Here is a 92,157-nt window from a genome sequence, read left to right as displayed (position 1 = left end):
TTATCTCCCCCAAGAGTCCACATCGACGGGGAGGTTTGGCACCTCGATGTCGGCTCATCGCATCCTGGGGCTGTAGTCGGTCCCAAGGGTTGGGCTGTTCGCCCATTAAAGCGGTACGCGAGCTGGGTTCAGAACGTCGTGAGACAGTTCGGTCCCTATCCGTCGTGGGCGTAGGAAATTTGAGAGGAGCTGTCCTTAGTACGAGAGGACCGGGATGGACGCACCGCTGGTGTACCAGTTGTTCTGCCAAGGGCATAGCTGGGTAGCTATGTGCGGAAGGGATAAGTGCTGAAAGCATCTAAGCATGAAGCCCCCCTCAAGATGAGATTTCCCATAGCGTAAGCTAGTAAGATCCCTGAAAGATGATCAGGTTGATAGGTTCGAGGTGGAAGCATGGTGACATGTGGAGCTGACGAATACTAATAGATCGAGGACTTAACCATATAATATGAAGCAAATGTTATCTAGTTTTGAAGGAATATGCCTTCATAGTTTGGTGATGATGGCAGAGAGGTCACACCCGTTCCCATACCGAACACGGAAGTTAAGCTCTCTAGCGCCGATGGTAGTTGGGACCTTGTCCCTGTGAGAGTAGGACGTCGCCAAGCAAAAACCTAAGTCGATTCGACTTAGGTTTTTTTGTGTTTATTTTTATTTACCAAATGTCATAATCCATACATTTAATAACGCTAAAGAAGAAAAAAGAATGAAAATAAGGCTATTCAAAGTAATAGCAATGATTTTTGGTTTTCCAGATTTTCCGAGTACTCCTAAAATAATACCTATGATAGGACACATTATTTCTAGCGCAAGTATATATTTAAAATAATGAGAGTAGAAAAAATGGGATGATATAAATAAGTATTCAATCATTACAGCAATTACTGCAATAGAGAAAAATAAATAGGATAATAGCATAGTTATTTTTTTCACGATTATTCCCCCCTTAGAAATTAAATCGCTACAATAATAAGTTCTATATACTTTGATCAAAACATACTGAAGTACTATGTAAACAGTTATATGTAAAATAGATCTCTAGAAATATATATTCTAATTCCCCTTCCTTCTTGCATATAGTTGCAATTCTTCTTTTGAATATAACTAAAACACGAACGTTATCAGCAACTAATAAAAAAACATTCGATTATTTATTGACATTGTTTATGAAATATTGTTAATATAGCCATAGAAACAATAATATATAAGACCTCATATAATCGCGGGGATATGGCCTGCAAGTCTCTACCTAACGACCGTTATTCGTTAGACTATGAGGGAAAGTCACTCGGTATTTTTCTATTCACAAGGGATACGTATGCCTGAGTAGAGCGCTTTCTCTCATAGTAAAAGAGAAACTGTTCTATTTCAGGCTTTTTTTATTTGAATCGGGGGGATTCTAATATGAAATCACTAGTTGGAGTCATAATGGGAAGCACGTCAGACTGGGAAACAATGAAATATGCTTGTGACATTTTAGATGAATTAAATATACCGTATGAGAAAAAAGTTGTATCTGCTCATCGGACTCCGGATTATATGTTTGAATATGCAGAGACAGCTCGTGAACGTGGGTTGAAAGTTATTATTGCTGGAGCTGGTGGAGCAGCGCATTTACCAGGAATGGTTGCAGCGAAGACGAATCTTCCTGTAATCGGAGTTCCAGTTCAATCAAAAGCGTTAAACGGCTTAGATTCATTATTATCCATCGTCCAAATGCCAGGAGGGGTTCCGGTTGCAACTGTTGCAATTGGTAAGGCTGGTTCAACAAATGCTGGTTTACTTGCTGCACAAATACTTGGATCATTCCATGATGATATACATGATGCTTTAGAATTGAGACGAGAAGCAATTGAAAAAGATGTGCGCGAAGGTAGTGAGCTAGTATGACGAGAATCATTTTACCTGGAAAAACAATCGGCATTATTGGAGGCGGCCAGTTAGGAAGAATGATGGCATTGGCAGCTAAGGAGATGGGATATAAAATTGCTGTTTTAGATCCTACAAAAAATTCACCATGTGCACAAGTTGCTGATATTGAAATTGTTGCACCATATGACGATTTAAAAGCAATTCAGCATTTAGCAGAGATCAGTGATGTTGTCACATATGAATTTGAGAATATTGATTATAGATGTTTACAATGGCTTGAAAAACATGCGTACTTACCGCAAGGCAGTCAGTTGTTAAGTAAAACGCAAAATCGTTTTACAGAAAAGAATGCAATTGAAAAAGCGGGATTACCAGTAGCAACGTATAGATTGGTTCAAACTCAAGAGCAGCTTACTGAAGCAATCGCCGAGTTATCATATCCTTCCGTCTTAAAAACGACGACAGGTGGATATGATGGGAAAGGGCAAGTTGTTTTAAGAAGTGAAGGTGACATTGATAAAGCGCGAGAGCTTGCGAATGCAGCAGAATGCATTTTAGAGAAATGGGTGCCTTTTGAAAAAGAAGTATCAGTTATTGTGATTCGTAGTGTAAGTGGTGAAACGAAAGTATTTCCGGTAGCGGAAAATATTCATGTAAATAACATTTTGCATGAATCTATCGTTCCAGCTCGCATTACAGAAGAACTTTCTCAAAAAGCAATCGCTTATGCAAAAGTGCTCGCGGATGAACTAGAACTTGTGGGAACACTAGCGGTAGAGATGTTTGCTACAGCTGATGGTGAGATTTACATTAATGAATTAGCACCAAGACCTCACAATTCAGGCCACTATACACAGGATGCATGTGAAACGAGTCAATTCGGTCAACATATTCGAGCAATCTGTAATTTACCTCTTGGAGAAACAAATTTGTTAAAACCAGTTGTCATGGTAAACATTTTAGGCGAACATATAGAAGGGGTCCTAAGACAAGTGAATAGATTAACCGGGTGCTATTTACACTTGTATGGAAAAGAAGAAGCAAAAGCGCAGCGAAAAATGGGGCATGTTAATATTTTAAATGATAATATTGAAGTCGCTCTAGAAAAAGCGAAGAGTTTGCATATTTGGGACCATCAAGAACAACTGTTGGAGGGAAAAAGATGATTAGTCGTTATACACGCCCAGAAATGGGTGCAATTTGGACGGAAGAGAACAAATTTAAAGCGTGGTTAGAAGTTGAGATTTTAGCTTGTGAAGCATGGGCTGAGCTTGGCGATATTCCAAAAGAAGATGTTAAAAAAATTCGTGAGCATGCATCATTTGATATTGATCGTATTTATGAAATTGAAAAAGAGACACGTCATGACGTCGTTGCATTCACTCGTGCTGTATCAGAAACACCAACATTAGGTGAGGAACGTAAATGGGTTCATTACGGTTTAACATCTACAGACGTAGTAGATACAGCGTTATCTTACATCTTAAAACAAGCGAATGAAATCATATTAAAAGACTTAGAAAACTTTGTAAGCATTTTAGCTAACAAAGCGAAAGAGCATAAATACACGATCATGATGGGAAGAACACACGGTGTTCATGCAGAACCAACAACATTTGGTTTAAAACTTGGTCTTTGGTATGAAGAAATGAAACGTAACGTAGAGCGTTTCAAGCAAGCTGCTGATACAGTTCGCGTTGGTAAATTATCTGGTGCGGTTGGTACATACGCAAATATCGATCCATTCGTAGAAAAGTATGTTTGTGAAAACTTAGGATTAGAAGCAGCACCGATTTCAACACAAACATTGCAACGTGATCGCCATGCTCATTACATGTCAACACTTGCACTAATCGCAACATCTATCGAAAAGATGGCGGTTGAGATTCGTGGTTTACAAAAGAGTGAAACACGTGAAGTTGAAGAGGCTTTCGCAAAAGGCCAAAAAGGTTCTTCTGCAATGCCACATAAACGTAATCCAATTGGATCTGAAAATATGACTGGTTTAGCTCGTGTTATCCGCGGTTATATGATGACAGCGTATGAGAATGTTCCATTATGGCATGAGCGTGATATTTCTCACTCTTCGGCAGAACGCGTAATTTTACCAGATGCTACAATCGCGTTAAATTATATGCTAAATCGCTTTGGTAATATCGTTAAAAACTTAACTGTATACCCAGAGAATATGAAACGCAATATGACGAGAACATACGGCTTAATTTATTCTCAGCGCGTAATGCTTACATTAATCGACAAAGGTATGGTACGTGAAGAAGCTTATGATATCGTACAGCCTAAAGCGATGGAAGCTTGGGAAACACAAGTACAATTTAAAGAGCTTGTAGAAGCTGATGAGCGTATTACGAGCAAGTTAACACAAGAAGAAATTAATGAATGCTTCAACTATGAGCATCATATGCAACACGTTGATACAATCTTTGAACGCCTAGGATTAAACGAAGCATAAAATTTCATATGGCACAGAATAGAGTCATTCTGTGCCATTCTTTATAAAAATATTATTCACATTTTTCAAACTACAGGGGGCTTGCGAAATGCAAAAGCTAGAATTGCTGTATGAAGGTAAGGCAAAAAGAATTTATCGTACAGAATCAGCAGATATGGTTTGGGTAGAGTACAAAGATAGTGCGACTGCTTTCAATGGGGAGAAAAAAGAGACGATTACAGGAAAAGGTCGTTTGAACAATGAGATTACAACTTTATTGTTCAGAAAGTTACAAGAAGTAGGAATTAAAACACATTTTATTGAGAAGTTATCTGAGATAGAGCAACTTGTTAAAAAAGTGAGTATTATTCCTTTAGAAGTTGTCACAAGAAATGTAATTGCAGGAAGTCTTTCAAAACGATTAGGAATGGAAGAGGGAACTGTACTTGCAGAACCAATCGTAGAATTTTACTTCAAAGATGATGATTTAGGAGATCCGCTTGTAACAGAAGATCATATTCGTGTATTAAACGTTGCATCGCCAGAGCAAGTAAGCGTATTACGAGATATGGCTCTACAAATCAATCAAGTATTGATTGAGCATTTCGCAAGCTGTCGTGTAAGATTAGTAGATTTTAAATTAGAGTTTGGTGTAACGGAAGAAGGAGAAATTATTTTAGCGGATGAAATTTCACCAGATACTTGCCGTTTATGGGATGAAACGAGCAATGAAAAGTTTGATAAAGACGTATTCCGTCGCGATCTTGGAAATTTAACAGATGCTTATGAAGAGATTTTAAAACGTTTAGGGGGAATTTCACATGTATAAAGTTAAGGTATATGTAACATTAAGAGAAAGCGTATTAGATCCACAAGGAACAGCGGTAAAAGGAGCACTTCATAGTCTTTCGTTTACAGAAGTACAAGATGTACGAATCGGAAAGTACATGGAACTAACAATTGATAAATCAGTATCTGACCTTGACGCAAAGGTAAAGGAAATGTGTGAAAAACTATTAGCGAACGTTGTAATGGAAGACTTCCGTTATGAGGTTGAGGAGGTTGTCGCACAGTGAAATTTGCAGTAATAGTATTTCCAGGTTCGAACTGTGATGTTGATATGTTCCATGCAATTAAAGATGAGCTTGGCGAAGAAGTAGATTACGTTTGGCACGATACAGAGAATTTAGATGAATATGATGCAATTTTACTACCAGGTGGATTCTCTTACGGCGACTACTTACGCTGCGGTGCTATTTCTCGCTTTGCTAACGCAATGAAAGCAGTGCAAAAAGCTGCTGAGCAAGGAAAGCCGATTTTAGGTGTTTGTAATGGATTCCAGATTCTTGTTGAATCAGGATTACTACCAGGAGCGTTAATGAGAAACGAAAACTTAAAATTTATGTGTCGCACTGTTCAGTTGCGTGTTGAAAATAATGAAACGATGTTTACATCACAATATGAAAAAGGTGCAGTGATCAATATTCCAATCGCACATGGTGAGGGGAATTACTATTGTGATGAAGAAACTCTTAAAAGATTAGAAGAGAATAATCAAATTGCATTCCGTTATGTGGAAAATCCGAACGGAAGCGTTTCAGATATTGCTGGTATTGTAAACGAAAAAGGAAATGTTCTTGGTATGATGCCACATCCAGAGCGTGCTGTAGATGAACTACTTGGCGGTGCTGAAGGATTAAAAGTCTTTCAATCTATCTTAAAACAGTGGAGGGAAACATATGTCGTTAATGCTTGAACCAAATCCAACACAAATTAAAGAAGAGCGTATATATGCGGAAATGGGGCTAACAGACGAAGAGTTTGCCATGGTTGAAAAGATTTTAGGACGTCTGCCAAATTATACGGAAACAGGATTATTCTCTGTAATGTGGTCTGAACATTGTAGTTATAAAAATTCAAAACCAGTTCTTCGCAAGTTCCCAACAACAGGTGAGCGCGTTCTGCAAGGACCTGGAGAAGGCGCTGGAATTGTAGATATCGGTGATAATCAAGCGGTTGTATTTAAAATGGAAAGTCATAACCATCCTTCGGCTATTGAGCCATATCAAGGGGCAGCAACAGGCGTTGGCGGTATTATCCGTGACGTATTCTCTATGGGAGCACGTCCAGTAGCTCTATTAAACTCACTTCGCTTCGGTGAATTACAATCACCACGTGTGAAATATTTATTCGAAGAAGTAGTAGCAGGAATCGCAGGATACGGTAACTGCATCGGTATCCCTACTGTTGGTGGAGAAGTACAGTTTGATCCATGTTATGAAGGAAATCCACTTGTAAATGCAATGTGCGTAGGTTTAATTAACCACGAAGATATTAAAAAAGGGCAAGCGCACGGTGCTGGTAATACAGTAATGTACGTAGGAGCGTCAACTGGTCGTGATGGTATTCACGGTGCAACATTCGCATCTGAAGAACTATCTGAAAGCTCAGAAGCGAAGCGTCCAGCAGTTCAAGTAGGAGATCCATTTATGGAGAAACTTCTTATTGAAGCTTGCTTAGAACTTATTCAGTCGGATGCACTTGTTGGAATTCAAGATATGGGTGCAGCTGGTTTAACATCATCTTCTGCAGAAATGGCAAGTAAAGCAGGAATGGGTATTGAAATGTACTTAGATGATGTACCACAGCGCGAAACAGGAATGACACCATATGAAATGATGCTATCTGAATCACAAGAGCGTATGTTAATTGTTGTGAAAAAAGGTAGAGAACAAGAGATAGTAGATTTATTTGAGAAGTATGGTCTTGCAGCAGTTACGATGGGGAAAGTAACGGAAGACAAAATGCTTCGTTTATTCCATAAAGGTGAGAAGGTAGCTGAAGTACCAGCAGATGCTCTTGCAGAAGAAGCACCAATTTATCATAAGCCATCAAAAGAAGCAGCCTACTTTGCTGAATTCCAAGAAATGAAAATGGAAACGCCGAAAGTAGAAAATTATAAAGAAACGTTATTCGCGTTATTACAACAACCAACGATCGCAAGTAAAGAGTGGGTATATGATCAATATGATTATCAAGTACGCACAAGCACAGTTGTTACACCAGGTTCAGATGCAGCGGTTGTACGTGTACGTGGTACAGAAAAAGGATTAGCAATGACGACAGATTGTAACTCTCGCTACATTTATTTAGATCCAGAAATGGGCGGTAAAATTGCAGTAGCAGAGGCAGCGCGTAATATCGTATGTTCTGGCGGAGAGCCACTTGCAATTACAGATTGCTTAAACTTCGGTAATCCAGAAAAACCAGAAATCTTCTGGCAAATTGAAAAATCAGTAGATGGTATGAGTGAAGCTTGTCGCACATTACAAACACCAGTTATTGGCGGAAACGTATCGATGTATAACGAACGTAGTGGGGAAGCAGTATACCCAACACCGACAGTTGGGATGGTTGGACTTGTACACGATTTAAAACATGTAACAACACAGGAATTTAAGCAAGCTGGCGATTTAGTTTATGTAATTGGAGAGACGAAAGCTGAGTTTGGTGGAAGTGAATTACAGAAAATGATGCACGGCAAAATTTTCGGTCAATCACCAAGTATCGATCTAGACGTAGAATTAAAACTTCAAAAACAAGTATTAGCAGCAATTCAAGCTGGCCTTGTTCAATCTGCACATGACGTTGCTGAAGGTGGTTTAGCAGTTGCAATTTCTGAAAGTGCAATTGGTGCGAACGGTTTAGGTGCTACTGTGAAATTAGATGGGGAAGCAACAGCAGCATTATTCGCTGAATCACAATCTCGCTTCGTTATAACTGTAAAACGTGAAAATAAGGAAGCATTCGAGAAAGCGGTAGAAGCAATTCAAGTTGGAGAAGTGACAAATACAAATGAAGTAACAATTCATAATGAAGAAAATGAAGTATTACTTACAGCAAATGTAGATGAAATGAGAAAGGCTTGGAAAGGGGCAATCCCATGCTTGCTGAAATAAAGGGGTTAAATGAAGAATGTGGCGTTTTCGGAATTTGGGGGCATGAAAATGCAGCACAAGTTTCGTACTACGGATTGCATAGTTTACAGCACCGTGGACAAGAAGGCGCAGGCATCGTTGTAAATAATGGTGAGAAAATTGTCGGTCACAAGGGGTTAGGTTTAATATCGGAAGTATTTTCAAGAGGTGAGCTAGAAGGCTTAAACGGAAAATCAGCAATTGGACACGTAAGATATGCGACAGCTGGCGGAAGTGAAGTTGCTAACGTTCAACCATTATTATTCCGTTTCTCCGATCATAGCATGGCGCTAGCTCATAACGGAAATTTAATTAATGCAAAAATGCTTCGCCGCGAATTAGAAGCAGAAGGAAGTATTTTCCAAACAAGTTCAGATACAGAAGTACTTTTACATCTTATTAAACGTAGTACGAAAGATTCGTTAATTGAAAGTGTAAAAGAGGCTCTAAATAAAGTAAAAGGTGCGTTTGCATATCTTTTACTAACTGGAAATGAAATGATCGTTGCGCTAGATCCGAATGGATTCCGTCCTCTTTCAATTGGAAAGATGGGGGATGCTTACGTTGTAGCATCAGAAACATGTGCTTTCGATGTAGTAGGTGCAACATATATTCGTGATGTAGAACCAGGTGAATTACTTATCATTAATGATGAAGGAATTCATGTAGATCGTTTTACAAATGAAGTAGATCATGCAATTTGTAGTATGGAGTACATTTATTTTGCACGTCCGGATTCTAATATTGCAGGTATTAACGTCCATGCAGCACGTAAAAACATGGGAAAACGTTTGGCGGCAGAAGCTCCTATTGAAGCTGATGTTGTTACTGGTGTACCAGACTCTAGTATTTCGGCAGCAATTGGTTATGCGGAGGCAACAGGCATTCCATATGAGTTAGGGTTAATTAAAAATCGTTACGTTGGACGTACGTTTATTCAACCTTCTCAAGAACTGCGAGAGCAAGGGGTAAAGATGAAGCTTTCGGCAGTAAGAGGTGTAGTTGAGGGGAAACGAGTGGTTATGATTGACGATTCTATCGTAAGAGGAACGACGAGTAAACGAATTGTTCGTATGCTTCGCGAGGCTGGAGCGACAGAAGTTCATGTAAGAATTGCTTCACCACCTCTTAAGTATCCATGTTTCTATGGCATTGATATTCAAACGAGAAAAGAATTAATTGCAGCAAATCATACAGTAGAAGAAATCCGTGAAATAATCGGTGCAGATTCATTAACATTTTTAAGTGAAGATGGATTAGTAGATGCAATTGGACGTCCATATGAAGGGAAATACGGCGGTCTATGTATGGCGTACTTCAATGGAGATTATCCAACAGCTCTTTATGATTATGAGCAAGAGCTTTTAGAAAGTATGAAATAAGGAGAAAAAAGCTTCTACTTCTTTTGATGTAGAAGCTAGCTTCTTTCTTAAAACAGCCCGCCCTGGATAGGGAGAAATTAAAAGACGAGGTGTAGATAACGATGGCGAATGCATATAAGCAAGCAGGAGTAGATATTGAAGCTGGATATGAAGCGGTATCTCGCATGAAAAAACACGTACAAACAACAATGAGAAAAGAAGTACTAGGCGGTTTAGGCGGTTTTGGAGGTATGTTTGATCTATCAAAATTTGCATTAGAAGAACCTGTATTAGTATCTGGAACAGATGGCGTGGGAACGAAATTGATGCTCGCTTTTATGGCAGATAAACATGACACAATTGGTATTGATGCAGTAGCAATGTGTGTAAATGATATTGTTGTCCAAGGAGCAGAGCCGCTTTTCTTCCTTGATTATATTGCTTGTGGTAAAGCTGAACCTAGTAAAATTGAAAACATCGTCAAAGGTATATCAGAGGGCTGTCGCCAAGCTGGTTGTGCATTAATTGGTGGAGAAACAGCTGAAATGCCAGGAATGTATTCTACGGAAGAATACGATTTAGCTGGTTTTACAGTTGGAATTGTTGATAAAAAGAAAATTGTAACAGGTGAAAAAATTGAAGCTGGTCAAGTATTAATAGGCTTAGCATCTAGCGGTATTCATAGTAATGGTTATTCTTTAGTACGAAAAGTATTACTAGAAGATGGAGAACTATCTTTAGATCGCATTTACGGACGCTTAGAACTACCTCTTGGTGAAGAATTATTAAAACCAACGAAAATTTATGTCAAACCTATTTTAGAACTATTGAAGAAACATGAAGTATACGGTATGGCGCATATTACAGGTGGCGGGTTCATTGAAAATATTCCACGTATGTTACCAGAAGGAATCGGTGCAGAAATTGAATTAGGATCTTGGAAAATTCAACCGATTTTCAGTTTACTTCAAGAAGTTGGAAAACTAGAAGAGAAAGAAATGTTCAATATTTTTAACATGGGTATTGGTATGGTAGTTGCAGTGAAGGAAGAAGAAGCGAAAGATATCGTTCGTCTTCTTGAAGAGCAAGGAGAAACAGCTCGTATTATTGGACGTACTGTACAAGGGTCTGGCGTTACCTTTAATGGGGGCACAGCACTATGAGTAGATTAGCAGTTTTTGCTTCTGGAAGCGGCTCTAACTTTCAATCTCTCATCAATGCGGTAGAAGAAAAAAGATTAGACGCAGATATTAGTTTATTAGTATGCGATAAACCAGAAGCACGTGCTGTTGGACGGGCACATTATCATCATATTCCATGTTTCGCTTTTTCAGCGAAAGCATATAAGTCAAAAGAAGCATTTGAAAAAGAAATATTAAAGAAGCTAGAAGAGTATGAAATTGATTATGTTATTTTAGCTGGATATATGCGTTTAATTGGACCGACTTTACTAGAAGCTTACGGCGGGAAGATTATTAATATTCATCCATCACTATTACCGAGTTTTCCAGGGAAAGATGCTGTTGGTCAAGCGTTAGAAGCAGGTGTGAAAGTAACTGGAGTAACAATTCATTATGTAGATGCAGGTATGGATACAGGGCCAATTATTGCGCAAGAAGCAGTAGTTGTTTCTGAAGGGGATACGAGAGAAAGCTTACAAAAGAAAATTCAACAAGTTGAACATAAATTATACGTAAATACAGTGAATCAAATTGTTCAATCTGTTAAAGAACCAACTGTTAACTAACATACAACCAGGGGTGAAGGATAAATGAAAAAGCGTGCATTGGTAAGTGTTTCAGATAAAACAGGAGTAGTGGAATTTGTTAAAGGTTTACTAGAACAAGGGATCGAAGTTATCTCAACAGGTGGTACGAAAAAATTACTAGAAGAAAATGGCTTACAAGTAATTGGTATTTCTGAAGTAACTGGGTTCCCAGAAATTATGGATGGTCGCGTAAAAACATTACATCCAAACATTCATGGTGGTCTATTAGCAGTTCGCGATAATGAAACGCATGTAGCGCAAATGAATGAGTTAGGTATTCAGCCAATTGATTTTGTTGTTGTTAACTTATACCCATTCAAAGAAACAATCGCTAAGCCTGATGTAACATTTGCTGATGCAATTGAAAATATTGATATCGGTGGTCCAACAATGATTCGCTCTGCTGCGAAAAATCATAAATTTGTATCGGTAATTGTAGATCCAGTAGATTACGATGTTGTATTAGCAGAACTGAAAGAGAACGGTGAAGTAAAAGAAGAAACAAAACGTAAATTAGCAGCGAAAGTATTCCGTCATACAGCGGCATATGATGCGTTAATTTCTAATTACTTAACAGCGCAAATGGGTGAAGAAAGCCCAGAAACATTAACAGTGACATTTGAGAAAAAACAAGATTTACGCTATGGAGAAAATCCACATCAAAAAGCAACATTCTATAAAGCGCCATTCGCGGCAACTTCTTCTGTTGCGTATGCAGAACAATTACACGGTAAAGAATTATCTTATAACAATATTAACGATGCAGATGCAGCACTTAGTATTGTAAAAGAATTTACAGAGCCAGCAGTAGTAGCAGTAAAACATATGAATCCATGTGGTGTTGGAGTGGGTACTGACATTCATGAAGCATACACACGCGCTTATGAAGCAGATCCAGTATCAATCTTTGGAGGTATTATCGCAGCGAATCGCGAAATTGATAAAGCTACAGCAGAAAAGTTACACGAAATTTTCTTAGAAATTATTATTGCACCTTCTTTCTCAAAAGAAGCTTTAGAAGTGTTGCAAAGTAAGAAGAACTTACGCTTACTAACTGTAAATATTGAAAAAGCGACAAGTGCAAGTAAAAAACTAACTTCTGTACAAGGTGGACTTCTTGTTCAAGAGGAAGATACGTTATCATTAGATGAAAGTACAATTTCAATTCCGACGAAACGTGAACCGTCAGAGCAAGAATGGAAAGATTTAAAACTAGCTTGGAAAGTTGTAAAACATGTGAAATCAAATGCAATTGTTTTAGCAAATGATAACATGACAGTTGGTGTAGGTGCAGGACAGATGAACCGTGTAGGTTCGGCGAAAATTGCTATCACACAAGCAGGCGAAAAGGCGCAAGGTAGCGCACTTGCATCTGATGCTTTCTTCCCAATGCCAGATACGTTAGAAGAAGCAGCAAAAGCAGGAATTACAGCAATCATTCAACCAGGCGGATCAATCCGTGATGAGGATTCTATTAAAGTGGCGGATAAGTATGGGATTGCTATGGTGTTCACTGGCGTACGTCATTTCAAACACTAATAGAGGTTGTTTAAAAAGTCCGGTCAAGATAACCTTCGCATGTCGTCGTTGCATAGCCAGTGCGGTACTCATGTAGGAAAGCTACACTCCGTGTCCTCCTGTCAAATGCGCCTCAACCTGCTCGGTTATCTTGGTCCTCCTTTTTAAACTTACATTGATATGAAAACAAACTAGGAGCATAGCTTCTAGTTTGTACTTATTTAAGTATTGGGGGATGAAATATGAATGTTTTAGTAATCGGCCGCGGTGGGCGTGAGCATGCTTTAGCTTGGAAGTTTGCACAATCTGCAAAAGTGAAAAAGGTGTATGTAGCACCAGGTAATGAAGGTATGCGAGATGTTGCAACACCCGTTGATATTGATGAAAATGATTTTGATGCATTAGTCTTATTTGCAAAAGAGAATCATGTGGAGTTAACTTTCGTTGGACCAGAAATTCCACTTATGAATGGAATTGTTGATCGTTTTAAAGAAGAGGGACTTCGCGTATTTGGTCCGAATAAAGCGGCTGCTGTTATTGAAGGTAGTAAAGCTTTTACAAAAGAGCTTATGAAAAAATATAGTATTCCAACTGCGGCGTACGAAACTTTTACAGACTATGAAGAAGCAGTACAGTACATTCAAAAAGTTGGTGCACCAATTGTTATTAAGGCAGACGGCTTAGCGGCTGGTAAAGGTGTAACGGTAGCAATGACACTTGAAGAGGCATTACAAGCTGCGAAAGAGATGCTACAAGATGTAAAGTTCGGCGAAGCAAGTAAGAAGGTCGTTATTGAAGAGTTTTTAGATGGACAAGAATTTTCATTAATGGCATTTGTGAATGGAACAACTGTGCATCCGATGGTAATTGCTCAAGATCATAAACGAGCTTTTGATGGTGATAAAGGTCCAAATACAGGTGGAATGGGTGCATATTCTCCAGTACCACAAATTCCAGAATCAGCAGTTCAAGAGGCGATAAAAACTGTATTACACCCCACTGCTAAGGCGATGATTGCAGAAAACCGTTCGTTTACAGGTATTTTATACGCGGGACTTATTTTAACAAATGATGGTCCAAAGGTAATTGAGTTTAATGCTCGCTTTGGTGATCCTGAAACGGAAGTTGTATTACCTCGCTTAGAAAATGATTTAGTTGATGTATGTAACGCTGTATTAGATGAGAGTGAACTAACGTTACAATGGTCAGAAGAAGCAGTTATTGGTGTTGTACTTGCTTCGAAAGGATACCCAGAAGCATATAAAAAAGGTGATATTATTAGCGGATTAGATGCATTGCAAGATGTGATTGTTTTCCATGCGGGTACAGTAATGAAACATGGGGACTTTGTAACAAACGGTGGCCGTGTATTATTTGTTGCTTGTAAGGCGAATAGTTTACAAGAAGCGAAAGATAAAGTATATAAAGAAATCGGTAAAATTGAGAGTGATGGTCTATTTTATCGAAGTGATATAGGATATCGTGCAATTGGACATGAGATGACGAGAAGCTAATATTATGAAGATAAGAAAGGTGGGGAATGGTGTAGTCCATTCTCCACTTTTTTATATTATTTTATTTAGGTAGTTTTATAAGGTCGATAATGTCAGGGCAGTGTAATTGATAAGTTATTGCTGTTGATGAAACTTTTTTAGAAATTTTTTGGCAAGAGTTATTGGAATATTGAATTTCCCTGTCTTCTGTATTTCGACCGCTTGTTTTTGAGTAATCAACATCATAATACAAAGATGTCGTTTCTCTTCCTTTTTTTACTGTTAAATCTATGATGAGAGGCTCATCTTTTTCGTTAAATTGAGTGATTCGAATGGAGTGACTCTTATTTGCATTATATTTTTTAATGAAGGTATCTAATTTTTCGATATTGTAAACTGTATCATTCTTTTGAATGACATCACCATATTTTTCGGCGGTTTCAAAACTATATTCTTTATTGGATGTATCAATCGTTGGTCGTTTATTTGAGCAAGCGACAAGATTGAATGAGAGTAGTGTGATAAAGAATAAACTAGTTTTTTTATAGTAGTGTTTGATATGCAAAGCTAACCACCTCCATATATAACATTATATTTGTATTTTACAATATATTTAAAAAGAAAACATCATCATTGAAAAATATTTAGTAATATAGTATTAAAAAAATCCCGCTGATTTCTCAGCAGGATTTTTTATGCATCTTTATCTTTTTTCAATTTTCCTTTTTGCTTTGCCATTTCTCGAAGTAAATACTCGATGTGTGCATTGACGCTACGAAACTCATCATTCGCCCATTTTTCGATGACTGCGTGTAATTCAGGATCAATACGTAATGGAAAGCTTTTCTTTTTAGCCATAAGGATTTACAACCTTTAATATAGGCTTCCTGTATTAATAACTGGTTGCGCACCTTTATCTGAAACGATGGCAACTAATAAATTGTTCACCATATTTGCTTTACGCTCGTCATCTAATTCGAGTACGCCTTCTTCATCTAACATATGGATTGAATCTTTCGCCATCTTCACAGCACCTTCAACAATCTCTTTTCTAGCAGCTAATACTGCTTTCGCTTGTTGACGTTGTAGCATTGCATGGGCAATTTCTGTTGCGTAAGCTAAATGTGTTAAACGAGTTTCTAATACTTCTACGCCAGCGATTTCAAGGCGTGCTTCTAATTCACGCTTTAATTCTTCAGAGATTTCTTCAGTATTTCCCCGTAACGTGATACAAGTTTCATCTTGGAAATTATCATAAGGATATTTTGTTGCGACGTGGCGGATTGCCGTTTCACTTTGAATTTCTACAAATCGATCGTAATGTTCAACACCGAACATTGCTTTTGCAGAATCAACAACTTTATATACGATAACGGCCGCAATTTCAATTGGATTTCCCTCAACATCGTTTACTTTTAATTTCTTACTATTAAAGTTTTCAACACGTAACGATACAGTTTGACGGAATGCGAATGGAATTGTTAAAAATAAACCGTTTTGACGAATTGTTCCTAAATAATTACCGAAAAACGTAATGACTTTTGCTTGGTTTGGTTGAACAATACCAATACCTGTAGCAAGAACTGCAGCTAAAATAATAGTTAATGCTGCTCCTATGAAAATTTCTTGTACAAGGAAAAATACGCCGATAGCAGCTAAAATTAAAATCCCGATAACACCAAGAAAACCATTAACATAAAAAACTTGTTTTTCTTTCATATGATCGCCTCCTGATATAAAAATGATATCACTTTTATATCATTTTAAGCAAGGGGTTTACACCTAATTTTCTGAATTTTATTGATTTGGTATCTCTTATGTACATTTTAAGATTCAAAACAAGAATGTACGTTCTGTTTTGTGGTAAAATAAAGAAGACTTAACCGCCCACTGCAGCAGCTAAGTCTCTTTGAGAGCATCTTGCATCGTGACAAATGATTCAAAGCGGTTTTGCCAGGATTATATCTTCAATCGCTGACTCAATCTCTTTGTCAGAAGCGTCATAATTTCCATTTGACTTTGATTTGTCATCATTGGAAGTTTGATTCACTTCTTCTTTAGTATGTTCCTTTTCAGTAAAATTCATGCTAGGCATTTTAAATGCCCCCATATTCATGTATTTTCCGAATTTCCACATTTCAACAACAGGGCAGAAACGAACAATTCCCTCTGCAACTTTCATTGCACCAATCCATAGCAAAATGTTAGACCAAGTGCACCAAGGTTTGCGTACGAGTTTAGTTGCACTACAACCGAAGAGAACAAGTCCGAGTGTAATTCGAATTAGGGCATTTATTGTACCGATATTTTGCTTCATTAGAAAAACACTCCTTTTTATGAAAGTTGAAATAGATAATACTATTTCTTTTATTAGTATCCCATTTGATTTTTGGGATATGTAATCCAACATTTGACGTGGAAAAAGATGTTGGAATGTGCGTGTGTGTAAGTAGCTTTTTTTGTTATAATGAAAGAATGCATAAAAGGAACTTCAAAATTAAATCCTCTCGTTTAAAAAATATGGAAGAGGTAATTCCAAACTTAATTCTCCGTTTTAAACAAATATTTAAGATGAAGTTAAAACAATAATGATGAAAATAAACTGTTATTTTGAACAGAAATATATATAACTCGAGAAAAGAAAGGGTGTTTTCATGTACGATATTTCCGGGTGGAAACATGTATTTAAGCTTGATCCAAATAAGGAGTTAAGCGATGAACATTTAGAAATGATTTGTGAGTCTGGAACGGATGCTGTTATTGTAGGCGGAAGTGATGGAGTGACAATTGATAATGTACTACACATGCTAGTTAGCATTCGTAGATATGCAGTTCCTTGTGTATTAGAGGTTTCTGATGTGGAAGCAATTACACCAGGATTTGATTATTATTATATCCCAAGCGTTTTAAATAGCCGAAAGGTAGAATGGGTAACAGGCGTTCATCATGAGGCTTTGAAAGAATTTGGGGATATTATGGACTGGGACGAAATTTTCATGGAAGGGTATTGTGTTTTAAATCCGGAAGCGAAAGTAGCCCAGCTTACAGATGCGAAATGTGATGTAAGAGAAGATGATGTGATTGCATACGCGCGTTTAGCAGACAAGCTATTACGTTTACCGATATTTTATTTAGAATATAGCGGTACGTATGGAGACGTTGAACTTGTTAAAAATGTAAAAGCAGAATTAAAACAAGCGAAGTTGTATTATGGCGGCGGTATTTCTAATGCAGAACAAGCGAAAGAAATGGCACAGTACGCTGATACGGTAGTGGTTGGAAATATTATTTATGATGATATAAAATCCGCGTTAAAAACAGTTAAAGCAGTAAAAGGAGAGTAGGTGCAGGCGTATATGAGTAAGACAGATAAGTTATTAAATGGTTTAAATCCGCAGCAACAAAAAGCAGTACAAACAACGAACGGACCACTTCTATTAATGGCAGGCGCAGGTAGTGGTAAAACACGTGTGTTAACACATCGTATTGCGTATTTACTTGGTGAAAAAGGTGTAGCACCATGGAATGTACTAGCCATTACCTTTACAAATAAAGCAGCTCGTGAAATGCGCGAGCGTATTGATACACTTGTTGGACCAGAAGCAGAAGATATTTGGATTTCGACGTTCCACTCTATGTGTGTACGTATTTTACGACGTGATATCGATCGTATTGGTATTAATCGTAACTTTACAATCTTAGATTCAGGCGATCAGTTAACTGTAGTCAAAAAAATTATGAAAGAGCGCAATATTGATCCGAAAAAATTTGAGCCGCGCTCTATTTTAGCTGGTATTAGTAATGCGAAAAATGAATTGTTATCTGCAGATAAATATGCAAAAAAAATTACAATCGCTGATCCATATGAAAAATTAACGAGCGACGTGTATACAGAATATCAAAAACGTCTTCTGAAAAATAATTCATTAGACTTTGATGATTTAATTATGACAACAATTCAGCTATTTGAACGTGTTCCAGAAGTACTAGAGTTTTATCAGCGTAAGTTCCAATATATTCACGTGGATGAGTATCAAGATACGAACAAAGCGCAGTACCTTCTTGTTAAACATTTAGCAGCACGTTTTAAAAATTTATGCGTTGTAGGTGACTCAGATCAGTCTATTTATCGCTGGCGTGGTGCGGACATTTCTAACATTTTGTCATTCGAAAAAGACTATGAGAATGCGCAAGTTATTCTGTTAGAACAAAACTATCGTTCGTCACAAAATATTTTAAATGCAGCGAATGCTGTTATCGAGAAAAATACGAATCGTAAACCGAAGAAATTATGGACAGATAATCAAGTTGGAAGCAAAATCTCGTATTATCGTGCTGCAACGGAAAAAGACGAAGCATATTTTGTTGCGAAAAAAATTCGTGACGATATTCAAATGGGAAAACGAAAATATACTGACTTTGCAGTGTTATATCGTACAAATGCTCAGTCTCGTATGGTCGAGGAGATTTTCCTGAAATCTAATATTCCTTACAAAATTGTCGGCGGCACGAAGTTCTACGATCGTAAAGAGATTAAAGATATTTTGGCGTATTTACGTTTAATTGGGAATCCAGATGATGAGATTAGTTTCGCGCGTATTATTAACATGCCAAAGCGCGGAATTGGTGCGACTTCTATCGATAAAATTATCAATTACGGTGTACAAAATGGAATTTCATTAACTGCTGTATTCGATGAGATCGAGCATGTTGGTGTAAGTGCAAAAATAACAAAGGCAGTAAAAGAATTCGCAGGTCTATTACACAACTGGGTAAATATGCAAGAGTATCTATCTGTTACAGAGTTGGTAGAAGAAGTTATTGAAAAAACAGGCTATCGCGATATGTTGAAAAACGAGCGTACTTTAGAAGCCGAAGGTCGTTTAGAGAACTTAGATGAGTTTTTATCTGTTACGCAAACATTTGAATCTCAAAGCGAAGATAAGAGCCTTGTTGCATTCTTAACAGACTTAGCACTTGTTGCTGATATCGATCGTGTAGATGAAGATCCAACTGCTGGTGAGGAAGTTATTTTAATGACGATGCACTCAGCGAAAGGATTAGAATTCCCAGTTGTATTTATTGTTGGTTTAGAGGAAGGAATATTCCCGCATACGCGTTCTTTAATGGAAGAAGATGAAATGCAAGAAGAGCGTCGTCTCGCTTATGTAGGTATTACTCGTGCAGAAGAAGAGTTATATTTATCCAATGCACAAATGCGTACTTTATTTGGTAGAACAAGCATGAACGCCGCATCTCGATTTATTACAGAAATCCCGGCAGAGCTAGTGGAATCGTTAAATGAAACAGCGCCGAAACGTGAAACTTCGTTTGGTGCAAAAGGAAGAACGGCCAGTAGCAGTAGAACGACAACGACAACGACAACACGCTCTCGTTCAGCTTTCGCGCGTCCTGCAGCTAAGACGACAGGCGGCGAACAAATCGGCTGGGCAGTAGGCGATAAAGCTTCCCACCAAAAATGGGGAGTCGGTACAGTTGTAAGTGTAAAAGGTGAAGGTGATGCAAAAGAGTTAGATATTGCGTTCCCAAGCCCAATTGGTGTTAAACGCTTATTAGCAAAATTTGCACCTGTGACGAAACAATAGGAAAGGAATGAGGATATGTCAAAAGAGATAGCAAAAAAACGTATAGAAGAACTGCGTGATTTGTTAAATACATTTAACTATCAGTATCACGTATTAGACAATCCTTCTGTTTCTGATGCGGAGTATGACCGTAATATGCAGGAGCTTATAAAATTAGAAGCAGAGAACCCAGAATTTATGAGTGAAGACTCTCCCTCCATTCGCGTTGGTGGGACTGTTCTTGATATATTTGAAAAAGTAACACATAAGTCACCAATGTTAAGTTTAGGAAATGCGTTTAACGAAGGTGATTTACGTGATTTTGACCGAAGAGTACGTCAAGGAATTGATGATGCGAATGTAAGATATATATGCGAATTAAAAATTGACGGACTTGCTGTTTCGCTTCATTATGAAAAAGGACGCTTTATTCAAGGGGCAACACGTGGTGATGGCGTAACGGGTGAAGATATTACTCAAAACTTGAAAACGATTAAAGCGATTCCGCTTCGTTTAAATGAAGAAGTAACGTTAGAAGCTAGAGGCGAAGCTTATATGCCGAAGCGTTCATTCGTTAAGTTAAATGAAGAAAAAGAGCAAAATGGTGAAGATGTATTTGCGAATCCGCGTAATGCGGCAGCAGGTTCAATACGCCAACTTGATCCGAAAATTGCAGCGAAGCGTAACTTGTCTATGTTTGTGTACGGTCTTGCGAATGTAGAAGAAAAAACAATTCCATCACATAGTGAATCGCTTGATTTCTTAGGTGAACTTGGGTTCAAAACAAATCCAAATCGTCGTACATGTGAAACAATCGAAGAAGTTATAGCTTATGTAGAAGAATGGCAAGAAAAACGTCCGCATCTTGATTATGAGATCGATGGAATCGTTATAAAAGTAGATGATGTTGCCCTTCAAGAAAGTTTAGGAACTACAGCAAAGAGTCCAAGATGGGCAATTGCTTATAAATTCCCGGCTGAAGAAGTTGTAACAAGATTAACAGGCATTGAATTAAGTGTTGGTCGCACAGGGGTTGTAACACCGACTGCAGAGCTAGAGGCAGTGAGAGTGGCTGGTACTATCGTTCGTCGTGCTTCTTTACATAACGAAGATTTAATTCGTGAAAAAGACATTCGAATTGGTGACTATGTTGTTGTGAAGAAGGCCGGAGATATTATTCCAGAAGTTGTGAACGTTATTTTTGATAAGCGTACTGGCGAGGAAGAAGAATATCATATGCCAACGCATTGCCCAGCATGTGAGAGTGAACTTGTTCGTTTAGAAGAAGAAGTAGCGCTTCGATGTATAAATCCGACTTGTCCGGCTCAAATTCGTGAAGGGTTAATCCATTTCGTTTCAAGAAATGCAATGAATATTGATGGACTTGGAGAACGTGTCATTACACAACTCTTTGATGCAGATTATATTCGTACATTTGCTGATTTATATTCGTTGACGAAAGAGCAATTATTACAGCTAGAACGATTTGGCGAAAAATCAGCAACGAATTTAGTACAAGCGATTGAGAATTCTAAAGAAAACTCATTAGAGCGATTATTATTCGGTCTTGGTATTCGCCATGTCGGAGCAAAAGCAGCACGTACATTTGCAGAGCATTTTGAAACGATGGATGCACTTGTGAAGGCAACGGAAGAAGAACTAAAAGCAATTAATGAGATTGGTGAAAAAATGGCTCAATCCGTCGTGACGTATTTTGATAATGAAGACGTATTAGAGTTATTACAACAATTTAAAGAGTATGGCGTGAATATGAAATACAAAGGCATAAAAATTGCTGATTTACAAAATGTTGAGTCGTACTTCGCAGGAAAAACTGTCGTTTTAACAGGGAAATTAGAAGTTATGGGACGTAGTGAAGCGAAGAAAAAGATTGAGGCATTAGGTGGAAAAGTAACAGGAAGTGTTAGTAAAAGTACGGATTTAGTTGTTGCGGGTGAAGCGGCAGGTTCGAAATTAGCACAAGCGGAGAAACATAATGTTGAGGTTTGGAATGAAGAGAGGTTCTTACAAGAGCTAAATAAGTAAGAGGTGCAAACTTACCATGAAAAAAATAGCATTAGCGGTATTAAGCCTTGGTCTACTAGTAAGTGGGTGTAGTGCAGGTGCCGATAAAGATGACAAAGTGGTTGAGAAATCGGGGAAAGCAAAAGAACAAGCAATCGTTCCGAAGTACTCTATTTCGGATGAATATTATAAGACGACTATTCCATTTGATGGAGGAAAGGCACGTGGCTTAGTTGTGCAAGGAGTAAGTAATCGTCTTGATATAGATGAATTTGAAACAGGATTAATGCGTATTGCGAAAGAATCATTTAGTACGAAAGATAATGTTTTAAAAGGCGGAAAGGCCCTAAAAACTCAGGATATACAGATGCTTGTTAAAAGAAAACGTACAGATGCAGAACAAAAGGAACTAGAAGATACATTAAAAAAAGATGCGGTTAACTTCCCGAACATAGGGTTAAATCCCGCATTAGGTGCAGGATCCGAATCACTAGAAGTGAAAAATAAAAAAAATCCAATATATATTTCAAATATTTTAGAGCATGATTATTATGTGAACAAAGGCGAAAAAGATGAGCGTAGCGGCATTACAGTTGGATTAGCGATGAATTCGGTTCATTATTACGAGGAAGAGCATGGTTACCCGCGTGAAGCTACAATCTCGAATGAAAAAATGTTAGCTGAAGGGAAAAAAATGGCGCAAGAAATCTTGAAAGTTATGCATCAACGAGATCCTGAAACCAAAACCCTTCCGATAACATTTGCAATTTATCGTCAGGCTCCGAAGTCTTCGCTCGTACCAGGTAACTTTGTTTCTTATGCGAATGTCGAAAAAGGCAGCGAAACGGTTGAGGATTGGAAACAAATTAATGAGAAATATTATTTGTTCCCATCTGAACAAGCGAAAACAGATAATAAACGTGAAGATCTGGCGAGAGTATCGAACTTTAAATCAAAACTAAGCGATTATTTCCAAGGCGACTATACAGCTGTTATCGGTACCGGTATGTATAGAGATGATGAATTAAGAGAAATAAAGCTTGATATTCCTGTCCAGTTTAATGGGAAAGCAGAAATAATTGGCTTTACACAATATGTAGCTGGGCTTGTTATGGAATACTTCCCGAATTATATGAAAGTACAAGTAACGATTAAATCTGTAGAACGCCCAGAAGCGATTATTATACGTGAAGCGAAGCAAGATGAACCATTTGTGAAAATTTTAGATTAAATAGGAGGGCTGTTCCTTTATGGAACGGCTTTTTTTCTTGAAGAATTTTGTTATAATTTAAAATGTTATAAATAATGGGGTAAGGGGTAAAGCACATGGACGAATTGAGTTTTCAAGTCATTATTTTATTAATTGCATTCGGATTTTTAGCAGCTTTTATTGATTCAGTTGTTGGCGGTGGAGGATTAATTTCGCTTCCAGCACTTATGTTTGTTGGTTTACCACCAGCTTCGGCAATTGCAACGAATAAATTAGCTGCAACGATGGGGACGTTTACGAGTGCGATTTATTTTATTCGATCGGGAAAGGTCGATTTTAAAATTGTAGGAAAGTTAATCCCGTTAACTGTTATAGGGGCAGTCGCAGGTGCTTTAGTAGTAAAGTTTATTCCGCCGGATATTTTACGTCCGTTAGTACTTGTAATGTTGGTGTTTATTGCCATTTATATTATTGCGAAAAAGGATTGGGGAAGTGTATCTACCTATAAGAAGATGACGAAAAGAAAAACATTAATATTTTTCTTTGTTATTTTAATGATAGGGTTTTACGATGGATTCTTTGGACCAGGGACAGGATCCTTTTTAATTTTTGCATTTTTATTAATTGGTTTGGATTTTATTCAAGCGGCAGCATCTGGAAAACTTTTGAACTTTGTTAGTAATATCGTATCTTTAATTACTTTTTTATTTTTAGACGTAATTCATTTTGAATACGGTATTATTATGGGATTATCGATGATTTTGGGCGCTTATTTTGGATCGAAGTTTGCAGTTCAAAAAGGTGTTGGATATGTAAGGACTTTATTTTTATTAGTAACTATTTTATTAATCGGAAAAAACATTTTGGAATATACTCATATTTTTTAGAGTTATACGTATGTATAACTCTATTTTTTTATTATATTTTAAAAATTAATTAATTTTTAAAATATAAGTCTAGGAATATTTGAATAAATCTAAATTATCGTGTAGAATAATGTTGTAAAATGTAAACGTTTTTCTAAGGGGAGGCTAAAAAGAATGGTAGTAGCATACAAACATGAGCCATTTACAGATTTTTCAGTAGAGGCTAACAAATTAGCGTTTGAAGAAGGTTTAAAGAAAGTAGAATCTTATCTTGGACAAGACTATCCATTAATTATTGGGGGAGAAAAGATCACTACAGAAGACAAAATTGTTTCTGTAAACCCTGCAAATAAAGAGGAACTTGTTGGTCGCGTTTCAAAAGCAAGCCGTGAGTTAGCTGAAAAAGCAATGCAAGTAGCGGATGAAACATTCCAAACTTGGAGAAAGTCAAAACCAGAAATGCGTGCAGACATTTTATTCCGTGCTGCAGCAATCGTTCGTCGCAGAAAACATGAATTCTCTGCTATTCTTGTAAAAGAAGCAGGTAAACCATGGAATGAGGCAGATGCTGATACAGCAGAAGCAATCGACTTTATGGAATATTATGGTCGTCAAATGTTAAAATTAAAAGACGGAATTCCAGTAGAAAGCCGTCCAATTGAATATAATCGTTTCTCTTACATTCCACTAGGAGTAGGTGTTATCATTTCTCCTTGGAACTTCCCATTCGCAATTATGGCAGGTATGACAACAGCTGCTTTAGTTTCTGGTAACACAGTATTACTAAAACCAGCTAGTACAACTCCTGTAGTAGCAGCGAAATTCATGGAAGTATTAGAAGAAGCTGGCTTACCAGCTGGCGTAGTAAACTTCGTTCCAGGTAATGGTTCTGAAGTTGGTGACTACTTAGTAGATCACCCTCGTACACGTTTCGTGAGCTTCACTGGATCTCGTGATGTAGGTATCCGTATTTATGAGCGTGCAGCGAAAGTAAACCCAGGACAAATTTGGTTAAAACGCGTTATCGCTGAAATGGGTGGTAAAGATACAATCGTTGTTGATAAAGAAGCAGATCTTGAATTAGCAGCTAAATCTATCGTTGCATCAGCATTCGGATTCTCAGGACAAAAATGTTCTGCATGTTCTCGTGCAGTAATCCATGAAGATGTATACGATCACGTATTAAATCGTGCGGTTGAATTAACGAAAGAATTAACAGTAGCTAACCCAGCTGTATTAGGTACAAACATGGGTCCTGTTAATGACCAAGCTGCATTCGATAAAGTAATGAGCTATGTTGCAATTGGTAAAGAAGAAGGTAGAATCTTAACAGGTGGCGAAGGAGACGATTCTAAAGGCTGGTTCATCCAACCAACAATCGTTGCTGACGTTGCAGAAGATGCTCGCTTAATGAAAGAAGAAATCTTTGGACCAGTAGTAGCATTCTGTAAAGCAAAAGACTTTGATCATGCACTTGCAATTGCAAACAATACAGAATATGGTTTAACAGGTGCTGTTGTTACTAACAACCGTGACCATATTGAAAAAGCACGTGAAGAATTCCATGTGGGTAACTTATACTTCAACCGTGGATGTACTGGTGCAATCGTAGGTTACCAACCATTCGGTGGCTTTAACATGTCTGGTACAGACTCTAAAGCTGGTGGCCCTGATTACTTAGCGCTTCATATGCAAGCAAAAACTACTTCTGAAACTTTATAAGAAATAGTAGAAGAGATCTTCGCAGTCTGCGAAGATCTCTTTTTTTGAAAAAATTTCTATATGTGGTTTAAAGCATGAATTGGTCTACAAATTAATTATATATATTGTCTATTTTATGTACGCTTTTTCATTTTCCACTAAGCTAAAATAAAATTAATAAACAATAAATTCTCTAAAGAACTAAAAACCAACCATAGATTGTCCAAAAAATTTTAATACCAATAGGCTTTACTCTATTGAGATTGTGAAGTTTCCTACTTAAACTAACGGGGCAGATTAGTTGAATAAAATCAAATTCGGATTAAGATAGATATAAGTAGAAAAACTAATAAATAAGGTTTACTTCAGTAAAATAAGGTATATTATATTTGTTGAATAGATTCTCTTTAAAGACAAGAAAAGTAGGTGAACAAAGTGGGAAAATATCAATTGGATTACAAAAGTCAGGTAGCTGTGGCAAAGTTTCATGAAAAACAGACGCCTGCCAAATTTGATAAAAAGCAGCAAATTGAAAAATTGCGTGCAGAGTATTTGAAAAAAAAGCAAAAATAAACAGATAAATAATATGTTACGTTTTTGATTACGTTTTCCCTGATTTTTTGTATATGGTGTAAACAAACACAAGAAAATAGGTAAGTTATTCATCGTTCAAATATATATAAATTAGTAGTTTTTATTCCATTGCTACACATAACTCTGTTTTTGATTAAACGTTATTTTAAAGATACAACAAAACCAACGAATAATAGAGCTTATATTGAAAAGTAAATGGCCATTGAAAATATAGGCTTTATTTTTCAATGGCCATTTATGGTTATATATTTAACGTTTTGGACAATGTATGCTTTAACTTACCCTATAATAGGGGAATTTAATTCATTTGAATCGAAAGTGATTTCCATATATTACTATCCGGTGGTTAGAACTAGCTAAACCCTATTAATATCAGGATAAACATGTAAATAGAAACAAATCAACGAGAAAAGTTGACTTATTAGTCACATTTTTTAGTATTCATTTTAAGGATTTCCTGTATAATACAATTTGAAAGAAAATCTATGGTTTGACAAGAAACACTCTTTTCGGTTTTGCTCACTGAAGGGAGTGTTTTTTTGTAGCCAAAAACTCCTCTGTACTCATTACATTTGCATATACTCCATTTAAACTAGCTAAAATTGTGTTATGAATATAAACGGCTGGTATAGTAGCACTCTTAAAGGAAAGATCTTTTGTAGCACAAGCATCATGTATAACGGTACATGGAAAGCCGAAATCAAAAGCAGCCCTTACAGTAGCATCAATACACATATGAGTCATCATCCCGCATATGACGACGTGCTCAATGTCTAAACGTTGTAATTGTTCTAGAAGATCGGTTTCGCGAAAACTATTTGGATAATGTTTGAGTATAACGGTTTCTTCTCTAAGTGGGCGTACGCTTTCATGAATATGTACACCCTCTGTATTTGGTAGGAAAAAAGTAGCGTCATCTTTTATTGCTACATGTTGGATATGAAAAATAGGTTCGTTTTTCGTTCTAAAGAATTGTAGCAGCTGGCTAGCATATTCGCTTGCTTCTACTGGATTACGCAATTCCATCTTTCCATTCGGAAAATAATCATTTTGAATATCAACGAGTAAAAGAGCTGTTTTCATATATTTATCTTCCTCCGATTTCATATTCAAATAATGGTATTCAATGTATAGAGAGGATTCTCCTTTTAAAAAATATGAAGGAGGAGAATTTTACATAACTTTAAAAATTACTATTTGTATTGTGATTTTTTATTTGAAAATTTCAATAGAGGAATAATTAATATTTTTCTAAAAAAATGTATTGACTCTTATTATTCTGAGTTCTATAATGAGAATTAATTAAACGACAATTAAATCGATACATTCTTATCCAGAGAGGTGGAGGGACTGGCCCTACGATACCTCAGCAACGGGTTTTTTAATACCGTGCTAACTCCAGCAAGCCTTATAAAAGGCTTGGAAGATGAGAAGATGTGAACGAGTACATATAAGTGCTCTCCTTCTTATCTTTATGGTTGATAAGAAGGAGAGCACTTTTTATTTTACCTCGAAAGCTCTACTTCAAGTTTTTACAGCATATAGGAGGGGAAAAAATGATTTTTTTTAACAATGTAAGTAAAGTATATGAATCAGGTGGGCAATCTGTTCATGCGGTGGAGGATGTAACGTTATCAGTTGAGAAGGGCGAAATTTTCGGCATTATCGGTTTTAGTGGCGCTGGAAAGAGTACGTTATTACGCTTAGTAAATATGTTAGAGAGACCAACGGCAGGAACGATTTCAATAGATGATAAAGATATTACATCCTTATCGACGAAAGAATTACGGAAGCTAAGACAAAGAATCGGGATGATTTTTCAAAGTTTTAATTTATTTAATTCAAGAACAGTGTTTGGGAATATTGCTTATCCATTAAAATTAGCGAAAGTACCAAATCATGAGATAAAAGAAAGAGTAAATGAACTGCTGAAGTTTGTAGGATTAGAAGATAAAGCAAACTATTATCCAGAGCAACTATCAGGCGGACAAAAGCAGCGTGTTGGTATTGCAAGAGCACTTGCAACATCGCCAGACATTCTTATATGTGATGAGGCAACATCAGCTTTAGATCCAGAAACAACGACAGAAATTTTGAACTTATTAAAGAAAGTAAATCGAGAATACAATGTAACAATTCTTCTTATTACACATGAAATGCATGTTGTGAAAGAAATTTGTCACCGTGTAGCTGTAATGGAGAAGGGAAAGGTTATTGAAGAAGGAAAACTGTTTGACGTTTTCACACAACCAAAAACAAAGACAACTCAAAACTTTGTACGCTCTATTATTAATGATCATTTACCGGAAAGTGTTCTAGGGAAAATTCAAAATGGTGGACAGATTTATCGCTTAACATTTACTGGTGAAGAGACAGGGCAGCCAGTACTATCATATATCGCGAAAAACTATAACGTCGATGTAAACGTACTGTACGGAAATATTATTGAACTTCAAAATGTGCTATTTGGAAATCTACTTGTGGAACTGCAAGGTGAGCAGAAAGAAATTCAAAAAGCATTACAACATCTAAGACTGCAAGTGCAGCTGAAGGAGGTAGAAGCTCATGCGAGTTGATTGGAGTATATTTTGGCCACGCATAGTAGATGCGACGGGGGATACCCTCTTAATGGTAGTTGTAACCCTTATATTTGCTACAATCCTTGGTATACCTCTAGGTTTACTATTATATGTAACGAGAAAAGGAAACTTTTTAGAAAATAAATGGGTCTTTTCTATTCTTAATATCATTATTAATACAATTCGCCCGGTTCCATTCATCATCTTCTTAGTAGCTTTAAGCCCACTAACAAGAAGCGTTATTGGAACGACGATTGGAACAGCAGCAGCAATTTTCCCAATGACGTTAGTCGCTTCGATTGGTATTGCGAGAATGGTTGAAACAAATCTTGTTTCTGTTCCGAAGGGGGTAATTGAAGCAGCGCAAGCAATGGGAGCTTCACCAATTAGAATTGTTTTTGAAATTCTTGTGCCAGAAGCGTTAGCGCCATTGATCTTAGGGGTTACATTTATGACAGTTGGTTTAATTGAATTTTCTGCAGTTGCTGGGCTTGTCGGTGGTGGCGGTCTTGGTGACTTAGCGATGACATATGGTTATCAACGTTTTGATACATCAGTTATGTTCGTAACGGTCGTTTTACTTATTATTCTCGTACAGGTAGCTCAAAACTTAGGAAACTACTTTGCGAAAGTCTTTTTACGCAGATCATAAAAAGGAAGAGGGGAAAAGGAAATGAAGAAAATTTTAGCATTTGCATTATCAGCAATCGTAGGGATTTCAGCGTTAAGCGGCTGCTCAAGTGGGGACACGGGGGCAGGAGCAAAAGAGAAAACAGTTCGCATTGGTGTAACTGGAACGGATGGAAACGCTTGGGAAATTGTAAAGGAAAAAGCTGAAAAAGAAGGAATTAAAGTTAAACTGGTTGAGTTCTCTGATTACACAACGCCAAATAAAGCGTTAGCTGATGGAGATATTGAACTAAACTCATTCCAGCACGTTGCTTTCTTAGAGCAATTTAAAAAAGAGCATAAGTTAGATATTACAGCTGTTGGTACAACGCAAATTGCACCAATGGGCTTATACTCTGAAAAATATAAGAAGGCAAATGAAATTCCAGATGGTTCAGAAATTGCGATTCCAAATGATCCAACGAACCAAGCTCGTGCATTAAAACTTCTTGATGCAGCTGGATTATTAAAGCTTAAGAAAGGCTTTGGCTTATTTGGAGACCCAAGCGGCATTGCTGAAAATCCGAAGAAGTTAAAAATTACACCGGTTATCGCACAGCAAACACCTCGTGTATTAAAAGATGTAGCAGCTTCAGTTATTAATAACGGTGTTGCTGGTCAAGCTGGATTAGATCCAGCGAAGGATCCAATTTTCTTAGAAGATCCAAAGAATGAAAATGCGAAGCCATATATTAACATTTTTGCAGCTCGTACAAAAGATAAAGATGATCCAACACTGAAAAAAGTAATTGAACTATATCATTCAAAAGAAGTAACAGATGCAATTAAGAAAGAAACAAATGATGGTTCCATTTCAGTAGATCTTTCACTTGATGAGCTTGAAAAAATCGTAAAATAATTAGTGGGTTTAACGATTAACAGTAGGAACCCCTCCGCTGTTAGCTCGTTCAACATATAATCTACTTAACAAACAAAACCCTAATTCTGTACCTTCCAATTCTGTATAACGTAGAATCCAATGTTTGTTAAGTAGAGTAATGGACCAGGAGTTTTCCTGGTCTTTTTTTATTACTAAAAGTAGCTAGCGAGTAGTAAGATAATCCAAATTATAATGGGGTAAGAAAATAAGCTGAAAATAAGTGTAATTACGAATTGCTTGTTATGAATTAAGTATTTTTGGGATAAAAAAAAGAAAATAGAAAAAATAGCAATGAAAACAGCTGATATTACGCCAGGATTATAGGAACGATAAATAAAAAACAAAATAATATGTTGAACAGAGTTGAAGAAGATAGCCCCTTGTATAAAAATAATCCAGTATATAGAAGACAAGAAGTTCAGTTGATATAGAAAGACGATAAGTAAAACAAAGAGAGTTAATACAGAAATTGCAATGAAAAATTGTTGACTAGTTATAAAAGTAATCGAAAATTGATTAGCAAGATATCGTGGCATCTGGAAAGATTCTTCAAGGTTATGAATGAAAAATAAAAAGGGAATAATCCAAAGCATAATAGTGGAATGTTTTTTCAACAACTTACATCACTCCAATATGGAGATAGAAAGCCTAGAAAGGCTCTCTATCCAGAGATGTTCATTCAATTATGATACTTTTTAAATTATCTTCGTGATGCTCTTGTTCTTTCGGATAAGTAGCTAGCTCCTCTTGCAAAATATTTAGTATTTGCTTAGCTGATTGTTGGATTGGGGTAGGTAACTCTTCTAATATATTCATACCGACTTTTATTTTTGTACGAATTACCTTTCTTAGTAGTTCCTCATGCATGTACTACACCTCCAAACCGAATATTTAGTACATCTTCTTCGAACTTAGCTCCTTGAATAGAAAGGTGTGTTAACGTTTTTGGTAATGTGATGTTCCGTTTCACAGAACCTGAACGAATGATAAGTTCATCACCTTTTTGATTTAATGAAAGTTCACTTTTGTTTGAGAAGGGAATGGAGAGAACGAAAATATACTCATCACCATCTTTTTTTACATATTGAGTGCGCCCGTTAAATTTCACTTCGGTAGGAGAAGAATCTGATTTAAATAAAGTGTCTCCTACACGCTCTAACATGGACAAACCGACAACTTCTTGTTCAAACATAGGAGCTTCGTAAATAGGAAGCGGCTGAAAACTATCTTGAATTAATGTTTTATATTTTTTTTGAGTATCTTTCCATGCTTGAAAATAAGGATCAGTGACAGTGTTAGGAATGACGCGGTTAATCATAATGGCATCTACGTTATAATCGTATAAATTTAAATAAGTAAAGCTTCGCTGAGCTTCTTTAATGACCATTTTTTCGGGATTTACAACGATGCGGATACTTGTTATTTCTCGATTTGATAAAATATCTCTCATTTCTCCGAGCTGTTCAAGTGTATTTGTTAATTCGTCCATAATATCATCGGTTGGAAGAGGAACACCAAGAAGTGGTTGAGCTACAGGGCGAACAACTTTTAAAACTTTTCTTTTAATAGGAAATAATTTTTCCATCCACCAGCCGAGCATGTCTGGAAAGCTGAGCATTGCTAAAGTTTCTCCTGTTGGAGCGCAATCAATGATGATAACATCATATGTGTTTTGTTTATAATAATCGAGTACGCGAAGTAAGCTAATTAAATCTTCCATACCAGGAAACATTGTTAATTCTTCTGTTGTAATATCATCAGCTGCTTTGGAAGTGAAGAGTAGTGTAATATATTTCTGTAATTTCCCCCAGCCTTTTTCCATCTCATAAATCGTATTAATTTCTTGTGCCCACAAGTTTTCACGAATTTCTAATGGCTCAGAAGATAGCTTTATACCAAATGAATCTCCTAAACTATGAGCAGGATCTGTACTCATTACTAATGTTTTTAATCCTTGTTTTGCACTTTGAAATGCTGTTGCTGCTGAAATGCTAGTTTTTCCTACGCCGCCTTTACCTGTATACAAAATAATTCTCATCATTATATCCCCTTTGTTTCGGATGTCGAATATTACGAGTTACGAAATATTTTCTTGAATAAAAACCCTATTAGGGTTTTTATTCAATCGGAATGTTTTTCATTTTAGGTGTAGAAACCTTTTCTTCTGTTTTTTGCTGTGACGTAGCAATGTGATTCATGATCTTTTGGAAGATTTGTAGTAAGAATGTTTTTTCTTCTTCTGATAATGCTTCTGTCACTAAGCTAAAGTAATGGGCTGCATTTTGTTTTACTTCTTGAACGAGCATTATACCGCTTTCCGTTAAACGAATTAATACAATGCGTCGGTCGTTTTCATCACGGTACCGTTCAATATACCCCTTTTTTACAAGGCGATTTACAACGCCCGTCGTTGTACTCATCGGTATATCAAGAAGTTCAGCAATTTTTGTCATTGTAATATCTGTATTTCGCTCCATCCAAAGTAAACAAAATACTTCTGTTTTAGAAAGTGTTAAATCTAGGCTTACCCATTCCTCAGGATAGAAAAATTTCTTGGCGTTATCTAGCAGTAAGTCTAAAAAATGTTCATATTGCAACAATTAATTCCACTCCTGTATATTTCGAGGTTCGTAATATTTGTTTTTAGTTTATGTGGAATTGAAAAAAATGTCAATCATTTTGATTGTTTTTTCAGATAAGCCAGAAAACTATATGTGGAATAATGTTTTTTATGATAGTTTTATAAATCGAAAAATAGAATTTACATAAAAATCCATCATGATAAATATATTTATCTATAAAATGAATGTACAGATAAAGAGGGGGAGGACGATGAGAAGACGAAATACGCAAGCGTTCACGTTTTTAGCATGGACTTCATTTGTTTGTGCGCTTTCTGGAATGTTAATAGGGATATATACATTAGATGCAACGCTTAGTGTAAAAGGGTACTATTTATTAGGCACATTATTTTTAACGATGTCTTGTTTTGTATTACAAAAAACAATTCGTGATAATGAAGAAGATAACGAGAGATTTCCGAAAAATAAACCGGTAGATAAGGAGTAAATTGTAAAGAAAGGCAATTGCCTTTCTTTTTTTATGTAAAAATGCCGTAAGTGCCGTGTGTTGACTTGCTTGAAGTACTGAAAATTTGGTATCATCAATAGTATTGTAGATTGAACGATATATTATGGAGGTGGCCTAGCCGTGTCAAGAATTTCCGTTGAGAATGTAAAGCACGTAGCACATTTAGCACGTCTTGCAATTACTGATCAAGAAGCAGAAAAATTTCAAAAACAACTAGATGCAATTGTTACATTTGCAGAACAGTTAAATGAATTAGATACAACTGATGTAAAACCAACAACTCATGTATTAACTATGAAAAATGTTATGCGTGAAGATGTACCAGAAAAAGGTTTACCAGTAGAAGACGTATTAAAAAATGCACCGGATCACAAAGATAATCAAATCCGTGTTCCAGCAGTATTAGAATAGAGGAGGGGAATTTCGATGTCATTATTTGATCATTCAGTATCAGAGTTACATAAGAAGTTAAACAACAAAGAAATTTCCGTTACGGATTTAGTAGAAGAATCTTACAAACGTATTGCGGATGTTGAAGATAACGTAAAAGCTTTTCTTACATTAGATGAAGAAAACGCACGCGCGAAAGCGAAAGAATTAGACGCGAAAATTGGTGCGGAAGATAATGGTTTATTATTCGGTATGCCAATTGGTGTAAAAGATAACATTGTAACTAACGGTCTTCGTACTACTTGTGCGAGCAAAATGTTAGCAAACTTCGATCCAATTTATGATGCGACAGTTGTGCAAAAGCTAAAAGCTGCTGACACAATTACAATCGGTAAGTTAAACATGGACGAGTTCGCAATGGGTTCTTCAAATGAAAACTCAGGTTTCTACGCTACGAAAAATCCATGGAACTTAGATTACGTTCCAGGCGGATCTAGTGGTGGTTCTGCAGCAGCTGTAGCAGCAGGAGAAGTATTATTCTCTCTAGGTTCTGATACGGGTGGTTCTATCCGTCAACCAGCTGCATATTGCGGTGTTGTAGGTTTAAAACCAACTTACGGACGCGTATCTCGTTACGGATTAGTAGCATTCGCATCTTCACTTGACCAAATCGGACCGATTACACGTACAGTAGAAGATAATGCATACTTATTACAAGCTATTTCAGGTATTGACCGTATGGATGCAACTTCTGCAAACGTTGAAGTAGGAAACTACTTAGCTGGTTTAACAGGCGACGTTAAAGGTTTACGCATTGCTGTACCGAAAGAATACTTAGGAGAAGGTGTTGGCGAAGAAGCTCGTGAGTCAGTACTAGCTGCTTTAAAAGTATTAGAAGGTATGGGCGCAACTTGGGAGGAAGTATCTCTTCCACACTCTAAATACGCTCTAGCAACGTATTACTTACTATCTTCTTCTGAAGCATCTGCTAACCTTTCACGCTTTGATGGCGTACGTTACGGGGTTCGTTCTGATAATGTAAATAATTTATTAGACCTTTACAAAAACACACGTAGCGAAGGTTTTGGTGATGAAGTAAAACGTCGTATTATGCTTGGTACATTTGCACTTAGCTCTGGTTACTATGATGCATACTACAAGAAAGCACAGCAAGTACGTACATTAATTAAAAACGACTTTGAAAATGTATTTGCTAACTATGATGTTATTATTGGACCAACAACGCCAACTCCGGCATTTAAAGTGGGCGAAAAAGTTGATGATCCAATGACAATGTATGCAAACGACATTTTAACAATCCCAGTAAACTTAGCTGGTGTTCCAGCGATTTCTGTTCCATGTGGATTTGGTGCTAACAACATGCCACTTGGTCTACAAATCATTGGTAAACACTTCGATGAAACGACAATTTACCGCGTTGCACATGCATTTGAGCAAGCAACAGACTATCATACAAAAAAAGCAAGTCTGTAAGGAGGCGAGCATAGATGAATTTAGAAACAATTATTGGTTTAGAGGTTCACGTTGAGTTAAAAACAAATTCGAAAATTTTCTCTGCGAGTCCAACAGAATTCGGAGCGGAGCCAAATACACAAACAAGTGTAATTGACTTAGGATACCCAGGGGTACTTCCTACTTTAAATAAAGAAGCAGTTAACTTTGCAATGAAAGCTGCAATGGCATTAAACTGTGAAATCGCAACGGAAACGAAGTTCGACCGTAAAAACTATTTCTACCCAGATAATCCGAAAGCTTACCAAATTTCTCAATTTGATAAGCCAATTGGTGAAAATGGTTGGATTGAAATCGAAGTAGATGGTAAAAAGAAACGTATCGGTATTACACGTCTTCATTTAGAAGAAGATGCTGGTAAATCAACGCATACAGCTGATGGTTCATTAGTAGATTACAATCGTCAAGGTATGCCTTTAATCGAGATCGTATCTGAGCCAGATATGCGTACTCCGGAAGAAGCATATGCATACTTAGAGAAGTTAAAATCAATCATTCAATACACTGGCGTATCTGATTGTAAGATGGAAGAAGGTTCTCTTCGTTGTGATGCGAATATTTCACTTCGTCCTGTTGGACAAGAGAAATTCGGTACAAAAGCAGAACTGAAAAACTTAAACTCTTTCACTTACGTGCAAAAAGGTCTTGAGCATGAGCAAGTGCGCCAAGAAAAAGAATTATTATCTGGTGGTATCATCCAACAAGAAACACGTCGTTATGATGAAGCAACGAAGAAAACAATCTTAATGCGTGTGAAAGAAGGATCTGACGATTACCGTTACTTCCCAGAGCCAGACTTAGTTGAACTTTACATCGATGATGAGTGGAAAGAAGAAATTCGTGCTTCGATTCCAGAACTTCCAGATGCACGTAAAGCTCGCTACGTTGCAGAAATTGGCTTACCTGCTTATGATGCACACGTATTAACATTAACGAAAGAAATGTCTGATTTCTTTGAAGCTGCAATTGCAGACGGTGCTGATGCGAAATTAACATCAAACTGGTTAATGGGTGAAGTGCTTGCATACTTAAACAAACAACAAAAAGAATTAAAAGACGTTGCACTAACGCCTGCTGGTCTATCTAAAATGGTTCAATTAATTGAAAAAGGTACAATTTCTTCTAAAATCGCGAAGAAAGTATTTAACGAATTAATTGAAAAAGGTGGAGACCCAGAAGAAATCGTTAAAGCAAAAGGTCTTGTTCAAATTTCTGACGAAGGTACACTTCGTAAGGTTGTAACAGAAATTCTTGATAATAATGAGCAATCTATCGAAGACTTTAAAAACGGTAAAGACCGTGCAATTGGCTTCTTAGTTGGTCAAATTATGAAAGCTACAAAAGGACAAGCAAATCCACCGCTTGTTAACAAAATCTTACTTGAAGAGATTAATAAGCGATAAAATAGTAGTAACTTTTAAAGATTAAGCAGAAAAACACCCGTACATGGGTGTTTTTCTAGGTTAATCAAACGTTTGTTTAAATGAGACAAAATCGTTTAAACAAACGTTTGATTAACTGTCAAAAGTGGAAAAATGTTTGTATAGCAACTATGGTATGATAGTTGCAAAAAGGTGGGAATAATGATAAATCTAGACATAGAGGTTTTTTTTCATCTCATGAAATAATAGATAATTATTATTCGTTATATGTAAATTGTTGTGAGGAAATAGATAGACATAAATTTTTTGTCAAATAAAACAAAACCATTGAAATGAATATTTACTTTTGATGGACTACACGAATCGGGTTCTTACTGCCTGTTTGAGCGGGATAAAAGAAGGATAGGAAGATGAGAGGAGGTAGGCATAGGAATACTGAATAGAAGTTCGGTATGTTCTTTTTGATATATAAAGAAATTTCCTGTGCTAATAAATGATGAAACGAGCAAGAATTATTTATAATCCTACTTCTGGGCGCGAGCTATTTAAGAAGAGCTTACCGGAAGTATTACAAAAATTAGAACAAGCTGGATATGAAGCGTCTTGTCATGCGACAACTGGTCCTGGAGATGCGACTGTGGCAGCTAGGCAAGCTGCGGATCGTAAGTTTGATGTTGTTATCGCAGCTGGTGGTGATGGTACATTAAATGAAGTGGTGAACGGTTTAGTAGGACATGAACATCGTCCAAAGTTTGGAATTATTCCAGTTGGAACGACAAATGATTTTGCGCGTGCGATCGGTGTACCTCGTGCTATTGAAGAGGCTGCGGATATTATTTGTGAAGGAAAAACAGTTCCGTTAGATCTTGGTAGAGCAAATGATACATATTTCATTAATATCGCTGGTGGCGGCCGTATCACAGAATTAACATATGAAGTACCAAGTAAGCTAAAGACAGTATTAGGACAACTTGCTTATTATTTAAAAGGTATTGAAATGTTACCGTCATTACATCCAACATATGTTGAAATTGAGTATGATGGAAAATTACTACAAGAAGAAATTACGATGTTTTTAATTACGAATACTCGTTCAGTGGGCGGCTTTGAAAAAGTAGCACCATATGCATCGATTAATGATGGTTTATTTGATTTATTAGTACTGAAAAAAGGTTCTATCGCTGACTTAATTAAAGCAGCAACACAAGCGCAGCGTGGTGAACATATTAACAATCCAAAAGTGTTATACACACAAGCAAATCGAATTAAAGTGCATTCACCAGATAAACTAATGATTAACTTAGATGGTGAATACGGTGGAGATGCACCGATGGAATTCGAAAATATATATCATTGTCTTGAACTATTTGTTCCTGAACAACAAGAGGATGCCCTGTAAAGGCATCCTTTTTATTATATAGAGGAATTGTAAATTGGAAGTTAGTTTGATTTTTATGGTATTTTTACAATTCGTTTATTTTATATCCATACTTTATTGATACACTGGAGGAGATAAGAAACGAGAGGTAGGATGCTATGGAGAAGGTAAAAGCAATACTATTTGATAAAGATGGGACATTAATGGATTTTCATTCAATTTGGATAAAAGTAGCTGAAGAACTTGTGGCGGAATGTATCAATTTATATCAACTGCCAAGGTCAATGCAGCCTACTTTACTAAAAGAAATCGGCGTGGATGGGGTGTTTGTGAATCCTCGTAGCGCAATAGCGGCAGGAACAAGCCTTGATGTTGCAAAGGGACTTTGCAAGTATATTACGTCATCTATGGAAGAGGAGATGCATGAGTGGGTAAGTGAAAAGTTATTTTCTCTTATGTATGAACACCGTTCCTATATGAAAATGACAACGGATTTACCGAGAATTTTACAAGGTTTAAAGGATAGAGGATTTATTTTAGGTGTTGTTACAGCCGATGATTTTGCACCGACAGAATTGTTTTTAAAACAGTATCAATTAGAGTCTTTTTTTGATTATGTTGTAGCTTCAGATACGTTTCCGGCACAAAAACCAGATAAAAGAATTATAGAATCTTTTTGTGAGAAGTTTCATTTAAAAGCATGTGAAGTAGCCGTCGTTGGAGATACACCAACTGATTTATATTTAGCGAGAAATGGCGGCGATTGCTATGCGATTGGAGTACTATCTGGTACAGGAGATCGTCAAACGTTAGAACCACTTGCTGATTTAGTAGTACAATCTGTTGGGGAGTTTATTTCTCATTCGGGTGAGTTCATTTGGAAACAAGGAAAGTCTAATGTGTAAGGAAAATAAGTCTATAAGGACTCTTGATGAGTCTTTATAGACTTATTTTTTATGTCGACATAGAAGGCATGTAGGATGAATGCTGGAAAAGAATATTGGCATACATTTTGCAATGAAAAGAGAAAACAATGTAAAGAAAAGGATGGGGTACGTAATGAACACAAAAAAATTTGCTAAAGTAAATGAACAAATTCCTGGACCGAAAGCAGCGTCTTTATTAGAACGCCGCCAAAATATAGTACCAAAAGGGGTAAGTAACGGCATCCTAACGTTTGTACAATCTGCAAATGGTGCTCTTGTAACAGATGTTGATGGCAATCAGTACATTGATTTCGCGGGAGCAATCGGAACAATTAACGTAGGACATTGTCATCCAGCTGTTAAAGAAGCGCTCCATAAACAAGTAGATCAATACATTCATACTGGATTTAATGTCATGATGTATGAGCCATATATTGAATTAGCAGAAAAACTTGCGGCATTAGCGCCAGGAAGTTTTGATAAGCAAGTACTATTTTTAAATAGTGGTGCAGAAGCGGTTGAAAATGCGGTGAAAATCGCTCGTAAATATACAAAAAGACCTGGTATTATCGCATTTTCTAAAGGGTTCCATGGGCGTACATTAATGACAATGACGATGACAAGTAAAGTAAAGCCATATAAATTTGGATTTGGCCCATTCGCTCCAGAGGTATATAAAGCGCCGTTTCCGTACGAATATCGCCGTCCAGAAGGATTAACGGAAGAGCAGTACGATGACTTTATGATTGAAGAGTTTAAGAATTTCTTCATATCAGAAGTAGCACCAGAAACAATTGCAGCTGTTGTAATGGAACCTGTTCAAGGGGAAGGTGGATTTATCGTTCCAAGTAAGAAGTTTGTTCAAGAAGTACGCAATATTTGTTCAGAACACGGCATCTTATTTGTAGCGGATGAAATTCAAACAGGATTTAGCCGTACAGGAAAATACTTTGCCATTGATCATTATGATGTCGTTCCAGATTTAATTACGGTATCTAAATCATTAGGCGCTGGTGTACCAATTAGTGGTGTTATTGGGCGCAAGGAAATTATGAATGAATCTGCGCCGGGAGAGCTTGGTGGAACGTATGCAGGAAGCCCACTAGGATGTGCGGCAGCGTTAGCAGTACTTGATGTAATAGAAAGAGAGAATTTAAATGATAGAGCGATAGAATTAGGAAAAGTCGTAATGAACCGATTCGAAGAGATGAAAAATAAATATAATTGCATCGGTGATGTGCGTGGTTTAGGAGCGATGTGTGCATTTGAGCTCGTTCAAGATCGGAAGACGAAAGCACCTGATAAAACGTTAACAGCTAATTTGTGCGCAGAAGCAAACAAACGCGGATTACTTCTACTATCAGCAGGGACATATGGTAATGTTATTCGTGTGTTAATGCCATTAGTTATTACAGATGAGCAACTTGAAGAAGGATTAACAATAATTGAAGAATCACTGCAAGTCTGTTATGAGAAAGCAAATACTGCTCGTGTTTAAAAGCTAAATAATAAATCGCAAACATTCTAGCTGACTCTATATAAAATGCAGAAAATTCACTTTATAATAAAGGTAGTGAAGTGAATCGATGGATTGGAAGTTAGGGGTGGCTAGGATGGTTGGAGAAAAGGAACGAGTGTTAATGGATTTACAAGATGTATTTGAATATGCGTTTGACGAAATTTTTGTGACTGATGAAAAGGGAATCGTTGTGCGTGTAAATAGTACATGTGAAAGGCATTATCAACTAGGTGCTAAAGAGTTAGTAGGTAAGCATGTGAAAGAATTGCAGAAGGATGGTATCTTTTATCCATCGGCAACGTTAGAAGTAATTGAAAAAAAGAGACCGATTGAACTCGTTCAAACGACAAAATCAGGAGAGTATTTACACGTTCGTACAAGGCCTGTTTTTGATAATGCGGGAAATTTAAGAAGAGTAATTAGTTATTCTCGTGATCTTACAGAACTCTACCAATTACGTCAAAAGGTAGAGGAAATGGATAATCAGTTAAAAACATATAAAAAAGAATTAAGAGAAACATATGAACATGAAGGACTTATTTTTAAAAGTATCGCTATGCAAAAAATAGTCGAGACAATCAAGAAAGTATCCGTGGTAGATAGTACAGTTCTCGTTTTAGGTGAGACAGGAGTAGGGAAGAGTCGATTAGTACGTCATTTACATGAAGTGAGTAACAGGAAGAATGAAAGTTTCTATGAAATTAATTGTGCGGCATTGCCAACGAATTTAATTGAATCAGAGCTTTTTGGATACTCAGGTGGATCTTTTACAGGTGCGAATCGTGAAGGGAAAAAGGGACTATTAGAATCAGCGCATAGAGGAACTCTTTTCTTAGATGAAATTGGCGAAATGCCGCTCGAAATTCAAGCGAAGCTTTTGCAAGTGTTGCAAGAAAAAACGTTTCGCCCTATAGGCGGAAGAGAATTAAAAAAGGTGGACGTTAGAATTGTAGCGGCAACAAATCGAGATTTAAGTATGATGGTGAAACAAGGAACATTCCGGAAAGATTTATATTATCGTCTGAATGTCATTCCAATTTTAATTCCGCCACTTCGGGAAAGAGCAGAAGATATTTTGCCGCTCATTTATCATTATTTACAGCACTTTAACGAGAAATATGGCCGGAATGTAAAATTAGCACCTAGTACATTACAAATGTTTGTTGGTTACCCATGGGAAGGAAATAATAGAGAAATTGAAAATGTGATTGAGCGAATTGTTATAACTGCTGATGATATCGTTACGATAGAAGATTTGCCAATAGCGATGCAAGAATCAACGGTTGAACAGTCCGGCCAAAGTCTCTATAAAATGTTAGAAGAAGTGGAACGTAATATTATTTTGAAAGCATATAAAACATATGGATCGAGTTATAAAGTAGCGGAGTTTTTAAAAATAAGTCAATCTGCTGCCACGAGGAAAATAAAGAAACTTATAGAGGAGGAAGAGAACATTGGATAAAAAAGCGACGTTTGTAAATGTAGAGAAAAAGGCGATGTATATAAATGGTGAGTGGATTACATTGCAAGAACAAATCGAAGTAAATAATCCAGCAACGAAGGAAATATTTGCGACGGTACCAAAGGGCGGGGTAACAGAGGCAAAGCAAGCTGTTGATGCTGCACATGAAGCTTTTCAATCATGGTCTAAGTTAACAGCAGCAGACCGTGCAACGAAATTAAAAAAATGGTTCACACTTATCGATGAAAATAAAGAAGAGATTGCAGCGATCATGACGAGAGAACAAGGAAAGCCGTTTCTAGAAGCGCTTGGTGAAGTAAATTATGCAAATAGCTTTGTTGAATGGTATGCAGAAGAAGGAAAACGCGTATATGGTGAAATGATTCCGGCTTCTCATCCAAATAAACGTATTTTAGTTATGAAGCAACCAGTTGGAGTGATGGCAGCTATTACACCTTGGAACTTCCCGGCTGCTATGATTACGAGAAAGGTAGCCCCGGCACTTGCAGCAGGATGTACAGCGGTTGTAAAACCTGCAAGTCAAACGCCGTTAACTGCGTTAAAATTAGCTGAATTAGCCCATGAAGCGGACATTCCTAAAGGTGTAATAAACATTGTAACAGGTAGTGCGAAAGCAATTGCTGATACGTGGATGGAAGATGGACGTGTTCGAAAAGTTTCCTTTACAGGATCAACGGAAATTGGGAAAGAATTAATGGCTAGTGCTGCACAAACGATGAAAAAAGTTTCACTTGAGTTAGGTGGTCACGCACCGTTTATTGTTATGAATGATGCGGATTTAGATAAAGCGGTAGAAGCGGTAATTGGTTCGAAATTCCGTAATGCAGGACAAACGTGTATATGTACAAACCGAGTATTTGTTCAGGAAGAAGTGTATGAAGTGTTTGTAGAGAAGTTCCAAAAGGCAGTAGGGCAGTTGAAAGTAGGAGATGGTTTCGGTGACGGAACGACTGTAGGACCACTTATTGACGAGAATGCAGTTTCGAAAGTACAAGAACATATCGAAGATGCTATTCAAAAGGGTGGAACAGTTTTATATGGTGGCCAAAAGGTTGCAGAGCTAGACGGACACTTTATGCAACCAACTGTAATTGGGTTGGCGAATGATACGATGCTTTGTATGAATGAAGAAACATTTGGTCCAGTTGCACCTGTTGCGAAATTTAAAACGGTTGAAGAAGTAATTGAGCGTGCGAACAATACGCCATACGGTTTAGCTGCATATATTTTTACGAAGGATATTAGCCAAGCATTCCAAATTAGCGAAGCGTTAGAGTACGGAATTATCGGTTTAAATGATGGACTTCCATCGGTTGCACAAGCGCCGTTCGGTGGCTTTAAAGAAAGCGGTATTGGCCGTGAAGGAGGCCATTTCGGTATCGAGGAATATTTAGAAATTAAATATATTTCATTAGGACTATAAGTAGTATACTAGAATCTCTATAAGGTAACAGAGAAGGAGACTCTAGTATGATATATTGGCTATTATTACTCGTAACAATTGTTTTTGAAGTAGCTGGAACAATTGCGATGAAATTATCAAACGGTTTAACAAAGCTCGTTCCAAGTGTACTTATTTTCGTATTTTATGGAATTTGTTTCAGCGTATTTGCAATCGTTGTCAAAAAAATTCATTTAAGTATCGCTTATGCCATTTGGTCTGGTGTAGGAACATTACTTATTACAATCATTAGCGTGTATTTTTTTAAAGAGCACATTAGCTTATTCCAAGCATTTTGTATTCTTTTTATTGTTTTAGGAGTAATTGGACTTAAGGTTTCATCGGCATCATAAAAGGCTATCTTCCGGTGCGGGAGATAGCCTTTTGCTTTTTATTAAAATGCCCAGTTACCTTTACGGAAGATTGGTTCATGTCTTCCGTCATCTGTAATACCATCGATATCAAGCTCAGCTGATCCGATCATGAAGTCGTTGTGTGTAATACTAGTATTTGCTCCGTTTTCAGCAAGTTCTTCTTTAGACATTGTTTTTCCGCCAACTAAGTTGAATGCATAAGCACTTCCGATTGCAAGATGGCAAGATGCGTTTTCGTCAAATAGCGTATTGTAGAATAAAATATTTGTGTTTGAAATTGGTGAGTCATGAGGTACTAAAGCCACTTCTCCTAAGAAGTGAGAACCTTCATCTGTTTCTACTAAATGTTTTAAAGCCTCTTCACCAGTTTCAGCTTTATAGTCTACGATACGTCCGTTTTCAAATGTTAACGTGAAGTTATCGATAATGTTACCTGCAAATGCTAACGGTTTTGTACTAGATACTTGGCCGTTTACACCTGTTTTAAGCGGCATTGTAAATACTTCTTCAGTTGGAATGTTCGCCATAAATGGTACGTTCTTTTCATTTAAGCTACCAGCACCAGCCCATACATGTTTTTCTGGAAGTTCGATTGTTAAATCTGTTCCAGGACCCGTATAGTGAAGAGCTTTATAATGTTTTTCGTTTAAGTAATCAACTTTTGTATGTAACGTTTCATCGTGTTCTTTCCATGCTTCTACAGGATTTTCTAAATCAGCGCGAGTCGCTTTAAAGATAGCATCCCATAGTTTTGCTTCTTGTTCTTCTGGTGCAACGTCAGGGAATACTTTCGCAGCCCATTCTTTCGTAGGAACAGAAATGACACACCAGCTTACTTTATCAGCTTGTACGTAATCACGATATACTTTCATTGCTTCACCGGCTACTTTATGAGCAGCTGCAATACGCGTTGAATCTACACCTTTTAATAAATCAGGATTTTCTGCATAAATAGACATAAATGCAGCGCCTTCTTTTGCTAATTCTTCACGAGCGTGTGCTTTCCAAGAAGGGAATTCAGAGAATGCTTCTTCAGGAGCTAGATCGAACTTTAAGCGTGTTAACGTTTCATCATTCCAATCAACATATACGTGTTTTGCACCAGATTTATATGCTTTCTCTGTAACGAGGCGTACAAATTGTACAGCTTCAAGAGGTGCACTAATTGATAATGTTTGTCCTGGTTGAATATTAACACCAACATTGACTGCAAGAGCAGCATATTTCTCTAACGTTTGTTCAAATGACATATGTATAATCTCCTTTAATTTGAAAGATTTCTTACTATATATAATACAAGAAAATTCAAAAAATATATATAAATATAGCGTAAAAAGAGAGCTCAAAATATATTGAGCTCTGATCGTTATTTAATCGAAGAAGCAAATTGTTCTACTGTCGTCGTATTGTGTATGCGAACACGCTTCATTTTTAACAGCTCATCGGGTTCACCTTTCGTAATGAACTTTCCGGGCTTTGTTGTCGTCGCAAATTGATAATACTTCTTCGTTTCTGCAACGACTTTATCATCTACATGACCGAATGGATAAGCAACTGCGATAACAGGCTTACCTGTTATTTTTTCTAGCTTTTCTTTCGATTCCTTTAATTCTTCTTCATAGTTTGTAATCTTCGGTAAGTCTACATGTGTTGCAGTATGAGATTGCATGGAGAAAATACCCGAATCAACCATTTCTTTTATGTCGGATGTAGAAAGAGATCCGTCAGCATCGACATTATTAACAATCATATATTCTGTTGCTGTTGGTTTAAACGTATCGTCTTTTAGCTTTTGCAAAATATGAAATGCATTCATATTATTTTTCATACCGTCATCAAATGTAACAAAGATAGGTTTATTCACCTTATTAATATCGCCCCAGCGTTCAAAAGTTAGTAATGTATAGCCGTTTTCCTTTAAATATTTCATTTGGGCTTCAAAGTTAGCGGGTGATACGAATAAATCTTTAATGCCTTGTCCGTGATAATCATCGAGTGCATGGTACATAAGAACGGGAACCTTTTGTTCGAAAGTAATAGCAGCTTTTGTGAGTGGAATGATTTTCCCATCTTCTTTCATTCCTATTGCTTCAATTTGGAACTCACCGCGTTTTCCTTCAAATTCTTTTATATCAAAAGGAAGTGTAAATTGTTTCTCCTTTTCTTTAGAAGAAAAAGATTTAGCACTTTCCTTCCCATCAGCTGTGCGCCAAATTTTATATTGTACCTCACTTAAAGTATCCTTTATATCTGTCATATGAATAGTAGTGTTTGTAGATTCGTGTGTAATTGGATGATAAGAAATTTTACCTTGTTCTTGTACGGTCACTTCTTGTTTCTTAGTCTCTTGAACCTTTTTCTCTTTTTTAGGTTCAGGACTTACATTGCTACTGTTACAGCCAGCTAAAATGGCAGACGTACATAAAGCGATTGCTGCGTATTTTCTCATAAAATCACCTTCTATTGTGTATTATGTTGCATACGTATTTAAAATCCCCACCGCTGTAAGAGAGGTGGGGACATACCCTTGTTCAGCATATCATTTTTAATTATGAGATAGGTTAGTGCCTTTCGATAGAAATATTCTTTCGTCTTTTAGTAAAGTTTACTTTATAAGAGATATGAATTTTTCCATAGATGTATTAGGCCCTACAAAATGGCGTTTAATTAAGTACTGTTCGTTTGGCATCCCTTTTGTAATGTGATTACCATGATCAGTAGTTACTGCGAATTCATAATGTTTTTTTGTTTCTTCAACAGCTGGATCATTATAAGAACCTACTGGATAGGCGAGAGCAATGACTTCTTTACCAGTAAGGGCTTCGATTTTTTCTTTCGAACTACGTAATTCCTCATCATAATTACTTGAATGAGCCATCATCGTATGATTAGCAGTATGCGATTGAATAGAAAAAATGCCTGAATCCATCATTTGTTTTATCTCATCTGTTGATAGACGATTTGGTTTGTCTATCTCATTTGCAGTAAGAAATTCAGTAGCAGTAGGTTGGAATCTATCATCCTTTAATTTTTGTAAAATATGAAGAGCATTCATATTATTTTTTCGACCATCATCCATCGTTACAAAAATAGGTTTATTTACACGATTTATATCATTCCAACGTTCAAACGTAAGCATCGTATAACCGTTATCTTTCAAATATTGCATATGCTTTTCGAATTGCTCAGGTGGTACGTATAAGCCGTAATCCCCATCACTTGGTCCAGGGTATTTTTCAATCGCATGGTACATTAATACGGGTACATGTTGCTGGAATGTAATTTTAGATGTTACTAGATTTGTTTCAGTATGATCTTCTTTGATTCCTACTGTTTCAATTTGAAATTCGCCACGTTTTAAATGAAATGATTTTAAATGTAGTGGGAGGGCAAAGTCACGATCTTTTTCTTGTGAAGTAAAAGTTTGTTTGCTTTCAGGACCATCAGCAGTACGCCAAATATTGTAACGTACTTGTTTGAATGAATCCCTTAAATCTTTGGTATAAAGCGTGGTGTTTTGTGCGTTATATTCATACGGATCCCATGTAATAACTCCTTGTGTTAAAGGAATTTCAACTGCTTTCGCTTTTTTCTGTTCAACTGTTTGTTTCGCCGTTGCTTCTTTTATTTGTTTATCACTAGAGCTACTAGTGTTACAACCTACGAGAATAGCAGAAGAAAGTAAAGCGATATATGTATACTTTTTCATTCTATCATCCTTCTATTGTGTTTTAATTATCATCACTTATGTCATGAAACCATCGTTCTTATAAGTGACAATAATTCAAATTTTTGGTTTTAAAAATTTGAATTATACCCTTGTCCATCATATCACTATAGAATATATAGGGGAATACACTTTTGGAATATTTCGGAAAAAATACCTTATTTTTTTCTGGTGAGATTTACATAAAAATACATTTAGAAGATGAAAAAACTCCACCTAAACTTCCTTTAGAAAAAGGAGAAGTAAGGTGGAGTTTTTATTAAATAAACAATCCAGCAATTGTCGCAGATAAAATAGAAGCAAGTGTTGATGCAAATAGCATTTTCCAACCAAATTTTGATACGACGCTTCCTTGTTTTTCAGAAAGGGCACGGATTGTACCAACGATCGCACCAATTTGGCTAATACTTGCGAAGCTAATTAAGAATACTGTAACGATTCCGACTGTACGTGGAGATAATGTTGATGCAACACCTTTTAAATCAAGGATTGCTACAAATTCGTTTAAAACAATCTTTGTACCCATAATACCACCAGCTGGGATAATATCTTGAGTCGGAATACCCATTAAGAATGCGAATGGAGCAAGTATATAACCGAAGATTTGTTGTAAAGTAACAGCATATCCCATTGCACCTGAAGCTGCGCTAATTACGTAGTTTACAACTTCCATCACACCGATGAAGGCGATCATTAATGCAGCAACGATACCAGCTACTTTTAAACCATCAAGCGCACCGTTAATCATTGCGCCGATAAAGCTGTCTCCGAATAAAGTTCTATCAAATTTTTGAATCACTTCATCTTCTTTCTTCGTATCAACGGGTGTTAATAACGAACAAACGATTAAGCTTGAGAATAAGTTTAATGGAAGAGCTGCTAGTACATATTTCGCATCTAACATCATTACGTATGATGCTGTAACAGAAGCAGAAACGGAGCTCATCGCAGAACAACAAATGATAAACATACGGTTTTTGTTAAAATGCTGTAAATCATTTTTAATAACGATTAACGCTTCACTTGAACCGAAGAATACAGAGTTTACTGCGTGGAATGACTCGACGCGTGGTAAACCGGTAATTTTTGAAATTGCACCGCCGACAACGCGGACGATGAATGGTAAAACACCTAAATAACTAAAGATAGAAAGTAATGCTGAGAAAAATACGATAATTAATAATACATTTAAGAAAAAGACAAAATCTCTTTGAATTCCATTAAAGAGAAAATCGACACCTGTCGTACCAAGTTTAATTAGTTTGTTGAAAACTTTACTAATGAAGATGATAATTTGTTGACCAATTTTTGTGCCAAACATAAACCAACCGATTAAAATTTGGAAACCAATCATAATAGCAATTGCACGGAAGTTGATTTTACTTTTGTTGTTTGACAAAGCAAAGCATAAACCTAAAACGACAAGAATACCGATAATGCTCATTACATATTGCATGTAGTTGCCCCTTTCAGAAGTTCGTATAAAGTTTGTACATAAAACGCTCGTTATATTACTAAAAATAAAACAAAGAGGTTTTATGTCATACGTAAGATGTCTGACCTTTTAGAAAAATAAAAAAAGACCCATATGGATTCACTTTCATCTATGAGAGAAAGCTAATCAATATGAGTCCTTTTTTGCACATAGGCTAATATTCATTAGTTTTCCCCATAGTCCAGCAATTTAAGGTTGCCGGGTAGAAACTCTCGATCCATATTATCGAGTATATATGAGGTAACATCGTCCGTATTAAATTAGTAGTAGCGTAACATTAGCAGAGAACTATCGTCAATAGCTTTTTTTCTTCCGATAGAAATAGACCGTATAAGTATGATAAAATGTAACGCAGTGTTATGAAAAAGAGAGGTCGGAAAATGAGTACAAAAATGACGCCACCAGTTGAAAAAAACGAATTTATAGATGTAGTGTTTGAAGATTTAACACATGATGGTGCCGGTGTTGCGAAAGTAAAAGGCTATCCTATTTTCGTTAAAAACGGATTACCAGGTGAAGAAGCACAAATTAAAATTATTAAAGTGAAGAAAAACTTCGCATTCGGTCGTTTAATGAAGCTTCATACAGAGAGCCCATATCGTAAAGATGCAGAATGCCCAGTGTACAATCAGTGCGGCGGTTGTCAGCTTCAGCACTTAACATATGAAGGACAATTACAAGCGAAAGAAAAACAAGTACGCGACGTTATGCAACGCATCGGAGGACTAGGTGATGTTCCTGTTCATCCTGTACTTGGCATGAAAAACCCGTGGGTATACCGCAATAAAGCACAAGTACCAATCGGAGAACGTGAAGGCGGACTTGTAGCTGGTTTCTATCGCCAAGGAACGCATGACATCATTAATATGGAATCTTGCTTAATTCAGGCCGAAGAAAATGATACATTAATTCAAGAAGTGAAACGTATTTGTGAGAAGCACGGTATTTCGGCATACAACGAAGAGCGTAATAAAGGAACACTTCGTCACGTAATGGCTCGTTACGGACAAGTAACAGGGGAAATTATGCTTGTCTTCATTACACGTACAGCGGAACTGCCGAACAAAAAAGCAATCATTGAAGAAATTGCTGCGAAATTCCCAGAAGTAAAATCGATTGTTCAAAACGTAAACACGAAACGTACAAACGTAATCTTCGGAGACACAACGACAGTACTGTACGGATCAGAATACATTTATGACTTTATCGGTGACATTAAATTTGCAATTTCAGCACGTTCATTCTATCAAGTAAACCCAGAACAAACGAAAGTGTTATACGATAAAACGTTAGAATATGCAAAACTAGATGGCAACGAAACAGTAATTGATGCCTATTGTGGAATTGGATCAATTTCCTTATTCCTAGCGCAAAAAGCGAAAAAAGTGTACGGCGTTGAAATCGTCCCAGAAGCAATCGAAGACGCAAACCGAAATGCAGCACTAAACAACATGACAAACGCTGAGTTTGGCGTAGGAGAAGCAGAAGTAGTCATTCCAAAATGGTACAAAGAAGGCATAATCGCCGATACAATGGTCGTAGATCCACCGCGTAAAGGTTGTGATGATGCACTACTAAACACAATCATCGACATGAAGCCAAAACGCGTCGTATACGTATCATGTAATCCCGCAACATTAGCACGTGACTTAAAAGTACTAGAAGAAGGCGGATATAAAACGCAGGAAGTACAACCTGTTGATATGTTCCCGCATACGACTCATGTTGAGTGTGTAGCTTGGCTTAAGTTGGTATAATAGAAAAGCAGTTGATATAGGAAAATCTATACCATCTGCTTTTTGGTTTACAAAAATACCATTTATAAGCGATTTTAGTTAAAATAAATATTGCTGATTTTCATAAATTATAAATTGAGAGTTTGAAATTGTATTCATAGTGAGAGGATTTGAATTTGAAATGATAGATAATTTTTGGCGTGATTTACCACGACCATTTTTCGTACTTGCACCAATGGAAGATGTGACAGACGTTGTTTTTCGTCACGTAGTAAGTGAAGCTGGTAGCCCAGACGTATTCTTCACAGAGTTCACAAACTCGGATAGCTATTGTCATCCAGAAGGTATGAAAAGTGTACGTGGCCGTTTAATTTTCACAGAAGATGAACAACCGATCGTGGCGCATATTTGGGGAGATAACCCTGAATACTTCCGCCAAATGAGTATTGGTATGGCAGAGCTAGGATTTAAAGGTATCGATATTAATATGGGATGCCCTGTACCGAACGTTGCATCAAGAGGAAAAGGGAGTGGCCTTATTCTACGTCCAGACGTTGCGGCAGAACTTATCCAAGCAGCAAAAGCGGGCGGACTACCTGTCAGCGTAAAAACACGACTTGGCTTTAAAGAGTTAAGCGAGTGGGAAGATTGGTTAACGCACATTTTCAAACAAGATATTGCAAACCTTTCTATTCACTTACGTACAAGAGAAGAAATGAGCCAAGTAGATGCGCACTGGGAGCTAATTCCGGAAATAAAAAAATTACGTGACCGCATTGCACCAAATACGCTAATAACAATCAATGGAGACATCCTTGATCGTAAAATGGGGCTGGAACTTGCTGAAAAATACGGTATTGATGGCGTAATGATTGGACGAGGCATCTTTAAAAATCCATTTGCTTTTGAAAAAGAGCCAAGAGAGCATAGCAGTAAAGAACACCTTGATCTTTTAAGACTACAACTTGATCTTCAAGATCAATATGCAGAAGTACTACCACGCTCCATCACAGGGCTTCACCGTTTCTTCAAAATTTATGTGAAAGGCTTCCCTGGAGCTGCTGAATTGAGAAATCAATTGATGAGCACGAAGTCGACGGATGAAGTGCGTGCATTACTTGATAAGTTTGAGGCGAGTGTTAATAAAGATGGGGGGAGTGAAACAGTGTAACTTTTGAAAGTTACACTGTTTCATTTTAATTAAGGTGAACCGTATTATAAGTAAGGGCGGTATTCTATGTCGAACAAGGGTAAGAAAAGAATACAGGAGAAAATCGAAAATGGTTGGTCTTGATTTTCAATGATAGTATCATGTTTATTTTATTATGCCTATAATTGGAGGCCATGTGAATGTTAAGTGATCAGGCGAGATATTCTAGGCTCGCGAATATAACAAAAATCATAAATACAAAGTTAGAACTACGTGAAGTATTGCAGCGTGTAACAATGGCTATATCAGAGGAGATTGTTAAGTGCAACGCTGTTGGAATTTATTTACCCCAGGAAGATGGAACATTTAGAGGGTTTGCAGGAAAACCAGAGACAATAAATGGCGTAACGCTCGATACTCAGGTAATCGATCCTGAAATAGACTTACTAGCAAAAGAAGTTATTGAAACAAAAAAAACCATTTATATCCCTGATACATCAAAGGATGATCGGCCGGATTCGAGACCAGTTGCTGCGTTCAAAATTAAGTCTTTATTAGCTCTACCTATCTCATTTGGGCAAGAGTTATTTGGTCTGGTTTTTTTATTTGATTATGGAGTTCCAATGAACTTAACAAATTCAGAAATTCAAAGTGTTGAAGCTTATGTAAATATGGCCGCGGTCGCAATTCAAAACGCAAATAATTTAACTCAAAAGGAAAACCTTATTGCCGAGAAGCAGCTGTTACTAAATGTTACCCGTGATTTATCAATGTGTTCCTCGATACAGGAGAGTTTTGATAAATGTTTTCTTTACTTAGGACAGATTTTAGAGAGTAAAAACATGGCTGCCCACCTTTTAGACCCGCTAGACAAAACCACGATTAAAACAACGAAGTTAAGCAAGGACTGTGATTGGACAGAAGCGGATTGGATGGAGAAAAGCTATGAAGCCAAGATCCAAGAGGTTATTCAAACAAAAAAAATAGATTGTAAGGGTCTACTGATGATTCCATTGGTTTCAATGGGAGAAGTATTAGGGGTAATCGTCGTTGGCAAAGAGGGAAAAGCTCACAATTATGATAATTCCCAAATGCAACTGGCAAAATCTATCGTTGATGCCACAGCGCCTACATTTTCCAACTTGTTATATATGGATCGACTTGAAAGCATGGTGGAAGAGCGAACGAGAGAACTGGCTGTTGCTAATGAAAAAGTTACAAGTGTGATTGAAAGTATTACGGATGGATTTTTTACTTTGAATAATACATGGGCATTTACGTACGTAAATAAGCATCAATATTTTCCACAAAGAAAAACAGCAAAAGATGTATTAGGCAAGAATATATGGGGGATTTTCCCGAGTAGCGTTGACGAAGTTATGTATAAGGAACTTCATCGTGCAATGTCAGAGCGAACTACAGTTTGTTTCGAATTTTTTTCTACCTCTGATGAATATTGGCACGAAGTTATTGCATACCCGTATGATGATGGTATTTGTTGTATTTTTAAAAACATAACGGAAAAAAAGCAATATGAGCAGGAATTGAAAAGGTTATCGAACCTAGATTTAATAGGGCAAATGGCAGCAGGCATCAGCCATGAGATTAGAAATCCAATGACAACAGTACGAGGATTTTTGCAGTTATTAAAAGAAGAGCCAACCTATGAGAAACATAACAAGCACTTTAATTTAATGATTGAAGAACTTGACCGTGCCAATTCTATTATTACTGAATTTCTCTCAATGGGTAATACAAAGAAATCAGATTTGCAGATGTTAGATTTAAATTCAATTATCCGCGATATTATTCCTTTAATAAAGATTGATACGTATAATCAAAATAAATATATTCAAGTCGATACAAATGACATTCCGGAATTACTTTTAAATCGTAATGAGATACGGCAATTATTAATAAACCTATATCGTAATGGCTTAGAAGCGATGGGCACAGAAAAAGCTCTAACCATTAGCACCTACAAAGAAGGTCGAAATTGTGTGGTGCTTGCAGTGCGGGATCAAGGAGAAGGTATCAGGCCTGAAGTATTAGAGAAACTGGGTACTCCATTTTACACGACAAAAGATAATGGAACTGGATTGGGGCTAGGCATATGTTATGCCATTGCTGCCCGTCATAATGCAAAAATAGAAATTCAAACAGGATCGGAAGGCACGACCTTTTTTGTTAAATTTAATTATGAAAATAATGAATAATAACCTCATTTAGATTAGTTACGGTGAACTGTACCACAAATAAAAAGTAAAACTTAAGTAAATATAATCAATATATTTCGCCTGAATTTTACGTAACATTCACGTTTGAGCTGCCAATTAAATTAGAGCTGCATAAAAAGAAATGGACTAACCTATATCAGGTTAGTCCATTTTTAAGTGAGTTAATTAATAGTAAATCCCCATCCTTTTTTGCTTTATTAATATCATCCTCAAAGGAAGGAGCTATCCCACTACCAACTAAAATACCTTTTACAGTATTTAATTTGATTGAAGGCGTTTCTATCGATAGGATCTTTCTTAATTTCTAATAAAATAAATTCGTTATTAGAAGTATCTCTTAATAATAAATAAAATCATCCCCACAACCATTAATCCACCTAAGACTACAAAACCGCCCTCTAAAATGTTAAAGTAGTAACTTAACGACATTCATTTACACATGCTAAAAGCATTATTATAATCAACATTTCAGGAGGCAAAACAATGGCAATGAGCAACAACGATATATTAAAAAGAGTAAGGTACGCTTTAGATATAAGAGATATAGATATGGTAGAAATCTTTAAACTTGGTGGTATGGAAGTAACGAAAGAAGACGTAGTTGATATGCTTACAAAAATAAAGAGAGCTCCTCAGCATGAAGCTGAAAATGATGATGTAATCGAAGATGAGTACGTATTAACGTGCGATATGGTGATGTTAGAAGCATTTTTAAATGGATTTATTACTTTAAAAAGAGGGAAACAAGATCCGAAACCAGGACAACCGGCACCTGTACAAAGCAAAGAGAGTGCTAATAACCTTCTTCTAAAGAAAATGAAAATTGCACTATCATTAACGAGTGAGGATGTACTTGATATATTAGATAGCGTAGGTGTTACGGTAACAAAAGGAGAGTTAGGCGCTCTATTAAGAAAAAAAGGTCATAAAAATTACAAAGAGTGCGGTGATAGATACGCAAGGAATTTCATTAAGGGATTAGGTGTAAAGTATAGAGGGTAATGATTCCGTTAAAGCGATAAATGATATAATAGGTAGAGTAGGGCGTTTATATCCTACTCTTTTTTATTTGTAAAATAATACGTTAGGTGATGAAATGGTACATACATATTTAGGTGAGACAATTAATTTTCATATAACTTATAAAAAGAAAAAATCGGTGCGTCTTTTTGTAGATTCGTACGGAAATGTGGAAGTGCAGGCTCCAAAAGGAACGCCTGTTGAATACTTAGTCCAATTGTTAGAGGAGAAATGGGAGTGGATTCAGAAAACACGTCAGGAAATGCAGGAACGAGCGCTTGGACCACAGGAAAAGGATTATGATCAAGGCGAGGGTTTTCTGTACTTAGGGAATACGTATCCAATACAAATTTCTCAAGATGCAAGTATTACGCAAGACAATGCAGTGTTTGAAGGGAATAAGCTACATATTTATGTGAAAGAGCTTAAGGATGAGAAAATACAGCAAGCTTTAAAACGATTTTATTATAAGCAGTGTAAAACTTTAGTAGAGAAGAGTATTAAAGCGCATCAAAGTAATTTCAAAACAAAACCACGTTCTATTCGTATTACAGATAGTAGTCGTACTTGGGGTACTTGCGATTCGAATTTACAGCTAACATTCAATTGGAAGTTAGCAATGGCACCACAGCGAGTAATTGACTATGTAGTCGTTCATGAAATGTGTCATATGGTTCATTTAAATCATGATCGCTCTTTTTGGCGTCTTGTCGGGAAGATAATGCCTGATTATAAGGAAATGGAAAACTGGTTAGCGTTATCGAGTTGGAAGATGACGGTTTAGTAAGGAATATCGATTTTTGTCGGTAAATCGATATTCCTTGTCGAATCGTTGATATATTTTGAGTTACGATAGATATATTTGAAAAATCGTTGATATAATTTCATGTACCAAAGAACTGTTCAGCGAGGAGAAAATAAAAAGGAAGGGATACCCCTTCCTTTTCTTGCATGTAAATTATCGTCCAAACTTCACAATGAAAGTATCGTCTGTTTTCTCCATCTCATACCCACGATACCCTTCCGAAAGCAACGCCTGCTGTCCACTAGCATCACTCATTAGAATACGCTGAACATCCGTCCAATCTCTTTCTTTATCCCCGCGCAATTCCTTCACAAAAACATACCGCATACTCCCGCCGTATTTCTCTTTCAGCGCAGCAATTTCCATCCCTTGCGCAAACTTATCTTTTAAACTCGGAATGTTAAAAGGCGCAACTGTGCAGCAAACGTAATCGTATTTGCCATCTTCTTTTTGTAATTCGTCCATGATGACGTTTGCTAATATTTTTTGCATCCCATTTCCTCGGCAGTTCGGATGAACGTTTGAGATTTCTTGATAGATGACGCGGTGTAGTTCGCTTTCTGATAGGCCAATATCAAGTCCTAAATGTTCGTCGTCGATAGGAGGGACGAGTAGGGCGCGAAATGCGATGAGTTCGTTTTTTATAAAAGCACCGATCATCATGCCGTTTCCTTCTAGAATGTATTGAAATTCTTCTTGTGAGAGTGGTTGTAAACGACCTTTATCTTCTAATGCCTCAACTACAACGTTTTGTAGTGATAAAATTTGTTCGATATGCTCTCTTGATAGTAATGTAACGTGAAATAGCTCGTTATTTTGTTTTAATGCACCTTCATATAGAACTGTCATGTATGAGCCCTCCTTTAGCGTACAACATCTTGAAAGACGGTTAGTTCTTGTAATGTATCTTCGTTTATTTCAATGCCTAGTCCTGGTTTTTCGTTTAAGCGAATGAATGGCACGTCGTAATGTAAGTTACCAATGTCTTTCGTGAATTTTAATGGTCCTGTAAGTTCTACGCTTGTAATGATTTTTTTTGAGAAAGCGACATGGAATCCTGCGGAAGAGGCAACAGATGATTCGACCATGGATCCAACTTGGCACTCAATGCCTGCCATTTCTGCTTGATGAGCGAGTTTTACAGCGGGATATATGCCGCCGCATTTCATTAGTTTTATGTTCACTTTATCAGCAGCGTCTAATTTAATGATTTGGCGCATTTCACGAGAACTTTTTAATCCTTCATCAATCATAAGCGGAAGGTCTGTTTTAGAACGAATATGAGCCATTGCGTCAATATCGTCCGCTATAACAGGCTGTTCAATCCAGTCGATGTTTACATGTCCTAATGAACGAAGTGCCGTTAATGTGTTTGCGCTATTTTTCCACCCTTGGTTTACATCAACGCGAATCGCAATATCATTTCCTACACGTTCACGTACTGCTTCAATTCGTTTTACATCTTCTTTTACATTTGTACCGACTTTCATTTTGAAAGATTGGTAACCTTTCTGAATCATAGAAGCAGCTTCTTCAGCCATGTCTTCTGGGTCTGCGATACTTAAGACGTGAGTGACAGGGAATTCTTCATGGTATCGTCCGCCAATTAATTGATATACAGGTTGATTTAGTTTTTTACCCATTATATCGAAACAAGCGATATCAATTGCAGCCTTCGCAGTAGGAACACCGTAAATTGTGTTATCCATCATATCGTGTATTTTCTCGATAGTCATTGGATTTTGCCCGATGAGTGCAGGAGCCAGTGTATGTTTTAAAGTATGGAAAGTACTTTCCCATGATTCGCCTGTAACGTGATCATCAGCAACGCCTTCACCGTAACCGATAATGCCTTCGTCTGTTTCCATTTTGACGATAATAGAAGGCATATCAGAATAAGAACCATAACTAATAACAAACGGATCGCGAAGCGGTAAACGAATTGCGTAAAGATGAATAGCTGTAATTTTCATTGAATAAAGACCCCTTCCTGTTTACAATGGTTTTGTACATTTGATATAGTTGACGTTAAATAGTCGTTAATTAATGATAAGGAGTTAGAGAAAATGATGATAAAAATTGCAGTCGTCGGTTCAAAAGAGTTTATGGAGACACTTTTACCTATCGCTCATAAACTAGAAGAAATAGAAATTGATCCATATATTTACCTTCATCCGGCAGAATCTTCTGAACTATTGAAGCGTTTAAAGCCTTGTGATTTCATCTTTTTCTCAGGTGCTTTACCTTATTATATGGCAAAAGAAATAAGAGAACAATTACGAATTCCAAGTACGTACTTACAGCAAGACGAGACAACTGTCGCATCTTCTATTCTTTCTGTCATGTATCACCAACGTATTCAACCACATAAAATTTCAATTGATTTAGTAGACCGCTCATTCATTACAAATGTGTTCCATGATATCGGTATAAAAGAAAATCCACAAGTGTTTGATTATGAAAATATGCTGTGGAGTAAAGATGAAATAAAGAGAGTTATTGATTTTCATGTAGCTAAATACCAATCTGGAGAGGCTCATTTAGCTTTAACTAGCATTCACACTGTCTATGATGAACTTCAAAAAATAGGTATTCCTTCAGAGCGTATGATAGATCCGAAGCAATCCATTATACATGGGTTAAAAGATGCGAAAATAAAAGCTGAGTTAGCAAAAAGCCATTCAGCTACTGTTGGTGCTTGCATGATTTCTTCTTTAGAATTACGAGAAGGTTTGCTTGAGCAATTAGATGTCATTTCAAAAGAACTACGTGGTTCATTTAAAAAAGTTGATGAAATGACGTTCATTTTGTATACGACTCGTGGTGATATTGAATCGATTATAAAAACAAATATGATAAATGATTTATTTGCGAGTATAGAAGGAACGATAGCTATTGGATTTGGTTACGGAAAAACTGTGAAGGAAGCAGAGCAAAATGCTAAAATCGCTCAAGGTTTCGCGAAGAATAATCCAATAGACCACTGTTTTTATATACTAACAAGTGATAAAGAACTATTTGGTCCGTTCCCGAAAGAACAGAGAGTACAAAGTTTGAAGAATGATAACCCGGAGCTAATGAAAATAGCGAAGGAAACGAAACTTAGTCCAGCAAACTTATCAAAAATTATTCAATTTAGTCAATCACATCCGTCATTGAAGTTTACAGCAGCAGATCTTTCTGAATACTTACAAGTGACTCGCCGATCAACAGAAAGGTTATTAAAGAAACTAGTTGATTATGGGTATGTTCATATTTGCGGCGAGGAAATGCCTTATCAACAAGGACGCCCTCGCGCAATATACGAACTGAATTTACCGTTATCTTTAAGCTTCTAATTGAGCCTTTTGTTTTTTTAGTAGTTCTGCTTTTTCAATGTCTGATAGTTTCGTAATTGTGAGACCAGTTATGCCGTAAAGGATTGAGATAATAGGTACGATGAAATTCAATATAGCATAAGGAGCATATTCGAATGCACCAACTCCAAGTGTTGCGAGAATAAATACACCACATGTATTCCAAGGTACGAAGACAGAAGTTAATGTTCCGCCATCTTCTAATGCTCTGGATAAATTTTTAGAATGCAGTCCTTTTTCTGTGTATGCATTTGCGTACATTCTTGAAGGAACAACAATCGAGATATATTGTTCAGAGCAAGTAAGGTTTGTCGCAAAGCACGAAGCAATAGTAGAAGCGATAAGTCCTTTTGATGACTTCGCTAATTTCAAAATTTGATTTACAATTGCGCGAAGAATGCCAGTATGCTCTAGTACTCCTCCGAAGGTCATAGCGACAATTGTCATAGAGACCGTATTCATCATAGAGCTTAAACCACCACGATTAAAGAGTTCGTCTACTAGCTTATTTCCAGTTTCTATAACAAATCCACTTTGGAGTGCGCCGACAGCTGATGAGACAGAACCACCTTGAATAAAGACTTGTGATAAAAATCCTAAAATAATACCTACGAGAATAGCTGGTATAGCTGGAACCTTTTTAGCAACCAATACCATTACGATTACAGGTATAATTAATAGGAAGGGTGAAATAACAAAATTTTGTTGTAATACTTGTAACGTTTGATCGATACTTTTTGCATCAATATTGTTAGCGCCAAAGCTTCTTCCTAAGAGCGCATAAACGATAAGAGTAATAATTAAACCTGGAATTGTAGTAAATAACATATGACGAATATGTGTGAATAAATCTGTATTTGTTAATCCTGCGGCTAAGTTTGTCGTGTCTGAAAGCGGTGACATTTTATCGCCGAAATAAGAACCGGAAATGATAGCACCGGCAACCATTGGAGCTGGGATTCCCATACTTAGGCCAATTCCCATTCCTGCAACACCAATTGTTCCCATTGTAGACCAAGAGCTACCAATCGCTAATGCAACAATAGAACAAATAATTGTAATTGAAACTAAAAATAGTGATGGAGTTAAAAGATTTAACCCGTAATAAATCATTGTTGCGACGATTCCGCCGCCAATCCAAGCACCGATCGTTAAACCTACTAGAATAATGATAACGATAGCGGGTAATGCGAGGCGAATTCCTTTATACATTGATTCTTCAATGTCGTTCCATTTGTAACCGTAACGCCAAGCGACGATAGAAGCAACGGTTGTACCGATAATAAGTGGGACGTGAGGGCTTTGTTCTAATACAACAATTGTAACCATCATAACTGCAACTGTAATAATAATAGGGATTATTGCTATTCCAAAAGGTATTTCTTTTTTCATAAATTTCCTCCTTGTTATGTATGTTTGTTTGTATTTTTAGAATTGTCGTAAAATAGACGTTTATTAGGTTATGATAACTAAAAAGATATGTAAGCGTCAACATAAAAGACAGAAAATAAGTAATATTCTAGTTGTTTGTTTAGTTTGTAATATAGATGTAGAGTAAGCTTTTTAAGTGTTTGAAAATAAACAATTGACTTTTTTCTTAAAATTCAATATGTTCATAAAAACATCTGTTTTTCATAAGTATAATTAACCTGAATGGTTTTGGAATTTGGGAAGGAGAATGTAGCTTTGAAAACATTAGAACTACAAGAGCGTTTAACTGAAATTTTTCAGCATTTACATGAAAACCCTGAAGTGAGTTGGAAAGAGTATGAAACGACAGCGTATATTACTAACTTTTTAAAAGAAGAAGGAATTTCATATAAAATATTTGATGATTGCCCAGGCGTGATCGCTGAAATTGGAAGTGGAAATCCAGTTGTTGCAATTCGTGCCGATATGGATGCACTTTGGCAAGAAGTAGACGGAGAGTTTAAAGCGAATCATTCATGTGGTCACGATGCACATATGACAATTGTGATGGGGCTTATTTTACAATTGAAAAATATGAGATGGGGTAGTGGAACGGTTAGGTTTATTTTTCAGCCGGCAGAGGAAAAAGGAAATGGTTCTTTAAAGATGGTAGAGAAGGGTGCCGTGGATGATGCTGACTTCTTATTTGGTGTTCATTTAAGACCGATTGAAGAACTACCTTTGAAACAAGCTGCCCCATCTATTCGTCACGGAGCAGCAGGATTTTTAGAAGGAACGATTCACGGAGATGATGCACATGGGGCACGCCCGCATCAAGGGATAAATGCAATTGATGTCATTTCGATGATCAATATTGGATTGAAAAATATATGGTTACCGCCGCAAAGTTCCTATTCAGTGAAGATGACAAGGTGCCAAGCTGGTGGTGATAATTTAAATATTATTCCGGGTAACGGTCATTTTAGTTTAGATGTAAGAGCAGAGAATAACATATTACTAAATGAATTGAAGCAAAAAATAGAGCAAGTAATTTTGTCAGCTGAATCAATGGGATCTAAAGTATCTTATGAGTGGATCGATCTCGCACCAGGAGCTGAAGTGTCAGAAGAAGCTGAGCGCTTTATGCGAAAGGGCATTCTTGAAGTGTACGGGGAAGAGGGATGTACTGGACCACTGTATACGACAGGAAGCGATGATTTCCATTACTACACAGTGAAGAGACCACATTTAAAAGCTGTCATGCTTGGACTAGGGGCTAATCTACAACCTGGATTACACCATCCGTATATGAAGTTCGATCATAGTTGTATCATGGATGGAGTAGAAATATTGAAACAAACTGTATTGAAAGTATTAGAGGACAGGGGCTAGAGAGCTCCTGTTTTTTTGTCATACTTTGTCGTTAAATCGATATATTTGAAAAATCGTTGATATATTTGAAGTTACGATAGATATATTGAAAAAATCGTTGATATAATTTCACATACCAACTAATTTGATGAAAAATTCCTCTCCAATACATGGTGTATAATAATAAGTACCATTTTTAATAGGAGAAAATCAATGAACGAACAATATTATGATGCAGTTTTAAATATAAAAACAGTCGGCGAGCAAAAGGGATTTAATAAGTCTATGCATTACCACCGTTATGAGCCGACGCCATATAGTGGATTAGAGGAACTTTTGAACCAATACGAAATTAAAAGTAGCGACCGAATTGTAGACTTTGGATGCGGAAAAGGACGATTAAACTTTTACATGCACCATAAGTGCGGTGCTTCAGCAGTTGGAATTGAAATGAATGAAGAGTTTTATAAAGATGCGATGGATAATCGTGATCGTTATGTGCGAAAAGTACGAAACAGCAAAGATAAAATTCAATTTGAGTGCTGTTTAGCACAAGAATATGAAGTTGATTCGCGTGATAACCGATTTTATTTCTTTAATCCGTTTTCAGTACAAGTATTTATGAACGTAGTAAATAACATTTTGCTTTCGGTAGAAGAGGCAGAGAGGGAAGTGGACATTATTTTATACTATCCTTCGGAGGATTATATTTTCTTCTTAGAGAACCAGACAGCGTTTGAATTAAAGAGAGAGGTTAGATTGCCGGGTGCTTATGAGAAGAATGGGAATGAGAGATTTTTAGTTTATACGTTAGGATTATAAAAAAACAGGTGCTAAGGCACCTGTTTTTTTTAATTAGTTACGGATTAAGTAATCAAATGCACCTAAAGCTGCGTTTGCACCTGAACCCATAGAGATGATGATTTGTTTGTACGGATTATTTGTACAGTCACCTGCAGCAAACACTCCTGGTACGTTTGTAGCGCCGTGCTTGTCTGTTACGATTTCACCACGAGCGCGTTCAACTGTTTCGCCTAACCAGTCTGTGTTTGGCACAAGACCGATTTGTACGAATACACCTTGTAATTCAACGTGATGAACTTCTTCAGTTTCACGATCGATGTAAGAAATACCGTTTACTTTATCAGTACCAGTAATTTCTTTCGTTTGAACGTTTTTCAGAACAGTTACGTTAGGTAAGCTGTTAAGACGCTCTTGTAATACAGCATCAGCTTTTAATTCTGGCATGAACTCAAGAACAGTTACGTGCTTAACAATACCTGCTAAGTCGATAGCTGCTTCAATACCAGAGTTACCTCCACCGATAACTGCTACGTCTTTTCCAATGAATAATGGACCGTCACAGTGTGGGCAGTATGCTACACCTTTATTTTTGAACTCAGCTTCACCTGGTACGCCAACGTTACGCCAGCGAGCACCTGTTGAAACGATTACGCTCTTACTTTTCAGAATAGCGCCGTTTTCAAGTTCCACTTCAATAAGTTCTTTTTTCTCTAAACGTTTTGCACGTTGTAGATTCATTACATCGATGTCGTATTCTTTTACGTGCTCTTCAAGGCTTGCTACTAGCTTAGGACCTTCAGTGCGTTTTACGCTGATGAAGTTCTCAATACCCATAGTATCCATTACTTGACCACCGAAGCGCTCAGCAACGATACCAGTGCGGATGCCTTTACGTGCTGCATAAATCGCTGCACTTGCACCAGCAGGGCCGCCACCAACAACAAGAACATCGTATGGATCTTTATCAGAAAGCTCTGATGCATCTGGACCGTTACCCATTTTTGCTAAAATTTCTTCAAGTGTCATACGACCGCTTCCGAAAGATTCGCCGTTTAGGTAAACAGTTGGTACTGCCATGATGTCTTTGCTTTCTACTTCCTCTTTGAATGCAGCGCCATCAATCATAGTATGTGTAATACCAGAGTTTAGAACGCTCATTACGTTAAGAGCTTGTACAACATCAGGACAGTTATGACAACTTAGGCTGATATAAGATTCAAAATGATATTCGCCTTGAATGTTTTTAATTTGATCGATTAATTTTTGTTCAACTTTTGGAGCGCGTCCACTTACTTGTAGTAAAGCTAACACTAATGAAGTAAATTCGTGTCCTAATGGAATACCAGCGAATACGACACCAGTGTCTTCACCAGGGCGGTTTACGCTAAAGCTTGGTGTTCTCTCTAATTCAACTTTTTCTACTGTAATCTTAGATGACATAGTAGCTAATTCGTCTACTAGAGCTAACATATCTTTAGATACGTTATCGTCTCCTGCGCTTACTTTAAGTAAAATATCGTTCTCCATTAACTGAAGGTATTGGGATAGTTGTGTTTTTATATCTGCATCTAGTATCATTTTGATCGAACTCCTTAGATTTTGCCTACAAGGTCAAGGCTTGGTTTAAGTGTTGCAGAACCCTCTTGCCATTTAGCTGGGCAAACTTCACCTGGGTTGTTACGTACGTATTGAGCTGCTTTAATTTTGTTAACAAGAATGCTTGCGTCACGGCCGATACCGTCAGCATTGATTTCCATAGATTGGATAACGCCGTCTGGATCGATGATGAATGTACCACGAGCAGCAAGACCTTCTTCTTCCATTAAAACGTTGAAGTTTGTAGTGATTGTGCGAGTTGGGTCACCAATCATAATGTATTCGATTTTGCCGATAGTTTCTGAGCTATCATGCCATGCTTTGTGAGTGAAGTGAGTGTCTGTAGATACAGAGTATACTTCAACGCCTAACTCTTTAAGAGTTGCGTATTGGTTTTGTAAGTCTTCAAGTTCAGTTGGGCAAACGAATGTGAAGTCAGCTGGGTAGAAACAAACTACACTCCATTTTCCTTTTAAACTTTCGTCAGTAACTTGGATAAATTCTCCATTATGGTAAGCATTAGCTTTAAACGGTTTTACTTCTGTGCCGATTAATAACATATTAAAATTCCTCCTAAATGTTGGTTTTGAGCATCAAAAAATAGTGTGCTCATAAAATATATTTTTTAATTAACTATAATAATTCTAATTCGATATTAATTATCATATAGAAGTGGTTATTTTGTCAAGTGAATAAACCAACTTTATACCAATTTAATTAATATTTATTCTCAATTAAGGCTATTAGGGAATTAAAAGGTAATTTTATGTCGTAAATTTTCAATGAGTGCTTAAAAGAGTGGTGTGTATGTTAGAGATATGGTGTAAGGATAGATTCTTAGGGAGGAAATATTTCTTAGAAGTTGTGTATTTGAAAAGTCGTTGTCTACTTCTATTTTACAAAGAATTGTGCGATAAATAAAATAAAATGAATCAGAATCTTTTTGAACAATTTTTGTCATCCCAAATATATAATTAGGAAGTATATTGTAATGATAATTAGAAATATTGACTCAAGGTGCTAACAAGATATAATAAAACCTAGATATACCTTTCAAAAAGAAGAATATATAATATAGGATGAAAAAATTTCACCCTATTATTTTTTATGGCCTTTAGAAAACGCTTACAATTGGTATGGAGGGGAAACCATGTCTACGTTCACAAAGTATTTTTTAATGGAAGCTAAAGATGTGATTGCATATGTGAAAGAGAAATTATCTAAGTTTGAGGATGCAAAGGGGTTACAGTGTAAAGAAATAGGCGATGGTAATTTAAATTATGTATTCCGCGTTTGGGATGAACAGAAGAATATTTCTGTCATTGTAAAGCAAGCTGGAGATACAGCACGTATTTCAGATGAGTTTAAGTTGTCGACGAATCGTATTCGTATAGAATCAGATGTTTTGCAGTTAGAGGAGGAGTTAGCACCTGGGCTTGTTCCAAACGTATATTTGTTTGATAGTGTGATGAATTGTTGCGTAATGGAAGATTTATCGGATCACACAATATTACGTACAGCACTTATAAATCATCAAATATTTCCGAGGCTTGCTGATGATTTAACGACTTTTGTGGTAAATACTCTTCTATTAACATCAGACGTTGTAATGAATCATAAAGAAAAGAAGGAACTTGTGAAGAATTATATAAATCCTGAGTTATGTGAGATTACAGAAGACCTCGTATACGCGGAACCATTTACAAATCATCATAATCGTAATGAGTTATTTCCGTTAAATGAAGGATGGATTAGAGAGCATATTTATAGTGATAAAGAGCTTCGTATGGAAGTAGCAAAGCTTAAATTTTCTTTTATGACGAATGCACAGGCGTTGCTCCACGGTGATTTACATACCGGTTCTGTTTTTGTGAAAGGTGATTCTACAAAGGTAATTGATCCTGAGTTTGCCTTTTATGGACCGATGGGATATGACGTTGGGAACGTGATGGCGAATTTAATGTTTGCTTGGGTGAATGCAGATGCGACTATGCCGCCTGGGGCTGAGAAAGATACGTATATGGATTGGCTACAATCGACAATGGTGGATGTAATTGATTTATTTAAGAAGAAGTTTTTAGATGCTTGGGATATTCATGTGACAGAGATTATGGCGAAGGAAGAAGGCTTTAACGAAGTTTATTTACAATCTGTATTAGAGGATACGGCTGCAGTGACAGGCCTTGAGTTAATTCGTCGTATTGTTGGGTTAGCGAAAGTAAAGGATATTACTTGTATTGAGAATGAGGAAGTACGTGCTAGAGCGGAACGTATTTGTCTTCAGGCAGCGAAGAAGTTTATTTTACATGCGAAACAATATAAAACAGGTAAAAGCTTTATAGAAACGCTAAAAGAACAATCTGTGCAGAATGCGAAGTAAGGGGAGAAAGTGATGAAAGAGCAGTTAATACCGATTCAGTGGAAAGATGATACATTAGTTTTATTAGATCAAACACTATTACCGAATGAAGTTGTCTATGAGTCTTTCAAAACAGCTGAAAGTGTATGGGATGCCATTCAAGTAATGAAAGTGCGAGGAGCACCAGCAATCGGTGTTTCAGCAGCTTATGGTGCGTATTTAGGAATCAAGGAAGTTCCTCAAAGTACGGTGGAAGAATTTATAGAGGAAGTAAAAAAGGTATGTGCATACTTAGCAACATCAAGGCCGACAGCAGTAAATTTATTCTGGGCACTTGAAAGAATGGAGGCAGTAGCGACAGAGAACGCGCACTTATCAATCGCTCAGTTGAAAGATAGATTACTAGAAGAGGCAAAAGAGATTCATAGAGAAGATGAAGAAATTAACCGTCAAATTGGAGAGCATGCATTGACGTTATTCCATGATGGGATTGGAGTATTAACACATTGTAATGCTGGTGCGTTAGCGACGACTAAGTATGGCACTGCGACAGCTCCAATGTACTTAGCAAAAGAAAAAGGATGGGACTTAAAAATCTTTTCGGATGAAACACGTCCAAGATTACAAGGTTCAACGTTAACAGCATTAGAACTACAGCGAGCGGGAATTGATGTTACTGTCATTACGGATAATATGGCAGCTATGGTTATGTCACAAGGAAAGATTGATGCGGTAATCGTTGGATGCGATCGTGTGGCAGCAAACGGTGATGTAGCCAATAAAATTGGGACATTAGGCGTATCTATTTTAGCAAAATACTACAACATTCCGTTTTATGTAGCAGCACCAACACCGACAATTGACTTGAAAACACCAACAGGAAAAGAAATTCCGATTGAGGAAAGAGATGCTGCTGAAGTAATTAATCGCTTCGGACAATATTCTGCGCCGAAAGAAAGTAAAGTATATAATCCGGCATTTGATGTCACGCCACATGAAAATGTAACAGCGATTATTACGGAAAAAGGGATTGTAAAAGCACCGTTTACGGAGAATTTAAAAAAGCTATTTTAGTAAGTAGATAGATTTAAAAAGTCAGTCATCATAAGCTTCATACTTAGGGGGATGTATATGTTATTACAAAAAGAAAGAGAAGAAATTGTAGCGTACGGAAAGAAAATGATTTCTAGCGGTTTAACAAAGGGAACAGGCGGTAATATTAGTATCTTCAATCGTGAACAAGGTCTTGTTGCAATTAGCCCAAGTGGTTTAGAGTATTATGAAACGAAGCCTGAAGATGTAGTTATATTAAACTTAGATGGTGAAGTGGTAGAGGGAGAGAGAAAACCATCAAGCGAGCTCGATATGCACCTTATTTATTATAGAAATCGTGAAGACATAAATGCGCTTGTGCATACACATTCTCCTTATGCGAAGACGATTGCATCATTAGGATGGGAACTTCCTGCTGTATCGTATTTAATTGCTTTTGCAGGCCCGAATGTTCGCTGTGCACCGTATGAAACATTTGGTACGAAGCAATTAGCAGAGGCTGCTTTTGAAGGTATGATTGATCGACGTGCCGTTTTACTTGCCAATCACGGTTTAATTGCAGGTGCAAATCATATAAAAATGGCGTTTACTGTTGCGGAAGAGATTGAGTTTTGCGCGCAAATTTATTATCAAACGAAAAGTGTCGGAGAGCCGAAGTTGTTGCCAGAAGATGAGATGGAGAATTTGGCGAAGAAGTTTGAAGGGTATGGGCAGCAGTAGAATGACACAAAAAAATACCCTCAAGATTTGACTCTTGAGGGTATTTCTATGCTTTCTTAAGCAACAAATACATAAAGTAAGGAGCACCAATTAAAGCGACAACAATACCTGCTGGGATGCCATTAGGATCAACGATATTTCGTCCAATTGTATCTGCTAATAGCAATAGCCATCCGCCGATTAAAAGGGCGATAGGCATGAAGATTTGATGTCTTGGACCTACTAAAGATTTCGCGATATGAGGAGCCATCAGCCCGATAAAGCTAATGCCTCCTGTTACGGAAACAGCTGCAGCTGCAAGCGCAACGGCTGCAACTAATAGGTATCTGCGTTCTTTTTCAATTTCAATTCCAACACCGATTGCGACTGGTTCGTTTAATGCTAGAATGTTTAATCGATTTGCTTTATAGAAAACGAACGGAATTAATACGATTAACCATGGGAGCATTGCTAAAACGAAGATCCAGTCATCTCCCCAAATATTTCCGGCAATCCATTTTGAAATAAAGTCTACTTTCATGCGATCTGCGGATGAAATAAGGACAATCATCATTCCGGATAGTGCAAATGCAAAACCGATACCGGTTAATGTTAATCGTATTGGCTGAAGTCCAGTTGATTTACTATATGAAAATACGTAAATTAGAACAGCTGTTAGAAATGCCCCGATAAATCCAACGACAGGTAGTAAGTAAAGAAATGAACCTACATCTATGGGAAAGTATAAAAAGAAAATAGCAACAGCAACACCGGCCCCAGAGTTGATTCCGAGAATACCAGGTTCAGCTAAATCATTTCGGGTAATTCCTTGCAGAATAGCCCCTGATAAAGCGAGAGCCATACCAGCTAATAATGTAATGATAATTCTAGGTAGCCTTAAAGAGTATAAAACAAACTCCTCTTTAAAAGTCCCTTGCCCCATTAATGTTGGGAGTAGTCGATCATAAGATAAAGATGCTGAACCAAGTCCCATTCCAACTACGATGGTGGTGATGGTTAGTATGAGTAAAGCGAGTATAATAAGACGTTGTTTTCTTAGAATAGATTGCATCATGAGAATGTTTTTCCTCCTTTACGTACAACGAATAGGAAGAATGGTAACCCTACAATTGCGACAATAGCGGCAACTGGTGTTTCGTACGGAGCGTTAATAGTACGTCCGATTGTATCTGCAAGTAGCATAAAGGAAGCTCCAGCAATTGCTGACATCGGTATAACAAATCGATAATCTGGACCGACAATTGGACGTACCATGTGAGGTACCATTAAACCGATAAATGCCATATTTCCGACAAGCGCTACAGACGCACCTGCAAGTAAGATAATAATGATAAATAGAATGGTTTTAATAACAATAATTTTTTGACCTAGTCCAATAGCCACTTCTTCACTGAAACTAAGAACTGTCAATTTTTTTGCTAGTAAGATAGCGATAAAGATGCTAATTGAAATGACTGGAATAATAATTTTCAATTGGCTCCAAGTTGTTCCAATTACGCCCCCAGCAGTCCAAAGTGATACATCTTGTGAAATTTTGAAGTAAATGCCGACTCCTTCTGAAATTGCGAGTAGGAATGCTGAAACGGCAGCCCCTGCTAATACAATTCGAAGAGGAGAAAGTCCGCCCTTTTTCATCATACCAATTCCAAATACCATAATTGCGCCAACCGCAGCACCGATAAAGCAAGCAAATGTTAAGTAAAGATAGCTGATGGAAGGGTTGAAAGCAAGTGTCAGCGCGAGCGCAGCATTTGCTCCACCAGATAGCCCTAATAATCCAGGATCTGCAAGAGGATTTCGTGTTAATCCTTGCATAATGGCTCCAGAAACAGCGAGTCCAGCTCCTACAAAAATAGCAGCAACTTCACGTGGCAAACGTATTTCGCGAATAATAGATATTTTGTCCCCTTTAGCGGAGGAAGTGAGTGCTAACCATACGTCTTTTATTGAAGTATCTGCAGCACCTAATACCATTGCCACCATAAAAATAAGAAAGAATGCAATTAAGCTCAAAATTAGTTTGTATGTAAAAGCTATCGAACGTGGATTGTCGTGATCTTTTGTCATTCGTTTCACATCTTTTCTGTTCATAGAATAAAGGAAGAGGAATTCTTAATTTAAGAATTCCTCATGTTTGTATTATTTACCAAGAAAGCTCTTCTTGAAGAAGTCTAGTTGGAAATCTAATGTAAGTGGATCATTGAAATAGAATTCCATCATGTTTGCTTCATATACGCGATTATTTTTTACTGCTGGGATATTTTTATATGATTCTGTCTCTTGGAATGAGTTATCAGTATCTTTGTTTTTACTTACGATTAAGTAATCACCAGCAAATTCAGGTAATACCTCAGTAGATAATGCGTAGTAACCTTCTTTTAATGCTTTTTCTTTTACTTTTTCAGGCATTTTTAATTTCATTTCTTGGTACAGAATTTCTGTTCCACGGCCCCAGTTTTCGCCGTATACATAAAGCTGTTTGTTGAAGTTTTCTACAACAGAAACTGTTGCATCTTCACCGATTTTTGCTTTAATTTCTTTACCAGCGTCTTGTGCACGTTTCTTGAAATCATCAACCCAAGTTTTTGCTTCTTTTTCTTTGTTTAATAACTTACCGATTTCTAAATGCTGTGTTAAGTAATCAACTTTTCCGTAAGTGTATCTTACAGTAGGAGCGATTTTCTTTAACTTATCGACATTTTTAATATTTGATAAACCAATGATTAAATCTGGATTTAGTTCAGCAATTTTTTCAACATTTTCATCTGATACTTCAGTAACATCTTTAAGTTTGCTATCAAAACGTGGGTTTTGTTTAGACCATGAATCTACCCCAACAAGATTTACATCTAATGACATTACGTTACCAGCGAATGATGATAAAACAACAACGCGTTTTGGATTTGCAGGAACCTCTACTTTACCATTTTCAGATTGGTATGTAATTGTTTCTGATTTACTGCCTTTTGTATCGTTCTTTTTGTCTGTAGAGCCATTGCTACAAGCGCTCATAACAAGAACGAAAAGAACTGTTAGTGAAATAAATAACTTTTTCATCGTCTTTCTCCTTTAACATAGATGATATGTGTATACAATAATTTGTTTAACTGCAATCTTTTTGAAAGAGTAGTGGTAATACAAAATGTTTATTAAAAATCTTGAATATGAGATTTCACAATATAGTATTAACCCTATTAATGAAAGAAGATGTAATCTCAAATTTGCTAATTATTAACAAATTGATAATGATTATCACTATTGATTCTTTAAATAATATAATTTTATATAGGTGTATTGTCAATAGTAATTTTGATTGTAAATTTTGCGGAAACAGGTTATATTTTATTGAGAATGATAATCAATGATTAGTAGCTGAGGAGTGACACGAATGAATCAAGAAGAATTGTTTGATGTAACCGTGATAGGCGGTGGACCTGCAGGGCTTTATTCAGCTTTTTATAGTGGACTCAGAGAAATGAAAACGAAAATAATAGAATTTCAACCACAGTTAGGTGGAAAAATACATGTTTATCCAGAGAAGATGATTTGGGATGTAGGAGGGTTATTGCCAGTTACAGGTGATAAATTAATTGAACAACTTGTACAGCAAGGGCTAACATTTAAGCCGGAAGTGGTATTAAATACAAAAGTAGAATCGATTATTCGTAATGAAGATGGTACTTTTACGTTAAAAGCAAGCGATGGAGAAGAACATTTTTCAAAAACAGTTATTGTTGCAACTGGAAGTGGGATATTGAAACCGCAAAAGTTATCCATTGAAGGTGCTGAGCGATTTGAAGTATCTAATTTAAATTATACAGTGAAATCTTTAAAGCGTTTCAAAGGTAAGACGGTCATTATTTCCGGTGGAGGAAATTCTGCCGTTGATTGGGCAAATGAATTAGAACCAATCGCGAAAAAAGTGTATGTAACATATAGAAAAGAAGAATTATCTGGTCATGAAGCACAAGTAAAACAATTGCTGAATAGCTCGGCGGAGTGTTTCTTTAATACATCGATTACAAAACTCATTGCTGGTGACAATCATGAAGCGATCGAATATGTAGAATTAACGAATCATGAAACAAGTGAAGTTTCACATTTACCTATTGATGAAGTTATTATTAATCATGGATATGAACGTGACATTACATTATTAGAAAATAGTGAATTAGACGTTGCAATTATAGATAATTATTATATTGCAGGGAATGCGAATAGTGAGTCCTCAGTAGATGGATTATATGCTGCTGGAGATATTTTAAAGCATGAAGGGAAATTACACTTAATTGCGGGAGCATTCCAAGATGCTGGAAATGCTGTAAATAAAGCAAAACAATTTATTCAACCAGATGCAAGTGAGTACGGAATGGTTTCTTCGCATAATGAAGTATTTAAGAAGAGAAATCGTGAATTGATCAAGCAGATGATGAAATAAGAAAAGAACAAGTATACCCCCATTTACTTCTCTATTCGAGTGACGAGAGAGATAAATGGGGGTTTTCCTGTTTACTATATTTTCAATCATTATAATGACACCGGTTTCATCAGTTCATGTGATATGAACGTTTTATTTGTAAATCTTCCTAGAAAACAATGAATCTATGTTTTGATTACGCAGAACAGTATTAAATTATGCTGTCCCTTTAGCTCGTTCGTTAGGAAATGGCATATTTAATATAGAAACAATGTACTGTTTTCCATGCATTCGAGCTAATGATTCTAATATTTGACGGACGCGTTTTGTAAGATGTCCTTGTTCTTTTATAGCTTCACAATATGCGTCATAGAAAGCGTATTTAGCCCAAAGGAAATCATCTTGTTGGAATAAAAAATGATTTTTGTACCATTCCCCAATTGTATGGTAACAATTGTTTTCATGTATTGCTGCGCTTTGAGAAAGAATACGATCAGATAAAGATGTAGTTAAATGAGAAATTGTGTTTTTTGTTTCAACTTGTAATGTTTGTTCTAACATTGTAATGATGTGACGAGTAGCCATATGTTAACTCTCCTTTGTGTAAATGGGTAATACCATTCTGTATTTAAAAAATCCTTACTATATTATTATACAATATATGGAATGCATCCACCTTCTTTTTAAATTGCATTTACAAAATCTTTTTTATTTGTTTACAAAAATAAAGTAAGATACAGTATATATGAAAAAATAATAAAGGAATGAACGCGTTGTATATAACATTAGAAGAAGCTGCGGAGTATTTGAATTTACCAAAGTCGTATATTGAAGAACTAATTCAGCAAAAGAAAGTTCGTGCGCTATTTGATGGAGAGCAATATTTATTAAATAAAGAACAATTCAATACACATTTAGAACAAATGGAGAAATATAAGCAATTAGTGGAAGAAATATTGAACGAACCAATTCCAGAAGATATGGATGTTAAAGACGAAGATTAAACTATGGGAAATCCCGTATGAAGATATGCAGAAATGTATCTTCATACGGGATTTTTTGTTTCAAGATATCAAAATTTTAAGGAGTCTCCAGGGCTTTTCGGGAGTTTGATAGGTATTAGTCTACCAGGTTAAAAGCATATTTTTTTCTAGCTAGGACAAACATAGAGAACGTAACCTGTACAGATACATATACTATCAGTGCAAAAGCTTATAAATTAATGGAAGGGGTTTTCTCGTGAGTTTATTTCATTGGGATTTTTTGAAAGACTTAATTGGATCTTATGTAAGAGTAAACAGAGGTGGACCAGAATCTCAAAAAGGAACAATAGTATCATTAGGTGTGGACTACTTCGGATTAGAGAATGAAAAAGGAGAGAACCATTACTACCAGCTTCGCCATCTGAAAAGCATTACCCAAAATACGAAAGATGGTGGAGTAGGTGATTTAGAATGGGGAGAAGAAGACATTGCAGAAGACTTTGAAACGCTACTTCAAAGCTTCAAATACCGCTGGGTGAAAATTAACCGTGGTGGACCAGAGAAAATTGAAGGTATTTTACAAGATGTTTCTGGCGGTTATGTAACATTGATTATTAAAGAAGAAGTTGTATTAATTACACTATCTCATATTAAGAGTGTTAATTATAATGCATCTGTAAGTGGAGAGAGTGATGAGAGTAGCAATGAGAAAAGTAATGAAAACAGCAATAATTCAAGTCGAGCTCGCGCACTAAGACAATCAAGTAGAGGAAGATAAAACAGAAAGGAGGGTATGAATTTGAAGGATGTATTATGCTGTGATCAAATCAAAGGTTTAGTTGGTGAGAATGTAAAAGTAAATCTTCGTGGACCGGAAAGTCGAGTAGGTGTACTGTCATTGTTAGGAAAAGATTACCTTACACTACAATTACCTCATGGAGAATTAGTGTATTATCAGCTGAAACATGTGAAGAGTCTAGTCAGAAAAGTAAAAGAGGCACAAGGAGAATATGGTTCATGTTTTTATGCGGAAGAAGATACTTTTTTAGATGTATTAAATGACTTGAAGTATAAATGGATAAAGATTAATCGTGGTGGACCAGAGTGTGTGGAAGGTTTATTGAGTGATATACATGATGGAAATATTACACTAGTTAACGGTGATGAGGTCATTTATGTGATTAATTCCCATATTAAGAGCGTGAGTCAAATAGTTAAAAACAAAAAGACTGAAGAAGAATAATGTTTAATAAATAAAAGGGGCATTATGATTGAAAGTGAAGAATGATTTCATATTTCTCTGTAATTATTTTTGGATATATGAAAAAGGGTTTCTTACTATTAAAAAACAGAACATTGCCCCTGGTTATTTTTTGAAATGGAGAATAGGAGAGTAAAAATTCATAGGAAGGAGGATACAGATGAATGAGTTAAACAAAAGTATTGGAGAAAATATATATGTTAAATTAATTGGTGAAAAAAGATTTAAAGGTGTATTAATAGACGTAGGAAATGATATTGTTGTTCTTTACAATGGACAAGACTACGTATATATATCTTTATACCATGTACAATATTATAAGTTTTTAAGACCATATGATGAAGAGATATCAAAACCAGATGTGGATTCTGTAATTAAGAGGGAATCCCCTTCCATTTCTTTGAGAAAAGTATTAAGTACTTCTAAAGGGATTTTTACAGAAGTTTATGTAGCAGGAAATGCTCCAATACACGGTTATGTTACAAGTGTAATGAACGATTATATTGTTTTTTATAGTCCAGTTTATAAAACAGTATATATATCTTTAAAGCATTTGAAATGGTTAATTCCGTATAAAGAAAATCAAGTTCCGTATGCCCTCAATAAAAATGAACTCCCCGTGAATCCGTTAAATATTACGTTAGCTAGAACATTTGAAGAGCAGCTTATTAAAATGGCTGGAAAAATTATGGTGTTCGATTTAGGTGAGGAGTCTAATAAGATTGGAAAGATGGCGAAGATTGATGAGGGGCATATTGAAATATTAAAAGCACGTGATGCAAAAATGTATGTGAATATTCAACATGTGAAATCTGTCCATTGTCCGTAGACGAGTTGAAAGGGCTGGCTTTTTCTTTTATATGTAGAAGAAAAGGTCGAGCCTATTTGTTTAGATTGATTTGAATATGAGGGTAAAAATGAATTGAATATAAATATGTTAGCTTTATCTATGAAGAGCTAATCTTGTGCGAAATTATAAAAAATATGTACGAGCCATCTTGTAATATATTCAATTTATTTTTTGAGGGAGAACTGCTCAACTAATATATCAAAGGGGTTTTGTTTGTGGAGCAGTTTCCAAATTCGTTATCGATTACATTACTTGGTAGTGCTGGTGGAGCAGCAAAAGCAGTTTTAGCAATTTTAAATCAAGCGATAGTAAATGAAAAAGACCCGATTTATGAAGCGATAAAGAATGTTACATTTCATTTGGTTGATATAAAACAAAAAGATAGGGCTTATTATGGTGAGTTGTTTCCAAATTTGAAAAATCAATTGTTTTTATATGAAATTGACCTTCAAGATGTAGTGAAATTCAAACAACATTTGAAAGAAAAAAGCACGGGTGTTGTTATTGATGTTTCGGGGGCAGATACAATCAGAGTATTAAGTTGTTGTAATGAACTTGGAATTTGTTATATTAATTCAGCTTTGGAAAATGAGGAAGTAGATCAGGACGATAGTTTAATCGGCTTTCAGCTTACGGAAAGATATACGAGGTTTGAGAAGGAGAAAGAGAAATTTACAAATACAAAAGCAATTATAGGCTCAGGTATGAATCCAGGTGTTGTTCAATGGATGGTTGTTGAACTTATGAAGGAGCGGCCAAAAGAAAAGCCAAGAGCATGCTATATAGTAGAACATGATACGTCATTTTTGAATGATACAGCACTGATAAAGCCTCATACACTTTATGCTTCATGGGCAGTAGAGCGATTTCTAGATGAAGCGATATGGAGTTATCCGATGTATATGAGTCAGCATCGTCCTCTTTATTTTTATGAAGATGTATATGCTTCAGAGTATAAAGTAAAGTTAGGAGAGAAAGAGTTTTATGGCTGTTTAATGCCACATGAGGAAGTTTTAATTTTAGGAAAAAACTTCAATATGGAAGTGGGTTTTCTTTACCGAATTAATGAGTATACGACTAATGTAATTAGACAGAACTTAGATCAAGTAGAAGATTTATGGAATTGGAATCGTAAAGTATTTAATCCAGCCGAAGAAGAGATTGCGGGCGAGGATCTAGTAGGTGTATTACTCGTTTATGAAAATAGCGAGACATATATGTATAACGTGATGAATAGCAGTCAAGTTTTTCATAAATATAAAACGAATGCGACTTACTTCCAAGTAGGATGCGGAATTTATGCTGGCTTATGTAGTTTACTGTTCGATAACTTTAAACAAGGTGCCTATTATGTAGAGGAATTATTATTAAATACAGAAAGTAAGTACGGAGAATATTTGAATTTATATATGAATAATTTTGTAATAGGACATAATAATTTTACGGATGGCCTGCTACATGATCGGGTAAGATGGATATAAGTTGTGACGAAAAGGAAGGGGAGATCTCCTTCCTTTTCGTGTTATAAGGTTACATATTGTTCTGAAAGCAATTTCATACTTATAATTTAAGAAGATAATATGTAGAGTTTTTGTATTGATCATGAGGAGTATTTATATGAAAAAATTTAAAAGCTTGATTTATGAGGAAAGAGAAGCTTTAAAAGTATTTGTATTATTATTCTATATTATATTTTTTTTATATGACGTTATTTATTATTTTGTGTATCCGGCTATGAATATTAATGGAACAGCGGTAGGTTGGCCAGAAGGTAGCCTTGGGATAGGTGTGTATATATTTGTAATAGCATTATTTCCTATTTCGATATATCTTCAAAAAAGAGGGTATGTATATTCTGTAAAATATTTATTTTTATTTGGGTACATGTTTATCAATCTTGTTAATAATTTAATGATTTATTTGCGAACGGATAGAGCTTTTGAACATGGTAGTATGGTAGAAATGTTATTAATTTTATTTGCCCCAGTTTTTGTGAATAGAAAATATTTTTATTTAGTTTCCTTTAGTGTAATTGGAAAGTACGTACTGTTCACATTGCTATTACAAGATTTAAAAGTGGTAATTCCGCTTGTTTTATGTGTATTCTATTTCATTATTTCACATTCTTTGTTAAAACGATTTCAATCTTATGTAAGAACAGTGGTTGAAATGATGAACAATATGAAAGAGACAGAAAATTTAGCTGTCATTGGGACGATGTCTACAACAATTGCGCATGAAATTCGAAATCCATTAACGGCTTTAAAAGGATTTACGCAAATGCAAAAAGAAAGAAACCCAGCAGATACGATAAGCTATGATATTATGTTACAAGAAATTGAAAGGATAAATGGATTTGTTAGTGAATTGATGTTGTTAGGAAAGCCGAAGCCAACAAATTATGAATTGTGTAATATACGAGAAATCCTTCTATATGTTGTGCAGCTAATGGAAAGTTATGCAGCGCAATATAGAGTGCAATTTCATTTGCAAATAGAGGGGAATTTACCAGCTATAAACGGTGATGATAAACAATTAAAACAAGTGTTATTAAATATTATTAAAAATGGGATAGAATCGATGCTAGAAGGTGGAGACATTCATATCCGTGTATACGAAAAAACTGAAGGACATTTATGTATTTCTATCGAAGACCAAGGATCTGGTATAGAGAGCGAGAAGTTAGATAAAATCGGTAAAGCTTTTTACACAACGAAGGAGAATGGTACAGGACTTGGGTTAATGATTACACATAAAATTATTAAGGAGCATCAAGGAAGTATCTCCATTCAAAGTAGTGTGGGAGTAGGAACGAAAGTGGAAATTTATTTGCCAACAGTGTAGCGTAGTAAAAGAAATTATTTTTCAGAAAAGTGTTCTTGTTGTGTAAATATAAACATTTTATAAAATGTTGCAAGAAGGGTTTTTTTTTAAAAATACTTCGTTTATAATGGAGGAAAATATCGACATGAGATTGTTTTCTCATGTAACGGTTTAGTAGTGTTATGAAAAGATAAGAAGGGGTGCACGCGCATCCTTTTTTCTATGCAGATATGATGAGAGGGGTGGTATGATGGAATTAACATTAAATTCGACTGTATGTTTACACACGATTCAATTTCGAAAAGAGCAAAAGAATTATATTGTAAAAGATACAATTACAGGAGAAAAATATGAAATGCCGCCACTTTGGATTGATGCATTGGCAATGATGCGTGACGGTTTTTTATTGGGGGAAATTGAGGAGAAATTAAGAGAAGAGTATCCGGCCAAAGAAGTGGATATGCTAGCATTCACGAGGCAGCTGTTAGAGCTAGAACTTGTCGAAATGGTAGATGGAGAAGAGATAGCTTGTACAAAGAAGAAAGAGAAAGATTATTTAGCTTGGGTACGCCCTCGTGTTGAACAATTATTTCTTAATTTAAATAAAAAATATAGAAGCAAAGGTCAATGATGATCTTTGCTTTTTTTATAGACTGTGTTTAAAAAATAACAGCGAATGCTCTTGCAAAAGCACCGTCACTATCTTTAATTTTTAAAGGTGCCGCTGAGAAAAAGAAACGTTTCGTGTTAATGGCATCTAAGTTTGTTAAGTTTTCAATTAAATAAATATTATTTCCAAGTAGTATGTGATGAATCGGTGATGTTTCTGTCGTTACCTCATCAGGAGAAATAAAATCTAAACCGACCGATTTTACTTTTAATCGAACTAGTTCTGTAGCTAATTCTTCGGAAAGATAAAATGCTTCTTTCTCATAAGCTTCTGTATTCCACTTAGTAGATAGGTTGGAATGGAAAATGATAATATCACCTTCTTTTATGTCAGCATTATACAATACTTCCTTAGGTAATTTTCGCTCTTGAATATGAGTTACATCGATAAGAACGGCCTCGCCTACAAATTGATCAAGGGGTAATTGATCGATGGTTGTTGCACCTGAAATGAAATGTGCAGGAGCATCGCAATGCGTGCCAACATGAACGACAGAATGAAAATCTGTAACTTGATAGCCTGTCTCTTCAACGTTTGTAATTGCTTCTAGTTGGATTTTTGGTGTTCCAGGAAATTGAGACATATTGTTTTCAAATGTTTGTGATAGATCAATTACTTTCATTTTACATACCTCCAATATATGTTTTTCAAATAATAAAAAGCCCATCCTTCATAATCAAGAAAGATGAGCTTTACATACTAGTTGAGTATTATCTTCCAAAATGCAATGCATTTTGCAGGAATTAGCACCTATTCAGTTTGTATAAACTGAGGTTGCTGGGCTTCAAAGGGCCGGTCCCTCTGCCTCTCTTGATAAAAGGTATATTTAATTTTAAAGTTCGGAATATTTACGATATTTAAATTGTAATTCATTTCCTTTTTTTACGCAACACAAAATAGGTATTCACCCAAATAAAGTTGCTCGCATATTGTAGCTTATGTAAATAGAATGCTGCGAAGGAGTGAGTGCAGTGACAGGGAATATATTGAATTATTATGCTGGTGGAAATACAGCTAGAGGATTCCATAATTTATACGACGAGAATTTGAAAGGGCTAGATAGGTTATTTATTTTAAAAGGTGGTCCTGGAACCGGTAAATCTTCTTTAATCAAGGCAATAGGTCGTGAATGGATTGAAAAAGGATACGATATTGAATTTTTACACTGTTCTTCTGATAATAAATCGGTTGATGGTGTAATTATCCCGAAGTTAAAAGTAGGAATTGTAGATGGAACATCACCCCATGTTATTGAGCCGAAAATGCCAGGAGTTGTCGAAGAGTATATTAATTTGGGGGTTGCTTGGGATTCAGATAAATTAAGAAAGCAGAAGGTGGAAATTGAACGATTTGTTTCAGAAGCAAGCAAAGCTTTTCAAGCAGCATACGCTTGTTTTAAAGAGGCATTAATTATACATGATGCGTGGGAGAAAATATATATTAATAATATTGATTTTGATAAAGCGAATGAACTAACAGATGAGCTGATTCAGAAATTATTTACAGATAAAGGAGGGAAACAACCGCTTGTGAAACATCGCTTTTTAGGAGCAGCTACACCGAAAGGAGCAGTTGATTTTGTTCCGAATTTAACAGAAGGGTTATCACATCGTTATTTTATAAAAGGACGCCCAGGCTCTGGGAAGTCGACAATGCTCAAAAAATTAGCTAAGGCAGCAGAAGAAAAAGGATTTGAAGTGGAAGTATATCATTGTGGATTTGATCCAAATAGTCTTGATATGGTTATCGTAAGAGAATTGGGTTTTGCAATTTTTGATAGCACCGCACCACATGAATATTTTCCGAGCCGCGAAGGTGATGAAATTATAGATATGTATGCCTTGATTGTGACACCAGGGACAGATGAGAAGTATGCGACAGAAATTCGCGACGTTTCCATTCAATATAAAGCAAAAATGAATGAGGCGATGTCTTTCTTAGCAAAAGCAAAATCAGTTCGTGATAAATTAGAACGAATTTATATTGCTGCTATGGACTTTTCAAAAGTGGATGCATATAAAGAGGAGATTCAAAAAGAGTTTGAACGAATTGCGGTTAGTGTAACAGAAAAGAACAAATAGGGATTTTTGAACTGTCAGAATTTTTCTGACAGTTATTTTAGTATGTAGTAAAATGAGTAATATATTTGTCGAATTTCCAAGGAAATAATCAAAAAATGGAGATGGTAAGAAATGAGAGAGAAAATTGAGCTGGAGTTAGACAGAATTGAAAAAGAGAATGATGTAAAAATTTTATTTGCAGTAGAATCAGGGAGTCGTGCGTGGGGATTTCCATCGAAAGATAGTGATTATGATGTTAGATTCGTTTATATACACCCTGTGGAATGGTATTTATCAATTCATGATAAACGAGATGTAATTGAATATCCGATTAGTGATGATTTAGATATAAGTGGCTGGGATATTAAAAAGGCATTACAACTATTCGCAAAGTCAAATCCAGCTTTACTCGAGTGGATTCGATCACCAATTTTTTATTCGAAAAACTCTCATTTTCCAGAGCAGCTTCAACAAATGAGTGAAAAGAATTTTGATCCAAAAGCAACGATATATCATTACTTACATATGGCATCAAAAAATTATCGTGAATTTTTGCAAGGTGAGAATGTAAAGTTGAAAAAGTACTTTTATGTATTACGTCCTATTTTAGCTTGTAAATGGTTAGAAGAGAAATCGACTTTGCCTCCCGTAGAATTTGATCGGTTGATTACAGAATTATCATTAGAACGTAGCGTGTTAGATGAAATTGAAAAGTTGTTAATAAAGAAAAAAGCAGGTACTGAAGTAGATGTTGGATTGAAAATTCAGGTGCTAAATCAATTCTTAGAAGAACAAATTCATTACTATCAGCAATACGTGAAAAGGATTGAAAAGGGATTAGGGATCGATATTGAGAGTTTAAATACATTGTTTCGAGATATGCTGTTTGAAGTATATGAAAAAGAGCACAAGTGAGTTTGTGCTCTTTTTTATTTTGCAGGAATAAAAAAACAGATATAGATGCGAGAAGACCTGCGAATGAGAATAAGTAAAAATTCCACGCTAAGTCATATTGCATTGTCTACTCATTATCAACTCGTTTTAACGGTTGATCTGCTGGACCTTCCATAACATCCCCATCAATTGAAAAGCGGGAACCGTGACAAGGACAGTCCCAAGTACAATCACCATTATTCCATTCAACTTCGCAGCCGAGATGTGTACAAGTTGTATCGACAATATGTAATTTTCCATCTTTGTCCTTATAAGCACCTGCTCGTTTCCCATTAACATGTACGACAGATCCTTCACCAACTTCGAGATCTTCTGGCTTACGTAATGCGGTTTCGATCTTTCCTTCAATTAAATGTTTCGCAACATCAATGTTCTGGGAGAGGAATGTTTTTATATCTGGATTTGCATGGAAGCGTGACGGTGCATACAGTTCCTTATAGGGATTGTGGACTTTTAGAATGGAGTCCTTCAGTAAATGAGCGGCAGCAGTTCCAGTTGTCATTCCCCATTTACGATATCCAGTTGCAACGAATATATTTGGATTTCTTTCGTTAATATGTCCGATATAAGGAAGCTTATCTAGCGTGATTAAATCTTGTGCTGACCATCTATAGGGAACTTCATCTACTCCAAACGTTGCTTCCGCAAAAGAATACAGTGCTTCATAATGAAGCATCGTGTTTATTCCTTGTCCTGTTTTATGACTTTCTCCGCCAATTAAAATCAATTGTTCTCCATTTTTTGTTGTATAGCGTAAGGAACGTTTTGGATTATCAATACTTAAATACATGCCACCTGGATAATTCGATTTTGCTTTGATTGCTAGAGCATAAGAGCGTTCGGCATACATTCGCGTAAAGAAAAAGCTATTCGCATCATAAAAAGGAAAATGTGAACAAGAGACAACATATTTGCAAGTGATGCGATGTCCGCCCTTTGTAATGACTTGTGGATAATCACCTTTTTCCACATCAATCGCTGTTGTTTGTTCATAAACTTTTCCGCCCATCTCCACAAACTTTTCTAAAAGTGTTTTCAAATAAAGGAGGGGGTGGAATTGTGCTTGGTTTTTCATGACAAGTGCAGATTGTACGGGAATCGGAATCGATAGAGATTGAACATAGTCACAAGGTATATTTAATTTTTGATAGGCTTCATATTCTTTCGATAAACTTCTTAATCCATTATCAGTAGTTGTATATAAATATGAATCTTCATTTGAGAAATTACAGTCGATTTTATATGTTTGCACCGTTTCATTTATGAATTGTAGAGCATGATTATTTGATTCATAGTAAAGCCTCGCTTTTTCCACACCGAAATGATTTATTAATTCATCATAAATAAGATCATGTTGTGCTGTTACCTTTGCTGTTGTATGTCCAGTCGTTCCATTTAAAATAAGACCGGAATCAATTAAAACAACGTTCATACCTTCTTTTGCAAGTAAATAGGCTGTGGTGATACCTGTAATACCAGCTCCGATAACAGCAACTTCTGTCTTTATATTTTCAGATAAATGTGGAAATGCAGGGACCTGAGTAGATTCAATCCAATAAGATGATGGCAATTGTGGAAATGTATCGCTTGTCATTATAGAAACCTCCCGATTTTAGAACAATTTTCCTTATAATATTTCCATATTATATGAAAATCATGTGTGCTGTTTTAGAAGGAGTCTATTTTTATTAAAAGAAAGATAAAGTTATTTTAGTATAATTATTTAATGTTGTCGGTATGAAGAGGTAGGAGTTGTGTAAAGCTAGATGCAGGTGAGTTTATTTGTTGTTTACATCGAGGGTTCTTGAATAAGATAGAGTCTATAGGATGTAAGCGTATGTATATGTATAACGGATAAAACCTTATAAAATCTATGTTTTTTCTTTAGTGAAATAAAGTATAATTATAAAAATATAACCAACTTTTATTACTAGGTCATAAAAGTTGTTGACAATATAGAAATTCTATTGATATGATTCATCATGTGGAAAGGTTGATAGAGAGTAAAAAGAGAAATGTTTTTCATTGATAATAAAAGCGAAAAATAAGTGACGATAGAGTGAGTATATTTTCCTTATAATAGATGCTTTTTTAATTACCTAGTAAAATCAATCTGGAAGCAAGAATTGATATATGTAAGTTGCGCGAGGCGCGGCATAAGAAAGGGGCAAAAGGATGAAGGAGCTTCATACGTTTGGGTGGTATGCAGCACGTGTATCACCACATTTGCCAAAAAAAGCATTTAAACCAGTTCCTACTCGTTTATTTGGTGGACTGGCTTATTTGCTTGTGGCATTGGCGGGGTTAATATCGATTGGTGTATTTGAATTGAATGTGTGGGCGAATCTAGGAATTGCGATTGTTCTCGGATTATGTTTTGCTTCACTTGGGTTTTTAGGACATGAAATTTTACATGGAACTGTTGTAAGAAAGGCATGGCTTCGTGATTTCTTAGGCGCCATTGCATTTATGCCATTATCAACAGGCCCTAAACTTTGGAGAAAGTGGCATAATGCAACGCATCATGTTCATACGCAGCATGAAGAGAATGATCCAGATGCATGGCCGACACTTGAGAAGCTTAAGAAGAGTAAGTTTCTGAGTTGGGTGTATCGTATGCCTCTTCATGTACGTTCATTCTTTAGCTTTCTGTCATTAACAATTCAATTTACATTGCATTCGACTCGAATGTTCTTTCATTTTATAAAAGAATTTAAGTCATCTAATCAAAAATCGGTATGGCTTCAACTTCTTTTGCCTTGGACTGTTTGGATTAGTTTATTGTTTATTATGGGACCTGGAAAATGGTTGTTTGCATATGTGATTCCGTTGTTAATTGCTAACTTTATTGTAATGGCATATATCGCAACGAATCACCGCTTAAATCCAATTGTTCCAGTAAATGATCCGTTAGCAAACTGTTTATCAGTAACAGTGCCGCGCTGGGTAGACGTTTTACATTTCAATTTCTCATACCATACAGAACACCATCTGTTTCCTGCTATGAGCTCTAAATACTATCCGTTAGTAAAAGAGAAAATTAAAGAAATGTGGCCGGAACGTTATCATGAGATGCCGATGACAAAAGCTTTGGCAGCGCTATGGAATACACCACGTGTGTATTATCAAGGAAGTGAATTAGTGGATCCGCATAGAGAGCATTTCTATGGTTCTTTAGGAAATGGACTAGATCCTCATAATATTTCATATCGTGAGGAACATATAGAGGAAAAAGAGAGTATTAAAAAAGTAAATCAGTAAAATTAATATATTTTTATAGTAGAAAAAGCAAGCCATCTCAGGCTTGCTTTTTCTTATAAAGAGACCTCTTTTTTATTATTTGCACGAACTTGAACTGAATTTGTTTCTTTTCGCTGTAGTCGTTTTTCTAAAAGATTAACAAAATAAGTAAATACAAGAACAAGTACGAGGTAATATAAACCAACGATTATGTATGTATCTAATTGTTGGAAGTTACTTGCAGCAATTGATAAACCTGATCCCCATAATTCGGACAATCCTACATATGCAACGAGCGAAGAGTCCTTTAATCCAATAATAAACTGATTTCCTAAAGGAGGAAGAGATTGCCGAAATGCTTGCGGTAATACAATACGGCGCATCGCTAAAGGATACGGCATACCTAGAGAGCGAGCGGCTTCTAATTGCCCCCTATCGACAGATTGAATGGATCCACGGAAAATTTCAGTAATATATGCACCGTTATGGATCGCTAAAGCAATGGCTCCTGCCCAAAAAGGAGTGAAAACAATAATAGATGTAATACCGAAATAGAGAATGGCGATCTGAACAATTAAAGGTGTACCACGAATAATAGCGATGTATACATGAGCAATACTATTTAAAATCTTATTGTTAGAGATTCGAAAAAAAGCGAATAGTAATCCAATTAGTGAACCGAGTAATAGGGATGTTAGTGTTAATTGTAATGTGACAATAGTAGCCTTTAATAGTGTGGGATAAGTAGACATAAAAATTTCAAACATATGTGTCACCTCATATTGTATAGATTTTGGTAGAGAATGAAATACCCCACTGATTATTATCTCGCATCAATCGGGAGCTTTACTGCCCTAAATAGCGGGATAAAAAGTGGGGCATAATTTATGAAACCTTTGAATAGCTAATTTACTTCGTTTTTTCCTCTTCACCAAGAATATTACGTCCAAACCATTTTTTACTGATCTTTTCATACGTACCATCTTTAATGATTTCATCTAAAGCCTTATTTACTTTCTCAACCATTTCTTTATCATCTTTACGAATAGCAATTCCCATTTCATCAAGATTTAATGGTTTTCCAGCTTCTTTTATATTTGATTTACCTTCTTTAATCATGCGTAAACCAACCATTTGATCAGTGATTACTGCATCAATACGTCCAGGCTCTAAGTCCATAAGTGCAGTAATATCGCTATCATATTCTGTAATTTGATCTGTATGTTTTGCAACAAGATCTTTAAAGGTGCTAGCTTTTACAACACCAATTTTCTTACCTTTCAAATTTTCTGGAGAAGAGATAGATGTATTCTTTTTAGCTACGAAAATCTGGGCCCCAGAGCGATAATATGGATTTGAGAAACTAACAGCTTTTAATCGTTCTTCTGTAATGGCCATACTTCCTAATATCACATCATATTTTTTTGATTGTAGACCTTGAATTAGCGTTTCCCATGGATTTGTAATGGGAGTGGGTTTCATTCCCATCTTTTTTGCGAGAGCTTCACCAATTTCCACATCAAATCCGGCAAGCTTTCCGTCATTTTCTTTATAGTTAAAAGGTTTGTATAATCCACTCATCGCATAACGAAATTCTTTTTCACCATTTGAAGAAGTAGTAGCACTTTCCTTGCCACAGGCTCCTAGTATGAAGGATGTACATAATGTAATACTCGCAACAATGGTTAATAGTTTTCTTTTCATAAAACCCCTCCTATATATTGATCATACGGATGGTTTTAAGTATGTTATTGAGATATTTTTGTGCACCGTATGAATGTAGTTCTTTTCGTTTGAAACAGAAGTTACATTATAGAACGTTGCGTAAAAATTGTTTTGCGCGTTCATGTGATGGAGCTGAAAAGAATTGCGCTGGTGGAGCGTCCTCTACAATCTTTCCATCATCCATAAAAATGACGCGATCAGCTACATCTCTTGCGAAATTCATTTCATGAGTAACAATAACCATGGTCATTCCTTCTTCAGCAAGTTCTTTCATAACTTGCAATACTTCTCCAACAAGTTCAGGGTCTAAGGCTGAGGTAGGTTCATCAAATAGCATAATTTTAGGATTCATAGCAAGAGCTCGTGCAATGGCAATGCGCTGTTTTTGACCACCTGACAGGAGGTGGGGAGTTACATCTGCTTTATCTTGTAGGCCGACTTTTTGCAAAAGCTGATTTCCAATCTCCTTTGCATGTGCTGTTTCTAATTTTTTTACATGAATAGGTGCTTCTATGATGTTTTCTAGTGAGGTCATATGGGGAAAGAGGTTAAAGTGCTGAAAAACCATACCAACATTTTCACGGACTTTGTTTAAATTTGAATGCTTTGGATCAATTTGTTCACCTTGTAAGTGAATTTCACCTTCATCGTACATTTCTAAAAAGTTAAGACAGCGAAGTAATGTACTTTTACCGGAACCACTGGCACCAATTAAAACAACAACTTCTTTTTCTTGCACTTCTAAATCAATTCCTTTTAAAACATCAAGTGAGCCAAATGATTTTACTAGATTTCGAACCTGAATCATACAAAACCCCCAGTCAAAATATATTTTACAAATGTTGCCCCTTATTTCTGTTATTAGTCATAAATTGTCAGAATCCTTTATTTTTTTCGGGTGATTTGATATTCAAGGGAATAATGATTTTTAAAATCCCTATATCTTTCTATAACGAAAATATGGATAATAATATATAGGTAGTACTTATATTGCTTATAAAAAGGGGGAAAGAAGAGATGGAAAAAGAAAGGAAGACATTTTCCTTTGGCTTACGTACACAACTTATGCTATTCACTACAGTTTTAGCTTTTATTACATATTCAACAAGTATATTTTTTATTTACGTAATATACGATTATTTTCAAAGTCATGTAAGTCAAACTGTTTATAATATTATCGTTATGTTATTAGGTGTAGTATGGTCTGGGATTTTAGCGTATGGAGCAGCAATCTTTTTAATTAAACCACTTCGAAAGTTGGAGGAGGCGGCGAGAAAAGCGGCTGAAGGAGATATTCGTGAAGATGTTCCATTACCAAAAACAGATGATGAGATTAAATCTTTAAGTGTTGCATTTAATATGATGCTAGGAAACTTAAGGGGCATGGTAAAGAATATTGATACAACATTTTCGTATACAAACAATCAAGTACAGCAGATTAGAAAACAAACAGGCGAAGCAACGAAACAAGCACAAGGTGTTTCTGAGACACTTGCAGAGATTTCTTCTGGAGCTGAGCAATCGGCCGCTTCCATTCAGGCAATTGTGTCTGCCGTTGATACAACAACTTCTATTGCAAGTGAAGTAGAAGAGAAAGCGAAACAGTCTGATGAGTTGTCTTCAGAAATGGTTCAAGCTTTAGGGCATAGTACTCGTGTCTTTACTTCCTTAATTCAAGGTATTCAAACATTGGCAAAAGAAAATGAAGATTCAATGCAAAATGTACAGAAGTTAGAAGAACGAATGAAACAAGTAGAACATATTGTTTCTGTTGTGAGTGAGATTGCTAGTCAAACGAATTTATTAGCACTAAACGCTTCTATTGAGGCTGCTCGTGCTGGAGAACATGGAAGGGGCTTTGCAGTTGTAGCTGAAGAAGTACGTAAACTTGCCGATGAAAGCGATCATTCTGCAAGAAACATATCGCAGTTATTACGAAATATGAAAGATGAAGTACAACAAGTTGCAATGAAAATGACAGAACAAGTGAAAATAGCTAAAGAAGAGGCAAAACGTGGGGAAGCTACGGAATTAATTTTAAAAGAGATGTCATCAAGTGTTATGGAAGTGGCTGATGCAACGAAGCAAATTAGTAGTTATATGAATGAACAAGTGAGTCACATTCATCAAACAGGAGCACAAACAAAGGCTGTAGCAGCAATTGCTGAGGAAACATCAGCTGGTTCACAAGAAGTGGCACGTGTGACGTTGCAACAATCTAAAAATATGGTAGTAATCGATCAATTATTAAAGGATTTAGAGAAGCAAGCAGCGGACTTAAAACAAACAATTGAACGATTTTCAATGTAAAAAGGAAGAACAGTATTCTGTTCTTCCTTTTTTACGTATGAAAGGGTGGGATACTTTGTTGAAAATGAAAAACATTACAAGGATCATATATGGTTTTCACTTTACGCAATCTTTGAAAGTTAGGGCCATAATAACTAGTTTGCCAATTTTTAATGTCGATATCGGGCCAATTGACATAGTCACCTAGTGTATAAGGATCTAAGGTTTCTCGTAAATCTTTAACCCAGCGTATATTTTGATTTTCTTCATCATCGCATTTCCAAGAGGTAATGTATTCTTGCGCAATAATTGCTTTACGATGAAAATAAGCTGTTTCAGTAGGCGGAATATTTTCAACAGCACCTACGAGTGATTGGTGCCAAATACTCGCATCTTTATTTGGTGCATGAGAAAGAAAGTGTTGCATGATTTGAATTCCTTTAAGAGGGATAGGTTTATATACGTAGGAACCGGAGCGCTTAAAGTTTTCAGGGATATTACCACTGTTAAAAAATTCAACAGCCTTTATATAAGGAACTTCATCTATAAAGAGAGAGGGGGTACCAGTTTCAAGAAGAGGAGATAATAAGGCGTGGAGTTCAGAGGGGGAGCCAACAAATTCACCTTGTGCTTCAATTTTATTTTGTTGCTTTGCAAATAATTCAATTGATGAAGTGAGACGTTCGTCTATATAAGGCGCCCAGTTTTGCCAAGCTTGAAATGCAGCAATAAAATCTTCCCATTCCCATGTAATGGAGAAGATTGATACATTTTTTATAGGATGTACTCGAAAAGTTAAAGAAGTAACAATGCCGAAGTTTCCACCACCACCACCGCGGCACGCCCAAAACAAGTTCTGGTTCTCATGTTCGTTTGCGCGAATAATTTTTGCTCCAAATGTACCGCACGCTTGTACCATTTCAACTTCTACTAATTGATCACATGTTAATCCAAATAAGCGTGAAAGCATACCGATGCCACCACCAAGTGTTAATCCAACAATTCCAACACTTGCACTTGTACCGGCTGGTATTGTAACACCATATTTCCAAAGTTTTTTATAGACAGTGCCGAGATTTGACCCAGCCTCAAGTGTTGCGGTTAAATTTTTGGTATTAACAGTAATTTGATTCATTTCACTTACATCAATAATAAGTCCTCTATTTAAAAGAGAAAAATTTTCATAGCTATGACGTCCACTTCTTAAACGAAATGGTATATGACGTTCGCGTGCCCATTTTAAGGCGTTACAGACATCATTTTTATTTTGGCAAAAAACAATAATACAAGGGATTTTTGGAATACTTAAATTTAAATTCATTCGGGATACGTCATAGTCAGGATCTGAAGGAACAACGATACGACCTGTTAATTTTGTTTGTTTCAATTTATCACGCCTTTCTAAAATAAGCAGTGCTTTTTATTAATATATGAAATGCGTATGTAACGTGCGTGGACAAGAGTAGGTGAGGAATGAGTTTGCTTTTGTGAGAAATAAATAAAGCATAAGAATAAAGAATCTACATTGAGTTCAATGAAAACAGTTGCAAACTATTCATATTTTGTTATGATAGTGTTACGAAAACGTTTGCATAAATTTCCCGACGGGATGCAAAAGGAGAGAATGACTATGAATAAGACATGGTGGAAAGAAGCGGTTGCTTATCAAATTTATCCACGTAGCTTTATGGATTCAAATGGTGATGGTATTGGAGATTTACAAGGTATTATTGCAAAGCTGGACTATTTAAAAGATTTAGGTATAGATGTAATTTGGATTTGTCCAATGTATAAGTCACCTAATGATGATAATGGCTATGACATTAGTGATTATCAAGATATCATGGATGAGTTTGGTACGATGGAAGACTTTGATGCTTTACTAGATGAAGTTCATAAGCGTGATATGAAGCTTATTATTGATTTAGTTATTAATCATACGAGTGATGAACATCCATGGTTTATTGAATCTCGTTCATCTAA

86 protein-coding genes, 2 rRNA genes, 1 pseudogene and 4 riboswitches (2 of these 93 running past the window's edge) are annotated in these 92,157 nt (G+C 36.3%); of the genes and pseudogenes, 60 read left to right on the top strand and 29 right to left on the bottom strand.

Going from position 1 to position 92,157, the window contains the following annotated elements:
- Together QCI44_RS26635 and rrf are read left to right on the top strand one after the other, a co-directional pair.
- Positions 1–443: ribosomal RNA gene (locus QCI44_RS26635) — 23S ribosomal RNA — on the top strand; it begins 2,479 nt to the left of the window's first position.
- Between the two features lie 49 nt (positions 444–492).
- Positions 493–608: ribosomal RNA gene (gene rrf / locus QCI44_RS26630) — 5S ribosomal RNA — on the top strand.
- Positions 609–651: 43 nt separating this feature from the next.
- On the opposite strand, the gene QCI44_RS26625 is transcribed toward rrf, so the two are convergent.
- Positions 652–933: a hypothetical protein gene (locus tag QCI44_RS26625; protein WP_016133476.1), complete on the bottom strand. Its 282-nt coding sequence runs from the start codon at positions 931–933 to the stop codon at positions 652–654.
- Positions 934–1,192: 259 nt separating this feature from the next.
- A riboswitch (purine riboswitch) is annotated at positions 1,193–1,294 on the top strand.
- A 110-nt stretch (positions 1,295–1,404) separates the two neighbouring features.
- Here QCI44_RS26625 and purE point away from each other — a divergent pair.
- The 12 genes from purE to purD all read left to right on the top strand — a co-directional run bounded on the left by purE (position 1,405) and on the right by purD (position 14,459).
- Positions 1,405–1,890, top strand: a complete 486-nt coding sequence (purE, locus tag QCI44_RS26620; RefSeq protein ID WP_000839367.1) for a 5-(carboxyamino)imidazole ribonucleotide mutase — start codon at positions 1,405–1,407, stop codon at positions 1,888–1,890.
- Complete coding sequence (purK, locus tag QCI44_RS26615) at positions 1,887–3,038, top strand: 5-(carboxyamino)imidazole ribonucleotide synthase (protein ID WP_098560671.1); 1,152 nt, start codon at positions 1,887–1,889, stop codon at positions 3,036–3,038. The genes purE and purK overlap by 4 nt, the downstream gene beginning before the upstream one ends.
- Positions 3,035–4,342 (top strand): adenylosuccinate lyase, encoded by a 1,308-nt coding sequence (gene purB, locus QCI44_RS26610; protein WP_000625687.1) that lies wholly within the window; start codon positions 3,035–3,037, stop codon positions 4,340–4,342. The genes purK and purB overlap by 4 nt, the downstream gene beginning before the upstream one ends.
- Before the next feature lie 88 nt (positions 4,343–4,430).
- Positions 4,431–5,150 carry a phosphoribosylaminoimidazolesuccinocarboxamide synthase gene (purC, locus tag QCI44_RS26605; protein ID WP_016089556.1) on the top strand — a complete coding sequence of 240 codons (720 nt, stop codon included), beginning with the start codon at positions 4,431–4,433 and terminating at the stop codon, positions 5,148–5,150.
- The gene (purS, locus tag QCI44_RS26600) at positions 5,143–5,397 is read left to right on the top strand and encodes a phosphoribosylformylglycinamidine synthase subunit PurS (protein WP_000278820.1); all 255 of its coding nucleotides are present in this window, start codon (positions 5,143–5,145) and stop codon (positions 5,395–5,397) included. The genes purC and purS overlap by 8 nt, the downstream gene beginning before the upstream one ends.
- Entirely contained in the window at positions 5,394–6,077 is a 684-nt protein-coding gene (purQ, locus tag QCI44_RS26595) for a phosphoribosylformylglycinamidine synthase subunit PurQ (RefSeq protein WP_000666781.1), read from the top strand. Before purS ends, purQ begins: the two co-directional genes overlap by 4 nt.
- The gene (gene purL / locus QCI44_RS26590; protein ID WP_016089555.1) at positions 6,061–8,280 is read left to right on the top strand and encodes a phosphoribosylformylglycinamidine synthase II; all 2,220 of its coding nucleotides are present in this window, start codon (positions 6,061–6,063) and stop codon (positions 8,278–8,280) included. The genes purQ and purL overlap by 17 nt, the downstream gene beginning before the upstream one ends.
- Positions 8,265–9,680, top strand: a complete 1,416-nt coding sequence (gene purF / locus QCI44_RS26585) for an amidophosphoribosyltransferase (protein WP_000879028.1) — start codon at positions 8,265–8,267, stop codon at positions 9,678–9,680. The genes purL and purF overlap by 16 nt, the downstream gene beginning before the upstream one ends.
- A 101-nt stretch (positions 9,681–9,781) precedes the next feature.
- Positions 9,782–10,822, top strand: a complete 1,041-nt coding sequence (purM, locus tag QCI44_RS26580) for a phosphoribosylformylglycinamidine cyclo-ligase (RefSeq protein ID WP_088083170.1) — start codon at positions 9,782–9,784, stop codon at positions 10,820–10,822.
- Positions 10,819–11,406 (top strand): phosphoribosylglycinamide formyltransferase, encoded by a 588-nt coding sequence (purN, locus tag QCI44_RS26575; RefSeq protein WP_353811508.1) that lies wholly within the window; start codon positions 10,819–10,821, stop codon positions 11,404–11,406. Before purM ends, purN begins: the two co-directional genes overlap by 4 nt.
- Before the next feature lie 24 nt (positions 11,407–11,430).
- On the top strand, positions 11,431–12,966 hold the full coding sequence (purH, locus tag QCI44_RS26570; protein ID WP_016089552.1) for a bifunctional phosphoribosylaminoimidazolecarboxamide formyltransferase/IMP cyclohydrolase: 1,536 nt from the start codon (positions 11,431–11,433) through the stop codon (positions 12,964–12,966).
- A 221-nt stretch (positions 12,967–13,187) separates the two neighbouring features.
- Entirely contained in the window at positions 13,188–14,459 is a 1,272-nt protein-coding gene (purD, locus tag QCI44_RS26565; RefSeq protein WP_016089551.1) for a phosphoribosylamine--glycine ligase, read from the top strand.
- Positions 14,460–14,520: 61 nt separating this feature from the next.
- Here purD and QCI44_RS26560 read toward each other — a convergent pair whose 3' ends face one another.
- The 4 genes from QCI44_RS26560 to QCI44_RS26545 all read right to left on the bottom strand — a co-directional run bounded on the left by QCI44_RS26560 (position 14,521) and on the right by QCI44_RS26545 (position 16,755).
- Positions 14,521–15,003: a DUF4362 domain-containing protein gene (locus QCI44_RS26560; protein WP_098986127.1), complete on the bottom strand. Its 483-nt coding sequence runs from the start codon at positions 15,001–15,003 to the stop codon at positions 14,521–14,523.
- Between the two features lie 128 nt (positions 15,004–15,131).
- The gene (locus tag QCI44_RS26555) at positions 15,132–15,296 is read right to left on the bottom strand and encodes a type II toxin-antitoxin system antitoxin (protein ID WP_001085171.1); all 165 of its coding nucleotides are present in this window, start codon (positions 15,294–15,296) and stop codon (positions 15,132–15,134) included.
- A 15-nt stretch (positions 15,297–15,311) separates the two neighbouring features.
- Positions 15,312–16,157, bottom strand: a complete 846-nt coding sequence (locus tag QCI44_RS26550) for an SPFH domain-containing protein (RefSeq protein WP_016089549.1) — start codon at positions 16,155–16,157, stop codon at positions 15,312–15,314.
- A 220-nt stretch (positions 16,158–16,377) separates the two neighbouring features.
- Positions 16,378–16,755 (bottom strand): YgaP family membrane protein, encoded by a 378-nt coding sequence (locus QCI44_RS26545; RefSeq protein WP_016133482.1) that lies wholly within the window; start codon positions 16,753–16,755, stop codon positions 16,378–16,380.
- Between the two features lie 337 nt (positions 16,756–17,092).
- Between QCI44_RS26545 and pcrB the strand changes: the two genes are divergently transcribed.
- The 7 genes from pcrB (at position 17,093) to QCI44_RS26510 (ending at position 26,398) form a co-directional block, all read left to right on the top strand.
- Positions 17,093–17,782, top strand: a complete 690-nt coding sequence (gene pcrB / locus QCI44_RS26540) for a heptaprenylglyceryl phosphate synthase (protein ID WP_088083172.1) — start codon at positions 17,093–17,095, stop codon at positions 17,780–17,782.
- Between the two features lie 12 nt (positions 17,783–17,794).
- The gene (gene pcrA / locus QCI44_RS26535) at positions 17,795–20,044 is read left to right on the top strand and encodes a DNA helicase PcrA (protein WP_116329471.1); all 2,250 of its coding nucleotides are present in this window, start codon (positions 17,795–17,797) and stop codon (positions 20,042–20,044) included.
- 15 nt (positions 20,045–20,059) lie between these two features.
- Positions 20,060–22,069 (top strand): NAD-dependent DNA ligase LigA, encoded by a 2,010-nt coding sequence (gene ligA, locus QCI44_RS26530; RefSeq protein ID WP_016133484.1) that lies wholly within the window; start codon positions 20,060–20,062, stop codon positions 22,067–22,069.
- Between the two features lie 16 nt (positions 22,070–22,085).
- Entirely contained in the window at positions 22,086–23,279 is a 1,194-nt protein-coding gene (locus tag QCI44_RS26525; RefSeq protein ID WP_016089545.1) for a CamS family sex pheromone protein, read from the top strand.
- Between the two features lie 95 nt (positions 23,280–23,374).
- Entirely contained in the window at positions 23,375–24,145 is a 771-nt protein-coding gene (locus tag QCI44_RS26520; protein ID WP_016089544.1) for a TSUP family transporter, read from the top strand.
- 153 nt (positions 24,146–24,298) lie between these two features.
- Positions 24,299–25,846 (top strand): L-glutamate gamma-semialdehyde dehydrogenase, encoded by a 1,548-nt coding sequence (pruA, locus tag QCI44_RS26515; protein ID WP_000259557.1) that lies wholly within the window; start codon positions 24,299–24,301, stop codon positions 25,844–25,846.
- A 414-nt stretch (positions 25,847–26,260) separates the two neighbouring features.
- Positions 26,261–26,398, top strand: a complete 138-nt coding sequence (locus QCI44_RS26510) for a hypothetical protein (RefSeq protein ID WP_000521651.1) — start codon at positions 26,261–26,263, stop codon at positions 26,396–26,398.
- A 540-nt stretch (positions 26,399–26,938) separates the two neighbouring features.
- Here QCI44_RS26510 and QCI44_RS26505 read toward each other — a convergent pair.
- Entirely contained in the window at positions 26,939–27,502 is a 564-nt protein-coding gene (locus tag QCI44_RS26505; protein WP_016089543.1) for a cysteine hydrolase family protein, read from the bottom strand.
- Positions 27,503–27,745: 243 nt separating this feature from the next.
- Positions 27,746–27,852, top strand: a riboswitch (SAM riboswitch).
- Between the two features lie 123 nt (positions 27,853–27,975).
- On the opposite strand from QCI44_RS26505, the gene QCI44_RS26500 reads away from it, so the two are divergent.
- Genes QCI44_RS26500 through QCI44_RS26490 form a run of 3 tightly spaced genes read left to right on the top strand, consistent with a single transcriptional unit; the run spans position 27,976 to position 30,526 of the window.
- Complete coding sequence (locus QCI44_RS26500) at positions 27,976–28,995, top strand: methionine ABC transporter ATP-binding protein (protein WP_116329468.1); 1,020 nt, start codon at positions 27,976–27,978, stop codon at positions 28,993–28,995.
- Positions 28,985–29,650, top strand: coding sequence for a methionine ABC transporter permease (locus QCI44_RS26495; protein WP_088083175.1), 666 nt, complete (start codon positions 28,985–28,987; stop codon positions 29,648–29,650). Before QCI44_RS26500 ends, QCI44_RS26495 begins: the two co-directional genes overlap by 11 nt.
- A 21-nt stretch (positions 29,651–29,671) precedes the next feature.
- Positions 29,672–30,526: a MetQ/NlpA family ABC transporter substrate-binding protein gene (locus tag QCI44_RS26490; protein ID WP_088083176.1), complete on the top strand. Its 855-nt coding sequence runs from the start codon at positions 29,672–29,674 to the stop codon at positions 30,524–30,526.
- A gap of 173 nt (positions 30,527–30,699) precedes the next feature.
- Here QCI44_RS26490 and QCI44_RS26485 read toward each other — a convergent pair whose 3' ends face one another.
- The 4 genes from QCI44_RS26485 to QCI44_RS26470 form a co-directional block, all read right to left on the bottom strand.
- Entirely contained in the window at positions 30,700–31,164 is a 465-nt protein-coding gene (locus QCI44_RS26485; protein ID WP_016089540.1) for an HXXEE domain-containing protein, read from the bottom strand.
- 58 nt (positions 31,165–31,222) lie between these two features.
- On the bottom strand, positions 31,223–31,414 hold the full coding sequence (locus QCI44_RS26480; protein ID WP_016089539.1) for a DUF3926 domain-containing protein: 192 nt from the start codon (positions 31,412–31,414) through the stop codon (positions 31,223–31,225).
- Complete coding sequence (locus QCI44_RS26475; RefSeq protein WP_016089538.1) at positions 31,407–32,588, bottom strand: ArsA family ATPase; 1,182 nt, start codon at positions 32,586–32,588, stop codon at positions 31,407–31,409. Before QCI44_RS26475 ends, QCI44_RS26480 begins: the two co-directional genes overlap by 8 nt.
- A gap of 76 nt (positions 32,589–32,664) precedes the next feature.
- Entirely contained in the window at positions 32,665–33,147 is a 483-nt protein-coding gene (locus QCI44_RS26470) for a MarR family winged helix-turn-helix transcriptional regulator (protein WP_016089537.1), read from the bottom strand.
- Between the two features lie 232 nt (positions 33,148–33,379).
- Between QCI44_RS26470 and QCI44_RS26465 the strand changes: the two genes are divergently transcribed.
- From QCI44_RS26465 to QCI44_RS26420, 10 genes are all read left to right on the top strand, one after another.
- A complete protein-coding gene (locus QCI44_RS26465; protein ID WP_016089536.1) occupies positions 33,380–33,616 on the top strand; it encodes a YiaA/YiaB family inner membrane protein in 237 nt (78 codons plus the stop codon).
- Positions 33,617–33,757: 141 nt separating this feature from the next.
- Positions 33,758–34,048, top strand: a complete 291-nt coding sequence (gene gatC / locus QCI44_RS26460; RefSeq protein ID WP_016089535.1) for an Asp-tRNA(Asn)/Glu-tRNA(Gln) amidotransferase subunit GatC — start codon at positions 33,758–33,760, stop codon at positions 34,046–34,048.
- A 15-nt stretch (positions 34,049–34,063) separates the two neighbouring features.
- A complete protein-coding gene (gene gatA, locus QCI44_RS26455; protein WP_016089534.1) occupies positions 34,064–35,521 on the top strand; it encodes an Asp-tRNA(Asn)/Glu-tRNA(Gln) amidotransferase subunit GatA in 1,458 nt (485 codons plus the stop codon).
- A 14-nt stretch (positions 35,522–35,535) separates the two neighbouring features.
- Positions 35,536–36,963 carry an Asp-tRNA(Asn)/Glu-tRNA(Gln) amidotransferase subunit GatB gene (gatB, locus tag QCI44_RS26450; RefSeq protein ID WP_001047687.1) on the top strand — a complete coding sequence of 476 codons (1,428 nt, stop codon included), beginning with the start codon at positions 35,536–35,538 and terminating at the stop codon, positions 36,961–36,963.
- 472 nt (positions 36,964–37,435) lie between these two features.
- A complete protein-coding gene (locus QCI44_RS26445; protein ID WP_000977669.1) occupies positions 37,436–38,341 on the top strand; it encodes a diacylglycerol kinase in 906 nt (301 codons plus the stop codon).
- A 137-nt stretch (positions 38,342–38,478) separates the two neighbouring features.
- A complete protein-coding gene (locus QCI44_RS26440) occupies positions 38,479–39,225 on the top strand; it encodes an HAD family hydrolase (RefSeq protein WP_016089533.1) in 747 nt (248 codons plus the stop codon).
- 154 nt (positions 39,226–39,379) lie between these two features.
- Positions 39,380–40,744, top strand: a complete 1,365-nt coding sequence (gene gabT, locus QCI44_RS26435) for a 4-aminobutyrate--2-oxoglutarate transaminase (RefSeq protein WP_033660245.1) — start codon at positions 39,380–39,382, stop codon at positions 40,742–40,744.
- Positions 40,745–40,859: 115 nt separating this feature from the next.
- Positions 40,860–42,227, top strand: coding sequence for a sigma-54 interaction domain-containing protein (locus QCI44_RS26430; RefSeq protein WP_016089531.1), 1,368 nt, complete (start codon positions 40,860–40,862; stop codon positions 42,225–42,227).
- Positions 42,220–43,671: an NADP-dependent succinate-semialdehyde dehydrogenase gene (gabD, locus tag QCI44_RS26425; RefSeq protein WP_016089530.1), complete on the top strand. Its 1,452-nt coding sequence runs from the start codon at positions 42,220–42,222 to the stop codon at positions 43,669–43,671. Before QCI44_RS26430 ends, gabD begins: the two co-directional genes overlap by 8 nt.
- Before the next feature lie 47 nt (positions 43,672–43,718).
- Complete coding sequence (locus tag QCI44_RS26420; RefSeq protein WP_016089529.1) at positions 43,719–44,042, top strand: DMT family transporter; 324 nt, start codon at positions 43,719–43,721, stop codon at positions 44,040–44,042.
- 41 nt (positions 44,043–44,083) lie between these two features.
- Here QCI44_RS26420 and QCI44_RS26415 read toward each other — a convergent pair whose 3' ends face one another.
- The 3 genes from QCI44_RS26415 to QCI44_RS26405 all read right to left on the bottom strand — a co-directional run bounded on the left by QCI44_RS26415 (position 44,084) and on the right by QCI44_RS26405 (position 47,772).
- Entirely contained in the window at positions 44,084–45,313 is a 1,230-nt protein-coding gene (locus QCI44_RS26415) for an aminopeptidase (protein ID WP_016089528.1), read from the bottom strand.
- Between the two features lie 116 nt (positions 45,314–45,429).
- Positions 45,430–46,512 (bottom strand): polysaccharide deacetylase family protein, encoded by a 1,083-nt coding sequence (locus tag QCI44_RS26410; RefSeq protein ID WP_116363672.1) that lies wholly within the window; start codon positions 46,510–46,512, stop codon positions 45,430–45,432.
- A 156-nt stretch (positions 46,513–46,668) separates the two neighbouring features.
- Entirely contained in the window at positions 46,669–47,772 is a 1,104-nt protein-coding gene (locus tag QCI44_RS26405) for a polysaccharide deacetylase family protein (protein WP_353811507.1), read from the bottom strand.
- A gap of 152 nt (positions 47,773–47,924) precedes the next feature.
- On the opposite strand from QCI44_RS26405, the gene QCI44_RS26400 reads away from it, so the two are divergent.
- On the top strand, positions 47,925–48,053 hold the full coding sequence (locus tag QCI44_RS26400; RefSeq protein WP_255290085.1) for a hypothetical protein: 129 nt from the start codon (positions 47,925–47,927) through the stop codon (positions 48,051–48,053).
- On the opposite strand, the gene QCI44_RS26395 is transcribed toward QCI44_RS26400, so the two are convergent.
- Positions 48,050–49,246 (bottom strand): NupC/NupG family nucleoside CNT transporter, encoded by a 1,197-nt coding sequence (locus QCI44_RS26395; RefSeq protein WP_016089525.1) that lies wholly within the window; start codon positions 49,244–49,246, stop codon positions 48,050–48,052. The genes QCI44_RS26400 and QCI44_RS26395 overlap by 4 nt on opposite strands.
- A gap of 196 nt (positions 49,247–49,442) precedes the next feature.
- A riboswitch (purine riboswitch) is annotated at positions 49,443–49,544 on the bottom strand.
- Between the two features lie 121 nt (positions 49,545–49,665).
- Between QCI44_RS26395 and rlmD the strand changes: the two genes are divergently transcribed.
- The 5 genes from rlmD to QCI44_RS26370 all read left to right on the top strand — a co-directional run bounded on the left by rlmD (position 49,666) and on the right by QCI44_RS26370 (position 56,212).
- Positions 49,666–51,042: a 23S rRNA (uracil(1939)-C(5))-methyltransferase RlmD gene (rlmD, locus tag QCI44_RS26390; protein ID WP_016089524.1), complete on the top strand. Its 1,377-nt coding sequence runs from the start codon at positions 49,666–49,668 to the stop codon at positions 51,040–51,042.
- A gap of 160 nt (positions 51,043–51,202) precedes the next feature.
- Positions 51,203–52,192: a tRNA dihydrouridine synthase gene (locus tag QCI44_RS26385; RefSeq protein ID WP_116363671.1), complete on the top strand. Its 990-nt coding sequence runs from the start codon at positions 51,203–51,205 to the stop codon at positions 52,190–52,192.
- Between the two features lie 179 nt (positions 52,193–52,371).
- Positions 52,372–54,387, top strand: coding sequence for a GAF domain-containing sensor histidine kinase (locus tag QCI44_RS26380; protein WP_016089522.1), 2,016 nt, complete (start codon positions 52,372–52,374; stop codon positions 54,385–54,387).
- Positions 54,388–54,891: 504 nt separating this feature from the next.
- Positions 54,892–55,410, top strand: a complete 519-nt coding sequence (locus QCI44_RS26375; RefSeq protein WP_116363670.1) for a YehS family protein — start codon at positions 54,892–54,894, stop codon at positions 55,408–55,410.
- 94 nt (positions 55,411–55,504) lie between these two features.
- Positions 55,505–56,212, top strand: coding sequence for a M48 family metallopeptidase (locus tag QCI44_RS26370; protein ID WP_016089520.1), 708 nt, complete (start codon positions 55,505–55,507; stop codon positions 56,210–56,212).
- Positions 56,213–56,386: 174 nt separating this feature from the next.
- Here the strand turns inward: QCI44_RS26370 and QCI44_RS26365 are convergent, their stop codons facing one another.
- On the bottom strand, positions 56,387–57,082 hold the full coding sequence (locus QCI44_RS26365; protein WP_353811506.1) for a GNAT family N-acetyltransferase: 696 nt from the start codon (positions 57,080–57,082) through the stop codon (positions 56,387–56,389).
- Positions 57,083–57,096: 14 nt separating this feature from the next.
- Complete coding sequence (locus QCI44_RS26360; protein ID WP_016133501.1) at positions 57,097–58,206, bottom strand: mandelate racemase/muconate lactonizing enzyme family protein; 1,110 nt, start codon at positions 58,204–58,206, stop codon at positions 57,097–57,099.
- A gap of 93 nt (positions 58,207–58,299) precedes the next feature.
- Between QCI44_RS26360 and QCI44_RS26355 the strand changes: the two genes are divergently transcribed.
- On the top strand, positions 58,300–59,571 hold the full coding sequence (locus QCI44_RS26355) for a transcriptional regulator (RefSeq protein ID WP_353811505.1): 1,272 nt from the start codon (positions 58,300–58,302) through the stop codon (positions 59,569–59,571).
- Here the strand turns inward: QCI44_RS26355 and nhaC are convergent.
- Positions 59,560–60,981: a Na+/H+ antiporter NhaC gene (gene nhaC, locus QCI44_RS26350; protein ID WP_016089516.1), complete on the bottom strand. Its 1,422-nt coding sequence runs from the start codon at positions 60,979–60,981 to the stop codon at positions 59,560–59,562. The two genes, QCI44_RS26355 and nhaC, sit on opposite strands and share 12 nt — an antisense overlap.
- Positions 60,982–61,275: 294 nt before the next feature.
- Here nhaC and QCI44_RS26345 point away from each other — a divergent pair, with 294 nt between their 5' ends.
- Both QCI44_RS26345 and QCI44_RS26340 read left to right on the top strand, forming a co-directional pair.
- The gene (locus tag QCI44_RS26345; protein WP_353761363.1) at positions 61,276–62,391 is read left to right on the top strand and encodes a M20 peptidase aminoacylase family protein; all 1,116 of its coding nucleotides are present in this window, start codon (positions 61,276–61,278) and stop codon (positions 62,389–62,391) included.
- 192 nt (positions 62,392–62,583) lie between these two features.
- Positions 62,584–63,192 (top strand): SAM-dependent methyltransferase, encoded by a 609-nt coding sequence (locus tag QCI44_RS26340; protein WP_016133505.1) that lies wholly within the window; start codon positions 62,584–62,586, stop codon positions 63,190–63,192.
- Positions 63,193–63,225: 33 nt separating this feature from the next.
- Here QCI44_RS26340 and ahpF read toward each other — a convergent pair whose 3' ends face one another.
- Positions 63,226–64,752, bottom strand: a complete 1,527-nt coding sequence (gene ahpF / locus QCI44_RS26335; RefSeq protein ID WP_016089513.1) for an alkyl hydroperoxide reductase subunit F — start codon at positions 64,750–64,752, stop codon at positions 63,226–63,228.
- Positions 64,753–64,766: 14 nt separating this feature from the next.
- Positions 64,767–65,330 carry an alkyl hydroperoxide reductase subunit C gene (gene ahpC / locus QCI44_RS26330; RefSeq protein ID WP_000924422.1) on the bottom strand — a complete coding sequence of 188 codons (564 nt, stop codon included), beginning with the start codon at positions 65,328–65,330 and terminating at the stop codon, positions 64,767–64,769.
- Between the two features lie 590 nt (positions 65,331–65,920).
- Between ahpC and mtnK the strand changes: the two genes are divergently transcribed.
- From mtnK to QCI44_RS26315, 3 genes are read left to right on the top strand one after another with little or no spacing between them, the layout of a single operon-like run.
- A complete protein-coding gene (gene mtnK / locus QCI44_RS26325; protein WP_353811504.1) occupies positions 65,921–67,150 on the top strand; it encodes an S-methyl-5-thioribose kinase in 1,230 nt (409 codons plus the stop codon).
- Between the two features lie 12 nt (positions 67,151–67,162).
- On the top strand, positions 67,163–68,203 hold the full coding sequence (gene mtnA, locus QCI44_RS26320; protein WP_353811503.1) for an S-methyl-5-thioribose-1-phosphate isomerase: 1,041 nt from the start codon (positions 67,163–67,165) through the stop codon (positions 68,201–68,203).
- A 57-nt stretch (positions 68,204–68,260) separates the two neighbouring features.
- Complete coding sequence (locus QCI44_RS26315) at positions 68,261–68,902, top strand: L-fuculose-phosphate aldolase (RefSeq protein ID WP_016133508.1); 642 nt, start codon at positions 68,261–68,263, stop codon at positions 68,900–68,902.
- Positions 68,903–68,948: 46 nt separating this feature from the next.
- On the opposite strand, the gene QCI44_RS26310 is transcribed toward QCI44_RS26315, so the two are convergent.
- The 3 genes from QCI44_RS26310 to QCI44_RS26300 are packed head-to-tail and all read right to left on the bottom strand — an operon-like array spanning position 68,949 to position 71,959.
- Positions 68,949–69,956, bottom strand: a complete 1,008-nt coding sequence (locus QCI44_RS26310) for a FecCD family ABC transporter permease (RefSeq protein ID WP_016089509.1) — start codon at positions 69,954–69,956, stop codon at positions 68,949–68,951.
- Positions 69,953–70,993, bottom strand: a complete 1,041-nt coding sequence (locus QCI44_RS26305) for a FecCD family ABC transporter permease (RefSeq protein ID WP_016089508.1) — start codon at positions 70,991–70,993, stop codon at positions 69,953–69,955. Before QCI44_RS26305 ends, QCI44_RS26310 begins: the two co-directional genes overlap by 4 nt.
- 48 nt (positions 70,994–71,041) lie before the next feature.
- The gene (locus QCI44_RS26300; RefSeq protein ID WP_353811502.1) at positions 71,042–71,959 is read right to left on the bottom strand and encodes an iron-hydroxamate ABC transporter substrate-binding protein; all 918 of its coding nucleotides are present in this window, start codon (positions 71,957–71,959) and stop codon (positions 71,042–71,044) included.
- A gap of 331 nt (positions 71,960–72,290) precedes the next feature.
- On the opposite strand from QCI44_RS26300, the gene QCI44_RS26295 reads away from it, so the two are divergent.
- Positions 72,291–73,340 carry an NAD(P)/FAD-dependent oxidoreductase gene (locus tag QCI44_RS26295; protein WP_016089506.1) on the top strand — a complete coding sequence of 350 codons (1,050 nt, stop codon included), beginning with the start codon at positions 72,291–72,293 and terminating at the stop codon, positions 73,338–73,340.
- A gap of 195 nt (positions 73,341–73,535) precedes the next feature.
- Here QCI44_RS26295 and QCI44_RS26290 read toward each other — a convergent pair whose 3' ends face one another.
- Positions 73,536–73,904: a hypothetical protein gene (locus tag QCI44_RS26290; protein ID WP_016133510.1), complete on the bottom strand. Its 369-nt coding sequence runs from the start codon at positions 73,902–73,904 to the stop codon at positions 73,536–73,538.
- Positions 73,905–74,083: 179 nt separating this feature from the next.
- Here QCI44_RS26290 and QCI44_RS26285 point away from each other — a divergent pair, with 179 nt between their 5' ends.
- The 7 genes from QCI44_RS26285 to QCI44_RS26255 all read left to right on the top strand — a co-directional run bounded on the left by QCI44_RS26285 (position 74,084) and on the right by QCI44_RS26255 (position 79,867).
- Positions 74,084–74,323 carry a helix-turn-helix domain-containing protein gene (locus QCI44_RS26285; RefSeq protein WP_080118117.1) on the top strand — a complete coding sequence of 80 codons (240 nt, stop codon included), beginning with the start codon at positions 74,084–74,086 and terminating at the stop codon, positions 74,321–74,323.
- 235 nt (positions 74,324–74,558) lie between these two features.
- Positions 74,559–75,080: a hypothetical protein gene (locus QCI44_RS26280; RefSeq protein ID WP_000051644.1), complete on the top strand. Its 522-nt coding sequence runs from the start codon at positions 74,559–74,561 to the stop codon at positions 75,078–75,080.
- Between the two features lie 21 nt (positions 75,081–75,101).
- Entirely contained in the window at positions 75,102–75,545 is a 444-nt protein-coding gene (locus tag QCI44_RS26275; RefSeq protein ID WP_000655885.1) for a hypothetical protein, read from the top strand.
- Positions 75,546–75,723: 178 nt separating this feature from the next.
- Complete coding sequence (locus tag QCI44_RS26270) at positions 75,724–76,392, top strand: LSm family protein (protein ID WP_001004278.1); 669 nt, start codon at positions 75,724–75,726, stop codon at positions 76,390–76,392.
- 236 nt (positions 76,393–76,628) lie between these two features.
- Positions 76,629–77,894, top strand: coding sequence for an S-adenosylmethionine decarboxylase related protein (locus QCI44_RS26265; protein ID WP_353811501.1), 1,266 nt, complete (start codon positions 76,629–76,631; stop codon positions 77,892–77,894).
- A 136-nt stretch (positions 77,895–78,030) separates the two neighbouring features.
- A complete protein-coding gene (locus QCI44_RS26260; RefSeq protein WP_016133511.1) occupies positions 78,031–79,257 on the top strand; it encodes an ATP-binding protein in 1,227 nt (408 codons plus the stop codon).
- A gap of 229 nt (positions 79,258–79,486) precedes the next feature.
- Complete coding sequence (locus tag QCI44_RS26255; RefSeq protein WP_033659615.1) at positions 79,487–79,867, top strand: hypothetical protein; 381 nt, start codon at positions 79,487–79,489, stop codon at positions 79,865–79,867.
- A 28-nt stretch (positions 79,868–79,895) separates the two neighbouring features.
- Here the strand turns inward: QCI44_RS26255 and QCI44_RS26250 are convergent, their stop codons facing one another.
- Positions 79,896–80,528, bottom strand: a complete 633-nt coding sequence (locus QCI44_RS26250) for a cyclase family protein (RefSeq protein WP_016089500.1) — start codon at positions 80,526–80,528, stop codon at positions 79,896–79,898.
- Between the two features lie 85 nt (positions 80,529–80,613).
- Positions 80,614–80,726, bottom strand: a riboswitch (SAM riboswitch).
- A 151-nt stretch (positions 80,727–80,877) separates the two neighbouring features.
- Here QCI44_RS26250 and QCI44_RS26245 point away from each other — a divergent pair.
- Together QCI44_RS26245 and QCI44_RS26240 are read left to right on the top strand one after the other, a co-directional pair.
- Entirely contained in the window at positions 80,878–81,987 is a 1,110-nt protein-coding gene (locus QCI44_RS26245) for a PRK06851 family protein (RefSeq protein ID WP_016133513.1), read from the top strand.
- 111 nt (positions 81,988–82,098) lie between these two features.
- Complete coding sequence (locus tag QCI44_RS26240) at positions 82,099–82,881, top strand: nucleotidyltransferase domain-containing protein (protein WP_016089498.1); 783 nt, start codon at positions 82,099–82,101, stop codon at positions 82,879–82,881.
- Between the two features lie 106 nt (positions 82,882–82,987).
- Here the strand turns inward: QCI44_RS26240 and QCI44_RS26235 are convergent, their stop codons facing one another.
- Complete coding sequence (locus tag QCI44_RS26235; protein ID WP_353811500.1) at positions 82,988–84,514, bottom strand: FAD-dependent oxidoreductase; 1,527 nt, start codon at positions 84,512–84,514, stop codon at positions 82,988–82,990.
- Between the two features lie 581 nt (positions 84,515–85,095).
- Here QCI44_RS26235 and desB point away from each other — a divergent pair.
- Positions 85,096–86,181 carry a Delta(10) desaturase DesB gene (desB, locus tag QCI44_RS26230; protein ID WP_016089496.1) on the top strand — a complete coding sequence of 362 codons (1,086 nt, stop codon included), beginning with the start codon at positions 85,096–85,098 and terminating at the stop codon, positions 86,179–86,181.
- Positions 86,182–86,234: 53 nt separating this feature from the next.
- Here the strand turns inward: desB and QCI44_RS26225 are convergent, their stop codons facing one another.
- From QCI44_RS26225 to QCI44_RS26215, 3 genes are all read right to left on the bottom strand, one after another.
- Complete coding sequence (locus QCI44_RS26225) at positions 86,235–86,927, bottom strand: amino acid ABC transporter permease (protein WP_016089495.1); 693 nt, start codon at positions 86,925–86,927, stop codon at positions 86,235–86,237.
- 142 nt (positions 86,928–87,069) lie between these two features.
- On the bottom strand, positions 87,070–87,864 hold the full coding sequence (locus QCI44_RS26220; RefSeq protein ID WP_016089494.1) for an ABC transporter substrate-binding protein: 795 nt from the start codon (positions 87,862–87,864) through the stop codon (positions 87,070–87,072).
- Positions 87,865–87,970: 106 nt separating this feature from the next.
- Positions 87,971–88,693, bottom strand: a complete 723-nt coding sequence (locus tag QCI44_RS26215) for an amino acid ABC transporter ATP-binding protein (protein ID WP_016089493.1) — start codon at positions 88,691–88,693, stop codon at positions 87,971–87,973.
- 209 nt (positions 88,694–88,902) lie between these two features.
- On the opposite strand from QCI44_RS26215, the pseudogene QCI44_RS30675 reads away from it, so the two are divergent.
- Together QCI44_RS30675 and QCI44_RS26210 are read left to right on the top strand one after the other, a co-directional pair.
- Positions 88,903–89,253: pseudogene (locus tag QCI44_RS30675) on the top strand (HAMP domain-containing protein); the annotation flags it as partial.
- Entirely contained in the window at positions 89,245–90,195 is a 951-nt protein-coding gene (locus QCI44_RS26210) for a methyl-accepting chemotaxis protein (RefSeq protein ID WP_445423431.1), read from the top strand. The pseudogene QCI44_RS30675 and the gene QCI44_RS26210, both read left to right, overlap by 9 nt.
- A gap of 31 nt (positions 90,196–90,226) precedes the next feature.
- On the opposite strand, the gene QCI44_RS26205 is transcribed toward QCI44_RS26210, so the two are convergent.
- On the bottom strand, positions 90,227–91,561 hold the full coding sequence (locus QCI44_RS26205) for an FAD-binding oxidoreductase (protein ID WP_088083181.1): 1,335 nt from the start codon (positions 91,559–91,561) through the stop codon (positions 90,227–90,229).
- A 243-nt stretch (positions 91,562–91,804) separates the two neighbouring features.
- On the opposite strand from QCI44_RS26205, the gene QCI44_RS26200 reads away from it, so the two are divergent.
- Positions 91,805–92,157, top strand: the 5' portion of a protein-coding gene (locus QCI44_RS26200) for a glycoside hydrolase family 13 protein (RefSeq protein WP_088083182.1). It continues 1,312 nt past the right edge of the window; 353 of the gene's 1,665 nt are visible here — the first part of the coding sequence; it begins with the start codon at positions 91,805–91,807; its stop codon lies off the right edge, out of view.

The sequence above is a fragment of the Bacillus cereus group sp. RP37 genome (genome assembly GCF_040459695.1).
In the GTDB taxonomy this organism is placed as follows: domain Bacteria; phylum Bacillota; class Bacilli; order Bacillales; family Bacillaceae_G; genus Bacillus_A.
The sequence above is the reverse complement of the archived record's forward strand: the minus strand, read 5'-3'. Positions and strand labels throughout refer to the sequence as shown.

What these genes read in the sequence shown, in the direction of transcription:
- purE (WP_000839367.1), top strand. Translation starts at nt 1,405, where the DNA reads ATGAAATCACTAGTTGGAGTCATAATGGGAAGCACGTCAGACTGGGAA.
- purK (WP_098560671.1), top strand. Translation starts at nt 1,887, where the DNA reads ATGACGAGAATCATTTTACCTGGAAAAACAATCGGCATTATTGGAGGC.
- purB (WP_000625687.1), top strand. Translation starts at nt 3,035, where the DNA reads ATGATTAGTCGTTATACACGCCCAGAAATGGGTGCAATTTGGACGGAA.
- purC (WP_016089556.1), top strand. Translation starts at nt 4,431, where the DNA reads ATGCAAAAGCTAGAATTGCTGTATGAAGGTAAGGCAAAAAGAATTTAT.
- purS (WP_000278820.1), top strand. Translation starts at nt 5,143, where the DNA reads ATGTATAAAGTTAAGGTATATGTAACATTAAGAGAAAGCGTATTAGAT.
- purL (WP_016089555.1), top strand. Translation starts at nt 6,061, where the DNA reads ATGTCGTTAATGCTTGAACCAAATCCAACACAAATTAAAGAAGAGCGT.
- purF (WP_000879028.1), top strand. Translation starts at nt 8,265, where the DNA reads ATGCTTGCTGAAATAAAGGGGTTAAATGAAGAATGTGGCGTTTTCGGA.
- purM (WP_088083170.1), top strand. Translation starts at nt 9,782, where the DNA reads ATGGCGAATGCATATAAGCAAGCAGGAGTAGATATTGAAGCTGGATAT.
- purN (WP_353811508.1), top strand. Translation starts at nt 10,819, where the DNA reads ATGAGTAGATTAGCAGTTTTTGCTTCTGGAAGCGGCTCTAACTTTCAA.
- purH (WP_016089552.1), top strand. Translation starts at nt 11,431, where the DNA reads ATGAAAAAGCGTGCATTGGTAAGTGTTTCAGATAAAACAGGAGTAGTG.
- purD (WP_016089551.1), top strand. Translation starts at nt 13,188, where the DNA reads ATGAATGTTTTAGTAATCGGCCGCGGTGGGCGTGAGCATGCTTTAGCT.
- QCI44_RS26555 (WP_001085171.1), bottom strand. Translation starts at nt 15,296, where the DNA reads ATGGCTAAAAAGAAAAGCTTTCCATTACGTATTGATCCTGAATTACAC.
- QCI44_RS26550 (WP_016089549.1), bottom strand. Translation starts at nt 16,157, where the DNA reads ATGAAAGAAAAACAAGTTTTTTATGTTAATGGTTTTCTTGGTGTTATC.
- QCI44_RS26545 (WP_016133482.1), bottom strand. Translation starts at nt 16,755, where the DNA reads ATGAAGCAAAATATCGGTACAATAAATGCCCTAATTCGAATTACACTC.
- pcrB (WP_088083172.1), top strand. Translation starts at nt 17,093, where the DNA reads ATGTACGATATTTCCGGGTGGAAACATGTATTTAAGCTTGATCCAAAT.
- pcrA (WP_116329471.1), top strand. Translation starts at nt 17,795, where the DNA reads ATGAGTAAGACAGATAAGTTATTAAATGGTTTAAATCCGCAGCAACAA.
- ligA (WP_016133484.1), top strand. Translation starts at nt 20,060, where the DNA reads ATGTCAAAAGAGATAGCAAAAAAACGTATAGAAGAACTGCGTGATTTG.
- QCI44_RS26525 (WP_016089545.1), top strand. Translation starts at nt 22,086, where the DNA reads ATGAAAAAAATAGCATTAGCGGTATTAAGCCTTGGTCTACTAGTAAGT.
- QCI44_RS26520 (WP_016089544.1), top strand. Translation starts at nt 23,375, where the DNA reads ATGGACGAATTGAGTTTTCAAGTCATTATTTTATTAATTGCATTCGGA.
- pruA (WP_000259557.1), top strand. Translation starts at nt 24,299, where the DNA reads ATGGTAGTAGCATACAAACATGAGCCATTTACAGATTTTTCAGTAGAG.
- QCI44_RS26505 (WP_016089543.1), bottom strand. Translation starts at nt 27,502, where the DNA reads ATGAAAACAGCTCTTTTACTCGTTGATATTCAAAATGATTATTTTCCG.
- QCI44_RS26500 (WP_116329468.1), top strand. Translation starts at nt 27,976, where the DNA reads ATGATTTTTTTTAACAATGTAAGTAAAGTATATGAATCAGGTGGGCAA.
- QCI44_RS26495 (WP_088083175.1), top strand. Translation starts at nt 28,985, where the DNA reads ATGCGAGTTGATTGGAGTATATTTTGGCCACGCATAGTAGATGCGACG.
- QCI44_RS26490 (WP_088083176.1), top strand. Translation starts at nt 29,672, where the DNA reads ATGAAGAAAATTTTAGCATTTGCATTATCAGCAATCGTAGGGATTTCA.
- QCI44_RS26480 (WP_016089539.1), bottom strand. Translation starts at nt 31,414, where the DNA reads ATGCATGAGGAACTACTAAGAAAGGTAATTCGTACAAAAATAAAAGTC.
- QCI44_RS26475 (WP_016089538.1), bottom strand. Translation starts at nt 32,588, where the DNA reads ATGATGAGAATTATTTTGTATACAGGTAAAGGCGGCGTAGGAAAAACT.
- QCI44_RS26465 (WP_016089536.1), top strand. Translation starts at nt 33,380, where the DNA reads ATGAGAAGACGAAATACGCAAGCGTTCACGTTTTTAGCATGGACTTCA.
- gatA (WP_016089534.1), top strand. Translation starts at nt 34,064, where the DNA reads ATGTCATTATTTGATCATTCAGTATCAGAGTTACATAAGAAGTTAAAC.
- gatB (WP_001047687.1), top strand. Translation starts at nt 35,536, where the DNA reads ATGAATTTAGAAACAATTATTGGTTTAGAGGTTCACGTTGAGTTAAAA.
- QCI44_RS26445 (WP_000977669.1), top strand. Translation starts at nt 37,436, where the DNA reads ATGATGAAACGAGCAAGAATTATTTATAATCCTACTTCTGGGCGCGAG.
- QCI44_RS26440 (WP_016089533.1), top strand. Translation starts at nt 38,479, where the DNA reads ATGGAGAAGGTAAAAGCAATACTATTTGATAAAGATGGGACATTAATG.
- gabT (WP_033660245.1), top strand. Translation starts at nt 39,380, where the DNA reads ATGAACACAAAAAAATTTGCTAAAGTAAATGAACAAATTCCTGGACCG.
- QCI44_RS26430 (WP_016089531.1), top strand. Translation starts at nt 40,860, where the DNA reads ATGGTTGGAGAAAAGGAACGAGTGTTAATGGATTTACAAGATGTATTT.
- QCI44_RS26420 (WP_016089529.1), top strand. Translation starts at nt 43,719, where the DNA reads ATGATATATTGGCTATTATTACTCGTAACAATTGTTTTTGAAGTAGCT.
- QCI44_RS26415 (WP_016089528.1), bottom strand. Translation starts at nt 45,313, where the DNA reads ATGTCATTTGAACAAACGTTAGAGAAATATGCTGCTCTTGCAGTCAAT.
- QCI44_RS26410 (WP_116363672.1), bottom strand. Translation starts at nt 46,512, where the DNA reads ATGAGAAAATACGCAGCAATCGCTTTATGTACGTCTGCCATTTTAGCT.
- QCI44_RS26405 (WP_353811507.1), bottom strand. Translation starts at nt 47,772, where the DNA reads ATGAAAAAGTATACATATATCGCTTTACTTTCTTCTGCTATTCTCGTA.
- QCI44_RS26395 (WP_016089525.1), bottom strand. Translation starts at nt 49,246, where the DNA reads ATGCAATATGTAATGAGCATTATCGGTATTCTTGTCGTTTTAGGTTTA.
- rlmD (WP_016089524.1), top strand. Translation starts at nt 49,666, where the DNA reads ATGAGTACAAAAATGACGCCACCAGTTGAAAAAAACGAATTTATAGAT.
- QCI44_RS26385 (WP_116363671.1), top strand. Translation starts at nt 51,203, where the DNA reads ATGATAGATAATTTTTGGCGTGATTTACCACGACCATTTTTCGTACTT.
- QCI44_RS26380 (WP_016089522.1), top strand. Translation starts at nt 52,372, where the DNA reads ATGTTAAGTGATCAGGCGAGATATTCTAGGCTCGCGAATATAACAAAA.
- QCI44_RS26375 (WP_116363670.1), top strand. Translation starts at nt 54,892, where the DNA reads ATGGCAATGAGCAACAACGATATATTAAAAAGAGTAAGGTACGCTTTA.
- QCI44_RS26370 (WP_016089520.1), top strand. Translation starts at nt 55,505, where the DNA reads ATGGTACATACATATTTAGGTGAGACAATTAATTTTCATATAACTTAT.
- QCI44_RS26365 (WP_353811506.1), bottom strand. Translation starts at nt 57,082, where the DNA reads ATGACAGTTCTATATGAAGGTGCATTAAAACAAAATAACGAGCTATTT.
- QCI44_RS26360 (WP_016133501.1), bottom strand. Translation starts at nt 58,206, where the DNA reads ATGAAAATTACAGCTATTCATCTTTACGCAATTCGTTTACCGCTTCGC.
- QCI44_RS26355 (WP_353811505.1), top strand. Translation starts at nt 58,300, where the DNA reads ATGATGATAAAAATTGCAGTCGTCGGTTCAAAAGAGTTTATGGAGACA.
- nhaC (WP_016089516.1), bottom strand. Translation starts at nt 60,981, where the DNA reads ATGAAAAAAGAAATACCTTTTGGAATAGCAATAATCCCTATTATTATT.
- QCI44_RS26340 (WP_016133505.1), top strand. Translation starts at nt 62,584, where the DNA reads ATGAACGAACAATATTATGATGCAGTTTTAAATATAAAAACAGTCGGC.
- ahpF (WP_016089513.1), bottom strand. Translation starts at nt 64,752, where the DNA reads ATGATACTAGATGCAGATATAAAAACACAACTATCCCAATACCTTCAG.
- ahpC (WP_000924422.1), bottom strand. Translation starts at nt 65,330, where the DNA reads ATGTTATTAATCGGCACAGAAGTAAAACCGTTTAAAGCTAATGCTTAC.
- mtnK (WP_353811504.1), top strand. Translation starts at nt 65,921, where the DNA reads ATGTCTACGTTCACAAAGTATTTTTTAATGGAAGCTAAAGATGTGATT.
- mtnA (WP_353811503.1), top strand. Translation starts at nt 67,163, where the DNA reads ATGAAAGAGCAGTTAATACCGATTCAGTGGAAAGATGATACATTAGTT.
- QCI44_RS26315 (WP_016133508.1), top strand. Translation starts at nt 68,261, where the DNA reads ATGTTATTACAAAAAGAAAGAGAAGAAATTGTAGCGTACGGAAAGAAA.
- QCI44_RS26310 (WP_016089509.1), bottom strand. Translation starts at nt 69,956, where the DNA reads ATGATGCAATCTATTCTAAGAAAACAACGTCTTATTATACTCGCTTTA.
- QCI44_RS26305 (WP_016089508.1), bottom strand. Translation starts at nt 70,993, where the DNA reads ATGAACAGAAAAGATGTGAAACGAATGACAAAAGATCACGACAATCCA.
- QCI44_RS26300 (WP_353811502.1), bottom strand. Translation starts at nt 71,959, where the DNA reads ATGAAAAAGTTATTTATTTCACTAACAGTTCTTTTCGTTCTTGTTATG.
- QCI44_RS26295 (WP_016089506.1), top strand. Translation starts at nt 72,291, where the DNA reads ATGAATCAAGAAGAATTGTTTGATGTAACCGTGATAGGCGGTGGACCT.
- QCI44_RS26290 (WP_016133510.1), bottom strand. Translation starts at nt 73,904, where the DNA reads ATGGCTACTCGTCACATCATTACAATGTTAGAACAAACATTACAAGTT.
- QCI44_RS26285 (WP_080118117.1), top strand. Translation starts at nt 74,084, where the DNA reads ATGAACGCGTTGTATATAACATTAGAAGAAGCTGCGGAGTATTTGAAT.
- QCI44_RS26270 (WP_001004278.1), top strand. Translation starts at nt 75,724, where the DNA reads ATGAATGAGTTAAACAAAAGTATTGGAGAAAATATATATGTTAAATTA.
- QCI44_RS26260 (WP_016133511.1), top strand. Translation starts at nt 78,031, where the DNA reads ATGAAAAAATTTAAAAGCTTGATTTATGAGGAAAGAGAAGCTTTAAAA.
- QCI44_RS26255 (WP_033659615.1), top strand. Translation starts at nt 79,487, where the DNA reads ATGGAATTAACATTAAATTCGACTGTATGTTTACACACGATTCAATTT.
- QCI44_RS26250 (WP_016089500.1), bottom strand. Translation starts at nt 80,528, where the DNA reads ATGAAAGTAATTGATCTATCACAAACATTTGAAAACAATATGTCTCAA.
- QCI44_RS26240 (WP_016089498.1), top strand. Translation starts at nt 82,099, where the DNA reads ATGAGAGAGAAAATTGAGCTGGAGTTAGACAGAATTGAAAAAGAGAAT.
- QCI44_RS26235 (WP_353811500.1), bottom strand. Translation starts at nt 84,514, where the DNA reads ATGACAAGCGATACATTTCCACAATTGCCATCATCTTATTGGATTGAA.
- desB (WP_016089496.1), top strand. Translation starts at nt 85,096, where the DNA reads ATGAAGGAGCTTCATACGTTTGGGTGGTATGCAGCACGTGTATCACCA.
- QCI44_RS26225 (WP_016089495.1), bottom strand. Translation starts at nt 86,927, where the DNA reads ATGTTTGAAATTTTTATGTCTACTTATCCCACACTATTAAAGGCTACT.
- QCI44_RS26220 (WP_016089494.1), bottom strand. Translation starts at nt 87,864, where the DNA reads ATGAAAAGAAAACTATTAACCATTGTTGCGAGTATTACATTATGTACA.
- QCI44_RS26215 (WP_016089493.1), bottom strand. Translation starts at nt 88,693, where the DNA reads ATGATTCAGGTTCGAAATCTAGTAAAATCATTTGGCTCACTTGATGTT.
- QCI44_RS26210 (WP_445423431.1), top strand. Translation starts at nt 89,245, where the DNA reads ATGATGCTAGGAAACTTAAGGGGCATGGTAAAGAATATTGATACAACA.